The following is a 115343-nucleotide window of genomic DNA, read 5'->3' as shown; positions in this document are numbered from 1 at the left end:
AGCTTTTACGCTTTAAGTCGGTAACCTTGTCCATGAATCGTCTCTAATCTTGAATGCTCAAAACCCTTATCAAGCGCATTACGTAACCCATAAATGTGGCTTCTTAATGCATCACTCGATGGAGATTCGTCTCCCCAAACTGAATCAATCACTTCTCTGCGCGACACTATCGCCGGGGCGTGTCGAATAAGCACTTTCAATATTTTCAATTGAATACGACTCAACTTGATCGGCGTGTCACCACGAAACACTTCATCGGTCTGGGAGTCCATCGTGATATCGGCAAAGCGCACCTTACCAACATCTAGCCTAGGACCACGGCTTGCCAATGCGTGCAGTCGTAAACTCAATTCTTGCATCGCGAAAGGTTTCAGCAAGTAGTCATCACCACCCGCTTGGAATGCTGCAATTTTGTCGTCCAGCTGCTCTTTGGCTGTCAGAAACAGAATAGGAATACGACATGCTTGCTCTTGTCGCAGCTTTCTGACCGCCGAAATGCCATCTAATTTTGGCATCATGATATCCATAATAATGACATCGTAATGATTCTCCGCCACCAGCTTCAATGCCGCTTCACCATGATATGCGCAGTCAATACCAATACCTTCTAACTCGAGATAATCAGCAATGGTTTCAGAGACACTATGGTTATCGTCAACAATCAAAACTTTCATCGATTTATTTCACCTTTCTTCACGAGTGCTTCACGTTCGAGTCTATAAGATAGCGCCTAATTAAAACAAATAAACTTAAATTAATTCTATTAAAGAGTATAAAAATGAGAAAGTTAGCGTTAATTACAGCGATTAGTTTAGTCCTAGCGGGTTGCGGTGGCGGCAGTAGTGAAAGCAGCAACACAAACGAAGCTCAAACACCTTCATCTATCCAAGGCACGATCGACTCTGTTTCAGGCGATACCATTGTTGTTAATGGTTATAGCTATAAAGTAGGCAGCGCGAACTACGCAGGCGAAGAAGTCGCAATTGCTGACCTAGAAAAGAACATGATGGTTTCCATCTCCTCTAACGCTCGCAGCGCGTCCACTCATGCTAGTGGAACCCAAGTTGGTCTTGAACCGACTATCGTAGGTCTGATTGCAAATACCAACCACGCAAATGGCACATTTGAAGTCAACGGCATACCTCTAACTTTCTCAGCGCTTTCGACTGAGATTGAAGATGGCGATTGGGTGATGGTGTCTTCTCTACCGACCGCTAACGCAGGTTACAAAGTACTGTCGGTAGTGAAATTCGAACACTCTAACTTAACAGAGTCAGTTGAAGTTGAAGGCCTGATTAGTGAGTTAAACAGCAACGCAAAAACATTCAAACTCGGTGCAAATCTAAGCGTTGATTATTCAAATGCTCACATCGATAACGAAGATTACAGCTCTGAGTTATCTAATGGTCTTTGGGTTGAAGTAACAGGCTCGATAACAGGCTCTGTACTAACAGCCAATGAAGTCGAAGTTGAAGACTTTGATGAAGTCAGCAATGATACGGAAATCGAAGGCATTATTACTTGGGTGGCGAACGACCAATCATCATTTGATTTAAGCTATAAAGGTCGCTTTGTTGTAAATAACAGCACTCGTTACGAAGACGGAAACAAATCGAACTTAACCGTTGGTGCAGAAGTTGAAGTCACAACGAAAAAAGCTAACGGCGACAATGTTGCAACCGAAATCGAATTTGAACGCGACGATGATACACAAGATTGGAATGACAACGATATCGACCTAGAAGGCATTGTTCAGAGCATTGATGAGTCAGCATTAAGCTTTGTTATTCAGACAACTTCTGGTAATCAAACGGTCTACGTTAACCACAACACTCGCTATGAAGATGGCTTAACGTTCGACACGCTAACCAATCAACGAGTTGAAGCAGAAACGTATAAGGTGAATAACCAATACATCGCTAGCGAAATCGAAGCTGAAGACAACGACTAAATGTCATGAGTTTAAAAGCCACGTATCTACGTGGCTTTTTCATTTAGTATAAATATCAGCCGCTTATGGTATTGTTTGCTTATCCAAGATTCAGGGTAAGGAAATAGAAGGAATGACTATCATATACGGAGAACTTCGATTAGAAACCGTCTTAAGCTCCGAGTTTGGCGACCTGTTTGATTGCGTTAAGCAAGGTATCTTCGAACACGTCGACAATGTATTTGGCTGGGATGACGAGTTTCAACGTAACCGCCTCTCAAACGACTACCACCGCTCTTGGTTTCATTGGGTGTATAGAGACTCTCAAAAGGTCGGGCTTACCTGCTTCAAACCTTATGACAACGCATATCATATCCACCTTCTGATCATTGACCCTCAATACCAAGGCAAAATGCTCGGTAAAAAAGTAATGTCACTCATCCACACCAAAGCCCTTCGAGAGCAACGAAATCAAGTCACCCTCTCTAGCTTTAGGAGTAACGCTCGCGCCATCAGCTTTTATCAGGCGCTTGGCTATAAAGTTGTTGATGATAGTGATGAGGATTTTGTCGGAATGGCTCTCTCCCTAAATAACCATTAATGAGCCATTAGGGAGAGAATAAAACATTAACGAGCTGAAGTAATATCCAACTTATTCAACAATGAAGGGAATCCCCAACCATTCTCGCCTGCTACTACGGGTTCTCCGGTCAAGTACTCATAGAGAGTCGGTGCTAACGAACCATTGGCTTCGATCTTTAATGGTAATGAGTTCTCACCAATTGGGGAGCCCCAGAATCCGATAAATGCATCTTTCTCTAAATAGTCTTCACCAGCGTGACGCCCCGGCACTATTGTGTTGTAACCAATTCCCGCTTTAGGGAACAAATTAATGGTACCGGCTCTATCCTCAAGATAAATGTTAGCCAGTTGATTGACCGAATCAGGTCGAGGAGTCAATTGGGTTAAATCCGTCCACTCACTGCGACTACACCACGTTGAATCATCTTCTTTAACTGAACGATTAATGCACTTTTCCACTAGCCGAGAGTAAACAGAAAAGTCAGCTTTACTCGGTGATGCAAGGTATGGGTTTAACGTTTGTATATTCAGTAAAGTAGGTGCCTGATTTCCCATTAATGACTCATAAAATAGTTTGTCACCGTGTCGAGTGATCAACTCGTCAACGCGCTTAAGATCGCGGTTGCCGATCACTCGAACAGAACAAGCTCGCTCGTCACAGGCACTCTCTCTCACCACCATATAATCGAGACTCTCAGGTAAGCGTTTTGCTATCTCGTCAATAACATTAATGCTGTCACCTTTGTTTGCTGCAATGGGCGCCCACTGTACCAACTCTTGATAAACAGGCTGTACAGTCCAACCCTGCTTTGAGTTAAAGAAATCCATCATAAAGTTGCCACCCGCGGTCGAGGCAACCACGACATCAACATGTTTAGAGCTTGGATAATTCAACGCATTCGTTATTTTAGGCCCCTCACCTTCATCTGAAGAAATTTTCTTCACCACAATTGGGTAATCAAGCTCTGTTTGTAACCCATCAAAAACTTGCTTCTCAGGATTCAATGAATAGAACACAGGTGTTAACCCGTGATCCCCTGCCATTCCCCACAACGTTCTATCGTAGACACCTGCGCTTTGGTAAGTCGCCTCAATTTGACGAATCCAATAATCCAAGCGATTTAACTCACCGGTTGGCATCAAAATCTCATCACTAAAAGGCCCTGTAAAATGGGCGAAATGATCGGGCCACGGGTTATACACCAAGGTGTAATCTGGCATCCCGTTGCCATCAAGCTCCGCCAACTGAGTGATCGACTGTTTAACTAGCGCTTTTTTAGAGAGCTTGGTGAACAAGTCAAAGCTGGAGATAGACTGGTAGGCCTCGATGTCTTCTATCAAAGCCGTTCTTTTCTCTCGTAAAGCGACTTCAACTTCAGAGCGTGCCTGAAGCTCTTTTACACAACGTTTCTCACCGTAATCGCGTAATGACTCCCCTAAGCCTAAGTTCACCAGACCATCATAACTTGTATGCGCATTCCAATCGTATTGAGCATTACAATTCAGAGTTTTAAGGTATTCGAGACGATCAAACATCGTCTGTACCTTGTTGTCTGCCATTAGTACATCAAGCTTTAGAGCATCATTCCCAAAGAAGTAATAAGCTCGGTCGATATCCCTGTCGACAAAGTGGAAGTTAGGCACACCTGTACCACCTTCACCAGAAACCTTAGCGCCCGTTTTGATGATAGGCAGGTTACGCACGCTGATGGTTGGAGTCGACGAGATACCGACGCGGCTAATGTTGTCTCGATGATCTTGATAAAGCTTTTTAAAGAAAGGCAGATAATGTGGATCACGGTAGGTTTGTTCAGATAGAACTTCCATGAACCTCACTTGTTGCTGATGACCTGGCTCAATAACACTTTCGAACCTCGGCTTATATTGACTACGTTGTTTATGATTGTGATAAGCAACCGAAATAAAAGGGGCATTTTCATCAACTAAACCCTCAATCAACCCTTTCTGTAAGCCATCTACCGTCACTTGCACAGCAAAACGTTTATTCTGTTGGGATTCCAAAAACTGGATTAGAGAGTCAGGCTGCTCATCAAAAGCTTGCTGCATCCAATCATCAAGCGCTTCAGCTCGCTCATCTTTATAAACAAATTGTCGGTAGGCTTTGAGTAAGTTCAAGCGAACAAAATCAATAAGCGTGATAGTAAGAGCTTGTGCTTTGTTATTCGACTTATCGGCATTTTCCGGCTTACCATCCTCGGCAATTGCGAGCATTGCCGATTTCATGTCACCCTCTTCCATTCCCGACGCTGCCTGAGCAATTAATTCGACAATAATCGGTTGAATCTGATTAATGATTGCTAAATCTTCAGGACTGTTAGTTAAATAGGTGTAGCTCTCTGGCAATGTGTCCATATCTTGCCAAACGCCAATCTCAAACAGCGCATCGTAGATCACAACCATGTTCGCAATGAAGTGTTCGTCGATTCGAATGCCCTCATGATGTCCGGTTGCTTCTGTGGACGTATCAGGCTCTTTGTAATCAGAATCAGGCGCAGCACCCACATAGTAGAGGCTATGTTCAAAACCTCTTAATACCTCATCATCGTAGATTGTCGATAGGTATGCTTTAAATACATCTTCACTACCCAAGCCCGAATAGCGATCGTAGTAACTATAGAGAAAGTAGCCCAAAGGAATGGAGTAAGTCGGGTTAGACAACTGAGCGATCACCCGCGCTTTCGTTTTAGCATCTAAAGGCAGTGCGAGAATGTACGCATCTAGCGTTACGCCCGCGATCGTAAAGATCGCTGCATCGCGAGTTAGTGTGGCCGAGTAACTCAGGCTTGAAAGCACCTGATTTTTCAAAACCTCACTTGAACTGAATACGCCACCAATGACAGGCGTTGTCGACATATCGGCAACACTAGGCGTTGATACAACCGCTAACGAAAGAGTGCTAAATAAAAAGGCACGGCCACGACTTTGGGAATAGAAACTCATCAAATATCCTTAGTTTAATGTGTTTTTATAAATGTAACTTATTGTTCCAGTTTACTTTAATAACTCAAATATGCCCAATACCGCATATCATCAGTTCCCCCTGAGTAATACTCATTAACTGGTAATAATATCAATTACAAACACCAATCATTCACTAGAGACATGACTCGCATATAAAAATATACAAATTTGATGCGACTCTAGAATAAAAACTCCTGCGGTTTCCGCGCAATCCCTATTTGATACATTCCACATCAATGGCACTCGATTTATAAATAGTCATATTTATCAATGACATTCCGCCAATTGATTCCTGAGTCAAAGACTTTTATCAATAACTTAATAAAGGAGAACTAACATGAATGGTCAACGTTCACTGTTAGCAGTGGCAATAGCCCTAGGGATAGCAGGATGTGGTAGCGACAGTTCGGATAGCTCCACAACTAATACGGGTGGTTCAACGGCAACAACAGCATCTCTTACCGCCAAAGCCGCAGATGGCTATCTGGTAGGTGCTAATGCATGCTTGGATCTAAACAGCAATAAAGTGTGTGATAAGGATGAGCCAAATGCAGTAACCGGCGACAATGGTGAATTTACCATTGAGAACTTAACTCAAGAGCAACTAGAACAGAGCACTCTGTTGATTGAAGTTGTAGCAGGACAAACCATCGACACTGATAACCCTGGTGTTGTGTTGAACAAAAGTTACCGCTTAACGGCTCCGCCACAATCAGAGTTTATTAGCCCGTTAACCACACTTATACAAAATGAAATTGAAAGTGGCGCATCATTAGATGAGGCCAAAGCAACTATTCAAGAGAAGTTAGGTACAACGCTCGACTTAACTCAAGATTACATTGAGGCCAAAAATAACGACAAGCTAGCAGACTCACAAAAAGCAGCTTTTGAGAACCTACACCGCGTTGCTCAAGTCACCGCATCGGTCATGGCAGAGAATACTGACGCACTATCAGAAACCGCAGCGGGTGCTGGTATTTCTGTAGAAGCGCTCACAGCGTTGATCAATGAAGAAGTGACTCGAGTCCTAGATGAAGTCGTCAAAAATATTGAAGCCGCGGGAGAAAACTTCAACCCGAGCGACATTGCTGGCAGTATTAATCGCGACCACATCGCCATTGATGACTCTAACCTTGAAGATAAAATTAAAGAAAACGAAGCAAATAAAGAATCTAAGCAAGCCGACCTTGCGAAGCTAATTAAAACGGATGGCATCAATTGGTTTGGCGGTGAGAATGACACTGGCAAAGACTTGATGGTCGCCTATGGAACACTAAAAGCGGATTCCGATAACTCTGTCACCGAAACCAGTTTCATTTATGACTATTTTGTAGAACAGTTTGTTGAAGTTAAAAGCAGTCCTGACGCTAATGACATGGTTTTGGGTCAAAGCGGCTGGGAAACAAGTAATGACACCTTAACTAGCATCAAGCCAAATAAAGATGGTAGTGTCATTCTCGAGTCGAACAGCTCAATTTTTAATGAAATTGCTAGCGCTAAGCAGTTGGATATCAGTGGTCTTAATGTTCGCTCAATCATGGACCAAACCGATGGTGAGAACGTTTGGTCTCTAATTATGCCAGTAGGATTAAAATTCCCAGACAACACAACGGCATACAAATTGTCAGTGGAAAATGTCTACGACGACATTTATTACTATTATAAATGGGATGGATGTCAAGAAGATCGTTACGAAGCGCTCAATAACTCTTGCAACGGAATAAGTGCCTTTAAGAATGGCAGCGATACATGGTTGGCAACTTTAGCATCAACCGTAGCTGAAGATGAGTCAGATCGTCATGAAACAGCATCTAACAATCATGATGACTTAATCCCGATGGCGGGCTTCGAAAATGCTGAAGTGTTCGCACAACTTCTGTCTAACGGTACCGTTGTTTATTATTCAAGAGCGTGGGAAGAAAATTCTCAGTTCTTGAGATTAGCAGACCTTGGTTCGTGGAAAGATATCTCATTGAATGGCGAGGTTGTACGCCAAGTAACAATTCCTGAATCCATCCACTCGCAAACCACATGGTCAAACTATCAAAGACAAGATAACTCTGCTTACCTATCTGTTGTCGACGGGTTTGTACGAATTACCTACAAAGAGACCGAAGAGATTGATAGTGAGGCCTATATCTTTGATGAAGCGACTAAGCAGTTCATTTTGGATAACGCATTAACACCACAACCTCTACATCCTCTGAACCTGCAGGCTTGTCTTGACTCGCTACCAGATGCCGGGTTCGCACCAGTAGCCAATGACGTCACGGTTTATGATGTACAGCGCACATCTATGTGGGAAGAGGATCCTGTTACCGAAAATCTAACTTATGAGTTTACCTATCTTGGGAATACTTTCTCTTGGCTGAATAACGTTACGTTGGTCACTGGACTTCCAAATTGGATTTCTGACCTAGAAGGTAGCCTAGAAAAAACGCGTATCGACATTAAAGATTCGGAAGGTATTTTAATCGGGTATGAGTTCTCATATAGCTCTGAAGATCACTATCTAGGTCAAGAAGGCTTTAACTCTGATGACTCACTAGGTTGGGGCTCAGCGAAAGCAGTATTGCCACTAGCGGTTGCTGATAACCAAAAGATCATCAATCAAACGGTAGACTTTGGAACGTCAACTAACGCCCCACTCACCTCTCAGTTCGATTATTGGTGGGACGAAGAGAGCGGTGAGGCAATCGAAATAGAATATCCTGGGTTGAGAACCGTTTCTATGGAAACATCACTGGATGAAATCATCAACGGACGACCTTACTATCTATCTACTTTTGACTACCAACAAACCTATGTAGGTAAAGAAGAAATCACAGTACCTGCAGGTGATTTAGTAGCATGTAAAGTAACAAGTAAGACGCAGTTCGTAGACTATGGACCTACTGATACTCAAACCACCTGGCTTACCAACCGAGGCTCCATCAAGTCTATTAAAGAAGAACAATCTTGGGGTATGTCGATTGTAATGGAGGCAAAAAGCTTACCTTCTATTCAATAATCGATAAATAATATGAACAAGCCAATATCTTATTGGCTTGTTTTTTCTTATTAGATCTTTAAGACAACCTATTAATTTACCAAACTTGATAGCATTTCCAGCTGACTACTCCCTTAATTAAACGCTCTAGCCACTCGCCCTTTACTGCTCAATTCATAATGACCAATATAGGCTGGGATAAATACCGATTGCCCTTTGGTGAGTGTTAGGTGTTCACCTTTCTGACTCATTAACGTTAAATCATCATCGATTGCCATTAAGATTTCAGCGCCGCTTGTGATGACTTCTTCTTGCTGAGGACTATGAAAGATATTGAAATTGAAATCACTGACAGGAATGTCATAACTATCACATTGCCCTAGCTTGGAGGGCGCCAATAACAAGTGTTCGAACGAAATTGGCGTAAACTCTGTGCACGCGACTAACTCAGGGACATCAATGTGTTTTGGCGTTAAACCAGCGCGTAACACGTTGTCTGAATTTGCCATGATCTCGAGCCCGGTCCCCTTGATGTATGCGTGCGGAGTGTTTGCATTCAAATACATCGCTTCACCTGGCTGTAGTGTGATCAAGTTAAGCAGCAGAACACAAAACAGACCGATATCGTTTGGGTACTGGTGGCTAAGCTCAGTAACCAAAGCAAACTCAGATTGACCTTGGTGAGCGGCTGCGTAAGTCAGAAGTTGCTCTAATGCGCGGTGTTTACGTTGGTCATTCAAGGTTAGCAGATCACGAAAAAATGCTTCTAAACCGTGAGAATCAAGTTGGTTGCCAAACTCTTCAACCAAACCAGCCAGCTCGCTCGAATCCAACTTTTTGAACATACCTAATATTTCATTGAATTCACGAAAGCCATTCATCGCTTGATATTCAGTGATCGCGTAGACCAATTCAGGTTTGTGGTTCGAGTCTTTGTAATTGCGGTGCCCTGCAGTCAGAGGAATGCTGGCCTGTTCCTCTCTCGCAAAGCCAATTTCAGCTTGGCGCTTGTTTGGATGGACCTGAACCGATAGTGCTTTTTCTGCCGCTAAGATCTTAAACAAAAACGGCAGTTCACCGAACTCCTGCGCAATATCAGTAGACAAATAAGCCGGTTTATTCTTGTTAATCAGCTCAGATAGCGGCACCAAATGTTGGTCCAGCTTGACCATTGAGCAGCCCTTCGGATGCGCTCCCATCCAAACTTCCGCTTGCGGCTCTTGTGACTCATTCTTAAAGCCAAACAGCTCACGTATCGAAGAAATGCTTCCCCATGCATAATTCTGGATGGTGTTTTCCATTGGGAAAAATGAGTGTTCTGAGAAATGGCTGAGTGACATGGCGCTTTCCGTAATGAGCCCTTTGAACACAATTCAGAGAGCTAATTCTAATAAGGTAAATAAATTAGAAAGGCTACAGAAGGCGACCAAAACCCACATGAGATGAGGTCTTAGACGTGTTAGGAAAAATTCTTAGAAACAGGGGGGGATAAATGAAAAGCGTGAAAAGAGTCACACTTAAATGTCACGACAACAAAGCACTGAAATAAGATAGCCGCTTGTATCGCACTGGTTAAAGCTGCGATACAAGCATCTTAATATAGACACTAGTGACTATCTTGTTATCGAGAGGCCCCTTAAAAACCAGAGCGAGCCTCTGCATTTTTCTGGGGAGATTGTGCTTGTAAGAAAGGCAGTAGAAGCAGCCCAATAACAGCAGCACAAGTTGAAATGGTAATGAAGAACCCACTCCAGCCGTAAGTTTCTAGAACGAGCGCCAATGGATAACCAGAGAGTGCCGCGCCCATGTAAGCAAACAAGCCAACAAAGCCTGTCGCCGCCCCGGCAGAATCTTTATGCGAACATTCAGCCGCCGCCATACCAATGAGCATTTGAGGGCCAAAAACAAAAAAGCCAACGCAAAATAGCCCAGCCGCTTGAAACACAAAGTTGGTTAAGGGCATAAGCCATAAAGCCGATACCGAAAGGAAGATGCCAATCGCAAACAGGATATTCATCGGTCCGCGGTTACCACCAAACAACCTGTCCGATCCCCAGCCAGCAACAAGCGAACCAACGAAACCGCCAATCTCAAACAGAGACAAGGCAGCGTTGGCGTTGATCAAACTGTAATTGTGTTCTTCGGTGAGATATAAATTACCCCAGTCGTTAACTGCCGTTCTTACGATGTAAACCAACACATAGCTAAAGGCGAGTAACCAAATGTACTTATTGCTGAACACATAGGTTTTCAGGATTTCTCGATAGCTTAGCCCTTGTCCATGGCTCTCCTGCGCCAACTCCAAATGATCACTGCGCCACTTACCTACTGTCGGAAGCCCCATGGTGGTGGGCTTGTCACGTAAACGCCAGCAAACGATAAGACCGATAAAAACACCAATCATGCCTGGCCAGATAAAACCCGCTCGCCAACTGAATTGCAACGTCAGATAGCCCACAAGAATAGGGATAAGCGCTCCACCAACGTTATGTGCTGTATTCCATATAGCCCAACGAAAGCCTCTTTCAGAACGGGAATACCAGGTCGTCAGTAACTTAGAACATGATGGCCAGCCCCAACCTTGAAACCATGCATTCAGCACCCAAAGCGAGATGAAAGCCGCGAGCGAACTCGAAAAGCCAAATGCAATATTAATCAAGCCAGTCGCGATTAGGCCAAGCCCCATGAAGTAACGAGGGTTTGAACGATCCGATATTGTGCCTGAGATAAATTTCGACAAGCCATAAGAAAGATAAAAGAGCGTACCAATTAAGCCAATATCGCCTTTATCCAAACCAAGGTCTGTGATCATGGCAGGCGCAGCGTAATTAAAGGTTTTACGAGTGAAGTAAAAACCCGCATAGCCGACATACATCCCTATCATGATATGAAGGCGCCAATAGCGATAACTCTGATTAACCTCATCATCGGTTAGAGCATGACTCTTTGACGTAGTTGAGCGCAGAAATCCAAACATATTCGTTCTCACACTTTAGGTAATGTAACGCTGATATCGGTACCCGAAGAGGAGCCACTAGCGTTAATTGTCATTTTTCCACCAAGCGCTTGAACACGCTCTTGCATACCGCGAACACCCATTCCTTTAAGAAGATCTTGCGCTGTAAATCCAACGCCATTGTCTGTGATACGAAGATAGGCCAGATCATCTAAAATCAGTTCAATTTTAATCTCGCTCGCACGTGCGTATTTATGGGCATTGTTTAAGGATTCTTGGCACAGCCTGAAGATAGTGACCTTGAGCGTGTCACTCAAACACGAGTAATCACCTTGCCAATCTAACTGGATATCAACGCCGTGATCCGAGAATTCCATTTCCCGAATAAGCTGTTCAACAGAATCTTTTAGATCAAGGTCGTCCAACATCTTAGGTCTTAGTTTTGTAAGTAGACGTTTGGTGGTGTCATAAACATTCAAAGACAATGACTCAATCGTACCCGCACAACGAACACTCATCTCAGCGGCATCGATGCGTTTAATAATGCTTGCCTGCGTCCGAATTGCCGTAATGTTTTGGCCTATTTCATCGTGCAGCTCACGCGCAATATCACGACGAACCGATTCTTCAGCTGTCACTAACTGGCGTGAAAGGTTTTGATTTCTGGAGAGCTCACTTCGTAGTTTCGCATTGAGATCTTTTTGTTTTTGGACCGCAAGGCCAAGCAAAATACCGGTGATGGTTTGAGCAGACAGAGACAAGAGTAAATCGGTAATTTCGAGTTTAGATGTTCCACTGTGAGCAGCAATCAACGCGACACTGTTTAGCATTGTTGCAAGCAAAGCGCCTTGCCATCCGTAACGAACGGCGAGCAAGATAATAGGGATGGCCATACAGAACGGGGCAAAGCGCCTTAGCTCATCAGGCAAACTGGTTTGTATCAAAATACTGGCGACCAACAAGACGCTGTATAAAGCGATGTGACGGATTTTGAACTCAACGACATTGTTGATTAAGTAAGAGCTCAATGGCGCCCACTTGTTCTGGAATAGGTAGTTCCAGACTAGATAACACATCGGCACCAGCATCAGTCCGCCGGTGATACTCACCAACCACACCATGTAAACGGCCGGCGCATGAGAACCCACTACGGCTACATTAATGAATGCTGTGACCATGATTAAGCTAGCCATCACTAACAAGTGACGATTCTGGTCACCAGAATAATAGCGCTTGGCAATGAGAGTGGCAGGAATACTCAATCCACTGGCGATAAGTATCGTCAACCATTGAGGCTCATCAAGTAATAACGCCAAAGCGATCGCAAGCCCCCACTCTGCAATGTAGATAGCAGGCCAATAGTGTGTGCGAGTGTGCAGAGTCATTCCCAGTCGAAGTGAAAATGGGAAAAGCAGAATGGCCAATTCAGGGTCATTGATGAAATAGAAGGCGATAACCCATAAACAAAACCATGCACAGCCAGCCATAAAAGTCCCGCATAGGGAGGTGGCGAGATAGGAACGCATCAATACTGATCTTGAGTGAACAATTTCGCTAACTCAACGTTGTTCTTAACATTGAGTTTGTCCATCGCATTTGCACGATGTACATGCACCGTTTTATGGCTAACCCCTAACTCAACGGCAATAGATTTTACATCGAGCCCCGTAGCCAATAACTGGCACACTTCGCTTTCTCTGCGAGTTAACTGATTTAAAGAGGCTTTATTTTTCATTGGTGTCGCAAGCTTGATAGCGATATCTGGCGTTAGATAGCAGCCACCATTTGCACTCGTGTGTACGGCTTGGATTAACTCATCAGGACTGCAGCGTTTGCTGAGATAACCTTTGGCTCCTAACTCTAACGACTTCTCCACCATCGCCGGAGAGTCATGAACGCTTAGCATTATGCTGGCAATGCCTGATGGAATCTCTTCCAATAAGCTCAGGCCACTTTCATCTTGCATCGAGATATCCAAGATCACGACATCAGGGTGACAACTTGGCAATCCGAGACGCGCTTCTGCCGCAGAGTTGAATTCACCCACTACCGTAATATCAGCTTCAAGACTGAGTAATTGAGCAAAGCCAGATCGAACAATGACGTGGTCATCAACAAGCGCAACATTAATCATGATATTAGCCAAAATTAAGAGTAAGAAAGAAAAATAGCCCCAACAGGAGCTATCTAAAATTAAGTTTATTAATAGAGATGATACTGAATCGAACTAACGATTGGTATGATCTCACGTGCTTTAAACCAATAAAGCACGTGAGACTCGCTACGCGTTTTGAGACGCTAAGTGCATTTTCTTAGCGTGGCGAATCTTCTTCTCTTCGGCAACCGCAACGAATAGCAGCAGTGCGATACAAATAGCAGCTGAAGTATCCAGAGCTGCGAACGTTCCTTTCCAACCTGTTAGGCCAAAGATTGGTGTTCCATCCGCAATCATACCTAGGCCAAGTTTGGCAAAGCTGTCACCGATGAGGTAAGCAAATGTACCTTTTACACCATCCGCAACACTAATCGCTTTCTTAGGAACAAAACCTACCGCAGCAACACCAATTAATAACTGAGGACCGAACACTAGGAAACCAAGCACAAACAGTGACGCTAAGTACATGAACTCACTCGTCGCATGTTGGTAGAACTCTAGAGAAACAATGATCAGAGCTAGCGATACACAAGCAACTAAAGCACGGCGTCCATTTGCAAGGTCTGATAAATAACCCCACATTAGTGTGCCGACCAGTGCGCCAACTTCAAACAGCGTGAAACCTGAAATAGCCGTTTCTTTTGATAGACCGAGTTCTTGATACGCATAAACGGTAGACCACTGATCGATACCGATACGAACAATGTATAAAAAGATATTCGCGAAGCAGAGCAACCAGATCACTTTGTTTTTAAGGATGTATTCAACAAAGATCTCTTTCTTAGTCATTTGATTTTCTTCGGCTGCGGTATCTTCTTCGCTCACTTCTTCATCAAACAGCTCTTCAACCGTACCTAAACCGTATGCTTCTGGAGAGTCACTACCAAAATGCATACCAATAAAACCAACCACAATCGCGATGATAGATGGGAACACGAACATACCAATCACATTGCCATCAAATAGGTAGTTAGCACCAAATAGAGCTACGCCTGCTGCACCTGCGCCACCCACGTTATGTGACATGTTCCAAAGTCCCAAGTATGAACCACGCTTATTACGAGGCGTCCACTTAGTAATGGTCGAATAACTCGATGGACCACCCGTACTTTGGAAAAAACCACTCAACGCGTAGAAAGCAACCATCAAGAATAAGCTAGCGCTGCCGCCGCCCATACTGAAGCTGAAGCCCAGCATCGCAATACCCGAAAGGACAAGCATGAATGGTAGGAACTGCTTAGTGTTTTTACCATCGGCATAATAGGAAACGACTGTCTTACCGATGCCATAAGTAATAGAGAAACCCAGACCGATAAGACCGAGGTCCGTCATCGATAGTCCATAAGTAGAAATCATGTCGTTTTGCGCAACATTGAAGTTCTTACGGATCAAATACATGGTTAGATAACCAATGAACACGACTAGGTAAGATTGTAGGAAGGGCTTAAACCACATTTTTCTTCTAGTTTCGACTGGAAGATCCAGTGTCGGTTTTCGAACCTGATCTAGAAACTTTAACATTGTGAACTCTCTTATTATTTGTGAGGTCTGCACGACGTATTTCCGTCCATGCACTCTTTGTTACTGATAACGAAATAATAAGAAGTCTAAAAATCAACCGCATGAGAGAGCGTCTTAGAAAAACTAGGAAATATTCCTAGTTAACAATAGGGAACCCAGAAAGCGTGAACATCATCACTTTGTTTACGGTCTGTTATGCATTGATATTACGATAACAAAATTATCGACTGTCACGCTAACGGACCAATTTCAACACTCTTTCTGAAACACTTCGCAACAAATAAAACACTGTTCATAATTTTATTCTGACAATCCCTTGATAAAGTTTTTGCTCTTTATTTGTACATCTTTTAGGGCCGAACTTATGAACTCGTTGACTAAAGCATCACTGACTGCTGCTATCTCTCTTCCTCTACTTACTGGGTGTGTAACGCCTGGTGAAGATGATCCAAACGCAAGCACTAAACAAGGTGCAGTGGGTGGTGCTCTGTTGGGTTTAACATTGGGCGCGCTAACAGGTGAGGCGGACTTAGCTGTCCAAGGAGCTGTCGTTGGTGGTTTGGCTGGAGGTGTTGCAGGGGCGAGTAACGATATTCAGAACAACCGAGAAAATATCCGCCATGACAGCCGTAACGAGGCAATTGCACAAACTGGTGGTACACAAGTAGCAAACCCAACGAGTGCGGAAACGACGGAGCAAAACTGGCAAGAGCTTAATAACTTCATTGGCGAGTGGAACGTTACTATTCGTAACCATGTTGATACCAACAGCAATATCGACAGTTTACAAGCTACGGGTAGCCTAGCGAGCATTAGCCAAGCGAATATCAACATTGAAAATCCACAAGGCGTAGAGCTATCAGCGCACTTTTCCTACACAGCAGAGCAAGGTTACCAGTTAGATGTAATAAACGATGCAACGGACGTGTCGGTAAACTTCGCTGGCGAACACCAGCCTCAAGCAAACCGTTACAACTTCTACCCAACTAACATTCAAGACATTATTTACCAAGACATAAACAGTGCGGATGTGCGCCTAGAGTTGGCAATGGTGAGTGACAAGTTATGGATTATCGACAGCTATGCATACATCGATGGTTCAGAGACGAAACTGCAATCTATTCGCTTCAACAAAGTGAGTTAACTCAGCTCTATAACAAAGCCAGCATTCTATATTTACTTACTAAGCTCTCAACTGAATGCTGGTTTTATCCATCAAACTTAGCTCCACGCTGATCTTACAAACGCTTTCCGCTACCGTCTTCCCACATCACTTCACATTCTTCTTTAATAGCCGCTTTCAATAGCTCCACCAATGGAAAAGCTCGACTACCGATGTTTACTGGCGCTTCAACAACCTCATCTTTGTTGTCATCATCGATATCATCTTGATCTAGAGCTTGGCTTTGCTCCGCAGCGATCGCGGTGCGCAAATTATTCAACGCTTGAGGAACCTCTGAAGCATCAATCGCTCCCGGGATCGCACCACTATGTCCAAGCATTTTGATAAACTGAAGGCCGACTTCACCAAACATCGTGACGCTAGCGTGTGCCTTACAACTGAACGTAATTAACATAAATGGTCTCTCTTTAATCTGATGGCAAAAGAACTATGTGGAGTAAATCTTTGGAAAGCAAGCACATAATCGTCCGCTTGCTTTTGGCGAGCTGCACCATTAGTGATATCTATCACCATTTAGAATGCGTTAATTAACCTTTCATATGAAATCTTGATAATAGTCACATTAAATGGTCAGCTAAGGCTCTTCGTAGCCCATTATTTAATCTAGTATTAATACCATTATCAAAATTAGTGGCACAAATCACATGAACAGGCTTGTAGGAAGGCACCTTGAAGAGATGGCGGATATCCGCTCTACCCGAAAACAAAAAATCGTCTACTCCTTTTCAATGACTGCAGCCGCACTCTTCATCTTTTACACATGGGCTTACTTTCAGGGGCAGCACTACACCCTATCAATGTTTGAGCTATGTTTTGCTTTTATCGCTATCGCCAATGCGATTTATGTAAGAAAGGTCTTCAATCCTGAGTATTCAGAGTTAATTCTTAGCTGTGTACTGCTTGTGCAAGGCGTCATCCTGTTTTTATACAGCTATGCCATTCCCGATCGCATACTTTGGCTTTACCCGATTTTAGCAGCCGTAATCTTCATCAACGATTTTAGAATTGGCGTCATCCTAAGCACCTCTTTTTGCCTATTCATAAGCACGCTAATTACTGCATTACCCAATAATTTTTCTCTACCTTTTAACAGCACACATCGCTTTATTCTTAGCTTGTTTACCATGAGCTTGGTGTGTCATACCTCCGCTTACTACTACACCAAAGCAGTAAGCTACATTCAGCGTTTGTATAAAGAAGGGATTGAGGACTTGGCTTATCGAGACCAACTCACAGGGCTTGCCAACCGATGGAGCTTTGAACGTTGGGCTATCGAAAAGCTTGCCACTGTCGATAGTGAGCGATCACTTACCGCCTTGGTCTTCTTAGATATTGATGATTTCAAAGGCATCAACGACAGTTATGGTCACGATGTCGGCGACAGTGTTCTACAACACTTTGCTAACCGTCTAAGCAACAATATTCGAACCCGAGATCGAAAAAGCCACGAATACGACTATTCCATCGCACGCTTTGCCGGAGATGAGTTTGTGCTGATGCTCTACGATATTCCCACCAAAAAAGATCTCGATGGTATTCTAGACAGGATCTGTGGATTGTTTGAGAGCGGTTGCCAGACCAACGAGAGAATAAAAGAGCTGACTCTCAGCGTCGGTGTATCACTGTATCCGCAAGATGCTCAAGATTTACATGAATTGACAAGATGTGCCGACAAAGCCATGTATATAGCGAAACATTCAGGCAAGAACCGTTACGCTTATTATCATGACAACCCTGTTTCTACGTTAATAGAGGAGTGTCCGATGGATAAACCTGACTCGACTGAAATTGAACAGGGGCTTGAAGCAGGAATAAAGGGAAACAATGTTACCTTGTTAAAGACTCGCCAACGTTAGCCAGCCATATACATCGCCCATAAGCTGACAAGACCAATAACAATAATCCAAACCACTTGCCTAACTCGGCTTCGGTTTTCCCACTTAGATCTTGTGACGGTTTTCAACGCAGATTCCTTTGCCGAATGCACAAAAGGCGCTTCCACTTCGCGCTTTTTGATGCGACGTTTCACCGCGTTATTCGCAACCTCAGTAAAGCGCTGACCTTGTTCTGTCGTAAAGTCATTCTCAAAGCCCATTCGACCATGCCTTTCGCCATGTTTTTGTTGTACTGCCATAGCGGCCTCCTTGGCGGTCTAACCTATATTGAGTATAGACTTAATTTCATATTGTTACCTGTTCAAAATTTTCGAATAAGTCACTCAACGCAGCACCATCTTCTTTATAAATTTAATTCCATACACTAACCCTATTCAAACTTATGAGGGTTTCAATATGTCGAATGTAAGAACCGTAGAACATGTAATCTCAGCCCATGCCACGTCTGATGGCGATGGAGTTAAAATCCAAAGAGTTGCTGGTTTTAACAACAAACGCTTCTCTCCATTTTTAATGATTGATGAACTCAAATCGGATGAAAGCAAAGACTATGTTGGCGGCTTTCCTCCTCACCCTCACCGTGGGATAGAGACGCTGACCTATATGCTGCAAGGTCACTTCCAACATAAAGATCACATGGGAAATATTGGAGAACTTCGTAGCGGTGGTGCGCAATGGATGGCGGCTGGTCGTGGGGTTATTCACAGTGAAATGCCGATGATGGAGGAAGGTGCACTTCATGGTTTTCAGATTTGGATAAACCAACCATCAACGCACAAAATGCAGCCTGCGCAGTACCATGACTTCCAAAGTCAAAGTATTGCTGAGCATCAAAGTGAAAAAGGCGGTTTATTACGAGTCATTGCCGGTGGGTTTGAATTACATAAACAAGCTGACCCAGCAACTTTGCGAGCACAAGGTCCACTGCAAAAGACAGGTGTGCCATTAAGCGTCGCAGACTGGCGTTCTCGTTCAGGCCAAGAAGTTTCCTTAGGCACAGAGGCAACGTACAATGCCATGGCTTACGTGTACCGAGGCAGCATTCAGATCGGTGGTAAGGTCATCAACCAAGGTCAACTTGCATTACTGACCAAAGCTGAACTACTTTCTTTGAGTAGCTTAGAAGATTCAGGGGTGTTGATTTTTGCTGGCCAACCGATTAATGAGCCAGTTGTACATTATGGTCCGTTCGTCATGAACTCGATGGAAGAGATTGAACAAACTATTCAGGACTACAACAACGGCGTTTTTGACACTTACTAATGATTGGGCTTTGGGCTTTGGGCTTTGAAAAAAGTACTGAAGAGATTGAGCAACGGACAACGAATTTGGTCGTCCATTTGATGACTGTAAAACAAGTGACACTATCCACTGCCGGTTATTATCACTTATTCACCACGCTCCTAGAGCGTGGTTTTTTCTTATTAAGCAGAAGTAAATTTCAGGCTTCTTATAGGTACTCACACAAGTAAGCCGTTGCTTCTTTTACTTGCAGGTCGAAAGAAGAATCGCCCGCAACGTCAAAAGATTCTCCAGATTGGTATGTAGTCCAGTCGTCATCGCCAACACGTTTTACAATCAGAGCGCCTTTAACCACGGTCATCTTTTCAGGAGCAGCCGTACCGAAGGTATATTCGCCAGCCGCCATCACACCAACACTCACATCAGCGCCAGATTGATTAAACGCTAACGATTTAACGCCACCTTCAAAGTATGTGTTTTCTTTAATCATTGTACTTCCTTGTTGTCTTTAAATTGCAGTTTTGGGCTCAACGAATAAGCCTTACGTAAATTTAGGTGATAATTGTTTTAACCAATTCGCGACTTTCCTACAAGAAATAAATACGCATAGCTGAAGATTTACTGAAACCCAAACTCATTTACTCGGTAAATGGCAACAGCAGCACGCTAAGAATCATCAACGCAAGCCAATTTATTTGAACATTGGATCCTGCTTCTAACTCTTATAACAACCTTTGCAAACTAAGATTTTAATTTATAGACTTAAGAACGGTACAAGCGAAGAAATGAAGAGATAATGGCAAAAAAAACCACTAAAAGCAGAGATCTATTTGCCAACTCGTTACTTTACGGATTGCTATTAGTTGGCTTTATGATTGCCGTTACCGCTGGTTGTTTCGCCTATCAAGCTCACCAAAAATCCGTCAGTCCAAGCAATGTGCATGGTACTTGGATAGAGATTGGCGCTCCACCGTACAATACCGATATCCTTACCCTCTCAGATAAAGGTGTGATGATGAATCATCGCCTCATCACGACTTCGTTTGATTTTGACGGTAAAATCGTCACGATAAATACAGGTTCAGGTCCAAGGGTTTACACCATCAGTGGCACCTACGACTCACCTCGCCTAAAGCGACTGGAGCCAAGCACACCCGCCCAGCAATTTATCAAAGAAGGTTTTGAACATACTGCTACCGCTGAAAGTCACAGCGTGATGCAACAAAGACGCGCCTCATTGGCCGAGCAATTCAAAAGATAGCCTTCAGTAGCCCCAATTACTCCGTCAACACTCTTTAAGCTTCCCATCTACTCGCCACTAATTCGTGATCTTGCTTCAACGTCACGATATTTTCATGCAGCTAGTCGCATTTTTACATAACTTCATGTCGTGCAATTTCACATATGAGATTTTCATGCTAGGTGACATTTCATTTTATAAAACATGGACTCGACCTCTCACTCACTAAGCAACAAATTTGTAACAAGATACAATTTTTTAGTTGTCCATCGAAAACAGATTTATTTTCAGTTATGAAATTAAAACTCTCTCGAATACTGACGGGGAAGCTCCTTCAAAAGTGATCGGAGCAACTTATGGGGCCATTTGGCTCTCGTAACCTTCAAGGAATGAGAGAAATAGTATGATTCGTTTTAATACCTGTGCTGCGAGCATTGCTCTAGCGCTATCTGGTACAGCATTAGCTGCTCCAACAGCACCTAGCATCGATATGTACGGTTCCAACAACCTACAGTTTTCTAAAATTGAACTCGCGATGGAAACCACTTCTGGCTACAACCAAATGGTTAAGTATCACGACAAAGCAAAGGTCGACGTTAAGTTTAATCAGTGGAGCGGAACGTCAGGAAACACGTACAACATCTACTTTGATGGCGTTAAGGTTGCAACCGGCCCTATCACTGGCAGCCAAACGACCGCTTCATTCGAATACGGTCAGGGCGGTTTGTTTGATATGGAAATCGAAGCATGTGACGAAACGGGTTGTAGTAAAAGCGCACCCGCTAAAATCACGATTGCCGATACGGATGGTGCGCACCTAGCACCACTAGCAATGAATATCGATCCAAATAACAAGTCTTACAACACCGATCCAAACACAGTAGTGGGTACTTACTTTGTTGAGTGGGGTATCTATGGTCGTGATTACACCGTTGATAACCTACCCGCTGATAACTTGACCCACATCCTTTATGGCTTCATCCCAATTTGTGGTCCTAACGAATCAGTGAAATCGGTAGGTGGAAACAGCTACAACGCACTAATGACAGCTTGTCAGGGTGTTAATGATTACGAAGTGGTGATTCATGACCCATGGGCCGCTTTCCAGAAGAGCTTCCCTCAAGCGGGCCACGAATACAGCTCACCGATCAAGGGTAATTACGCAATGATGATGGCGCTAAAACAGCGTAATCCTGATTTGAAGATCATCCCATCGATTGGTGGTTGGACGCTGTCTGACCCATTCTTCGATTTCACAACCAAAGCGAACCGAGACACCTTTGTGGCATCGGTTAAAAAATTCCTAAACACATGGAAATTCTATGACGGTGTAGATATTGACTGGGAATTCCCTGGTGGTGGCGGTGCAGCGCCAGATCTTGGTGACCCAGTAAATGATGGCCCAGCTTATATCGCATTGATGGCAGAGCTACGTGCAATGCTAGATGAACTAGAAGCTGAAAATGGTCGCACTTACGAACTCACATCAGCGATCGGTGTTGGTCACGATAAGATTGAAGATGTGGACTACGGCGATGCTATCCAGTACATGGACTACATCTTTGCGATGACTTACGACTTCTACGGCGGTTGGAACAACGTGTTAGGTCACCAGACAGCATTAAACTGCGGTAACTTCATGCGTCCTGGTCAGTGTGATGGCTCAGGCATTGATGAAAATGGCAAACCATACACAGGCCCAGCTTATACCACTGACAACGGTATCCAATTACTGCTTCAGCAAGGTGTTCCAGCTAACAAACTTGTCGTAGGTACAGCAATGTACGGTCGTGGTTGGGAAGGCGTATTACCATCAACACTTTCTGATCCAAGCGACCCTATGACAGGTGTCGGAAATGGCAAACTGAAAGGCAGCACCACACAAGGTGTTTGGGAAGATGGCGTTATCGACTACAAAGGCATTAAAGCGAACATGCTTGGCGCCAACAACCAAGGCATCAATGGCTTCGAATATGGCTACGACGAAATGGCAGAAGCGCCATACGTTTGGAACCGCACTTCTGGTCAGCTAATCACGTTTGATGACGACCGCTCGGTTAAAGCAAAAGGTGCTTACGTACGTAGCCTTGGTCTTGCAGGTCTGTTCTCTTGGGAAATTGATGCAGATAACGGCGACATCCTAAATGCGATGCACGAGGGTTTAGCTGGTGGCACTACAGAGCCTGTGAACAAGAAACCAACCGCCTCAGCAGGTGCAGACCAATCTGTTGAAGGCCCAGCTTCTGTTTCTCTAGATGGCAGCGCTTCAAAAGACAGCGATGGCACAATTGCGACTTACGCTTGGTCTCAAGTGAGCGGTACGGCAGTAACACTGGCTAACGCGAATGCCGCAGTTGCAAGCTTCGATGTTGTCGAAGTCGCTCAGCAAGAAACACTAACCTTCAGCCTAACGGTAACGGACAACGAAGGTGCTACTTCTACTGACACCGTTGTTGTAACAGTAAACCCTAAAGATGCAGGCCCGGTTAACACAGCACCAGTTGCAGTAGTTACAGCTCCGGCAGAAGTCAATGCGGGTGATGTTGTAGTGGTTGATGCGTCAGCGTCTAGTGATGCGGATCAAGACACATTAACCTTCACATGGGATGTACCTGCAGGTATCGATGCAACCGTACAAGGCGCTTCAGTAAGCTTTGTCGCAGCGGAATACACGCAAGATACAGTACTAAACTTCTCTGTGACAGTAAGTGATGGTACAGATACATCAGTCGCGGTTGCATCAGTGAAAGTACTTAAGAAAACCACAGACGGCGGTACGTGTACTAACGCTTGGGATTCAAGTGCAGTCTACACTGGCGGCGACCAAGTGACTCAAGCTGGTAAGGTTTGGGAAGCGAAATGGTGGACCAAAGGTGATGACCCAGTTAACTCAGGTGAATGGGGTGTATGGAAAGAAGTTGGCCCAGCAAACTGTGCTAACTAAAAATAGGTTTTAGCTAAATACTCACTAAACACCTAAAAGCAAAGGCCAACCAGAAATGTCTGGTTGGCCTTTTTGTTGTTTTTTCTGAACCTAGCTAATCAAGGTATCAAAACTCTCAAATACCTGAGGGCACTTCATCACTCGACCATGGCCCTGCCCTTGAGTAGCAATCAAGGTAACGCGATCCATTTCATTCGCTGCACGCTGTGACACATCAAACTTAGTAAACTTGTCTTGCTCATCATGCACAATGATTGTCTGAGACTGACGCAGCGCGAGCTTGCCATAGGGATCGACAGACTGGATTGGGTAATTAAACTGTTCTTCTACTTCTCCCACTACCGCCTCAAACAACTTCATTGAGTACCCTGAACGAGCAACGCTGCCGAACAGGTTATCGAGGTAATCCAATACAGGTGCAATCAGCAACAATGGTTTGTTTTCCAATTTAACGTGCTTACATTCCAACGCAGAAGCGGTACCCATGCTGTGACCAACTAAGCCTGCCACTTCACCCACCGAGTCAAGAATCGCCTCAAGGCCGTTCACAAACGCCGGAATATGACCATGCACGCCATCGCTGCCGCCATGCGCCGGGTGATCGTAAGCCAGAGCGGTAAAACCTTTAGCTGCGATGTGTTCCATCAAAGGAAAGAACTGACTCGCAGTCCCTGACCAACCATGAGTTAATACCCAAACTGGCCCAGTACCTAGAGAGTAAGTTTTTAGAACGCCATCGCGGCCTTTGATTTCACTCTTGATCAACCCTTGTGGATCTGCATTTTTCTGCTCGGTACGCATTGGCGTGAGCAATAACTTACGCGCTGTTTTCTTTGCATGGCTCGGCGCTAAGATGTAGTGCAAGTTGGTTGTTGCACCAATCAGGCTGCGCTTGAAGCTGAATTTGTTCGATGTATTAAAGTAGATTTTGTCACTCATGACCATTCCTTGTATCGCCATCTTCATTGGCGGATCGAGCTCGGCCAGAAAAACGAACGACCGTGCTATTTTGTTAGTATAAAAAATGGGCAAAGCTGTGTACACGTGCTTGCCGCCACTTCTCTTAAAATTGTTAGACGCGAGTTAAGCCGCTTTCCAGCTAGCGATTAAGCGCTCTACACCGCTCCAAAAATGCGTGTGGCTCGCTTGTTGGCCTCGTAACGAGTAAAACAAGTTCGCGCTCAGATAAAGACCATATAGCTCAAAAGTTGCCTGTTTTGGATCTAAGTCGGATCTGAACTGCTGACTCTCAACCGCTTTTGCTACCTGAATCGTCAAGTAGTCAATCCAAACCGAAATGGTTTTCTGGAGCGCTTTCTGAATCACAGACGTTTCACTACCAGCATCTTTCCACGCATCAATAAACATGCAGCTACCTTGAAACGAATGGTTCCAACCCAGCCAGTTATCGAGCAACTGTTTTAACTTCGCTTCAATGTCAGCATCACCAAGCTCTCTTGCTGGAATGATGACTCGCTCAGTGAATATAGCGTTGGAATATTCGAGTACAGAGAGCTGCAGGTTCTCCTTAGAGTTGAAGTGCGCAAACAGGCCACTCTTAGACATGCCACACTGTTTGGCTAATTCGCCAATCGTCAAACTCTCAAGCCCGTTTTCACTCGCAAGTGCGAATGCATGACTCAAAATATACTCTTTGGTTATCTTTCCTTTACTCATTATTCACCAAGGATAAATCTGATACGTTATTTTTAGCACGTTCGTTCTTTTTTTCAAAGATTTTTACTTATCTATTGGGATTCAATTTCTCTTCTCAAAGAATTGTGGAAAAATGCGACAGTATTCAAAGGATATTGAAGTTGGCTAAATTTAAGGAAAAATAATGAACACACTTTGGGAACAGTTTGCGTTTTCGGCGTCAGTAACAGGCCCTATTTGTTTGATGTTGTTTCTTGGTGTGATGCTCAAGCGAATTGGCTTAATCAATGACAACTTCATTGATGTCGCCTCTAAAATTGTTTTTCAAATCACCTTACCTGCAATGCTGTTCTTGAGTATTGTTCAGTCCGAACATGACTTCTCTGCAAGCAGCACCTTAGTGTTATTTGCTTTAGCCGCTAATTTCGCTTTTTTCTTGATTGCTACCCTCTCGACCAAGCTGTTGTTTAGAGATTCGAAGGACCAAGGCGTCATCATCCAAGGTGGCTTTCGGGCGAATACAGGCATCATAGGTCTAGCGTATGTAGCCAATATCTATGGCAACCAAGGCGTGGCACTGGCCGCTATCTATGTTGCATCCATTACAGTGCTCTACAACATTCAAGCGGTGATTGCCCTAACTCCTAAAGGCACAGACACCGGCGATAAAGCCATTCAAGCTATCGCCAAATCGATAACCAAGAACCCTCTGATTATCGCCATTTTCCTCGGTGTTTTCTGTTACGCATTGTCTATTCCAATCCCTAAGATGGTCACTGACGCTGGGCAATACTTGGCAAAAATGACATTGCCTTTGGCTTTACTTTGTACAGGTGGTTCATTGGATATCAGCTCTCTCAAACAAGAGAAACTCGCGACTTGGTTTTCCTCAAGTTACCGACTCATTGTTTCACCCTTGCTTATTACTGTAGCAGCACTGGTCTTGGGCTTTGAAGGGCTCGATCTTGGTCTTATTTTCCTGATGAGTGCAGCGCCAACCGCAGCCGCGAGTTACGTCATGGCACGTGCAATGGGTGGAAATGCAACGCTCGCTGCCAATATTATCGCACTCACAACAATGGGATCGCTTATCACTTGTACGCTTGGTATTTTTGCACTTACTGCAATGGATTTAATATAGCTGCGACAGGCTTCAAAAAATCAATACAAGCCTTCATATAAAGGTCGCAACCCTTGATTTAGCGCTAACTGGCTCAACAGAAAGGCTGCTAGATTCTACGAAAATTTTCTTAGAGATCTGATATGTCTTCCGTTCAAAATACGCCTTCACAACGCATCGCCAGTATCGAGTTGGGTCGAGTGATTGCTATCTTGGCGATCATTGGCTTACATGGCCAAATGGCCCTTACTTATTGGCAAATTAATGACGTGCCATGGATTGGTTACATTCTTAATCAAGCCGCGCGCTTTGCAGTACCTCTGTTCTTTCTAATTTCAGGTTATCTGATTCAGCCCAAGCTGACTGCCTCCCCGTGGCAAACCGTCATTAATTACTCTAAACCACTGCTTAAGGTTTGGTTGGCATGGAGCATCATTTGCTTAGTGATGCCATTCAACCTCGCTAGGGTTGAAGAGCTCGGTTATCTGGGCGAACGCCAAGGCTACTGGGGCTTTCTGATGAGCACACCGCTCAACTCTTTCTTAGAGGGCGGTTTAGTGCACTTGTGGTTTATTCCAGCTTTAGTGTTCGCAGTTTTGATCATCGCTTTGATGGTTGAGATGAAGCTCGATAGACTTTTATTGCCTCTCGCAATTGCACTCTACATCTACGGTGTTTTAGCGGGAAGTTATACAAGCCTGACTGGACTGGAAGCACCTTTCTTTACCCGTAACGGCCCGTTCTTCAGCACATTGATGGTCACCTTGGGTTTCCTTATTCGTCAGCATCAATGGAAAGTGTCGTCGGCTAAGGCGCTAGGATTAATATTGTTAGGCATGGGCATTCATTTTGCTGAAGCAGCATGGCTGTCTAAATTCGACATCGCATTCAACATCCATGATTTCTTGTTTGGTACTGCGCTATGGGGAATGGGCACGTTTATGTGGCTTCTAGCCAATCCAAACGTGGGCAATTATGGATGGGTTCGTGCTATCTCAAATCGCATGTTGGGTATCTACGTTAGTCACCTATTAATCATCATCTTGTTGTTCAATATCTGTGGTGTATTGGGCATTACGGAGCTAGCAAAAGACGTAACCGTATTCTTTGGCACCGTATTACTCAGCTTTGGACTGGTCGTTGCGATTGAAAAAAGCCCACTGCGACACGTACTGCTTCGTTAGCACTAACAGAATGACAATAACCTTCTTGGTTTAACTAGCCACAAAAACGAAAGGCAAGATAACTTAGTATCTTGCCTTTTTTTGTTCTGATAGAAAGTGAACTTGCGTCACCCGTGAGATGTTATCGGAACGCCATCGCGCCTTTACCTACGCCTTCATAAGCCACAATTTGTAGTGACTGGTTTTCTGCCAAACTTGGGGCAACTTGATCGGCGATATAGCCTGCCAATAGTTCCACTGTAGTATCCGTTGGCAAGATCTCTGTTTCACTCTTAGCGATCGCTAGCTCAAATTCACCTTGTGGCGCCGTATAACGGAAACCATAGTGGCTTTCGTCATTCGCGCTCTTGGCGTGCTCACTTAGGTTCAATGATGAAACCGAAACTTGGTCTTCTTTAGAGCCTAGGTAGATGTCTTCCCAACGCTCAGCAAACGCTAGCTCACGCTGTTCATCACGCTGGCCATCAACCACAATTTCAACCGGAGAACGGTGGCCATGCGCGATGCGCTGACAGTTACCATCGTGCTTTTTCAAACCATGGGTATAGTGGTAGAACGCACCATTAATATTCTCATGACGTAGAGTGATCTCTAGCCCTGTGACGTTACTTGGTAGGTTGTCGCGAAGAATGTCATAAACGTGTGCGGTCACGCTCTCAATGGTGATCGCTTCAGCATCAATCAAACAGTAGGCCTCATCAGGGCAGTGCAGATGCAGGCTCTTGTCACCACGCAGCACATCTACCTTAGAGTAACCCGCTTTGCTTGCTTGATGTACGATTGCAGCGTTTTTCATTGGCAGCAGTAAGCGGTGGTCAACATGCTGATCAACAAGGTTTTTGATCTGTTTTTTGACTCGGCTAAAGTCCAGCACCATGCTCATTTCGTTCAGTTCACCAGACATGGTGACATCTAAAATCCAACTATCTCCTACGACCCCTCTGTGTTCACAGATGTATGAAGAATCGATAACGGTAAGGTCTCTTACAAATAGGTTCAAGTGGAACTCCTTAGTGCTTTAATGAGATACGGGAGGCTGAATAATGTTCAGCAGGCACTTCGTCTCATTGATGTCTGATAAAATAGGACGGGCAGGATGTTACAACGAGCTTATAAAGTCCACCTTTTTACACCGTCATTCGAGAAATGAACAAACTACGCTCAATTTCCGCTAAAACATAGGCCAGTCTCATGCCAATAGCGATATTATAGGTAGGGTTGCCAGTGCTTTACGACACATTTTGCTTTAGCCATAAACGTGGCGACATTCCGGTTACGTGCTGAAACGCACGAGAGAAGCCGGAGTAACTGTTGTACCCCACTTCATCCGCGACCCAGTTGATGGGCTTGTTTTGCAACAGCAACGATTGAGCCACAGACACACGCCACTTTTGGACATAATCACCCGGAGTTTCGCCCACCTCGCGCTTAAATGCTTCGATGAACTGGGTGCGAGACATCGCCGCCAATGAAGCCATTTTCGCTATCGAAAAGTGTCGAGCTGGCATTAGGTGAATGGCGGTCACTACCGGAGCAAGTCGTGGGTGAGCAAGCGCAGAAAATACGCCTTGATTGATTTGCTGTTGTTCAATGAGATGGCGGAAAATCAAAGCCATTAGCGCGTCACTCAACTTATCCATTAAGTATTGCTGGCCTGATAACTCTTGGTTCGATTCTCGAAACAGCACCTCAATCACCGGCATAAGGTTAGGTGCGTCTTCAAACGGAATCACGATCACGTCAGGAAGAGCAGACAACAGAGGATTCATTTGCCCTGAACGGTATTCCACACTCGCACACACAACTTCTGCACCGTCTCCAACCCCTTCAATCGCGTGTGGTGTGCTATTGGGTAAGTAGACGATACAAGGCTGAGAGAGCTTCCTGTGTTCCATACTAGAGCTCGATAGAGTCAACTCACCGGCACTCAATACATGAAGGTGCCCTTCTTTACCCTGTTGCGCGTTGAATGACGATACCCCACACAAGTTCCCAGAATAGAAAACACCGGTGCGTATCGAGAAATGTTCCATTAGTTGTGACAGCAGATCCATGCATCCTCCGAACGATTCGCTTACTTTTTAGTTCTTTTGTCCCTCTATAGACCGGACTAGTCGGCTAATTTATTTCATACAAGTTAACTAATACTGACAAGGAACTTGATATGTCACATTTAAAATCGACCAGTCAAAAAATCACTCTTACAGCCGCGTTACTAGGCGCGAGCTTTTCACTAATGGCAGCTGACCTTGATATGAGCGTTGATAGTAACGACCTCGCGATTAAAGGCTACGACCCGGTTGCTTATTTCGACAGTAAAGGGCCAGTGAAAGGCACGCCAGAGTTCACAGCTACGTACAAAAATGCCATTTATCAGTTTGTAAGCAGTGAAAACCGAGACCAATTCCGCGAAGATCCACAAGCCTATGCGCCTCAGTACGGTGGTTACTGCGCCTTTGGTGTGGCAATGGGTAAGAAGTTCGAAACCGACCCTTTAGCTTGGAAAGTAGAAGATGGAAAGTTGTACCTGAACTTAGACAAGTCAGTGCAAAAACGTTGGTTGGAGAACACACAAGAGTTCATCCAAGACGCCAACAACAACTGGACGACAATCAAAACTGTCGAAGCCTATAAGCTCTAGATAAATTGCCACTGCACTCCCTGTCTATAAACGGAAGACCCTCTGTCTTCCGTTTTTCCCAATATCATAGTAACCATATTCAATACGCAGCATCTTACGACGCGAATCCAACCTATTTTTATTCTATACTCATGGCAGATAAGCTTTTCATTTCATGGAAGAATAATGATATTACCTAGGATTTTGGTACTTGGACTCTGCCTGTTTTCATCCCTCTCTTATGCGACTCCGTGGCAGTTCGTTAAAAGTGATGGTGGCATCACTATACATAAGCGTAATCACGGAAATGGTCTTGTTGAAGTTCGAGCGCAAATGCAGGTCGAAACCAGTTATTCAGGCTTTCTCTTATTGTTGGAAGACAGCGATAACGTACCGAATTGGATCGACAATGTGTCGCACAGTGAAGTGTTAATGCAAATATCTAACAATGAGAATATCGTCTACACCCAGTTCAAAGCTCCTTGGCCTGCTCGCGACCGAGATATGGTGACGTATTCGAAATATGAAGTAGAAGACGGTCAATTCACCTTAACCATCAAGGATGCGTCCAATTACATGGCTAAAGAGTCGGGGTATATTCGAATCAACGAGGTCGATGCGCTATGGGTTTTGCAGCCTCTAACCAATGGCCTGACCCACATCACCTATACGGCATATGCGAATGCGGGTGGTATTTTGCCTGACTGGTTAATGAATCGCTTGTCAGCTAACAACGCATTCAGTACCTTCAAAAAGCTTAAAGACCAGCTTCCAAAGTACCAAGGGCAACAGCACCCTAACCTGGGCCAATAACTCGACATCAGGTCTGGCTTAAGGCATGCGACGGTTAATTTCGTCTCGCCAGGTCACGCGCAAGGATCAATGCTAAGCCAAAGATCTGAAGAAAGAGCGCAATATTTTTATAGAGGGTCATCTGCTCTTCAAGAGCTTGGAGGAGTTCAGATAAGGTTAGATTATCAAGGTAGAAGTCATCGATACGTGTACGTTGTGATTGCTGAGCTTGGTTAATCAACATCATGATCTGAGAAAGGTTTTCGACGGTAATCTCTGGGACTTCGCCACTGACCCACGCACCAAGCTGACCACGCATTGCTTCTTCTAATTCCGGTGTCACCGCTGAATTTGAAGAGGTACTGATATCCATGTGCAGCAACATAGATTCACGCTTACGTTCTAAGGTTTCAATCGTATTCCAAGCCAACTGAATCGAGTATACATTGCCCTGTTGACGCTCTCGATACTGAGCTTGTTCAACCACCATTTTGTCGAGCACTAGGCTCGACACAACAATAGCCAGAATATTCAGCACTAAACCTGTTAATACAATCATCCATGGTTGAGGGAGGCGTAACGCCATGCATGTCCTTATATAAGCTTATCAAAAGGAAGATAAATCAAGTTTAGAACAACTAAAGACACCATGCTGGCAAAGGTCAAATACATGCCTTGCTTTCTTCCCTTCAGACTACGAGCGAGGATGCTTTTCCCATGAATAATACGACCAGCAACAAAAGCAACACCAATAACGTGGATCAGCCATACATTGGCGCCGTTGAACTCGAGCAACACCATCAGTATCACGGTAATCGGAATATAGTCCATAGCATTACTTTGAGCGGAACGAGCCACTTGTAACGATTCAACACCACCATCTGCGTGTGCCACTTGATTCTTTCTTCTTTGCTTAATCACTTCAATAGAAAGCCATAACATGACCAAAGTGAGCAACGAAGCATATAACGCTGTAACCATTATCATTTCCTACTGGTTAGTTTATTCGGCGGACTACCTCAACGTATCTGTATTCAGCAAACAAAGAGCATTCACGCCCGCACATGTGTAAGAGATCTCTCACAACAAACGTAAGAGATTACAATCAAGCTTCGCAGAAAAATCCTAGATTACAAACCCAAGCCCTTGTTTTGTATGAGTCCGCACAGTTTTTCTTAGCTTTGCCTTGAGATTATTTGCTTGAGGTAGATTGTGGGAGAAGCCTCCAGAGTGTTTAATATACGTGTCGACAGGGAGTTGGCAGGAACAGGAAAAAGCCTAATGGATTAGGTATCTTCAGGATGAAGATTTGATGACTTAGGATGAGTTATCAGCAAGGAAGTTATTGCTCTAGGATAGAGTCACTTGTCAGGATGATGAGTTTGCAAGGACACCGCTAGGAAGGCGATGGATTGGATAGGTTAAAGGATTTAGCCACGTCAAGGAACGATGCAGGGAGCACCAGTTACCTATTGAAAGATAAGTAACGCGCAGTAGCAGGATGGCTACAAAAAGAATAGACCCCGTTTGGTGAAAGCCAAACGGGGTTTCCTTTTTCTAAAGCCCAAGAAACTTCAAAAGCTAGGCTACAGAATAATGTTCATTAGGAACATCGCACCAAACGCATTCAACACTGAAATAGCGATCATCACTGGAATGTAACGGCCTTCAGTACCAATTGGTCCCATGATACGGCCCATGTATTGAACCTGTGAGCCCATCAAGTAAATAGCTGGCGCTAAGATCGCAATATGATTGCCATTCAAGATACCTTGGTCAAACAGCGTGATGACCACACCCACTGCACCGCCCATCGACATCCACGCACCGATCAATACTGCAGCTGCTTCACCCGGCAAACCAAACACCGCCATGATTGGAGCAAACACACTGCCCATCAGATCCAACGCACCCGTAATCTGCAATGCTTTGATGATTACAAACGCCATCAGAACGTTTGGCACTGTCGAGGTGGTCGCAATAACCCAGCCTTTCTTAGCACCTTCAACGAAAATATCAGTCACCATTGGTTTCTTTGCTTTTACTTCGCTCATTATGCTACTTCCTCTTCCAGTTTTTGTTCTTTGTCTGATTTTGGTTTGTCTTCTTTACCTTCAGTAATATTGAGGTAGATACGGAACAGGTTCGCGCCGACAAACTTAAAGATGAACATCACCGCCACAGCAAGACCAATAGATGATGTTACCGCGAGAGAACCGCCCATTGCGGTTAGAGTAAATAGCACAGCGCCAGACGAGAAGAAGTTAACGATCGCCGCACCTGCTGTGAATTGGAACATGGTAAAGACATCGGTTTCGCGCTTGGTTAGATGCCCTTCATCTTTAAGCTGACGTGTCATCGCGGCACCTGCATCGGTACTTTGTAAAGAAGCGATCAGTGCCAAGCCTGAGTTACCAGGAATACCCATAAGAGGACGAAGTAGTGGAGTAAGCAGTTTACGAGCCGCATCCAGTGCACCGTAGTGCTCAAGTACGTTGATCATACCCAAAGCAAACATCACGGTCGGAATAAGTGTCAAAGCAAAAATGAAACCGTCGCGAGCACCGCTACCGCCTTTACCACGTAAAGAAGTGGTAGCTGCTTGGATACCATCGGCGGATTCACTCACATCGTAAGCGACTTTACCAAATGAACCGTTAAGCGTCGTAAAATCGAATACGCCATACCATTCATTGGACTGCATTAAGCCGGAAAAAAACACAACCGCGAAGGCGAGTGCGATGTAACTACCGATCGTGACTTTACGATCGGTTTTCGTTGGATTAGTCATAAGGACCTCTATACATCTGGTTTGTATGGAACAGAACACGCATAGATAGTGCAAACTAATGAGAAGAAGGTTAATGACCAAAATCAAACAGAGTATCGGTTTAAATTAAAGATGATAGGCAACATATAAAACTGTGACTATGGTTTAGATATCGAAATATAAACTGACAAAATCCTCATATTTCACATACAAAACTAAATAAATTTTGCTGCAATGGCGTAACTGAAAGCATACAGAAGAGACACAAAAATCAGCGCCAACGGATAAGAACCTGGATAGTCCGATCTCTGATAATAATGTGAGAGATCTCTTACATAAATTTTTAGTTAAAATTTTATTTGATTATAATACAGATACTTAAATCATGACTTTTCTTCCAAAGCGCAACCGTTTTCATTCTGCTGATTGAGTTTTAATCCAAGCCGAATTCATGAGCCATTTTATAAAGGATTTGAGCTTGATTCGAAATTCCAGCTTCAAGAGGTGCTATAGACTTCGCGCAGCCAATATAGAAGGAAAATGGTGACAAAAATGGAAATGAGAACACTCAAATATCAGGTAATGGGTAAAGGCATGTGGATCACTGCCACGGTATCTCGCGTAGTTGCGGACAAACTTGCGATGGAATACCAATCCTATGGCTGGCCTGTTGAGATATGTGCTGCAGAACAAACAATGACGTTTGATCTTAATGCTGCATAATATTGGCGACACAGAATAAGCTCTATCGGCCCTAAATCCGGTAGGGCTTTTTCTTTATCCGCTTCTACATGCACGACCATATTTCGTTTGCATCACAGTCTCTTGCATCCCCTGTAATCGATTGAATTATTAAGATATCTATCACACTCCATGTGGTTATTTAGGTCTACGCTTTTACGCGTGTTAATAACTTATTAACTTTGGAGCGTAATCCATGCTAGGTATCCAGCTTTCTGTTGTCCTCTCTTTGCTGTTTTTTTCTACGGTAGCAAGTGCCGCCACTTCTCAGTTGGGAGAACCACTCAAGCTCACTAGCTCATTTGCTGGCTACCTATCACTGACCATTTTCGTTGTCGCCTACATCGTGGTGATGATGGAAGAGTATCTAAAACTCCGAAAATCTAAACCCGTTCTGCTAGCTGCTGGTCTGATTTGGATCATCATCGGTTTCACATACCAAGAACACAATCTGACTGAGGTCGCTAAACAAGCACTCGAACACAACTTATTGGAATATGCCGAACTGCTACTCTTCCTGCTCGTCGCCATGACCTACATCAGCGCTATGGAAGAACGAAGACTGTTTGATGCGCTGCAAGCCTGGATGGTCGGTAAAGGCTTTAATTTTCGTTCGCTGTTTTGGTTAACCGGCATTCTGGCGTTTTTTATTTCTCCCATTGCCGACAACCTCACCACCGCTCTGCTGATGTGCGCCGTGGTGCTTAAAGTAGCGGGTTCTAATCCTAAGTTCGTTAACCTTGCTTGTGTGAATATCGTTATTGCCGCCAACGCTGGCGGCGCATTCAGTCCATTTGGCGACATCACAACCCTAATGGTGTGGCAGGCTGGCTATGTTAGCTTCAGCGAATTCCTCCCGTTATTTATCCCTTCCGTAATGAACTATGTAGTCCCTGCGGTAATCATGTCTTACTTTGTACCCACCACCCAGCCCGACACAGTACATCAACACGTTGAACTCAAGCGTGGTGCAAGACGGATTGTGTTGTTATTTATCATGACTATCGCGACCGCAGTGGCTTTCCACGCTGTGCTGCACTTCCCTCCAGTGATGGGGATGATGATGGGACTCGCTTACCTGCAGTTCTTCGGATACTTCTTGCGTAAAACTCTGCCCAACTCGCTGGCGAAGAAAAAAGCAGTGGCGATTGCCAATAATGACGAAGGTGCGTTAAAACGACTCGGGTCTGTGGTGCCGTTTGATGTATTTCGAAGAGTGTCTCACGCAGAGTGGGATACATTATTGTTCTTCTACGGTGTGGTAATGTGTGTGGGCGGTTTGAGCTTGCTCGGATATTTAGAGCTGGCTTCGATTTTGATGTACAGCCAGTGGGACCCAATTTTTGCCAACATTATGGTGGGCATCTTATCTGCGATTGTCGATAACATTCCAGTGATGTTTGCTGTGCTATCGATGGAGCCACAAATGTCGATGGGGAACTGGTTACTGATCACCTTAACCGCTGGAGTTGGGGGGAGCTTGTTATCGATCGGTAGTGCTGCTGGTGTGGCCTTAATGGGCGCGGCGCATGGTAAATACACCTTCTTTGGTCACTTAAAGTGGATGCCAGTCATCATGGTTGGCTACGCCGTCAGCATCGCGGCTCACTTATGGCTTAATGGTGGGTTATTCTAGTTAGATGAGCCTTCTTGCTGCGGGGTTTCGACTCGTGTCCAGACATTGCTCAATTGCATCGCTGGGCATTGGTTGCAAGTGAGCACCTCACCTTGACGTTGAATTCTCATCACCAAATCAGAATCCGTTCGGCTGCTTCCTGAATTCAGCTCAATGGTTATCAAATCGTCTTCAACGCTGTAGCTACGTGTCACTGTGTTATCCGTTGCCTGATAAGTAACTTGCCCCGACTCAAAAAGCAAATAGCTGTTGTTATCAGTACTTTCATACATACCTTTAAATAGAACCAGCTGTGGAACTTCAAAAGGTTGACTGGTGTCGCTTAAACAACCTGTCAGTAACAGCGTACTACTGCAACTGAGTAAGAAAGGGATTTGACTATTCATTTGGGCATCCTTGCCTAGAGAACATGATTAAAGAATATGCAACCAAATAGGTATTTTCCACAATGTGACGATTTTATTGCAAAGTCACACTTTTAAGGTCCCCAGGCTAAGTTCAACATTGCGAGGCATCACTTAACCCAAAAACCAAGCGCTCTATTCTTGGCCAATTCCCTCAATCGCCAACAAGCGCTGTTTACGCTCTACTCCACCCGCGTAGCCCGTCAACTTGCCATTTTTACCAATAACTCGATGACACGGAACAATCACTGATACCGGGTTCTTGCCATTGGCTAACCCCACAGCTCGCACCGCTTTTGGATTACCGATTGCGTCGGCTAACTGAGCATAGCTCCATGTTTCTCCGTAAGGAATAGTAGTAAGTGCGTGCCAAACCGATTGCTGAAACGGAGTGCCTTTGGCAGCGATCGGTACATCAAACTGAATAGCTTCTCCTGCAAAATAACGATCGAGCTGGTCTTTGACCGATTGGAAAATCGGAAAGCTATCTTCTTGTATACCTAAGTCTTCCGGTTTCGTTGTGTGTGTTTCAAACCAAACTCCGAGTAAGCCTTGCTCATTCGCCTGCAGAGTCACAGTACCTAACGGGCTGTCATAATATGTAAAACGGTTCGCCATGATTGCTCCTAACTTTGTATTGCGGACGTTCGCAAGTTACTCTTATTAAGACTGATTCCAACAGTGGAACGTAGCGTAACTGCCCCACGGTGAAACACTCTCTATATTGATAGCCGGTCGGTGCTCAATAAACTTCTTCACCACTAAATCACCCACTAGCAAATGATTCGGCTCACTCAAGCCACGAAGTAATGCGTATTGTATGGTCCAAGGGCCAATGCCTTTTAGGTCAATCCATTTGGAAGGGTGCTCGGCTTGGTTGTCGACCATGTATTCGGCAAAACGTTTTAGGGTTTCCTTTCGGCTTCCCGGCATTCTTAAGAAGCTTAAATCCGCCTCAGCTATTTGCTTTGGAGTCGGAAAGTATGTTTCCTCGTCTGCACCAGACAGCTCTCTAACCAACAGGTTCAGCTGACCAATCGCCGCAGTGACCGAAACTTGCTGACCGAGGATCGCCCTAACTCCGGCCTCCCAAGCACTCCACACCCCAGGGATACGAATGCCACTTCTGGCGACTAAGTTAGTATCTATCGTCGCAAAAAAGGCTTCAACTTTAGCGATGTCGACATCAAGGTCGAACATACGTCGAATATGAGCAATCAAACTTCGCAGCTGATTGATATCATCCAACTCAAACTCAATATCCAAGCTATTATCTTTGACTAAGGTCGCCTTGAACCAGCCCTTCGAGCCATTCACCTTAACCGTACGTTGGTAATAGTCCTCGCCGACCTCTTCTATTCCCTCAATCATTCTTCGTCGATAAAAGTCCAGCAAATGACTCCAATCTAATGGGCCATGAAAAGTCAGTTGGACGTGATTACTCAGACTGTCATCAGGTTTGGCTCGTCGAATCTGACTGGGTGAAAGCTTCAGCTCTTTTTGAAAGGCATCATTGAAACGACGCGTACTATTAAAGCCACTCGCAAAGCCGACATCCGTAATACTCATACTGCTGGTATGCAGTAACTGCTTGGCAAACATCAACTGGCTGTACAGGCTATATTGCTTAGGTGACACACCGATATAAGTATCGAACAAGGTACGTAAGTATCGATCAGATATCCCCAAACGCTCTGCGAGATCGGTGATTGAGCCTGAACCCAATGCGCCGTTATCGATCAGCTGCATCGCTCTAAGAAAAGTGGTTTCAACCCCTTTCCATGCTGGTGAGAAAGGAGCACTGTCTGGTCGACAGCGTAAGCAAGGTCGGTAGCCTGCTTTTAATGCCTGAGCCTGATGAGAAAAATATTCGACGTTCTCTTCTTTCGGTGGTGTTGCGGGGCAGATAGGGCGACAGAAAATACCCGTCGTTTTTACCGCAGTGAAAAACATACCATCAAAACGCGCGTCTCGCGCATAGCGAGCTAAGTGGCACTGCTCATTAGTTAACGTACTGTTGTGATGGATATTTTTCGACATACTCTATTCTTCCCTTTGGCCATAATTTTGGCTCCGATAACAAAAAGTTTACCGTGAATAACCACTGTCGCTAGCCACTTTCGGAACTGAAGGTTAGATAAATCACAAAAAAGGGTTTTATTTTTATCCAATTCGACTAAATTTAATCAAGAGAAGTCAATCTTCTCACAACGTCAAACGATAGGTACTTAGCACGCCAAAGATGCAGAGACCTATCGAATATAAAAAGGAAAAGGCTATGGTTCTTCACACGTGTCGTATTGTTTTATCAAACCAACAGGTTCTCACCAGTCAATCAGTCGAGCAATCACTTGGCTTTCTTGAAGAAAAAGCGGATCATGGGATTACTAAAATTGAGATAGACGCAACGGACGGACACACCATCCATTCGTACATGTCACACTCTCTTGAAGAGTCTATTGAAAACCTAATGAACCTATAAGTGTCCTGATAAATCTCTACGTGTTCTCACGCGATAGAAATAGGGATACGCGTACCAGGCTTAAACAGTTTTCCGACTTAGAGCTTTCTCTAAATTGGGCAATATGAATATATCTGGTTTAAACAAAAAATGGCTCCCCAACTGGGAGCCATTTTTTATCTCATCAACACTATAAGTTGGTGGCAGATTGTAACTTTATTCTGGCGCTTGCTCAGCTGCTTGTTGCAATGTGTACGCTGTCGATGGGTCGATCTCATTAACCAACTTCTCGACCTGCATGATCGCATCGACCGAGGTGCTGTTTTTACGGTAGCTCAGATAAATCGGGCGATACCAATCTTCCACCCCTTTCACCTTATGCAACTGACCCGACTCGATAAACGGTTCAACAAGAGAAACAGGTAAATAAGCACTACCGCCTTTCTCTAAAATGAAATCAAGGGCGATACGAGCGGTAGAAGTGCGTAAGTACGGTGCTGGTACTTTTGGATGACGCTCTGCGTGCTCAGAACCAAAACGCGTTCCCCAATCGACATAAACATATTTATGTTGGAACACGGATTCCAGATCATCAGGCTGTGTCGACACCAAAACGAGTACTAAGTCAGCGACTTTTTTACAGTTCAGCTCTTCTGCTTTGATCTGGTCAAAAGCGAAAGCCATATCTAAGGTACGTTCTAGCAAGTTTCGGTTCAGTTGCTCACGCCCCATCACCTCTGCCATAAAGCCGTAACCACCAAAAGAATCGGTCACGACGCTCAAACAGTTTTGCAAATACGCATCCCAAATATTCGGCGTGCCACCCAGTGTTAACTGCAAGGCTTTTCCGCTCTCTAATGACAGCTCAAACTTGGCCTGCTGTAAGGTTGAAACCATCACCTCAGCGTAACCAATCAAACGCTCACCGGAAGAAGTGAGCTTTATGTTATTGCGGTCACGAATGAACAACTGAGTATCAAAATAGCCTTCCAGCTGTTTGATTCGCGCACTCACCGCCGCTTGTGTTAAATACAAGTTTTCAGCAGCACGCCCAAAGTGGCGCACCCTTGCAACCTCAAGAAAGGTTCTAAAGACTTTCACATCCATCAAATACATCTCTGTAATAAATCTGCTAACAAGCGGATCTAGGATTGTTTATCGTAAAGGCAAAAACGTTTTGTTTCCTATTTTAGCCTTTTAACAATATTTTCGCGTGAGCAATAAACACTAATTTCTATCTAACCACATTACTGAGGCTGATATGTCTGAGACCGAATTCCGTCACGGAAAAAAACGTTTTTATGACACCATTAAATTCCCACGAGGGTTCGCTAAGTCGGGTGATTTTACTCTTTCAGAAGAGGAAATCCTAACCTTGTTTGGTGACACTATGCTTGCACTCGAGACTGGCGAACTTACGCCAACCAATGCAGAAGAAAAGCACTTCATTAAAGTGTTGTCTCACCCTCATAAGGCAAAGTCCAAGTTAGAGCGTGTTTGGTTGAAGTACATTCAACTGGCTCGTGGACGCCGTCGCTTTCATACCCTAAACGGCTGCAAACGCGGCGAGGTGCCTAGGGAAGAATACGACAGTGAGTTAGTGTTAGAAGATTAGTAAAATCGCTCAAAGTGATACCTCATCACTTTGGGCTTTTTTTTACCTTCAAGGTTTACACTTCAAACTCGCCTTTTCTCCGTAATTGGTAAGTTTAGCTAACCTAGTCAGTTTTACCAATATTTATAGATAATTCATAACGATAGCGTGAACAAAACGCTCATATTACTCAATCGAGTGAGTTTCTAACCCAACCTAGTTTATCGTTCACCATCTGAATCTTCCTTTTATCACGATAGTGTCACGTTGCCATCATTATTTTTCTAGGCTCAACTATACTCACAAGGCTCGCCAATAGACCGACTGTTTCAGAGCCTGAATTGAATCAACATCGCTGTATATGACAAGCGTATTAATCTTGTTTAACGCCACCAAATATCCATACAATTATTGTGCAATTTTGAGAGTTCTAGTCACAGATACGATGAAAAAAGTAAAAACTTGACCTAAAACAATAGCAGAACTCGATAACTTATTTTATAATGCGAATTAATGTTTCAGAACACTATAAAATTTAATTTCTAGGGGCAAAATCAATGAGACTTATTCCATTAAGCAACAAAGCTAAAGTAGGTAAATGGGCTGCTCGTCATATCGCAGATTCAATCAACAAGTTCGCTCCAACGGCTGAGCGTCCATTTGTACTAGGTCTTCCTACTGGTAGCACACCTCTAACTACTTACGCTGAGCTAATTGAACTTTACAAAGCTGGCGAAGTTAGCTTCAAGCACGTTGTAACATTCAACATGGATGAGTACGTTGGCATCGACCCTAACCACCCAGAGTCTTACCGCACATTCATGCACGAGAACTTCTTCAACCACGTTGATATCCAAGCAGAAAACATTAACCTGCTAGACGGTCAAGCTGAAGACATCGATGCTCACTGTGCAGCATACGAAGAGAAAATCCGTTCATACGGCAAAATCAACCTATTCATGGGCGGCGTAGGCATCGACGGTCACATCGCATTCAACGAACCAGGTTCTTCTCTATCTTCACGCACTCGTATCAAAACGTTGACTGAAGACACTCGTATCGCGAACTCTCGTTTCTTCGATGGCGACATCAACCAAGTTCCTAAATACGCACTAACTATCGGTGTTGCTACTCTTCTAGATTCTGAAGAAGTAATGATCCTTTCTCTAGGCCACAACAAAGCACAAGCGCTTCAAATGGCTATCGAAGGTTCTGTAAACCACATGTGGACTGTTACTGCTCTACAAATGCACCGTAAAGCTATCATCGTTGCTGATGAGCCAGCTCAACAAGAGCTAAAAGTTAAGACTCTACGCTACTTCCAAGAGCTAGAAGCTGAAAATATCCAAGACCTATAATCTCAGGTTTTGTTGAACAAAAAGCCACATCATGTGGCTTTTTTTGTACCTGAAATTTGCGGTCGATATGCTGAGTTGCTTATTAGTTTAGGCAGTCAGAACGGACGACAATCTAGAGAATCATTTCCCATATAAGTCATGCGCAAATCAAAAGAAGTGTTGGTTGGAGTGAATACAAAAAAGCGATTACTCAATAACAGAAACCGCAATCAATATTTATTCTAGGATGGGTAAAACAAGTTGTCGCGAGTTGTTGTGTCGCTAAGAAAGCGCCCAATAACGAAATCTAAGAACTCAAGGCGTTGTCGCGACATAAGGTGTTAATAATGTCTGTGATAGCCAAAACAATGGTCGACTTCACTTTCTGATGGTGTCGCCCTAAGAACATTTGAAGCATCGGGCCAGACATGGTTTCAACCATCTCTGCATCGTATTCGATAGGCATAATACGCTGAATCGCGTGCACCTTATTAAGCTCAAAGATCACGTCAACTTCAGTAAAGCTGGTGTCGTCGCCTTGTAATTTCGCCCACTCTTTCAAGGTAACGAAAACCTCTAAATCGTCATAGAGCTCTTTACTGATAACCCCAAGACCCAAGAGTAACTTACCACGAACCATTATCTCGCCTAATGGCCCACCGCTGTTGAGTAGCGGTTCAACAACGAATTTAATCGCCGTGTCGTCTTTCTTAAAGATGTTTTTTAAAACCGCATCCACCGTGTCATCCAATGCATCATAAGCTGCCATCAAGCAGGCGCTAGCACTCTCAGCTTCAGATAAGGCTTCGAGTAATTCAGTTTCATGACTAGGATGTATTGGCATAACGGCTCGGCAATAAGAAAGTGCCACAGGTGTGGCACTTTGATGATTTATCATTTCAATGCTAGATAAGCTTGTTCCGCTAGTTTAACAACTTCTGAGTCGATATTCAGCTCAGAATAATGCGTTAATGTCTCAGCAAAACCTTTTTCTGCGAACATTGCCTGAAGTTCAACCGCTTGAGGGTCATCTTCATTCTTGTAATGGAACGCAGCAGCGATTGCTTTTACAAGGTGCGCATTCGGTAGACCATACTCTAATGTACCGTTTAAAGGCTTAACCAGACGATCCTGTGGGCTCAGCTTGCGAATTGGCTGACGGCCAACACGGTCCACTTCATCACGTAAGAATGGGTTAGCAAAACGACCTAGAATTTTTAGGATGTAAGCCGCGTGTGCTTCTGGATCAAAGCCGTAGCGCTTAATAAGAACTTCACCGCTCTCTTCCATGGTTGCTTTTACTTCAGCATAAATCGCTTGATCTTCAATCGCATCTTTGATTGTTTCGTGACCCGCTAGCACGCCAAGGTAAGCGGTAACCAAGTGACCTGTATTAAGCGTGAACAATTTACGCTCAACGAAGGCCATTAGGTTGTCAGTGCACTCCATACCTGGGATGTTTGGAATCTCACCTTTAAATTGTGTTTGGTCTACGATCCACTCGCTGAACGTCTCAACCGTCACTGCTAGTGGGTCTGTTTCGCCTGCTTCAGCTGGCGGTACGATACGGTCAACCGCTGAATCAACAAAGCCAATATGCGCTTCAGTGAACGCTTTCATTTCATCAGAAAGGTGCTCTAAAACCGCAGCTTTAAGCTGGCTAGTACCACGAACCATGTTCTCTGCTGCGATGATGTTCATTGGTGCAGTGTTGTTTGCTGCTGCACGCTTTTCAATACCTTGAGCAATAGACTTAGAGATAATCTTAAGAACCGTTGGACCAACCGCCGTGGTCACAATGTCAGACTCAGCAATGCAATCGACCACTGCGCTTGTTGCCGAGTTTACTGCTGTCACGTTCTTAACGATCTCAACAACGCACTCTTCACCCACAATCTTCACTGGGTATTCTTGGCGTTCAATTAACGCATTAACAACCGTTTCATTTACGTCAGCAAAAGTAACCTTCATACCAGCGTCAGCAAGAAGCTTACCAATGAAACCACGACCGATATTACCTGCACCAAAATGTAACGCTTTCATAATTTTGACCTTATAAATATTTGAATCTAGATAGCTAACTGCTCAACCACATGCCTGATGATTAACTAAAGACATTAAGCAGTAAGCTATTCAGACTGAATCTTGTTAAGACAGATTAAGACCGAAAATGAGGCCAGTAGGGGGATACCGGCCTCCTTCACTTAGGAGCTTGACTAGAGCTTTTTAGTTTCCGTTGAGAATGCGTAGAACATCAGCAGGGTTTGTTGTGTTCTGTAGGCATTCCACAGCGTCTTCATCATCAAGTGAATTGGTAATAGCCATCAGCACCATGTTGTGCTCATCGCCTTGTGCGGCAATACCGATAACCATCTTCGCGATATCGTCTTCATCTTCGCCCCACTGAATACCTTCAGGGTACTGACAGAATACGATGCCGGTTTTTTGTACATATTGTTTCGCTTCGATTGTGCCGTGTGGTACTGCGATAGACTCGCCTAGGTAAGTAGATACAAGCTCTTCACGAGCAAACATGCCATCTACGTATTCTGGTGATACATTGCCAAGCTTCACTAATTGGTCGCCAGCAAACTTGATAGCGTCTTCTTTCTGAGTCGCTTTAAGGCCAAGGAAAATGCTGTCATTAGTCAGTGCAAGCTTGTTGCCTTCTTGAGTTGGTGCTGCTGCAGGAGCCGGAGCTTCTACCTTCGCTTCACCACTTTGAGCATCGACAAGTTCTGCTACTAGGTTGTCGTATACTGCGCCATCTAAGAAGTTGTTCAGAGACATGTGCATTGCACCAGGAATGGTTTTACGTGCACGGTCTGTTAAATCTTTATGCGTAATAACAATTTGTGAATCAGCTGGTAGGTTGTTGATTGCATAGTTAGTTACCGTGATATTTAGGCCCGCTGCATCGACTTTCTTACGAAGTAAACCAGCACCCATTGCACTTGAACCCATACCCGCATCACATGCTACGTATACTGCTTTCACGTCAGCTAGGTTGATGTCTGCACCCGTTGCTGCACCTTTAGAAGACGCTTTCATGTCTTTCATTTGTGCTGATGCTTTCTCTAGTGAATCTTCCTCATCATCTTGCGCTGATGTTTTAAGAAGGATTGACGCTACAACAAACGATACTGCCGTTGCTGCGATAACCGATAGAATCACGCCGATGTAAGAGCCTTTTGGTGTCATCAACAGAATCGCGAAGATAGAACCAGGAGATGCTGGAGAGATTAGGCCAGAGCTGAACATTACGTTAGTGAATACACCAGCCATACCACCTGCGATTACCGCAAGGATTAGACGTGGGTTCATAAGAACGTATGGGAAGTAAATTTCGTGGATACCACCTAGGAAGTGGATAATAGATGCACCCGCAGCAGATTGTTTCGCGCTGCCTTTACCAAATACCATGTAAGCAAGTAGTAGACCTAGACCAGGACCTGGGTTTGCTTCGATTAGGAAGAAGATCGAGCGACCCATCTCTTCAGATTGCTGGATACCTAGTGGAGAGAAGATACCGTGGTTGATTGCGTTATTTAGGAATAGAATTTTCGCCGGTTCAACAAAGATAGATGCTAGAGGTAGTGCACCCGCTTCTACCATTGCGTTTACACCAGCCGCAAGTCCGCCAGACAGAATCTTAACCGCAGGACCAATCACGATGAACGCGATGATCGCACAGATCATGCCGATGATACCCGCAGAGAAGTTGTTCACTAGCATTTCGAAACCACTCTTCACTTTACCGTGAACAGCTTCATCGAATTTCTTGATTGCGATACCACCTAGTGGACCAACAATCATTGCACCCATGAACATAGGGATGTCAGTACCAACGATAACACCCATTGTTGTGATGGCACCTACTACCGCGCCGCGGTCACCACCAACCATCTTACCACCGGTGTAACCAATCAATAATGGCAGCAAGTAAGTGATCATAGGACCAACCATTGATGCTAACGTTTCGTTAGGCCACCAACCTGTTGGGATGAATAGTGCTGTAATGAAACCCCACGCAATGAATGCGCCGATGTTTGGCATTACCATATTGGATAAGAAACGACCAAAGTTTTGAACCTTGATCTTTGCTTCTGGTGATAACATAGGTAGAACCCCGTAGTGTATTGGTTGGTCAAATGACCGAAAGTGTGTGCTCAAAAGTTGATTAAAATGTATCACAACATTTCCAAAATGCACTCCAGCCCAACTTTAGTGACAAGCATCACACACAAAAAACACTTTCGGGTTAATGGTGATGCTTTAGATCACAAAAGTGTCATGAATTTAAATTACAAAGCAAAATAAGTGAGAATAACTCTCATTAACTCACGATCAAGATCACACTTCATGGTTCGATCGCTAAAAATAAATGGTGATATAAATCACACTTAATAAAAGATGCATCTTAAAAACTATAAACCATGTATGAAGGAACGCCATTCCTAGTGGGATTTATATGCAACCAGAGGGGTTAAACCTCATTTTCTGTAATTTAATTACAGAAAGTATTGAAGGACTTTCTTGATGCTGTTTTGGAGAACGCTTCCCCCAATTAAACTAAAAACACATGGGCAATCAGAAAAGGAATGACGCGAAGTAGATGTGTTATTCTAATCACTTGTTTTGGTTGAATACCTCCCCCACACCATCTAGTTGTCAGGTGACGACTTAAGAGAAGGCTATGTCAGACAAGATCTCCACATCAGCTCTCGCTAAACAAAAAGGCATAGAAGCCAAAGCCCTGTTTAGTGATCTAAAAACAGCCGGCTATATCGTACGTTCACAGGATCGCTGGATACTGACAGAGCGAGGAGAAAGCTTTGGTGGGGAGTATGTACAACACAAAAAGTTTGGTGTCTTTATTGTATGGCCAGAAAAACTGCTTATCGACTTGGACTCCTTCTCTGGAAAAACACTCACCGCGACTCAGCTTGGCAGTGCTTTCAAGCTCAGTGCAAAAAAGATCAATCTCTTGCTCAATGAACTTGGATGGATAACAAGAGAAGAAGACGGTTGGCATGTCACCTCTACAGGTTTAAAAGCGGGCGGGGAACAGAGAGAAGATAAAACCACACAGAACCTATTTGTGATATGGCACGACTCATTGATTCGCAATAAACGTTTAAAGCAATCTGTTGTCGAGTTCTTGGGACACGATGCAGAAAGCCATTCTACCGACGTGTCATTTTCTAGCTTTCGCCAAAAGTTCGAGGCCAAGCATAGAACCTTGGATGGGCACTATGTTCGTTCAAAAGGAGAGCTGATCATCGATAACTGGCTATATATGGCAGGTGTGGTACATGCGTACGAGCGTCCACTGCCAATAGCGAAAGAAGTGATCAGTGACTTTTATCTTCCAAGCGGCAAAGTATACATTCAATTCTGGGGAACCGACTCTGCGCCAATCGCCGAGGAAAAACGTGAAGCGACGAGAAAAATCTATGATGAGCATGGTTTTGGCTTAATCGAAATCACACCGGAAGATATCCCAAACCTAGACAGCGTACTTCCACCATTATTGCGCCAATATGGCATAAAGGCGTACTAAACAACTGATCTTAGCGCGCCATAACACATCAAGATCACACTTAATTACTTATTATGGACATTATTTACCATAGTGATTTGATATGTTCGCTATTTTTCCCAAGTCATTCTTCTATTATCTTACCTCCATCGACTTGAGCTACCGCAGATACTCGATTAATTGGGGCATGTTCGATAACTATTTAGACGTTCAATCTATTGAGATTCGTTTAAATGCGTTATCTGTTTATTGTTGACGTTACCGAACATAACACCCTACGACATTTATTATTAATAGATATTAGGATTCAACATGACTCATCCAATCATTACTGATCTAAACACTCGTTACACAGCTAAAAAATACGATGCAGAAAAACGCATCTCTGCGGAAGACATGGAAGTAATCAAAGAAGCACTTCGTTTGTCAGCTTCTTCTATCAACTCTCAGCCTTGGAAATTCATCATCATTGAGAGCGACGAAGCAAAACAGCGCTTCCACAATACTTTCGAGAACATGTTCCAGTTTAACCAGCCACATGCGAAAGAAGCGTCACACACAATCCTGTTTGCTCACGATCCTAAATACACTAAAGAGAAATTCGCGAAACGCGCAGATACAGAAGTAAGCTCTGGTCACCTACCAGCTGAAATGTACGAGCAATTCCTAGGTGCTTACGCATTCGCAGAAATGAACACAGACGAAACAGGTTTCAACGGTAACTGGACTAAGTCTCAAGTTTACATCGCACTGGGTAACACACTGCACACACTAGCTCGTCTAGGCATCGCTTCAACGCCTATGGAAGGCGTAGACGCTGCTATGATCGGCGAAGAGTTTGCTGAAGAACTAGAAGGTCACGTTGTTGATGTAGCACTAGCTATCGGCTACCACAAAGACGGCGAAGACTACAACCACGGTAAACCAAAAGCGCGTCTAGCTCTTGATGAAGTCGTGACTACGCTTTAAAAACTAACAAATTAAATTGCACTGCTTTATTTGGCCAGACTTTCGTCTGGCCTTTTTTATGCGCGCCTTTTAGCGATTAATCTGCATTTGATTAACCACAGTGTTAAATAGACTCTTTAATTTCATATTGATTACAGGAGCAATAATGTCATAAAGACACAATATCAAACTCAAAAACCAAACAAGCGCATTAAAAACAACAACTTAAAAATATGGCACAACTAGTGCAATGATGACCTTAGATATTAAAATAAGGTACTATCATTATGACTATTCACGTTAAATCAAATGTTCACTGGGTTGGCATTCACGACTGGGAAACCGAGTACTTCCACGGTAAGGAATACCACATGAATAAAGGTACCAGTTATAACTCATACCTGATCCGTGAAGAGAAAACGGTGCTTGTAGATACCGTTGATCACCGCTTTACGGAACAATTCCTTGCAAACCTTGAGATGGAAATCGACATCAACGACATCGACTACATCATTTGTCAGCATGCCGAAGAAGACCACTCAGGTGCCCTTGCCGCGCTACTTGCTAAGATCCCTAATACGCCTGTCTACTGTACAGAAGCGGGTGTGAACTCGATTGTCGGCCATCATCACCAGCCAGACTGGAACTTCAGAACGGTAAAAACTGGCGACACACTGGATATCGGTAATGGTAAGCAACTTATCTTTGTTGAGATGAAAATGCTGCACTGGCCAGACTCAATGGCCACCTACCTGACTGGCGATGAAATCCTATTCAGTAATGATGCATTCGGTCAACACTACTGTGATGAGAGCCTATTTAACGACCAGCTAGACCAAGTTGAACTGCACGAACAATGTCTGCGTTACTTCTCGAACATCCTGACGCCGTTTGCACCACTAGTGAAAGCTAAGATCGAAGAAGTATTGAGTTTAGGTGTACCGATCGATGTTATCGCCACTTCTCATGGCTGTATTTGGCGCGACAACGCCACCCAGATCGTAGAGCAATACTACGAATGGTCGAAAGCCTACAAAGAAGACCGAATCACGATTGTGTACGACACCATGTCGAACAACACTCGCATGATGGCCGATGCCATTGCGAAAGGGATTCGTAAAGGCAGCCCAGAAACAGCCATTAAAGTGTTCAACGTTTCAAAGCACGATAAAAACGACATCCTAGCTAATATCTTCCGCTCAAAGGGCGTGCTCGTTGGCTCATCAACCATGAACAACGTAATGATGCCGCAGATCGCAGCCTTGCTTGAAGAGATACACGGATTACGCTTTGCAGAAAAAAGAGCCGCAGCCTTCGGGTCTTCAGGTTGGACAGGTGGCGCAGTAAAACGCATCGATGCGCGCCTACGAGAAGCCAATTTCGAAGTCAGTGCACCACAACACATCCACTGGAAACCAGACACAGATGCCCTTCGTCAGTGCATCGATTACGGCATGACACTGGCTGAGGTTTGGCGCGCCGATGAAACCGAGGTTAGCCAACCTAAGCAAGTGGAGCGCAACGTTCAGCCCATAGAATCAGCACCAACAATCTCCCCAACAGAGCTAAAAGACACAGCAGAACAGAACCTAGAACAAACGCAAGATAAGCCTGTCCACAGTGCAGACTGCACATGCTGGCGTTGCACGGTTTGTGAATGGGTATACGACCCACAATTAGGTGAACCGTACCAAGGTGTTGAACCAGGGACACCTTGGGCAAAAGTACCTGATGACTTCCTTTGCCCTGAGTGCCATTTAGGCAAAGAAGTATTTGTGGAGAAGTAACATGTCGAACATTGTGATTGTGGGTGGCGGTTTCGCTGCCCTACAAACTATAAAGATGGTACGTAAACTCGACCAAGATATCGCGATCACCATGATCACGGCAGATTCGGGGGTTGAGTACAGTAAGCCAAATCTTTCGCATGCGTTTAGTCAGGCGCAAACGCCAGAGACACTCTCAATGCATAACGCTCAACAGTTGGCTGAGCAGTACAACTTGGTTATCAAGACCAAAGCACTGGTCAGAGAAATCGATATTGAGCAACAATGTGTTCATGTCGGCGATGACACCATTCACTATTCGAAGTTGGTATTAGCAACGGGAGCAACACCATTTATTCCACCAGCAAAAGGGCTAAAACACGATGCGACAATTACGCTCAATAGTCTGGAGGAGTTTGAAAAGCACAAAGCGAAGATCGATGATGCTCATCGTGTCACTGTGATTGGTGGCGGCCTAATCGGAGTCGAGCTTGCCTTTGACCTTCAAGTCGCAGGAAAAGATGTCACGATCATCGAGCCTGCCAGCTATCTATTGAGCAGTTTAGTGCCGCCTTTCGTTTCTCTAGAATTGGAGCAAGTGTTACGAAAAGCAGGTGTGACCGTTGAAACAGACTCTGCCGTTTGTCGAGCGACTTACCTCGAAGAGGATATAAGGTTACAAACCACCTCTTCTCGATTGTTACGAACGGATGCAGTGATTGCAGCTGCAGGGCTGAAACCGAACACGACATTGGCGACACAAGCCGGAGTCACCGTCAACAAGGGGATCGTTGTCGACCAAACCATGAAAACCAGTGCTAACAATGTGTATGCGATTGGTGATTGCGCCGAAATTGAAGGGCGTATCATGGCTTATCTCCAGCCCGCGATCTTGTCTGCTAATGTGTTGGCAAAGCAGCTCATTACGAGTGATGACATGCCCGAGGAAGCTGGCATCAAACTCAAGTTGCCTCATATCATTACAAAGGTGAAGACCCCAAGCTACCCGATTCAGCTTGCAGGCCGAGATCTGCACACAGCTCAAAGCTGGGAGACTCGCTTTGACCCGAAAGGCATTATCGCAAAAGGCTTCAATGTAGATAATCAATTGGTTGGATTTATCGTCACCGGAGAGCACACTAAAGCTGCATTCTCACTGCTCAAAGAGCTACAGACAAGCTCACCCGCTTAATCTCAATAGCTCAAGCTCAATAACATAAGCGGCGTCCTACAAAACGAAAAAAGCCAGTCAATAGACTGGCTTTTTTATGCGTTAAGCGAGGTGTTCACATTAACCGATAAACGAGATGTAACCTTGCAGGATAATCAGGTTAACGATATCAATGAAGAATGCGCCGACGATTGGCACCACCATGAACGCCTGTGGTGATGGACCGAATCGGTTCACCAAAGAGCCCATGTTCATTACCGCTGTAGGTGTTGCGCCTAGGCCGAAACCACAGTGACCGCCCGACATAACAGCTGCATCGTAGTTTGAACCCATCACTTTAAACGTCACAAAGTAAGAGAACAGACCAAGCACCACTGCTTGAACACTCAAGATCACCAAGAATGGGATCGCAAGGTCGAAGATGTTCCACAGTTTCAGGCTCATTAACGCCATCGCTAAGAATAGAGACAATGACACAGTACCCAAAATATCAACGGTTTCGCTGTCGGTTTTATGCAGCTTCGTCACTTCAAAAACGTTCGTGATGAACACACCGATAAACAGAGCATAAACAAAGTCAGGAATCATCAACCAAGAAATTTCAAAGGTTGATACCCACTCTTCAAGATATCTTGCACCCGTAATACAGATAAGAAGAATGAACAAAACTTCAATTACCTTCTTGGCTGTCACTTTATCTTCTTCGTACTCGTTATAAGTCACCAGTTCAGGGAAGCGCTCGTGCGTTTGTGTGCCCGTGCCGTACTCTGATTCAAGATTGTTTTTGTCGATCAGTTTTTGCGCTACAGGGCTACCAATGATACCGCCAATGATCAAACCAAAGGTTGCCGAAGCCATCGCGATTTCTAGTGTATTGGCAATGCCGTAGGTATCAGCAAAGGTTTGCGACCAAGCCGCTCCTGTACCGTGACCACCAGACAGCGTAATAGAACCTGCGATCAAACCCATTAGTGGCTCTAGGCCAAGCGTCGTTGCCAGCGTCACACCCACTCCATTCTGGATAATGATGTAAACGGAAGCGACCGCTAAGAACAAAAAGACCTTTGCGCCGCCTTTTATTAGCTGAGTGTAGTTAGCCGCAAGGCCTACAGTCGCGAAGAACATCAACATGAATGTGTTCTGCAAAGGCAAGGAGAACTCAAGATCAACGCCGTTAAAGTGCAGGGCTGTAATAGCAAAAGCGACAATCAAGCCACCAACAATGGGCTCTGGGATATTGTACTTTTTGAGAATCGGTAGCTTTGCGTTTACAAAATGACCTAGAAACAAAACGCTGATCGCGATTAAGAAAGATTCTAGTGGCCCTATTGAAATTAATTGATTCATATAACCTCTATTGTTTTACGTTCTCATCTTCCCTAATGAGTCTAGTTTTATCTGTAAATATTTGTGTTGCTCTGCCTATATTTGTGCAAATTGGTGAGAAATTGTGGATTAGAAAACCAAACACACTAGCGTGTCAGCTGAATGTCATGTTAGCAACAAGTTAACTTTAGTAGGAGATGAATGGTTTTGTGACCAGAATCAACACCTATCCATTTACCTCACCGCTAATGCGATCGCCGATTTAACCCTTTCTATATGCCTAAAAAAGCAAAAAGGAGCTATTACTAGCTCCTCTTTTATTACCATCGCTGGTAATTAGAATTTTTTCGGGGCATAACCCGTCATAACCTCAATGCGAAGCTCTTTACCAATCTTCGTCATTGGGTGAACAACGACTAATCCTTTTACAGACTTTTTCAGTTTACCCATATCCGCTTGCTCAGCTTTAGTAATTTCGCGGCTAAATGGCATATCAAGCAACGACTTACGTTCTTGATTCACATCGTAGCTTTGTTTGTGCTTAAGCTGGGCAATCTTCTTTGTTAGCTTTTTGATTTCTTCTTCAAATTGACGAACAACAGGACGATCATTACGAGCTTTAGCAGCCGCTAACTTATGGCGACACTTGTCTAAACGGTTGTTAATTTGTTGAAGTTCGTTTTTAGCACTCATAATAATTTCCTAAGATTAAGCAAGCCAATTCGGATTGGGGCGCGGAGTATAGCACAAGGGTTTACGTGAACCGAAATTTATCTTAAAAATCACCAATGGGATGAAATCTAACCTAAACTGTCTATCAATCCACCTTCAGTCGCTCGCGAATCAATCTGGAGCTGAACATTCAAACAAATCACAAGGACCCGCGATGACACACCTGAAACGAGCACTGATCTATAGCCTAGCCATTGGCTCAATGTTTGCCACAACTTATGCGTCCAGTGAAGCATCCAATGACAATACACTGACTAACAACCTAATCGTTGAATATGCAACGCCTCAAACTGATGAAGAAAGGCAGATTAAGGAAGAGATAGAGCTCAGCGGTGTCAATGACACGGTGATTGACCTATCGAATCAGCTATTCATGTTCAAGCAGCCCTTGGTCATTCAATACGGTGGCGATGATGGTCCACTCTACGATCCACAAACCCATCAGGTACTCATCCCATACGGTTTCTACGCTGAATCACTCAATTACTTTGAAAAGAACCAATATGAAAAAGAGTACGGAAAATCGGCACAAACTGGAGCTGTCGATACCTTGCTGCACACCCTACTTCACGAAGCAGGGCATGCTTATATCGAAGACCAAAAGATTGCCATCTTGGGCAAAGAGGAAGATGCGGTCGACAACCTAGCAACCATCCTGCTGCTGAACTATGTGGAACACGGTGCCGATGCCGCGATAAGCGCTGCCGACATGTTTGCCTTCGAATCAGAAGACCGCCCTGAGTATTACGATTTGGGTGAATACATCGATGAGCACAGCTTCGACCTACAGCGCTACTTCTCAACCTTATGCTTGGTATATGGCAGCGACCCTGAGGCCTACAAAAACTTACTTGATGAAGTAGAAAACGACTACCTGAAAGATAGAAAGGAGTTTTGCGTAGAGCATTTTGATGTCATCAACGCGAATTGGCATCGATATTTAAAAGAGAGCGACGATAATTAACAGCTTCGCTATCACAGTTCAGAGCTTTACCCACTCAACAGCGGCTTCAAACTTTAAAGCCGCTGAATGTTGTTTGGGGAACGCAAAATGAGACGTCAGACAAAACCTAGACGTTCACTTTGTACTTCAGATCTTGTGCTTCATCGCCAGTCATCCCTCGGAAACCCCAACAATGTGAAGGCTGCTCTTTGATGGTGATTTCAATATCGATCGGAGAGATAGAGAGCTGCTTTTCAATCTCAGAAAAGATCTTCTTAATTAAGCACTTTTTGGTGTTAACAGCGCGTCCTTCCATCATGTTGATCTCAATAACGGTGTAGGCCTGCGTTCGCCCTTCTGGATAAAAGAAATCATCCCGCTCTAGTGGCACAAAACGGTGTGCACGCTTGTCGTCTGGTAAACCCATCTCACTGTTTAAGCACTGCTGTAAAACATTAGAGAGTTGTAGCTTAATCGGATTTAGGCACTCTTTGATACCGTAAATAACAATCATGACCAGTCCTTTGATGTGATGTTGGGTTAAGAAGGAAGCTAAAAATAAGCAGCACTCTGCTAATTTGGTTCGCTTACTATTTACTCACATACTACCTAATGACATCGACTAGAGAAGAGACAAGCAATGAATTTATGAACAAGTGCAACAAAAAACATATCCTTCTATTGCAGCTGGGTTGCCAAACAACTTCGATTAATAAACAACCACCTTCTAACCTAGATTGATCGAACCTCTCAAACAGTCCGTATACCCTCCTAAATCATCTTTGAACTAAGGAGTGCTATGTGCCGAATTCAACTGGGAAGATCACGCGGACAGAAGCCAAACCAGACAAACCCGTAGAGTCTTCTCTAGAGCTTGCTGTGTTCCCCCTACCCATCTTTCTTTTGCCAGGAGGGAGACAAAGGCTAAGAATCTTCGAACAAAAATATCTCACCATGGTGGCGCACGCTGCCAGAGGCGAAGGTTTTATCATCGCGACGCAAGACAACACAAAGTCCGAACATCTTAGTACGTGGGGAACCAAGGTAACGATTGTCGATTTCAATATGTCGGATGATCAGTTGTTGGAGATCGACGTTGAAGGGCAAAACTTGGTGCAGTTGCACTCCTCACATCGCCAAAGCGACGGCCTGATTAAAAGCCAATTCCATGATTTACCCCATTGGCCAGCGCTCGACTATGATGTGCCCAATGTCTTTACTGCATTTCTCGTACAGTTGTTCCGTGACCACGACTCAATCAGAACGCTCTACCCGACCCCAGATTTTGATAGCCCGCAGTGGATTTGTGCGCGATTGCTCGAGATGATGCCAATCCCGTTAGAAAAGAAATCAGAATTTACAGAACCTGCGAGTTTTCCTTCACTAGTTCCTTTTTTGAATCAAATCATTACGGGGCAGTGAACACTTTTTTTCACTATAATTCTGTATAGTAAAAATTAATTCAAACAAAAGTGATCCCTACTTATGCTGTGCACGTAGTGCCAAACAAATTCGCATGATGGTTACTGACTATGCAAGTGGAAAGCAGAAGTAAAGGGAAGGGTAAGGAGCATGTCATCATTCCCGACAACAAATTACCGAGTGAAAACAAGGTACCTACAGAGCTCTCAAGCTGGTTGATTTCAGTGGGAGAAAAACGAGACAAGCAGGCATTCACCTGTTTGTTCAAGTTTTTCGCACCCAAAATCAAACGTTTTGGAATCAGCAAACTTGGTGGCGAAGCCGCTGCTAATGAATTGGTTCAAGACACCATGACCAATGTTTGGAAGAAAGCGCACCTTTACAACGAAGACAAAGGCGCTGCGACCACTTGGGTCTACACCGTAATGCGAAATGCAGCCTTCGACATGTTACGCAAGGTCAAAGCAAAAGCAGAGCAAACGATAGCCGACGATATTTGGCCGATAGACGCTATGGTAGCGGAATCTCAAAATGAAGATTTGCCGTTTGGTGATCATTTAATGAGTCGCCACGTCATGACGCAAATCGAGAAGCTACCTCTTGCTCAGAAAACCATAGTAAAAGGCGTTTATTTTCAAGAGCTCTCTCAGGAGCAACTCGCCCAACAACTCGGTGTCCCGCTTGGAACCGTGAAATCTCGTCTAAGACTCGCTCTAGCCAAACTTAAGGTTCACATGGGGGAACAAAGCCATGATTAAACATCACCCAAACGAAGCAATATTGAAAGACTTTGTTGATGGCACACTTGCCGACTCTGTGTCCTTAATCGTGTCTAGTCACGTAGAGCTATGCGAGCACTGCCAAGAGCAAGTGAGACAACTGACAGCTGAAGCAGCGACTAACGTATTTGACGAGCAACAAGCCGCTTCAAATGACGTTACGAATAGTTTCTTAGATGACGATATCGACTTTGACTTCGATGCGGTTGAGCAAATTACTGCTGACTTGTCTCAGGCGGTGGAAGTTGAACCCAAAGTAGAACAAGTTACCGTGTCTGACACCACGTTCACTATCCCTCGTGCTTTGAATTCAATCGCAAGAAAAGATTGGATGAATCTTGGCAAGATTTCTCGCGCACGACTCGATTTTGAGGACGATGCTCACCACACAAGTCTTTTGCACATAGACAAAGATGGTCAGGTGCCTTGCCACACTCACAAAGGCTTCGAGATAACACTGTTGCTTGAGGGTAGTTTCGAAGATGAGATGGGTGTCTACAACAAAGGCGATTTCATCTGGTTAGACGGCAACCATACCCACCAACCTGAAACAAAAGAGGGGTGTGTATGTTTGACAGTGTCAAGTGATGCCTTGTACTTCACTAAAGGGGTAAGCCAATTGTTTAACCCGTTAGGTAAGTACATTTACTAGTTTAAAATGATTTACCGAGTAGATCACAAGATGCACAGCGTTGGCTAGGTAGAAAAGTAACAACCGGACTAAAGTAATCTGGTATAAGCAATAAATCACATAATATAAAAACAATAATGAGCAATGAGCGTAAGGAATTGACCAATGGATAAAAAAATAAAAATAGGCATTAGTGCATGTGTCGCCGGTCATAAAGTACGGTTCGATACTGGTCACAAGCGTTCTCGCTTCTGCACGGAAGATCTTGCAGACTATGTTGAACTAGAACCAGTATGCCCTGAGATGGCTGTTGGATTGCCAACGCCGCGCCCAACTATTCGTCAGACACGGATGTTAGACGATATCATTCACGTTTCCCGCCCAGACGGGTCAGGTGACGTAACTCAAGAACTGATCGAGTTCGGACAAAGTTACTCAAAGAACAACCAGCATATAGCTGGTTTCATTGTTTGCCAGAAGAGTCCAACTTGCGGCATGGAGCGCGTTAAGGTGTATCACCACCATGGCCGCGGCTCTGAATCCACAGGTATTGGTATGTTCACGAAGCAGGTTATGGAAGGCAACCCGTTGCTGCCTGTGGAAGAGAATGGTCGTTTGAACGATCCGATTTTGCGCGAAAACTTCATGACTCGTGTGTTCACATACCAGAAGTGGCTAGACCTAGTAGATGAAGGAATTACTAAACACAAGCTTATCCAGTTCCATAGCGCCCACAAGTATCTAGTAATGTGCCATCACGTTGAGGGCTATAAAAGCCTTGGTAAATTACTAGCTGGCAATGAGCTAGAGATAAATGAGCTTGCAGATAAGTATATCGAAGGACTGATGACGGCATTATCGCACCATGCAAACCGTGGTACGCACGCCAACACGCTTCAACACCTTCAAGGTTACTTTAAGAAGCAGCTCAGCAGTGCTCACAAGCAAGAGTTATCTAACCAGATTGCTTCTTTCAGAGAGGGCGTGATTCCGTTGTTAGTGCCACTCACACTGATCAATCATTACTTGATGGAATACCCAAATGAGTACCTGCAGTCACAGGTTTACTTAAACCCTCACCCGCAAGAACTTAAATTGAGATACGGATATTGAGCGATATTCTATGGATAAGACGAGACCTGCGTATTCACGATAACCCAGCCCTCGTCTCAGCAATCGAAAACGGCGTTTCAATCGCCGTTTTTATTTCAACACCACAAAAGTGGCATCAGCATCACCTTGCTCCGATTAAAGCAGACTTTATCTTCCGTCATTTAAAGCAACTGGAAGCTGAACTCGCCGACTTGGGCATAACCCTGCTGCACCTCAAAGCGACCGATTTTGATGATCAAGCCAAGCAGTTGACCGAGCTGTACCAACAACTCGGTTCTCAGGTTGTTTTCGCCAATTCAGAGCCAGAGGTCGATGAACAAGCTCGTGACCAACAACTGATATCGAGCGGTATAAACCTTCAGGTCAGCGACTGTGACGTAATGCTGCCATTAGGCAGTGTGCTCAACCAGCAAGGTGAGATGTTCAAGGTTTTCACGCCATTTAAAAACGCTTGGTTAAAAGAAGTGCAAGCAAAAGGCATTCAATGCAGCCCTACTGCGGCGCCTTCTAAAGCAAGCCCTAACACTCAATTGCCTGAAGCTCTGGCAGGGTTTAAGCTCGTCAGTGACTATGACTTCGACTTTCCGCGTGTCAACTCAAGCCGTTGGCCACTAAGCCAAGACGTACTTGGCAATGTGATACCTAACTTTCTAGCCAACAAGGTCAACGACTACGCTCACCTGAGAGACATACCTTCAGTAAAAGGGACTTCAGGCTTATCGCCTTACTTAGCGATTGGTGCGGTAAGCCCAAGATGGTTAGCCATTCAGCTCATCCAACAGCAACCCGATTTACTGTTTGATACCCAACTGCCCGCTTTTTCTTGGCTCAACGAGTTAATTTGGCGAGATTTTTATAAGCACTTGATGTTCCACCATCCTAAACTGGTTAAAGGGGCTAACTTCCAGCAGAAATACAATGGCTTAGATTGGTATAAAGATCATCCGAGCTTCAAAGCTTGGTGTGAAGGAAAAACGGGGTATCCATTGGTTGATGCGGCCATGCGTCAACTGGTCGAAACCGGCTGGATGCACAACAGGCTAAGAATGGTAGTCGCTAGCTTTCTAACTAAACACTTGTTGATTGACTGGCGTTGGGGTGAGCGCTTCTTTATGGATCACCTAATTGACGGTGATTTTAGTGCTAACAATGGTGGCTGGCAGTGGGCTTCAAGTACCGGCTGTGATGCACAACCTTACTTCCGAATCTTCAATCCGATCACCCAGAGTGAAAAGTTTGATCCGAAAGGAATTTTTATCCGTAAGTACATACCAGAGCTGCAAAATATTCCGGACAAGCATGTGCATTTCCCACATGATTACATAGCAAAAAACGGAATAAACAGTGAATACTGGCAACCCATCGTTGAACATAAAGAAGCACGATTGAGAGCCTTAGCCTTTTTCAAATAATTAGAGTGAATATTATGGATAACTCTCTATGGCTTGATAACTTTCTCAACATGTATCGAGAGCTCGGAACGGACAATTTCGACGTGCTAAAGACGGTTTATCACCCTAATATCGAATTCCAAGACCCGCTGCATCATGTCAGCGGGATTGCAGCGCTAACTCACTACTTCGACAACATTTACACCCAAGTGACTAGCTGTAACTTTCACATCGAGCACACGTTTGAAGTCAACGGAGAAGCATCGGTATATTGGACAATGCACTTTGTACACAAGCAACTTAATGGGCAGAAGCCTATTGAGGTGCAAGGCCACAGCCACCTAAAAATGCTCGATGATCAAGTGATTTACCATAGAGACTATCTCGATGTCGGCTCTATGTTGTATGAACATATTCCGGTATTAGGCTGCGCCATCAAATCCATCAAGAAAAGAGCGAGCCGATAATGCATATTATGATAACAGGCGCGACCTCAGGTATCGGCCAATCACTCGCTCTCGATTATGCCCAGCAAGGACATCACGTCATTGCTTGTGGTCGTAGCCAAGAGAAGTTACAGGCTCTAGTCGATTCGCACGAAAGTGACATCACGGAGTCGACGATCACACCACTGTGCTTTGATTTGACGGATTTCCACAATTTCCCAGAGCTTGACCAAGACAAACCTCTCGACCTGCTGATACTCAATGCGGGTGACTGTGAATACATCGATGATCCAGTCAACTTTGATGCAGAGCTTTTTGAGCGCGTCATCAACATTAACTTAATCTCTATTGGTTACGCTCTAAAGTCTTGGTTGAAAAACATCAAACCCGGAGGACGCTTGGTTTTAGTTAGCTCAAGCGCTAGCTTTTTGCCTCTTCCACGAGCTGAGGCCTATGGCGCTTCAAAAGCGGCACTCACTTACTTAGGCAGAACACTTTCGGTTGATCTCGCCAAGCACAATATTCATGTCACAATTGTGCACCCTGGCTTCGTTGAAACGCCATTAACCGAGCGAAATACCTTCGCTATGCCTATGATTATTAGTAGTGAGGCCGCAACTCAACGAATAGTTAATGGAATTGCTCAAGGAAAGAGCGAAATCGATTTCCCTAGACGATTCATCATGTTGATGAAGCTATTAAGAATGCTTCCAACTTCAGTTTGGCAAAAACTCGCTTCAAGGATGGTATAACAATGAAGAAAATCGCCATTATTGGTTCAGGCATTTCTGGACTCACTTGCGCGCACATATTAGACAAACACCACGACGTAACCGTATTCGAGAAAAACGACTACGTTGGGGGACATACCGCCACCGTTGATATTGAACATCAAGGCTCGGCGTTCTCGATTGATACTGGCTTCATCGTGTTCAACGATCGAACCTACCCAAACTTCAATCAACTACTCGAACAGTTGGGTGTAGAGAAGCAACCAACAGAAATGAGCTTCAGTGTACACAACACAACCACTCAGTTTGAATACAATGGTCACAGCATTAACTCGCTGTTCGCGCAGAGGAGCAATATCTTCAAGCCGCAGTTCTGGTCATTAATCTCTGACATTCTGAAATTCAACAAGTTGTGTAAGGCTCAATTCGAAAGCAATGTGTTTACACCTGACGTTACCCTTGGCAGTTTCCTCCGTGATAACCAATTTTCAGACTTCTTTAGCCAACACTACATCCTACCGATGGGTGCCGCTATTTGGTCAACAAGCCTTGAAGAGATGGAAGAGTTCGAACTTAAGTTCTTCATTCAGTTCTTCTACAACCACGGCCTGCTAGATATTGCTAATCGCCCTCAATGGTATGTGATTCCAAAAGGTTCTCGCTCTTATGTTGAGATCATCCTTTCTCGCCTAAGCAAGCCGGTGGCATTGAACACATCGATTCAGCAAGTCACTCGTCATGAAACAGGTGTGACTATCGAATTTAAAGACGGTGCAACAAAGCACTTTGATGAAGTGATTTTCGCCTGCCATTCAGACCAAACGTTAGCACTGTTAGGCGATGCAACGCCTGAGGAGAAAGAGGTATTAGGTGAAATACCTTACAGCCGCAATGAAGTGGTTCTTCATACCGATACCAGCTTGCTACCAGACAGAAAACTGGCGTGGGCAAGTTGGAACTACATGCTGGATGGTAATAGTAAGCGACCAGCTTGTGTCACTTACAACATGAATATTCTGCAGGGAATAGAGAGCAAAGACACTTTCTGCGTGACCTTAAACCAGAGTGAAGCCATCGCTCCAGAAAAGATCATTCGAAGCTTTGTGTATCACCACCCAGTATTGAACTCCAACACAGTCAATGCACAACAACAGCGTGACCGCATTTGCGGTAAACAGAATACGCATTTCGCAGGCGCGTATTGGTACAACGGGTTCCACGAAGATGGCGTGCATAGCGCATTGGATGTGACCAAGCGCTTTGGTCTGGATCTCAGCACGAGCTCAGCACAATGAACACCGAGACCCTAGCATCCAACACAGAAATAGCATCTGAACAGAGTGAAGAGTTCAGCGGTATCTATTGGGGAAACGTCAGACATCGCCGCTTTGGTGATATCCCTCATGAGTTCAGCTACCAGCTCTACATGATGGGGCTAGATCTCGATGAGCTGCCTAAGACCACTGAGCGAAGTGCGCTGTTTGGGACTCGCTGGTACAACCCGATTCGCTTTGTCGAATCGGATTATCTTGCTGAAAAAGAAGAAAATACAATTAGCGATGAACCTAAATCTCTAAAACAACGTATAGCATCCAAAGTACAAAAACTTGGTGGCGATTGGTCTGATGAAAACCGAGTAACAATGCTTGCTCAATGTCGATGTTTAGGTGTTTACTTTAGTCCAATCAACTGCTTTTTCTGTTACGACGAAGCAGACGAGTGTCGATATATGTTGGCCGAGGTTAGCAACACACCTTGGCGAGAGAGGCACTATTATCTGATCGATATGCGCCAAGAGTTGAAAGTTAAAAAAGATTTTCACGTTTCGCCGTTCATGGATTTAAACATGACCTATTTTTGGAAAATTAAGCCACCAGCGAAACGAACGCTTGTTCACATCGAAAGCCGCAGAAGCGAACGAATATTCGATGCGACACTAGCGCTGACTAAACAGTCAGTAACGAAAACAAACATTAGACGAACGGTTTTTAAGATCCCGGCAATGACGGTGAAAGTTGTGATGGGGATTTATTATCAGGCTCTTAAGTTATTCCTGAAAAAAGTACCGTTTGTGGCGCATCCGGACTCAACACCTTAAGCGCCAAAACCAATATTCGATTATGTTGTGAGTGTGCTCAAATCAACGAATGCCACCCAACTTAGTTGGCAAAAAAGTCAGAATGAATTCTCAGCGAGGTTGACATGGAACAGCTTGCAAAACAAAACAACAACATTGAACAACAAGCTAAAGCCGTTGCTGTTTCAAGCAACTGTAAGTATCGAGCTTTAATCTTTAAGGTCCTAGAGCGCCTGCAATTTGCAACGCTAGAAATCATCGAGCGAGACCAGCATTCGGTGTTTGGAGACAGAGAAGCAGATTTGAAAGGTCGAATTGTGATTCATGATGCGACCTTTTTTAGAGACGTGGTTGTCAACGGCAGTATCGGGGCATCCGAAGCCTATATAGATGGTAAATGGACCAGTCCAGACTTAACCCGCGTTATCCAGATTATGGCTCGCAACCAAGCCCAGTTAGATGAGCTAGACGACAAAACTCAGTGGATTTCTCGCATTAAGAATCTCCTGCTTCGTCGCAAAAACGCCAACACCGAGCAAGGCTCCAAGAGAAACATTCTGGCCCACTACGACATCGGTAACGAGCTGTACGAGCGATTCCTTGATAGTTCGATGCAATACTCGTCGGCGATCTACAGCGATGAAGCGCTGACTTTATCGAAAGCACAGCAGAACAAAATGAGAACGATCTGTGAGCGTTTGGAACTTTCAGAATCGGATAGCGTGGTCGAGATTGGCACTGGCTGGGGTGGTTTAGCAATCTTCATGGCACAACATTATGGTTGCCACGTCACCACCACAACGATTTCAGACGCACAACATGAGCTTGCAGAGCAGCGCGTAAAATCGCTCGGCTTAACCGATAAAATTACTCTACTCAAAGAAGACTATCGCAACCTAACGGGTGAATACGATAAGCTGGTTTCCATCGAGATGATAGAAGCGGTGGGACATGAATACCTGCAAACCTTCTTTGAGAAATGCTCTTCATTGTTGAAGCCTTCCGGCAAAATGTTGATTCAAGCGATTACCATCGCCGATGGGCGTTATGAAAAGTACCGCAAAGGCGTCGACTTTATCCAAAAGTACATTTTCCCTGGCGGCTGCTTACCTTCTGTATCAGTGATGACCCAACATCTTGCGACCAGCACCGACCTTGTCGTTCAAGAAATTGACGATATTGGTCTGCATTACGCTCGCACATTGAACGACTGGAACGTTGCCTTTCAAAACAGCTGGGAAGAATTACAATCACTGGGCTATTCAGAAGAGTTCAAGCGCCTTTGGACCTTCTACTTCTGCTACTGTGAAGGTGCATTCAAAGAGAGAGTGATTAGTACTCACCATTTAGTCGCAAGAAAACCTCGTTACTTTGGAGCGAAAGATGAAACGGTTTTGGATTATTAATCTCATTCTGTTTCAAGCGACCTGGGTTTGCAGCGCGTTCTTCACCGCTCAAGCCCCGTTCGTAACACCGCTGCTGGTGATCATTCACTTCCTATTGTCACCGACTCGCCACAGCGACCTTAAAATACTCGTTTTATTACCATTGGGGCTACTGCTTGATAGCCTCATGCTTCACTTCGGCGTCTTCGCCGTCGACCCTGCCATTGCCAATCAATCATGGTTCCCTGTGTGGCTCGTCTGCCTATGGATCATGTTCCTGATTAGCTTCAACCACAGCCTTAATTGGCTCTTAAAATGCTCAAAAGTGATCTTGTTCGCCTTAGGGTTCGTAGCGGGTACTAGTAGCTACTGGGGAGGAATCAAAGCGGGCGCCCTCCTCGCTACTTGGCCAGATGCATCGGTAGTTGCTGCCCTTGCGTTGAGTTGGGGGATATTTTTGCCTCTTCTTGTGGCCGCCTACTCCAACTTAATGAAACCGACAATGGCAAGGACAACGAGGTGACTTATGGCTTACTCACTCAAACGGACACAGGCGCTCCACTCAAAGAGCACTGAGAGTCACGCGTGTGCCCAATCTAACACTCAAACGACTGCAAACAACCACTACACAATAGCATTTCTAGGTGCGTTCACTCTCTCTCTATTAATCGCAGCATTACTGTTTGCTGGGCAAGCGCGCGCCTCTGCTGTCGACGATTTAAACAAGCGCGGACAAGGGGAAATGAGTTACCTATTTTGGACCCTCTACTCTGCTGAATTCTACACCGCACCTTCTAGTTCAGAACGCGCATTGAAAATAGAGTACTACCGTTCAATAGACAGTAAGGATCTGGTCGAAGCGACCGAAGATCAATGGAACAAACTTGGCTACCCTAACAGCAACATCGAACGCTGGTTGAAGCCACTCTATTCGATGTGGCCCAACGTAGAAGCAGGAAGCACACTAACGATTCGTGTAGCAGCAGATAACGTCAGCCGCTTTTACTTCGATGAGCAGCCTATCGGTGTCATTCAAGACAAACAATTTGGCGATGCCTTCCTTGCTATCTGGCTCTCTGAAAACACCTCCGAACCGGGCCTACGCAAACAACTATTAGGTTTGAATAAATGAATCCAAAAACAACAATAATCAAAATTGCTCTAGTAATACTGTCTCTTAGTTGGCTAACAGGTTGCGGCTCTGCCAGCCTTGATAATCATGTCGACACAACACCAGAGCTCAAACTTGAGACCTTCTTCAATGGCGAGTTAATGGCTTACGGTATGGTACTCGACCGCTCCGGCAACTTGCTACGACGTTTTGATGCCAAACTGATCGCTACGTGGGAAGGCAACAACGGTGAAATCAAAGAGTGGTTCTCATTTGCCGATGGTGAACGCTCAACCCGAATTTGGAACCTGATAAAAACCGGCGACAACACCTACTCAGGTACCGCTAACGACGTGGTAGGAACCGCATATGGCGAAACACAAGGCTCTGCACTGTATTGGAAGTACGATTTAGAAATCGAAGTTGATGGCAGTACCTATGAAGTTACACTAGATGATTGGATGTTCTTGATGGACGAAAAGCGATTATTCAACAAGACCGAAATGTCCAAGTTCGGCTTTAAGGTCGGAGAGGTCATCCTGTACATCGAAAAGATTTAGACAACTCGCCCTTCAATTCAATCTGAATCACCCGCTTTAGAATCCAGCCCACGACGACGCGTTGTGGGCTGTTTCGTATAATCCCTCAAATAGCGTGCCTACATGCTCCCCCGCTGTGCTAAGATGCGCCACCAGCGTGCAAATGGCCGATACCTCATATCGGTGAGTAACCATTTGTTTCGCCACGTGTAGACTCCCTACCAGATAAATTTAAAAGGCTTTAAAGCATGAGCAAGTTAACCTCAGCGGAGCGTAAAGCTCGCGACAACGAACGTTTCTCACAACGCGTAAACGAGCGCAGAGAAAAAGGTGAAGACGTAGTTGCTTACGCGTTAACCAACAAAAAAGCCGTTAAATTCCTGACAAAGTCAGAGAAGAAACGTCTCAATGAGATGAAAACAGCTCGCCAAGAAGAGCTTCGTCAGAAAGAACAAGAAGAGCTGAACCGAATCGAAGACGCCTTCACCATCAAACAGTTCGACGACTAATAATCACACTAAACAACTCAAAGTGCTGTCGCAGATCTTGGCTACCCAAACAAATGAGATCTTAAATTATTTTGTAAGGGTGACCTTCAAAGTGTGCGACAATGCGCGATGTAAATTCATATTCAAGGTTCATTATGAAACTTCTAGTTCGTAACCTATCTCGCTCAACAACAGAGCAAGATATCCGTGTACTATTTTCTGAGTTCGGTTCAGTAAAAGCATGCAACCTAGTATTAGACCAAGAAACTGGCTACTCAAAAGGTTTTGCTTTCGTTGAAATGCCAGAGCAAGAAGAAGCGAAAACTGCACTAGACAAGCTGCACATGACCAAGCTTGGAAAAAATACGATTCGTGTAAAAGTCGCTAACTCTTAATTCGACTTTAATTCTCTCGCTGGTTTCACAGAAACTCAGATGATAAAGCCCGTAACGATATCGCGCTGAAATAACGCCATATCGTTACGGGCTTTTTGCTGCTCGGTACTTTTCTAAGCACTCATAACTTATCTATAACCCTTCATAGTCATCAATGGCTCGTCGTGCTTCGGCCATTGAACATCCAGACTCCACCACCAATTGAGCAACTGTCATAGAAGGTGTTGCCGCTAACAGCGACGCCAAGCACACCACAGGTTTAGGCAGCACCTTGTCTATGGCTACTGTTATCCAGCCGTCTTTCTCATGAGTTAACAAAGCTTTGAATTCGATCAATTGATGCTCCTGAGCCACCAATAACCAATTGCGTGAGCGACGAACTCGCTTCAACTGACATCCACATTCAGCAGCGTTCGCCATTACTTGGCTCTTATCACTCACACGATGTACAAAACTATTCAGTGGGACGCTAAACATAACCTATATCAGATAATCGACAGATGGTCGTAGGATTACACAGCCTTTACGAAACTGCTAGAGCCAGCATGAATAACAATGCAGAGCCGTTAAAGCTTAACAAACAAGCCCAAGAAAAAAAGCCACCACTGAATTCAGTGGTGGCTTTCCGATTACTCACACACTCTCTTACTGCTCAGGATAAAAGCGGGTGTGCTGATTAGTTTTAATCTTGATAAGACTGGGAAGCCAAGCGAATAAAGGCGTTGGTTTCACCGTATTTCTTATACTCACCCACTCGCTGTACCACTTCAAAGAACAGGCCATTCACTTCCTTGGTGTAGAAGTGGAAGAACGCCCCTGTGTCATCTTCAGTGTAAAGAATATTGTTCTTCTGTAGCTGCTCAATCGACTCATCTTCCAGGTCGAATTGTGCCTGAATATCTAGGTAGTAGTTGTTCGGGATCTTCAATTGATAGATAGGCGATAGGTTAGCCGCCGCTTTAAAGATATCTCGGCACTCAATTGCAATCTGATTGATGCTCGCGCCATTGGAATCATTTAAGAATCGCTGAGCCGAAGTACGCTTAGCGCTGGTACTGTTAAGTGCGATCTTAATGTTCTCATTAGGACTCTTGATAGTACGACTAGTTATCAGGCCGTTGATGTCTGGCAGATCAAAGCTATCTTCAGGAACAAAACCAAAGATCGACTTATAGAAGAACATGTTCGACAGCAAAGTCTCTGGCGACACTACCTGACCAATGTGGTCAACGCGAATCAAGTTATCGTTCACTGCCGGTTGCTGCTCTACTGGCTTGAAATCTACGTCGTAAAACTTGTCTGCTTGGTTCTCATCCAAAAGATGAATCATCAAGTTACTAGAGCTCTTAAGTGTTGGAATATCCAGCTCATTTTCTTGGCGAGCTTGGAAAATCGCTGGACTGTTATAGCGTTTTGCCAGTTCAACCAAACGATCTGAATCTTTGGTTAATACGCCTAGCGCGCACACAGATTCACCATGACCTTCTAAGTAAGTCTGAGCGTTGCTGTTTTTCTCGTAGTTAAAGACGAAGTTAATATCACCCACTTGGTATAGGTCGACATTCTTACTCTTATGACTATGTGTTTTGCTAAAGCCCAATGACTCAATCACATCGGTAAATGGATTGTCTTCACGCTCTTTCACGGCAAATTCAATGAAACTCAAATCAGACACACTTGGCATCTCAAACAAGTTGTTGGTCTGATCTTCGAGCCATTTCAGTGAACGTACGCCATCCACCGCTTTCTCTCTTGGAGAAGAGGCACGGAACTCATCGTTAAACACTTCATGAGAGAGGTAATCATCGTAGCCTTTATCTTTAAGTGTTTTCACAAAGTCGATCACTGGGAAATCGCCTTGACCCGGGAAGCAACGGTAGTGACGGCTGTATTGCAAAATATCCATCTGCATTTTCGGCGCATCAGCGACCTGCACCAAAGCAATCTTTTCCACTGGAATATCTTCACGCAACGTATCGAGTGTGTTGCCACGCGCAAACATATGGAAGGTGTCCAATACCACGCCAAGATTCGGATGATCGACCATCTTCACTAAATTCCAAGCGTCATCGTAATCGGCAATGTGACGACCCCATGCCAGCGCTTCGTAACCCAGCTCCATATCTTCACGCTTGGCCAGTTCTGCCAAGGCATGCAGATCTTCAGCGCAGCGGTCAAGATTATTGGTCGAAAGCGGATTGACGTTACTGCACATCATTAGGCGTTTTGTGCCCAGTTGGTGTGCCAAATCCATCTTGCGCTCCATCATCTTGTATTTCTTTTCGCGCAAGCCATTTGGCATCCCTTCCATATCTCGGAAAGGTTGTAGAACCAAAATCTCTAGCCCCATGCTGTCAGCGATACGTTTAACATCGGATGCAGACCCACGGTACTGAGTTAAATCATTTTCAAAAATTTCGATGGCATGAAAACCGGCTTTTGCCGCTGCATGCATCTTCTGTTCAAGAGTGCCAGATAGACAAACGGTCGCGATTGAATACTTCATCCTAAACTCCCTTAATTAACCAGTGCAGTAACGTCTTGAACCGGAACGTACTGCTCCGTTTCTGTCGCTTTGATGATGGCGTCGATCACCAACAGATTTTGCAGGCCATCGTAAATGCTGACTTTTGGTGTCTGTTCTTCGCCACGAATTAGGGCGCAGAAATGCTCAAGTTGACGCTTAAGTGGGTCTTCACGCGTTACTGGTTCTTGGCGCTCTTCCATCGCATTCCACCAAGAAGGTGTCACACCCTCTTTAAAAGACTTAATCTGCATTGTCGGGATCGATAGCGAGCCATTGGTGCCAGCCACGTGGTAGCAATCCTCGGTTTCGTAAGTCGCGTAGGTTTTGTTTTCTTGCGAGGTTTGCTCCCAGCTTCGTGGACTTGCCGAGGCATCTGACAACATGAATGAGCCCAGTGTGCCATTGGCAAATCGCAGCGAGATTGCGGTTGTATCTTCAACTTCGAACTCGCGAGTCGCATTCGAATTCAGAGCTTGAACACCAACAATGTCGCCAACCAAATGACGCAGGTTACCAATCTCATGAATCATGTTAATTAAGATCGGGCCGCCGCCTTTAACTTTTCGCCACTCGCCTTCGTTGTAATAGTAATCAGGTTTGTAGAACATCGCGCTGCCCATGATAGATACCGTCTTACCCAATTCGCCGCTGTCGATGATCGACTTAGCTGTCTCTAGCAGTGGGCTATAAGCACGGTGGTGGCCAACCAGCATTTTTGCTTCTTCACGATTTGCGTGTTTAAGAAGCTCAATGGCATCTTCTATCGAATCAGTAACAGGCTTCTCGACAATGGCAGGCACGCCAGCATTGATACACTCGTGCGCTTGAATAGCATGCAGACGATTTGGTGTCGCCAAGATCACACCGTCCGGCTTATCTTGTGCAAACAGCTCTTCTAGGCTGGCATAAACCTTAACGCCATATTCTTCGCCAACCTCTTTCGCACCCGGAGAAGGGTCAACAATCGACGCCAACTGACATTGCGCGTTTTCAGAAACCAGTTTGATGTGTGTTTTTCCGATCAGACCAGCCCCAGCGACAGCAATTTTAACTTGTTCCATGTTATGACCTTATTTTTCATTCACGCTCTACAGGCGTCTATTTTTATGATGATGTTGTGATAGCAATAACGACGGACAGCGAGAGTCCAGAGGCCACCGTCGTAATAATTAGAGTGTTTAAACAGAAGCGTTGTTGTTGATAGAGCCCACCTAAAATCGGGTAGATAGTCAACATAGGAGACGCAGCAAAGATCAGTAAGACATACTTGAGGTCTCCCTCTACGGGTAGCGTCATCAGCAGTGCAACGACCACCAATGGGAAGAACACCAGCTTCATAGCAGAGACAAAAGCGATTCGTCTGAACTGCTCAAATCTCAGTGACTGGCCCAGCGCCCCACCGATAGCAAATAGCGCCAATGCGACCGATGTTTTCGCAAAAATGGATACCCCTTCAGTCACGAATTCTGGCAAGCGAATCCCCGTGATATTCACGACTAAGGCAAAGCTGATCGCTAAGATAATCGGGTTGCGACTAATACGACCCGCAACAATCTTTAGCTGCTCACTGATGCTTGACGAACGACCTTGAGCAAACTCCAATGAAATCAAACTCAATGGGATAAACACCAGATTCTCGATCAGCACACACATTAGAAATGCTTCAATGAACTGACCGTCGTACAGCGATAACACCACCGGAAAGCCAACGAACGCGCTGTTTGGCATACCGCTGCCCAAACCATTGATGAAGCTTTCCGTCCAAGTGAATTTGAGTAAGCCTTTGCTCACCAATATCGCCACGGTCATCGCACTCAAGCCAGCAATGGCGTACACCAACATGAAGTTGACGTGGATGACCTGCCCTAACTCGATGCTACTCAAGCTGCTGATGATCACTGCTGGCAGCGATACATACAGCACGAACTTGCTTACCTCAGCGACGAATTGTTGGCTAAAAAAGCCTTTTTTGGTCGAGAGGAACCCTACTGCCACGATAAAAATCAGCGGCAGCAACACTTCAAATACAAACATTGTTTTTCTCTAGTAGCCGAATAACTTCGGTAGGAAAAGCACGCTTTGTGGTACGAAAGTAATGAAGAACAGCACCACAACTTCCAGTAGGAATAGAGGAATAACTTGCTTAGATATCGCAGCAATCCCGACCTTGGAAATGGTATTGGAGACAAACAGACAGATGCCCATTGGTGGTGTAATCAAACCAATCATTAGGTTGAAGATAACCACAATGCCAAAGTGAACAGGGTCGATACCAAAGCTCATCGCAATCGGATGGAAGATTGGGATAAGGATTAGCATGGCTGCAATGCCTTCAAGAAACAGGCCCACCGCCAGTAGGATTAGGTTCACCATAATTAGGAACATAATAGGATCTGAGATAGTGCTAAGCACCTGTTGGCTAATGTATTGCGGGACACGCGAAAATGTCAGCAGCCAGTTTGCTACAGAGACAACAGCAATCAGAATCAATACGATAGAAGAGTCGCGCATTGAACGCATAAACACTTCAGGTAAGTCACTGACTTTGATTGATTTGTACATGAACATGCCGACCGACAGCGCATAGAATGCAGCAAAGGCAGCCGCTTCAGTCGGCGTCACGATACCCATTAGAATTGAGCCAAGGATAAAAATTGGCATCGTTAGCGGTACAAAGGCTTTAACCAATGCTTTGCGACGGCTTGTTCTCACGCCGGTATTCACAATCTTATGTTTGGTCGCATAGAAGAAAACAAACACTGACAGGGCAATTGCCGACAAGACACCCGGAACAATACCCGCTAAGAACAGAGCCGGAACCGAGACACCACTGGCAATAAGCGCGTAGATGATCACAGGAATGCTCGGTGGAATCATAGGACCAATCACCGAAGAGGCAGCGGTCAGTGCTGATGCAAATTCTTTGCTGTAGCCCTCTTTTTCCATTTGAGGGATAAACACTCGGCCCAGTGCAGAAGTGTCTGCTACCGCTGAACCTGAGATCCCGGCAAACATCACCGAAGACCAGATGTTTACTTGTGCTAAACCACCACGGAAGTGCCCCACCAAGGCGTTAGCAAAGTCGATAATGCGACTAGTAATACCACTCTTGTTCATCAGCTCGCCAGCCAGAACAAACAGTGGAACAGCAAGAATAGAGTATGAGTCTAGTCCGCTAAAAATTCGTTGTGCAACAAGGCTGATTGAGATTGGAGTGCTCGTTACGTAGAACGACATAGCCAAAATAATGGCAAACACTAGCGGAACACCAAATACGAGCATACCGCCCATTAAAGCTATTGATGGCATAGTAGATCCTTATACATCGCCTTGAGTGAGAGAAGAGACTGGCGCATTGGCGCGTCGAGATAGCGTGACGTGTTGTGCTAAACGCAATAGAGCGGCCACAAACAGACAGATACCACCAACAACTAACGCAGACTGAAAGTAGTACATACTCAAGCCAATACCTGGTGATTCGATACCACCGCGTTTCATGACAAATAGGTAACCTGAGTAAGTCATGATGCCCGCTGATACAAGCACTGCGATATCCACCACAATCGCCAAAACCTTTTGGAAAGTCGCCGACTTGACTGAATCTAGAACCGCAAATTTAATGTGTAGTCCCTCTAGGTAACAAAGAGACGTACCAAACATCACACCGTAGATCATTGAGTACTTACATAACTCTTCACCCCATAGGATTGAGGTATTGAAGAAATAGCGCGAGATGGTAGTGACTAGCATGACTGCAAACAGTACAAACAGAGACGAACCTGCGCAGAAAGCCAATAGTTTTTTATATTGTTCCATCATAGTTCCCTATCTCCTTGGGAAAGCGCAGCATTGAAACCATCAATGCTGCGAACATCAGAGTTACTTCGTTGCAGTTTCAACCGCTTGAAGTGCGCCATCGATCCATTTCGAATCTACGGTACCTTCAAGCCACTTGATTACTGCAGGCTGAGTTTTGTCGCGGAATTGCTTCTGCTGCTCTGCTGTCAATGATGTAATCTTCATGCCTTTCTTACCTAGCGTTTCTAGGCCTTCTGCAGAGTTAACCTGCTGAACAGCTCGGCCAACCGTACCTGCAACTTGCGCTGCACGATCGATGATCGCACGGTCTGCGTCAGATAAACCTTGGTAGAAATCGTCGTTCATTAATAAGAAGTCGGTGCCATACACGTGACCATCCAGCGTGATGTACTCTTGCAGCTCGTAGAACTTATTCGCGCTGATAACGCTCACTGGGTTTTCTTGACCATCAATAACACCGGTTGTTAGAGCGGCTGGTACTTCTGGGAAGGCAATAGGTGTAGGCTCGGCACCTAAAGATTTCAGCAGCTCAACATAAAGCGGGGTTGTCATTACACGAATCTTCAGACCTTTTAGATCATCAGGAGACTTGATTTCGCGTTTTGAGTTAGTGAAGTGACGGAAGCCTGTCTCACCGTAAGCTAGGTTACGTAGACCTGTTTGTTTTAAACATTGCTCATTAAGTTGCTGGCCAAACTCGCCATCTAGCACTTCCCAAGCAACAGGTGCAGATGGGAAAAGGTAAGGAATTTCAAGAACATTGGCTTCTTTACACAGTTTAGAATAAGCACCAGACACCATCGTCATGGTCAGCATTCCCTCTTGTGTAGACTGAAGCAGCTCTGTTTCACCACCAAGTTGACCTGATGGGTAGATGTTAACCGCGATACGACCGCCAGATTCCGCTTCTACGATATTTTTGAATACCTGTGTCGCAGCCCCTTTCTTAGAGATCGTCCAATCCTGAGAGTCGACATGACCTATTGTAATATCGATATCCGCAGCTGATGTATTTGCAGCAAATGCCAGTGATACAGCCAGTGATAGTGTCTTTATAGTTTTCATTCTATGGAACCTCCTGTTTCATTGCCGATAAAACTAACACTAGGAATTAACAAAACAAAATTCACTTACTGAAAGCATTATTCAAAAATTAGATAACCCTCGCTCTTCAAGGGTCAGAGATAAACAGAAATAATCACAAAAAATCATAAACTTAAGAATGAAAAATAAACATAATCACCATCAATAAATGGTCAAATTTGATATTTTACAAATTGGTTAATTTTGGAGAATTAAGTCACACTTTAGAAACAATATATCATTCCCTACTTCATAGAGTGTTTGAATTCCGTTACTAATATGTCCATTGATAAGGGAGTCGACTATTTCGAGCCAGATCATTAATAGAGTTTAAGCTCTAAAAACCCAAACTGTGATTTATTTCATATTTCGTACTGTAACCAACGTTCAGTGGTAAGGAAACCGTATGTTTAACATCCCAAATTTGCGCCACCTTAGGGCGATATCTGAAGTCGTTCATACAGGAAGTATTAGCAAAGCATCTGACACGGTTTTCCTTTCTCAACCCGCAATAACACAAGCTATCTCCAAGCTTGAAAAGAATATGAACAGTGAGCTGTTTGAACGCACCAGTGATGGCATGACGCCAACGAAACAGGGTGAAGCCTTCGCTTTTCGAATTGACCGTGCGCTGGAAAACATCAGTCAAGGCATCTCTAATGCGCTAAAGATTGCCACGAAGCAGCGCAAAAATAGTGTGCAGCGTTATCTGTTTAATATCACCACCACACAACTAAAAGCGCTAGTTGCCGTCGCTAACGGACAAAGCTTTACCGAGGCGAGCCGGTTACTTGAAGTGTCTCAATCATCGGTTTACCGAGCATCAAAAGATCTTGAAGAAATTCTCGGGTTTACCTTGTTTGAAAAGACCAGTACAGGCATCGCACTATCTAAAGCAGGGGCTGCATTAGACAAAGCAAGCAAACTCGCTTTTGTTGAGATAAAACAGGGGCTTGATGAGGTTAACCTTCTAAGTAACCGACACAGTTCAGTGATCACAGTAGGCTGTTTACCTCTTGCGAGAACCTGCTTGCTTCCAAGTACCATTAATGAGTTTTCTAACGCCTATCCTGACTGCCAAATACACGTCATTGATGGCCCTTATAAAGACCTGCTCAACCACCTAAAATATGGCGAAATTGATATTCTAATTGGCGCTCTACGCTTTCCCGTTCCCAGCACCGATATTCGTCAAGAAACCTTATTTGAATCGAAGAACACCATTTTATCGCGTGCTGACCATCCTTTAGCAAACCGAGAAAAAGTCAGTATCAAAGAGCTTCAAGAATCAAGCTGGGTTGTCTCCTCTAGTGCAACACCTGCGCGTAAAATGTTCGAAGATATGTTTACCAAAGCCTCACTGGAAGTACCAAATCGTTTAATTGAGGCAAGCTCGCAAATGCTAGTTAAAGAGCTATTACTGGGCAGTGATCGATTAACCCTTCTTTCCCAACATCAAATCAGACGCGATCTCGATGAGGGGCATTTAGTTGCTCTTCCTTATGAAGGTGAAGAACAATCCAGACCCATTGGTTTGACGGTCCGCAAAAACTGGTTTGCCACTTCTGTACAGACTCACTTCTTACAATTATTGCGAACAAACGGAGTTAAAATGTCGCTGTAATAACCCTATTATTTTCAAAATTGAATACCCTTTGAATTAAATTGATTATCCGCACTCAATACCAAATGATAGTGTTTAACCATAGCCAAAGATAATTAACAAACAAAAAGGTGGTTATGGTGAAAATCAGTAGGATTGCATTTATTGGTTTTGGCGAAGCAGCAAAAACATTTATTTCTTCTTGGAATGATCGAGCACCTGAAATAATTAATGCCTTTGACATAAAGACGAACAATATATTTACCCGAGAGAAAAAACTTCTCGAATATATTGATCAAGGTGTGCAAGGGACATTTCGTCCTGAAGAAGCAATTCACGGCGCACAACTTATTTTTTCCCTAGTCACCGCTGACCAAGCTGAACAGGCACTGCAGCAGATAGCAGGCTCTCTGACTGAAAAACAGATTGTACTCGACTGTAACTCTTGTTCCCCGCAAGCCAAACAAAGACTTGCAAAGCTGGTTAAAGCGCAAGGCGCTGAGTACATCGACATTGCCATCATGGCGCCAGTATTGACATCACAGCCTAATATTCCGCTCTACTTGTCCGGACAAAAAGCCGACAAGGTCGCGGAATACCTAACTCTACTGGGTTTCGATATTGAGGTTATCTCGGAAAACGTAGGCGATGCATCCAGCATAAAAATGATGCGCTCAGTAATGGTAAAAGGCTTAGAGGCGCTAACCACAGAGTGCGCTCTGGCAGCTCGTAAATCAGGTGTTGAACATCACGTGCTCAAATCGCTAAGCCACACCTACCCGGGATTAGAGCTGAGTCACCTAAGTCGTTATCACATGGAGCGCATGCTCAACCACGGTCAGAGACGCCACGCAGAATTAAAAGAGGTCGCAGCAACCTTAAACGAGCTAGGCATGAGTCACTCGATGGTCAAAGGGGCGATGAACTGGCATCAATCGCTAGGTGGACTCAACATCGATGCGTCAGATCAACCTCTCGCTCAACTGTCTGACCAGATCATAGAACAACTGCAGGTCGAGGATACAGAATCGACCGCAACGAAATTACAAAATATCCAATAGTTTAATCGCTTGAATACAAAAGGAATGATTATGAAAGTGTGTGTAGTAGGCGCTACGGGTGCATTCGGCCAAAAACATTTAGAGGCACTGCGTAATATCGACGACGTTACTGTTACTGCAATGGTTGCCCCTGAAGCGGACAAACTTGATCAACTCATCACAGATTACAATCAAACAGCTCAAAGTTTCTCTTCACTTGAAGAAGCACTGAAATCTGACAACGTCGATGCTGTGATTCTAGCAACACCAACTCAAATGCATGCTGAGCAAGCTATCGCATGTATGGAAGCTGGCAAGCATGTTCTGGTTGAAATCCCAATGGCAGACAACATTGAAGACAGCTACAAAGTGGTTGAGACTCAAAAGAGAACTGGCGTTGTCGCTATGGCTGGTCACACTCGCCGATTTAATCCAAGCCACCAGTGGATCCACAACAAGATCGCAGCTGGTGAGCTAAACATTCAACAAATGGATGTTCAAACCTACTTCTTCCGTCGCACTAACACCAACGCAAAAGGTGAGCCGCGCACTTGGACTGATCACCTACTATGGCATCACGCTTGTCACACTGTTGACCTTTTCCAATACCAAACCGGTGAGAAGGCATCAAAGATTCAAGCACTGCAAGGCCCGATTCACCCAGAGCTGAATATCGCAATGGACATGAGCATTGGTATGAAAACGCCATCTGGCGCTCTATGTACGCTATCACTCTCATTCAACAACGACGGTCCATTTGGCACCTTCTTCCGCTACATCTGTGACGAAGGCACCTACATCGCTCGCTACGACGATCTATTCGATGGCAAAGAGAACCCGATCTCACTAGAAGGTGTCGCGGTTTCAAACAACGGCATCGAGCTAATCGACCGTGAGTTCTTCGATGCGATTCGCACAGGCCGCGAGCCAAACTCAAGTGTTGCAAGCTGCCTACCAGCAATGGAGACACTGCACGCATTAGAACAACAGCTAGAGCAAGAGTAAGGAGCCCGGCGATGATTACTATAGGTGAGCACTCACTCGCGCCAGTTGCCCTTGGATGTATGAATGTATCTCACGCATACGGAACACCCCCAAGTGAAGAGCACAGCATCAAGCTACTCAATAAGGCGCTTGATCTTGGCTACAACATGCTCGATACCGCAGCTCTTTATGGGTTTGGTAACAACGAGAAACTACTCGCCAAAGCGGTAGGTCATCGCCGTAATGAGTTCTTTCTTGCTAGCAAGTGCGGCATGTTTAAAGGCCCTGATGGTAAACGCGCTATTGATGGTCGCCCGCAAACCATTCGTCAAACCTGTGAAGATTCGCTGCAGCGTCTCAATACCGATGTGATTGACCTCTACTATCTGCACCGCTGGGATAAATCAGTGCCGATTGAAGAGAGCATTGGTGAACTTTCTAGGCTGGTTGACGAAGGCAAAATCAAACACCTCGGTCTATCTGAGGTATCGGCAACCACGCTGGAAAAGGCACACCAAATCCACCCGATTGCAGCGGTTCAGTCGGAGTATTCGTTGTGGTCACGCAACGCGGAGATCGCAGTGATTGATAAATGCCAAGAGCTGGGAAGTACCTTTGTCTCTTTCAGCCCTGTGGGGCGCGGCATCCTAAGTGGCGAGCTGCAAAGTAATCAATTTGTCGATGGCGATATTCGCAATGCAATGCCGAGATTTAACGCAGAAAACTTTGAAGCTAACTTGTCGGCTGTAAATAGGTTCGCTTCTCTGCTGCCGATTTTTGCTGAAGAGAATGTATCACTACCTGCACCAACCCTGGCTCAATTTGCCTTGGCATGGACGCTGGCTAAAGCGCCTCACTCGATAGCACTACCAGGCACTACTAACCTTAAGCATCTAGAAGACAACTTAAATGCGCAGCATTACTCGGTTTCGAACGCCCTGCTAGAACTGGTTGAGCGCACTGTACCGCAAAAGGCATTTGTTGGCAGTCGCTACAACGCGCCCACTCAAGCCGAAATCGATACCGAACAATTTTAGCCGAATAAAGAACATAGAAGACACGCTCATCAGAAGAGCTCAAGAGTAAATAAAGGATTAATAACATGACAACAAAGAAAACAGCTTTAGTAATCAGTGCCCATTCAGCAGATTTTGTCTGGCGTTGTGGCGGTGCCATCGCCCTTCACCAAAAGCTGGGCTACGAAGTGACCATTGCATGTCTTTCATATGGTGAGCGTGGCGAGTCTGCAAAGCTATGGAAACAAGAAGGCATGACACTTGAAGACGTTAAGCGTATTCGTCATGAAGAAGCGACAGCAGCAGCGGCAGCTCTTGGCGTAAGTGACATTCGTTTCTTTGACTTCGGTGATTACCCACTGGAAATCGACAAAGAAGGTAAGTACCAAATCGTCGACCTGATCCGTGAGATTCAACCAGAATTCATCATGACGCACTCTAAATGGGACCCATACAACACAGACCACATGTACGCCACTGAGATCACTCTGCAGTGCCGTATGATCGCACAAGCTTGGGGTCATAACCCAGGTGAGAAAGTGCTAGGTGCACCTCAGGTTTACCTATTCGAACCACACCAAAGCGAGCAGATGGAATGGAAACCAAATACCTTCCTAGACATCTCTGAAGTATGGGAAAGCAAGAAAGCCGCTATTGAGTGCATGCAAGGTCAAGAGCACCTGTGGACCTTCTACGAAAACCTAGCAGAAAACCGTGGCAACCACTTTAGACGTAATTCAGGTGGCCAGGCGGGCGGCAGAAGCTGTCAACACGCTGAAGGTTTCCAAGCTATCTTCCCACAGTGTGTTGATTCGTTGTAAAGCCTCTCCACAACCACCTCGCCCGATAAGCCAGTCAGGTAAATAACCAAAGCCCCGCAACACTGTGGGGCTTTTTGCTATCGGTAATCATCTACTCTTCGCAGGGCGTAGCAACCACCGAATCTAAGCCCTTATCTTTCTGAAACAATCCATAGGCGTTAGGCCAAACTTGTCCTTAAAACGCTGGCTAAATCGCCCCTCTGACTAATAACCACACGCCAAGACCAACTGAGCAACATTACTGTAGCCCCCCTGTATCAGATACAAAACATGAGCCTAGCGAACTCCCATAAGCACCTCACTAAATTGAGTGCCTCCTCGTTTGAACGTACGAATCGTTGTTGCACTACTCATGGCAAACTTCGTCGAGAGCATGCTAAGCACTGGGGGAGCGAGCTAAGTAGCGACTTAACTTCTGATACAAACCAAGCACCGAAAAACGCTGAGTCTCATGACTTATCGTTTGGGATTGAAACGAAAACAGAGCATTAAAGGGGGGCCTTGTAGTGCCGTATCAGAACGGAAAATAGTTTGGGAGCTGTGTAGTCAAGACAAAGAAAAAGCCCCAGAGCATCACACTCTGGGGCTTTTTAAACATTTGACGGCTAATCTAATCAGCGGTTTTCTATCAACATGGTGCCAGCGCCGGTATTCGACACGGGTGCGTGATAGCTGCTTTTCAGCACATTAAGCTCGCCCGTCAATGCACCACGCATACCAAGCCACATAATGAATTCCGCACCTTGCGCACCACCCTGCTCTACTAGGTCGTAGATCGAAAGCTTAGTCAGCTCTTCTGGGTTGTCGATCAGCTTCTTCATGCAGTAAAGATCGAACTCTTTATTGATAAAGCCAGCACGCTCACCGTCCAACTGATGAGAAAGACCACCAGTGCCAAGCACAACAACCTTCAAGTCTTTATCGTAGCTTTCAACGGCCTTACCAATCGCTTTACCTAGGTCGTAACAACGTTTAGGTGATGGCATTGGGTGCTGTTCAACGTTGATACATACTGGAATCACCTTCATATGACCGTAGCTGAAGTTTGGCCACATCAGCTGCATTGGTACAGTTAGTCCGTGGTCAACTTTCATCTCTTGGCAGATGGTAATATCGAACTCGTTCTCTACCAGTTCGTTACAGATATGCCATGACAGCTCTGGGTCACCGTTGATCTCTGGAATAGTTGGAATACCCCAGCCTTCATCGGCATTCTTATAACTTTGTGCGGCACCAATCGCGAAGGTCGGTTTCTTATCTAAGAAGAACTCTAGGCCGTGATCGTTATAAAAAACGACTGCTACATCTGGTTGAACTTCATCTAGCCAGTGGTGAATCGGTGGATACGCATCAAACAAAGGCTTCCAGTATTCAGTTTGTTGTAGATTGTTCTCAATTGCTTTACCAATTGAAGGAATGTGGGAAGTGGTAATTCCGCCAACGATCTTTGCCATAACTATTTCCCTGCCTCTACTAACATCTGTTTAAATTCTTCAACTGTCATACCCGTTTGCATCGCACCAATATCTTGCATGTTGAGTCCCAACATGCCGACGAATTTGGCAAGGTAATAGATACTGCCACCCTCGGCGATCAACCCTAGAACATCACGCTCTTTGATTGCCGTCTTTTGAGCTTCCGTCAGGCCATATTTGTCACAGTAAGCCATTTCATCGGCTGAAAATGCATCACGCCCCGCTTGTTCGTTAAGTGAATGACACATCTTGTTCAAGCCATAGCCTTTACGCGCCATCGCGCCATCAAACATTGTTGTTCCGGGGATCGGCTTATTATTTAGGTAAGTCATGTTACACGCTCTCCGGCCAGTAAAGTTTCATTGGGTTAGTGACGAGTAGTGCTTGCTGTTGCTCTACCGTAGTGGCAATTTGTGGGATCACATCCACTAAGTGACCATCGTCTGGAGTGTGTGATTTCATGTTTGGATGTGGCCAGTCGGTGCCCCAAAGTACGCGGTTTGAAAACAGATCAACCAAGGTTTTAGCAAACGGCACCACGTCGGAGTAATCCGGTGGCGTTTGAGTCAAGCGCTCTGGGCAGCTCACTTTGCACCAGATATCTGGGTTACGCTCCATCAACGAAATAAACTTGCCGAACTCTTGGCTATCGACACCTTTTGTCACGTCAGGACGCCCCATGTGGTCAATCACTACCGTCATGTTGAGTTCTTCTAAAAACGGCGTTACATCATCGATATCTTGCGCTTCAAAGTAGACCACAACATGCCAACCTAATGGGCGGATCTTCTCAGCTATCGCTTTAAGTTTTTCAGTTGGTACCGTATCAACCAAGCGCTTCACAAAGTTAAAACGAACACCGCAAACGCCAGCTTTGTCCATCGCTTGCAGCTCTTCGTCAGTGACAGTTTCGTCAACGAATGCAATACCACGAGCTAACTCACCAGCGGTCTCTAGCGCATCAACAAGCGCGCGGTTATCTGTACTGTGGCAAGAAGCCTGAACAATCACATTACGGCTAAAGCCTAAGTGATCACGCAGGGCAAAAAGCTGCTCTTTTGACGCGTCGCACGGGGTGTACTTACGCGCCGGAGAGTAAGGGAATTTAGCCGCAGGACCAAAAACGTGACAGTGGCTATCCACTGCGCCTTCTGGCACCACAAACTTCGGCTTGCTTGGATTTGGGTGGAACGGTAGGTAATCAGCGTCCATGTTTCTTCCTTGTTATTTTCAGCAGGCTTACAGTCCAAATACGGTGCCATCGAACAGCTTTCTTGCTGTGCGAAGGATCGCGGCGGACTTCACTTGATTTTGTTCAACGTCTAGCACCACGCTCATCTTTCCGATTGGGTGTTCAACATCGATATGTATTTGTTTTTCTATTTCGACTTCAGCAAGTTGCTTAGCTGGGGCGTCATTCAAGATGCAAGCACTTGCGACACTCACCGCACCTAACACACCAATCGACGCATGGCAGCGATGTGGGATAAAAGTACGCGTTGAAATACCACCACCATATTGAGGTGCGCTCACCAGCGTCATTTTCGGCACGCTTAGCTCACGAACATCGCCGAGATTCATCATTGGTCCAGCTTGTAGGCGAATCGACTCCAGACGTTGCTTAAGTTCTGCGTTGTCATCCAATTGCTCGCGGGATTCGTCACCAGTAAGGCCAAAATCTTGAGCTTTTAGCACCACGACAGGCATACCGTTATCAATCAGAGTTACGCTCATACCGTCAATCACGTCGACTTCATTCCCCGTTGGCAACAGAGCACCGCAGGTAGAGCCAGCCGTATCTTCAAAGCAAACCGCTAGCGGAGCCGCGGTATTAGGGACTCCATCAATATGGCAGTCACCAGCATAGGTCACTTGCTTGTTTGGGGTTTGCACGGTAACCGTTGCTACTTGCTGCGTGTTCTCCATGAAGATGCGAACCGAGGTGTGACCCTCTTGCGCCTCTACTAGTCCACGTTCAATCGCAAACGGTGCAACACCCGCTAAAATATTGCCACAGTTTTGTTTGCCACTAATAAGCTTTTGGTCAACAAATACCTGTTGAAATAGGTAGTCAACGTCGACGCCTTCACGTTTTGACGATTCCACTATCGCAACCTTAGAGGCTAGTGGGTCTGCACCGCCAATTCCGTCGATCTGTCTTGGGTCGGGGGTGCCCATCATCGACAACAAGAACTGCTCACATGCTTGCTCGTCCTCTGGTAAATCCTTACGTAGGAAATAGGCTCCCTTTGATGTACCAGAGCGCATCCACATGCATTGTGCACTGAAGGGATGGCTAGACATATTTCAAACCTTTCTCTTCTAGGCGGCCGCGCATTTGATAGATGTCCAGACCCAACTCGCCGTTCGCTAATCGAACACGCTTTGCTTCTTCACGTTCCATGCGCGCTAATGATTCATGCAGAACCTCTTCCGCTTCCTCACGACGTACAACCACAACGCCATCTTCATCAGCGACCATCACATCGCCTGGGTAAACCAGAGCACCAGCACAGTTCATTGGCACGTTCACCGAGCCTAGTGTCTCCTTGATGGTACCTTCACTGAAGATCGCCTTAGACCATACTGGGAAATTCATTTCACGCAGGTCACGAGTGTCACGTACGCCACCTTCAATGATAAGGCCGACCACACCACGCGCTTGCGCCGATGTCGCTAGCAAGTCGCCAAAGAAGCCGTGATTAGAAGGGGAAGTCGGTGCAAATACTAAGAAGTCACCCGCTTTTGCTTGCTCAATCGCTACGTGCATCATCCAGTTATCACCCGCTGCACCTGAGATGGTCAATGCAGAACCCGCAACCGCGTCGCCTTGGAAAATTGGGCGCATGTAATGAGCCAATAAGCCTTTACGACCCTGAGCTTCATGAATGGTTGCCACACCACATTGACGCAAGCCTTCAATAAGCTCTTTATCTGCGCGCTGAATATTTTGTACGACGACGTTGTTCTGCATTTGTGTTCCCTCTTAATACATTTCGGCAGGTGAATCCCTTCAAAGGTGGTTACTGCTCACTGATGTATTCACTATAAAGAGGTGCTGACAAAGGCGATATTTCAATTATTTCGCAAGGTATAAGATTTTGAGATAGGAAGTGCAATCGCGCCTGTTACCACGTGAGTGCTGCGCCCTGCGTTATCAGTAATCTTCAAAAATTGAATGGGTGTTAGGAAAAAACAATTATCGCGAGAAAGAGGGTTTTGCTAGCGTAGTAACAAATAACGATAAGGAGTGAATCATGATTCAATGTCGACTCATAGGGCAGAACATCCAACGTTCTCAATCGCCAGATTTTCACAATGCCCTTGCTGAAAAACTTAATATTGAACTGCACTATCAACTCGAAGAGCTGACTACTAACAGCGCAGAAGCACTCCACCAGCACACTACTGACTTGTTCGACAACGAGATTGATTCCGCTAACGTTACCTATCCCTACAAAGAACAAATACTATCGGTCGCCGATCAGCTCGCGCCTTGTGCCAAACGAGTCGGTGCGGCCAACACGCTGGTTAAACGCGACCAACAGATCACTGCTTACAACACCGACTACAGCGGCTTTATCGCTGCATTTAACCAATTTGCTCAGCACAAGCCGGGCAAAGTGGTGTTGCTTGGTTGTGGTGGCGTCGGCAAAGCAATCTGCTTTTCTCTTGCCGATCTCGGTGCGACAGAGATCGCAATCTATGACCGGGATCTAACAAAAATGAATAGCCTAGCGAAGCTGCTTGCGGCTGAGAATATAGATACCGTATGTTTGAATGAAACGACGCTAGAAACAGCGGTACAGAAAGCAGAAGGTGTCCTCAATTGCACGCCCATCGGTCATTATCAAACACCCGGCTGCCCAATTGAGGCCTCTTGGTTGCAGGAGCAGGCGTGGTGTTTTGATGCCGTATACATCCCACGGGAGACAGAGTTTCTGAAAACCGCACAGCAGAAATCTATCAAGACGTTGAGTGGCTTTGAGCTCTTTTTCCATCAAGCACATGACGCGTTCTCCCTGTTCACTGGTGCCCAAATTTCAACTCAACAACTCAAAACCTTTAAGCAAACACAGCTTGCAAATTTACGTTAAGGACAATGACTCAATGAAAAAAATCTTAATACTCAACGGACCAAACCTAAACCTACTTGGCACACGTGAGCCTGCACAATACGGCTACGAAACACTGGCTGACGTAGAAGAAAACTGCCGCAAAGTCGCTGCAGAGTATGGTTATGACGCTGAGTGTTTTCAAAGCAATACCGAAGGCAGCCTAATTGATGCTATCCACAAAGCGGGCCGCGAGTTTACTCAAGGTGAATGCGCTGGCGTTGTGTTTAACCCGGGTGCTTACACGCACACATCGATTGCGCTTCACGATGCGATCAAAGGGGTTGAAGTACCAGTGGTTGAAGTCCACATCTCTAACGTGCATGCACGCGAAGCTTTCCGCCATCACTCATACATCTCACCTGTCGCTGCAGGAACCATCATAGGTATGGGCACAAAAGGCTACAAATTAGCTTTGGATTTTTTGTTAGATAAGTAATTAAACTGAATACGTTGAGAGGCGCTTTGAAGAAGTCATTGTAAGCAGATCGGTTTGAGCAATGCCCTATCAATCGCAGTCACTATCTAAAGTAAGGGAGCATCGCTAAGTTGCTCCCTTAATCTATTTAACTCGTCTCGAAATCAGTAAACATCTAACTTCTCTGAGTACAACTGAGAAAATCGTGTGGGTTACGAGTCTATCTCTACCGTGATCTCGGTTTTTACCGAATTGGCAATGAAGCAGTTACTGTGCGCCAGATGATGCAACTTTTCGAGCTGTTTATCCGATGGGCGCTTATCACCAACAAATTGGATTTGGGGTTTAAGCGTCACATGGCTAACCCAAGCTCGCCCCGCTTTATCCTCTTCAAGAACACCAATCGCATCATCAACGTAAGACTCAATCACGTACTTTTGTTTAGCCGCGATTCCCAAAAAGGTCAGCATATGACAACTGGCAATAGCCGCAATAAAGGCTTCTTCGGGATCAACATTTTCCTCAACGGAAAGTGGTAGTGGCACAACATGAGGCGATGACGACGCAGGTACAATAACGCCACCATCGAACTCCCATGTATGCCCGCGACTGTATTGGTTATCGCTAAAAGCCTCATCTTCGCCTTTCTGCCAACGAATCAGGGCACCATAATCAGACATGTTTTCTCCTTAGCGATCCGCAGGGTGGTTCACACCATCGTTAGTCACCACATCACCAATATCAAAAGGGTTCACCCCTTCCAAACAACCAATATTGAACCCGTATTCATTTGGGCTAGAACGACGTTGATGATGAGTATAGATACCGCAGTTCGAACAAAAGTAGTGCTTCGCGGTGTTGGTATTGAATTGATATAACTTCAGATATTCTGCACCTTTAAGGATCTTGATACCATCCAACGCAACAGAACCAACAATCGCACCTTTTCGACGACAGATAGAGCAATCGCAGCGACGCGGCTTTTCGATTCCGTTAGGCAGGCTGAGCTCTAACTCCACCGCACCGCAGTGACAGGTGGCTTTGTGAAAAGGTTGGATCACGGTGTTACCGACTAGTTTCATGAGCACTCCTTGTACTGATTACTTTTCATCCATCATATCTTGATTTGTTATTTTGGTAAAAAAATGTGTTTTCCGACAAATATATAGCGCATGTTTTCATTACATAATTTAAGCTAAATTTCGACATCACTGACTCTATCGTCACCTAAACAGCAATGACCGAGTCATATTCAAATTATTTAATCTCTTTCTACAGGGCACACCTATATGAATCTCAATCTGATTAAACACTTTCTCGCAGCCTATGATTTCAAGAGTATTTCGAAGGCAGCAGAACATATGAATATGACTCAACCATCGATGACCGCCGCGATCAAAAACTTTGAAGAGCAGAGCGGAAAAATCATGTTTTATCGCACCAGCCGTTCAATTCAACCGACAGAAGATGCGCATTATCTTGCTGAGCAATGTCGAGAAATATTAGGCCGCCTCGACTCAGTTTTTAAAGAAGAGAGAAAGCTAAAAATCTGCTGCCCAGAAGTGATCATGCAGGCACTCCCTGGCTATGAAGGGGTCTACTTTGTTGAAACTTCCGCCATTGAATACAGCACTTTGGACAAACTAAGGACCGGAGAGGTGGATGTTGTTATCGACGATATCTCTGTTACTGATCACTCTTTTATTGTTGAATCGATCGGCTCTCAAAAGCTCGCACTCGCATGCCGTAAAGACCACCCAACGATTGGCGACACCATCTCACTTGAGCAGTTCAAAAACGCCGAGCACATCATGCTGCGCCTAAAAGACAAAAATGTAAGCGCACTAGAAACCCGAACTGAAGAAGCCTTTGATCGTAACGTGGTTCGAGAAGTGTCCGGTCAATCGAATCTACTGCTGAACGCCCGTAACTCTGACGCAGTGTGTATTGTCAGCGAATCCATGTTTGATTTAGCAGAAGAGCTAGGGCTAAAAGTCCTAGAACCACCATTTACGCTGCGTGACTACGAAATGAAAATGATTTATCACAAACGCAGTATTCAAGATCAAAGACATGCTCAAATTCGAGAGCACATCAAAAAGCATCTAACAACACCCTCAAATAAATAAAAACTATACAAAAGGTGATGAGTCGTAATTAATGACAAAATAACCCATCTTACATAGATAAAATCTATGTTTTTTATAGCTACTACCCAATGGTTCGCCGCTTAAGAACTGCCTAATATATCGTCATCAACGAGGCACATTACATAACCTCGTATCCTTCAACTTTTGAAGAACGACGAAACAGGATGGATTCTGAGTCTGATTCATACGAAATACAGAACCAGGGTAACACTATGAAAAAAACCATTATTGCTCTCTCAATTTTAGCGTCTTGTAATGTGATGGCTCACTCTCATCATGCATCAGAACGTTTAACTCACGGCGACCACGACCACTCATTCGATATGAGCGAGTACGATGTTGTACTTTCTAACAACTATGACCCGTTTGCTAATGGCATTGAGTTTCTCTCTCCAACCATGTCTGCTGAGCAGCAAAGTTACTTTCCTTTGTCTGAAAATGCCTCGACAAAACTAGCAGGGTCATTCCCAGAAATAATTTGGCGAGGTGAGCCTCTATTCACGCCTGAATACAACAAAGAAAACATGGAAAAGGCTCTACAAGAAGGCAAAATTCATCCAGAGTTAGCAGCAATGGAAGAAGCAATGACCAACCCTGTGATCTTTAAACTATCAGACCGCATGTACAACGCATTTGGTTTTGAGGGTGCTTCAATTACCTTCCTTCAAGGTGACAAAGGACTGATCATTATCGACGCTGGTTCAACAGCAGAAACCGGTGAAGCCATGCTGTCGGCTTATCGTGAAGCGACAGGAGATGAGCGTGAAGTTCATACGATTTTCTATACTCACCACCACCCAGATCAATGGGCAGGAACCGAGGGGCTAGCAACGCGAGAAGACTTCGAATCTGGTAAAATTAATGTCATCGCTCATGTTGATTTCCAAAAGAAAATGAACGAAGAGTCTGGCATTTACCTTAATCAACAGTCGATTCGAACCGCGTATGCATTTGGTGCCTTTATCCCTCATAACAATGACTACGATAAAGGGGTAAACCAAGGTGTTGGCTACCCAGCAGACATCGTGATGCAATCGCAAAACAAATCCTTCTTCGCGCCAAATATCTTAGTAGACGATCTGATGATCATGAAGGTCGATGGACTTACATTGGAGTTTTTCCACACACCTGGTGAAGCGCCAGATGGTGTTGCACTCTACGTACATGAAACGGGAGACATGGTCGGTGGCGATACCATTCAAGGTGAAACCATTCCAAATCTCTACACCATTCGTGGTGCAGAGTACCGTGACGGCCTTGAGTGGGCAGATTCTATAGACCGCATGCGTCGCTATCAGCCAAAAACGCTTTCGCTACACCACGGCCGTTCTGCAGTCAGCCAAGAGCGTGTTGAAGATGTGATGAAAGCCTACGCGGATTCACTGCGCTACATGCAAGATCAAACGGTTCGCCATATCAACAAAGGCTATACCATGCACGAGCTTTCGGACAGCATTCGCCTTCCGGAAGAACTCAAGGATCATGACTACTTGCGCCCGCTGCGTGGCTCAGAATATCAAAATGTTGCCAATATCTATGCAGGCAATGTCGGTTGGTTCAATGGTGATGCCAGTGAGTTTGCGAAGCCACCACACAAGGACATGGCGCAATTGTATGTTGATATGATGGGTGGCCCAGACGCCATTAAAAAGGCCGCGGACCGCATGATCGAAAAACAACAGTACGGTGAAGCGATGCAGATCCTAACGCATGTTATCCGCGTCGATCACAGCGATATGTATGCTCGTGGACAAAAAGCCGTTGCACTAGAGCGTTGGGGCTGGGAACAATCGACTCCGGGTTGGCGTCACTGGGCACTCACAGGTGCAGCAGAGCTTCGCGGAGAATTAGATGGTGTACTCGATACAATGAACTTCTTCGGCGATGCCAGCAAGTTCGTTGAGGCACCAACCGATGACGTGATGTCACTGATTCCAACTCGCCTTATGGCCGAGCAACTGAACACCAACGAGACGCACGTTATCAACCTTGTTGTGGATGGAAGCCCATACCTTGTGAACGTGTCTAACCGCACGATGGCTGTCGACAATGGTTTTAGCTCCGAGAGCGCCGATCTAACGGTCGAGATGTCAAAACAAGACCTTGTTCATTTGTTCCTAGTCAAAGACATCAATGTTGAAGAATCAACGGCGAAGGCAACCAAGGGCGATATCAAGCAACTTCAACGTTTAGTTGACGTAATTGATACCTTCTCTCCGTTCTACCTACACCTTCGCTAACCCCAAAAACATAACCCGTGCCTCATTCATTTGAGGCACGATAAGAGGTGCCCATGATAGACAAAGATACCTTTATCCCAAGAGCGTTAGCGGTTGCCATCGTTGTATTTCTATTATTTTCGTAACTAGGAAATCAACAACTCGAGTTGACGCAATCTCCAAACCGCTCAAACAAGAAATCAAGAAACAGCCGGATACGCTTCGGCTGATACTTCTTGCTGATGTACACCACATTTAAGTCTGCACTCGATACAGAGGTCGAGGTATTGAAGTTTTTCATATAGCCATTAAGCAGGGTAACAAGGCGTTGGTTATTGATGTCGTCTTGCACATCCAGTACTGATTTAAGGGCAATGCCCTCACCTTTTAATGCCCAGTAGCGAATCACTTCACCGTCGTCTGAGAATCGCTTTGGCACAACGGTAATCGACTTCTTCATGTCGTGATCTTGGAAGTGCCATGTCTTGAGCTCTTCATTGCTACGTAGCATTGCCAAACAGTCATGATCTACTAAATCTTGCGGTGTTAATGGCGTTCCATGCTTAGCGAGATATTCAGGAGAAGCACACAGCACACGTCGGCTCGGGGATAAGCGCCTAGATATCAAACTGCTATCGACCAACTCTCCGTAGCGAATCACCACATCCATGCCCGACTCAGCAATGTTCGATAGGTTATCGTTCAAATACAGGTAAGGGACCACGTCGGGATATTGCTGACAAAACTCCGACAAGATTGGCAGGATGTACTGCTTGCCGATGTCTTTCGGCGCGGCGATCTTTAAAGGGCCTTTAACCTCTTTGACGCCATTTTGAATCAGATTTTCGGCTTCGCTAACGTTATCCAATATCTCCAAACACGCCTTGTGATACAGCTCGCCAGAGTCAGTCAAAGACACATGTCGAGTACTTCGATTCAACAGCTTCACGCCATATCGCTCTTCCAGTGCCTGAAGCCTTGCTGTCATGGTCGCAGGCGATAAACCTAGCTCCCGCCCAGCTGCAGCCAAACCTTGATGCTTCACGATACTGACGAACATCGCCATGTCTGAAAACTTATCCATGCTACTTCTTCCTCGTCACACTGTTCATTTAAACCGAATAATGAATTCACATTTTAGCCAATTATCAAAATTAGTCGAATAAATATAATGACAACCATCAGCAGAACACGCAGGAATTCAGAACATGAACAACGCAGTAACGAACCAAGAAAAAAGCACTTTCGTCATCATTGGTGGCACGTCAGGTATCGGCAAAGCATTGGCGATGCAATTGAGAAACGAAGACAACACAGTACACATTGCCAGCCGACACACAGGTGTTGATATCAGCAATGAAAAGTCGATTTGCGAATACTTCGAATCCATTGGTCCCTTCGATCATTTGGTGGTCACTGCTGGCTCATCTGCTCCGGCTGGAAAGGTGACAGACGTTGCGCTTGAAGACGCAAAAACGGCATTTGATACCAAATTTTGGGGCAGCCTGAACGTCGCCAAGCATGCGGCACGTTACATCAAACCCAACGGCTCTATCACGCTCACAACGGGCATGTTGTCTCGCAAAGTAGTGGCTGGCACTTACGTAAAAACCGCCATCAACGCCGCGCTAGAAAGCGTGACCAAAATACTGGCGAAAGAGCTATCCCCCATTCGCGTCAATGCCGTTAGCCCGGGCCTAACCATGACTGAAGCCTACAAAAACATGGACGATTCCGCTCGTGCAAGCATGTACGACAACGCCAAAAACAACCTACCCACAGGCAAGGTTGGCGAAGCTTCAGAGATCGCCATGGGTTACCTGTTCGCGATTAATAACCCATACGTAACTGGGTCAATCATCGACATCGATGGCGGCGCTCTACTCGGCTAACACCTCGCAAAGACACAAAGAACAATGGTTAGGGCGTTTGTCTCACGTCCTAACAAACAAGAATTTACATAGGTAGATCATCATGAAAAAAGAACAGATCCCATTCCAAGTTTGGATACTGACACTCGCGGCATTTGCAATTGGCACCGCTGAGTTTGTTATCGCTGGCATTCTTCCACAAATTGCCACATCCCTTTCAATCACAGAAGGTCAAGCAGGTTATCTAATCAGTGCTTACGCGTTAGCTATCGTTATTGGTGGCCCAATCTTAACCATCTACCTTGCTCGCTTTAATAAGAAGGTGGTACTGATTGGCTTAATGGCACTGTTCATCATCGGCAATGTCTTATCAGCCCTAGCACCTAGCTACCCATTACTGCTCGCTAGCCGCGTGATTGCAGGCTTAGTTCAAGGACCTTTCTATGGCATAGGTGCGGTTGTCGCAACCAACTTAGTGTCGGAAAAAATGGCAGGCCGTGCCGTTGGTCAAATGTTCGCAGGCTTAACGCTGGCTAACGTTCTTGGCGTTCCCGCTGGTACATGGATTAGTTTGCAATTCGGTTGGCACACCACCTTCTTTACCGTGGCTGCACTTGGCACCATCGCGATGATTTCTATCCTAACGTCAATCAAATCAAGCGGTCATAGCGAAGCAAAAGACATCAAAACTCAGCTGTTAGCGTTCAAAAACCCAATGCTACTGATTAGCTTGGCAATCACTGCTTTTGCTTGGTCTGGCTTCATGACGCTTTACGGCTACCTTGCACCAATCGCTATGCACATCACCGGCTACGGTCAAGAGTCTGTTACTTGGATCTTAGTGATTGTAGGTGTCGGCTTAATCATAGGTAACACATTAGGTGGCCGCTCTTCCGATAAAGATTTAGGCAAAGCCTCCATGTTTTGGGCTGTCGTGATGATCGCTTCATTGGTTGTAGTTGGCCTTGTGGTAGACAACAAAATCCTCTTCGTTGCAGCGGCATTTGTCTTTGGTATTGCATCATTTGCGAACGTTCCTGCCATGCAACTTCGAGTAATGAACCACGGTGGCGAAGGCCAAGAGCTAGCAGCAACAGCGAATATCTCAGCGTTTAACTTGGCGAATGCCTTCGGTGGATTCCTTGGTGGCATGGTACTCGACAGCCAGCTAGGCGCAGGCATGATTCCATTCGCAGCCGTTGTTGTTCCTGTAATTGGCTTGCTACTTATCGCCAAAGCCAACCGAGCTGATAAGCCTCAGAGCAAATCGATTTTTAGCCCAGCGGAAAGCAAGTAATCCGCTCTATAACCCGAATACAAAACTATAAACATTGAATTAAAAAGTACTGAATTAAAACAAGGTGGATACCATGAACAAATTATTCGAAACATCAGCACTCAAAGGTCTAGCACTGCAAAACCGTGTCGTTATGGCACCTATGACTCGCGCTCGTACCAGTCAACCGGGCAATGTACCAAACGACATGATGGCGACCTATTACCAACAACGTGCTAGCGCTGGGCTTATCATCACTGAAGCGACACAGATCTCTGATGACTCTCAAGGCTACTCATTCACTCCCGGCGTTTACACCGATGCACAGATTGAAGGTTGGAAGTCAGTAACCAAAGCAGCCAAAGAACAAGGTGCTGCAATATTCTGTCAGCTCTGGCATGTCGGCCGCGTGTCTCACCCTACCTTTCAAAAAGGCGAACTGCCGATAGCACCCTCAGCTTTGGCTCCAATAGAAACTCAGGTGTGGATTTCTGATGAGAATGGCAACGGCAACATGGTCGATTGCATCCAACCAAGAGAGATGACCCAAGCAGACATCGATCGAGTGGTTCAAGATTTTGCCAACTCGGCCAAGAAAGCCATCGAAGCAGGCTTTAATGGTGTCGAGATCCACGGCGGCAATGGCTACCTAATCGATCAATTCCTAAGAACCAACTCAAACAAGCGCAACGACAACTATGGCGGAAGCCGTGAGAACCGACTTCGCTTTCTGATTGAAGTGGTTGATGCAGTTATTGCAGAGATAGGTGCCGATAAAGTCGGCGTGCGTTTGGCTCCGTTCATCACCTTCAAAGACATGAACTGCCCAGACATAGTGCCAACCATTTTAGATGCGTCAAAGGAACTGCAAGCTCGTAATATCGCTTATCTGCACCTATCAGAAGCCGATTGGGATGATGCACCCGTGATCCCTGAAAGCTTCCGAGTAGAACTAAGGGAGCTATTCTCCAACACTATCATCGTCGCTGGCAGCTACACACCAGAACGCGCCGAAGAAGTGTTAGGCAAAGGCTACGCCGATCTCGTCGCATTTGGTCGCCCATTTGTTGCCAACCCCGATCTGGTATCACGCCTGCAAAACGGCAGTGAGTTAGCACAACTCGATGGCGCGACTCTATTCGGCGGCAATGAAAAAGGCTATATCGATTATCCGGCGTTGTAGTGGTAAAACATTAAATAAACACCAAGCCTGCATGAGTCCTGCAGGCTTGCCTCTTTAGAAACGTGACCGAACCGATACCTTTTCACACCCAAGAATCCACTTGCATATTTTAATTTAACCCACTGTTATATTTGAACTTTATATGAAATTTAAATTACAAAAATATCAATAATATTTAGAGTTTAAACGAATAAACGAGGACTCTCCATTGTTCAACGTAGGACAGGTTTACAATCGACGCACAGATATACACGGTCGCTACAAAGGTCAGCAATATGGTGGTATCGCTACGCCTGCAGCCCACCCATATGTATTTATCTTCACTAGCGATGCTGGTGAAGAATTTGGCTACTCTGATGGTTTTAGTGCAGACGGCACTTTCCGATATACAGGAGAAGGACAAGAAGGTGATATGCAGATGGTTAAGGGAAACTTGGCGATCTTTGAACACCAAAACAACCTTAAAGAGATTCTCTTATTTGAATCTGTCTCAACTGGTTTTGTTAGATTCGTCGGAATCTGCAACTACATTTGTCATCACATTGAGCAACGCCCCGACAGGAACGACCAACTCCGTGATGCGATAGTTTTCCATTTAGATATCGTCCCGCAAACTATTGGGGATTCAGTTCAATCTCCAAAAATGTCATACCTTACCAAGCCGACCAAAAGTAAATCTCTGAAGCAATTACGAGACATCGCTTTAGCTTCAACACCACTTCAAACTGGCACTAAAGAACAACTCACACATGTAAAATATCGTAGTGAAGCAATTAAGCTTTACGCCAAAAAGAGGGCAAATGGTATCTGTGAAGGTTGTGAAATGCCTTCGCCTTTTGAAACCAAGACAGGCCCTTACCTAGAAGTACATCACCTGACACGGCTAGCTGATGGTGGTGCAGATTGTCCTGAAAATGTAATTGCGCTTTGTCCGACTTGTCATCGTGAAGCGCACTACTCAGTGGGAGCTGTCGATTTCAATGCAAAACTCATCGAGAAAGCACTCAAGATTGAAGAGCAACTGTTGTAAGAATTTCCTTCAGGCAAAAGAAAGGCTCGCGTGACTAGTGCGAGCCTAATGCAGTTTAGGGGGTAAACCACAATCTGATATTAATTTGGGCTAATTATTTAACTTATGCGCCATTATGCACTTGCGCGCGTTGATATTCCATTTTTAAATGATTCACTGCAATTAATCAATCGATAAAAGTTAGCGTTTGGTCAATTTAAACCACACAAATAACAGTGAATTAGTGAACTATGTCTACTAATTCACCAAAAAGCCCAAACAAATCAGTCTTATAGACTTTTCATTTGCCAATAGCCTTCGCCATTGGTTGCAAGCTGACTATGTAAATAATCGAGCGTGTCAGCAACCGTCCCTGCAATGCCTTGTGGTGGGTTAAATAGCAGCAAGCCACTGCCAATAAGGCGGTCATCTCCTTTCGGATCGCGCAATCGTAATTCCGACTTTATCGGACTTGGCAACAAGCCATCTTTCACCGCTGTCACACAGTGGTCCAATATTAGAGAGCTTCGATCATCTGTGTATAACGGATACCAAATTAACGCAGAGACTCTCTCCGACTGCTGATAGGCCTTAACCAAAGCATCAATCACCGCGAGATATTCGGAATCCGTTTCGTAAGGTGGGTCGATAACTATCAGGTGATGGCTGTTATGTTTCGCAACATCGTCAGGCAATGCTTTAAGCCCATCGCCCGCAGTAATGGTCAGATTACTGGAGATATCAAGATCACGTTGCAACTTCTCAATATTGGTTTGCAGTAAGTCGGCTTCATCTTGCTGAATATCAGAGAAATAGAAGCTATCTTGGCTGCGACCTTGTTGATAGGTAATCGCCGCCGAACCGGGGTACAGCGTGATAAGTTGATTCGGATTGTAGTATTCCAACACCGACATAAAAGAAGCGAATGACTCAGGAAGGTAAGCCTTGTTTCGCCAAAGGTACCCAACCCCTTCTGCAAATTCACCCGCGTGATTACTTGGCGCAGTAGTTAGGTCATAACACCCAGTACCTGAGTGAGTGTCGATAACATTGAGGCGCGAATGCTGCTGCATTAATGACTGAACCAGAGCACTTAATACAGGGTGCTTCAGTGCATCACCGTGGTCGCCTACGTGACATTGATGTCGATATTCCATTCCCTTGCCTCATTTCGACTAACGTCATATAAACATACTTCATATCATTAGTACTTGCCTGCTCAATCCGTCGTTTTTTGAAATAGGCTCTCTTTTCCTAACTGTTTGACTCTTAAATAAAATAAAGCCCTTCGTTCGGTTAAAAACGAAGGGCCTAAGTGAACTCACTTACTGAGTTGCAGCATTATCAAAATAGATAACCTAAGGGTACTCACCCTCAACTTCTACAGGTGGTTTTACTTGATAGTGACAAGGCTGTAAGCCAAGTAATTTCGGAAGGGTGATACCGACCGAAATTGAAGACCATGTACCACTCGCAATGCCCACAACCAATGCAATCGCAAAACCTTGTAGCGCTGCGCCACCAAGCAACCAAAGCGCAGATACCGTCAACAACGTCGTACCTGAAGTCACCATAGTACGAGAGAACGTTGCTTTAACTGATTCGTTAAGCAGGTTGTCGGTATCGCCGTTAGGGTTGCCACGCAGCATCTCACGGACACGGTCAGCGATAATGATCGAGTCATTGAGTGAGTAACCTAGAATCGCTAATACCGCCGCTAACACCGTTAGGTTGAACTCAAACTGAGTCAAGGCGAATAAGCCGAAGATAATCGTCACGTCGTAAATGATCGCAGCCAGAGCACCTAGAGCTAAACGCCATTCAAATCGTACACTTAGGTAAAGCATGATCATTAAGAAACACACCAATACCGCTAAGCCACCTTGGTCAACCATGTCTTGACCCACTTGAGGGCCAACCACGCTGCTGTTCAGTACTTTCACTTGGTCACTCACCGATGCCAAGGCATCAACTAAGTTGGCTTGCGGTGCGTCTGTCAGTTGGCTGTAGCGAATGGTCCAGCGGTCTTGCTCTGCCATGCCAACCACTTGCACGTCTTGTTGAAACGCAGCATCAAGTTGTGTTTTCAGCGCGTCTTTGGTCACTTGATCAGAAAGTTGAACCTCAGCGACCACACCACCTGTAAAATCCAAGCCCCAGTTGAACCCTTTCACGGCCACCAGCATTACTGAGCTCATGAACAACACAATAGAGATTACCGACATCACCTTACGTAGGAGAGTCATATTACTATTTGAAAAATAGCGTTCTGAAATTGTCATTTTTGTTGAAGTACTCATGCTTAAATCCTTACATCGTGGCGTTGGTCACGCCCCCAAACCAAATTGATGATCGCTCGTGAAGCAAAAATGCCCGTAAACATACTGGTTAGAAGACCTAAGCCCAGTGTCAAAGCAAAGCCTTGAATTGGCCCGTTACCAATGGTGTAAAGAGCGACAGCTACAATCATTGTGGTGAAGTTAGCATCGAAGATAGATGAGAACGCGCTATCGAAACCTCGATCGATGGAGCTAGCAAAGCTTCGTCCTTCTTTCATTTTGTCTCGAATACGTTCGAAGATAAGTACGTTAGTATCCACCGCCATACCAACGGTTAATACCAAACCAGCAATACCCGGCAGTGTTAATACCGCACCCGGTAGCAATGCGATCAGACCAAACAGCGTTACCATGTTAACGATAAGCGCACCATTCGCTACCCAACCAAGGCGGCGATACCATAGCGCCATAAACGTAAGAGTAAGACCAAGACCAAGCGCCAGTGCAGCAAAGCCGTTAGTCACGTTTTCTGCGCCCAAAGATGGACCAATGGTACGCTCTTCAATGATGGTCACAGGCGCGGTTAATGAGCCTGCGCGAAGCAGTAGAGCCAACTCTTGCGCTTCAGCCATAGTGCCAGCACCAGTAATTCTAAAACGGCTGCCCAATTGAGATTGGATGTTCGCTACGCTGATCACTTCACTGGTTTTCTCGCTGTTACCAGCTCTGTCGCGGCTGTACTCGCTGTACACAGTCGCCATTGGCTTACCGATATTATGACGAGAGAATTCAGACATTTTCTTACCACCCGCAGAGTCTAGGGTGATGTTTACTTCTGCGCTGCCCATTTCACCAATGCCACTACGTGCATCAATAATGTGTTCACCACTTAGTACTGCTTTACGAGCGACAACCACACGGTTGCCATCGGTATCTTTTAGCGTTTGAGTGTTGCGCGTTGGGTTGTCGTAAACCGAGTAGAATGCCAATGATGCCGTGGCACCAATCACGTCTTTTGCAGCTGCAGGATCTTGTACACCCGGCAATTCGATACGGATACGGCTTTCACCTTGGCGTTGAATTGAAGCTTCGGTGATACCAAGCTCTTCAATACGGCTGCGCATGATCTGCAGGTTTTGTTGAACCGTTAGGTTACGTAGCGTTCTTTGCTCTTCTTCAGACTGAGTTAACGTTAGCGATTTATCTGAACGGTCACGTTGCCATTGTGGGAACTCTTCACGAATCAGTTTTTGTGCTTTTTCGAAATCTGCATCTGTACGGAAGTTAAATTCAACTTGGTTGTTCACCACTTTACCGCGTGCATAACGCACTTGGCTGGTGATCTCGTCGACCACAGATTGCGCTTGTGCGTGATAAACCGGTTCCATGTCTACTTCGAGTAAAAACTGCACACCACCACGTAAATCAAGGCCTAACTGAATCGGCGCGAAGCCCATGTCAGTCAGCCATTTTGGTGCTGCAGGCTCCATCGCTAGCGCAACAGTCGCGTTGTCCAATAGGCGCTCATTCAGCACCTCTTTAGCCTTCGCTTGTTGTTCTGCATCTTCCAATATCACAACTAAACGCTTGTCTTTCTGATAAGCCGATTTAGCTTGGATGCCTTCGCTCGCGAGGTATTGAGTCACCTGCGTCGCGTCGATGGTTTGCTCAGAGCGATTGTTAATTTGAACTGAAGCATCTTCGCCATACCAAGAGGGTAAAGCGCTCAGAACCATGATGATAATGGTGGTGATAAGTACCACGTATTTCCACTTCGAGTAGTGGTTGATTTGTTTTCTTGGAATGCGTTTTTTCACAGTCAAGATCTCTTATTTCTTAAGCTAATATGTTGCGAACAGGTACGAAACTGACGACAACCAGACCAAACTGATTAAACGACAGCAGAGTGCATTCGCGAATTGTTTTGAGGATTGGATAGAACAACGGACACAAAGGATCGTCGATACGACCAATCAGGGGCAAACGATTAGCTAAGAAGTTCTCGGAAATGTGAATATTGGATGTTGCCCTCTTTCCACCCCGACAAACGGGAAGGCGGAGAGCTGACAATACTGGTCCAGTGCTGTTTGAGGTCCAACATTGGGGTTGTCGCTAACAGCGAAGCCAGTAAAGAAGGGGGAGAGAAGTCAATCAGCAAGTGATAAGCAGGCTCAAGGTCGGGCGCGCTTTCTTGCTCATTGGTTGATATACGTCGGTAAGTCGTCGCTTGAAGGCTAGATTCAGTATCGTGATAGTTGGAGCTGTCACCTACTGACGAAGCGCCTAGCTGAGCTTTATCGCACTCTAAATAGGCCAATGGGTCATCAATTGCAGCGTTCTTACACTGTTTATTGACTGAGGATTGCTGTTGAGCAGTCTCGATTTGAAACGGCTTAGAAGGAAACGAATAGCCGTTAGAATTCACTAAGCCAAAGCTCAGTAAAAATAACATTAAGACTAATCGGGTACCCAGTTTAAGCAATCTAATATCCAAACAACATTCTCGTAGATCGCCAATCTACAACACAATTGAAAAGCTGTCTTGATTTAAAACATTTTTTTAGAAAATGGTTCAATGCAACCGATTAAGCTTCAGTGCTTCTAAAAAAAGAAAAAGCCAAGCAACTAAGCTTGGCTTTCCATTACGTATGCGTCCAACGCTGAGCGTTATGACGTTTTATAGCTATTACACAGTATCAAAGCGATTAAGCTTCAGGACGCATGATGTTCTTAACCTTACGGCTATTCTCGCCAAATAGGTGATGGAGCAGAGCATTCATGTCTTCAACCGATATTGATTTAGCGACTCGGTCAACATCAGCCAAAGCTTCCACTCCATACCCATACAATAGATAACGAGACACAAACCACGCCTGATCGATAGAGCTTGCCTCTAGTGGCACGAAGTCAGCTTCAAACTGTTTTACTATCGAATGCAGTTCGTCTTCAGAAATACCTTGTAGGAGGTCTGAGATCACTCTATCAATCGCCATTTCAACAGTATCTACGTTCTCCGGCGCGATCATTGCTCCGATTACCCACTCATGAGTCGGTTCACCATCATTCGAAGCCGCATAAGCATAAGGTGAATAATCTAAACTCAACTCTTCACGAACATAAGAGTCTAAACGAGATGCGACTAAACGTTGCAATAAGTCTTCCATGAAGACATCTTTTGCAGTCCAGCCTCCACTTTCTATCGTCGTCGGCTCTGGAATCACTCGTAAGATATATTCCGCACTATTTACGTTGTTGATCGCGACATCAATACGTGGTTTCGCTGGTTGCTTGTACTCCACTTTGAAGTCTGGCACCGTCCCCGCTTGCAATGGAATTGAAGCTAAGTACTTACGAACTAGAGGTTTCAACTCACTTGGGTCGATATCACCAACGACCACCAACTGGTTGTGTCTTAGTTGACCAAATAATTGTTGATGAACAGCACGGACATCTTCAACAGAAACCGCTTTAACACGCTCTTTATTTACGAATAGATGGCGGCTTCCCGAGCGATAAATATTTTGATTGATCGCTTGTTCAAATTGACCAACAGGCGTACTTAGGAAGGACTCTTTATCTTGCACTAGCTCTTGCTTCACAGCTTCAAGCTGATCAGAATTCACTTTAGGAGACACCATGAAGGTATATAGCGCAGCAAACGCGTCACTCACCCCATCTTTTTCGATATTAAACTCAATGCCATGTCGCGTCGAAGAAATAAAAGAATCGACTAAAATCCCTTCACGATCAAAGTAGGCTTTCAGCTCAGATCCCGTAAAGTCACCAGCACCACTTCGAGCAATAACAGGTAATGTCACATTTGCAGCTGCGTATAAATCCGGATCCAACGCCGCTTTACCGCCAAGACTCACGTACATTATTCCAACATCGTCTTTCGCGTATGAATCACGTAGGTACCACATGTCGATACCATTACTTAAAGTCCACTTTTGAATATTTGGATCGGCGTACATTTGCTCTACCAATTCAACCTCGCCGGGTACGGTAGGCGAAGCAAATGCACTGGCTGTTGCCGTTACGAATGTCTGTGTACCCTGCTGACTATAAGAAGCTTTTAATCCATCTAGAGAAGCCAGAACCGCTGTGCGATCCTCATTGTCATCCATGCCGACAATCAAAAAGTAATCACTCGAAAGGACTTCTTTGATATTTTTATTAATCGCTTCAAGGCTTAAATTAGCAAGAAAGGCTTCCATGCTGGCCTGATAGTCTTTTTGAGATTGGACAATATCGCCAGACAGTGATGCGTTCACTTTATCGTTCACGTGATCCACACTGTCCCTTTTATCCCAGTCGTGCTCAATATCATCCAGTGAGTCTTGATAATAATGGAGCTCACTCGCAATTTCTCCTTCAGAAACACCGTAATCACGTAACGACGTTAAAGTAGAAACCAACGCTTTCTGAACCGCATCACGGCTGCCTGCTGGGAAGCCAACACTTGTCGATGAATAAAGCAGAGCACCCAACCTGATGTTATCTGACGTTATCCATTGCGTCGGTAGCGCTGCATCATTAAAGTCTGCCTCTAAACGCTGCTGAATAAGAATCTGAGTGGTTTCATCCAACCAACGCTGATGTTGTTGAGCGTGGGTTTCAACAGTGTTTAAACCTCGGTTAAACGTCAAAGAAATACTCGGAGCTTCTCTGCCAGCATATTCAATGTAGTCACCTTCATTGAACGAAGTCGTATTCTGCTTTTGTGGCTTTGACGTTTTACCGCGCTCCCAGCTCGAAAATTTCTCTTCAATCATTGGGATCACTGTTTTAAGGTCCACATCACCAGAAACCACTAGCTCAACGATTTGAGGTTGATACCAAGTTTGGTAAAAGTCGGTAAGCCCTTCCGACGTGGCAGCCATAACCGAAGCTTTAGTTCCTAGCGCATCTTGCGATTCATAAGGGCTGCCTTCGAATAGGTAATCAACATATTTCTCGGGGAACGACTTATCATCGAGACGAGCCATACGAAACTCACCAAGAATCACTCCCTTTTCTTTTTCAACTTCCGAACTAGAGAGATCGAGGCCATCGCCAACGTCACGCATCCAAGTCAAGGCTTGCTCTAATTGGAGGTTATCTGGCAAATCTAATTCATACACCGTCTCTTCATAAGAGGTATAAGCATTTAAGTCCGCACCGAAACTAGAACCCGCATCTTCAAATAGACGAATAACATCGTTTTGAGAGAAGTTCTTGCTGCCATTGAATGCCATGTGCTCGACAAAGTGAGCATAGCCTTCTTGTTGAGGTGTTTCTTGAATGGAGCCCGCGTGCACAACTAAGCGCACAGATACCGATGCTTCATGATCAGGATAAACATGGTAGGTAAAACCATTGTCCAGTTGAGCAGATGTCCAGGCAGGATCTGTTTGAATTAAAGTTTCATTGGTTTTTGATGTAGAACTGCAACCAACCAGGGCAAAGCATATTGCCGTCGCTAAATAATATGTCTTCATAACAACCTCTTAATGTCATTCACTGACAATATACAGATTGAGCTAATGATTATTATTTAATATTGAACCAAATGAGTATAGTTGTGATCTGGATCGTCATTTTATAAATTGCAATAAACCATGTGAAATCAGCCATATTCAACTAGAAGTTCAGGAGTAAGGGTAAGAAAAACAGACTACATGCCTTTAAACAACGTCTCTACATGCCTTTAAACAGAGCTTGTGAGGCACGGCTGATTGGCAGCTTCTCACCAGATACATACGCCGACATCTGACCGGATAGTCCTTTTTTGACCTTATCAATGGCCGACACTTTCACCACCACTGAACGATGGATCTGCCAAAACTCATCCGGATTAAGTTGAGCGAGTAACTCCTTTAGAGATACACGAAGAATAAACTCCTCTAATAGCCCGCCCTGCCCTTTCTTGAATATCGATACATACTTATCTTCTGCTTTGAAATACGCCACATCATCAACGGCGATCAGGTGAATGTCTTCGCCAACGCTGGCTTTAAGCCACGTGAGATACTTTTTCTGCGACAGATAAGGAGGCTGCGTTTGCTGTGACGCCGATTGTGACAGTTGCTGAAGTTGACTCATGAGTGCAGCGATGTCGGGTTGTTCTGGCATATGACCGGACTGTGTTTGATTACTTGATAAGCGCGCTTGAATCTTCTGACAGGTAGCAAGTAGGCGCTCTTCATTGATTGGCTTAAGTAGGTAATCTATCGCATTGTGCTCAAAGGCTTTAACCGCATACTCGTCGTAAGCCGTAATGAAGACCACCAGCGGCGGTGATGCAAGCTTGTTCAACTGTTTGGCTAACGAAATACCATCAAGCTCTGGCATGCGAATATCAAGAAAGGCAACATCTGGTTGTAGCTGCTGAATGCTCTGCATAGCCTCTGTCCCATTTTTGGCCTTGCTGACAATCTCTAGCTCAGGCCAAACCTCAGCAAGACTCTTATCCAAGTGATGTCTTAACAGTGCTTCATCGTCTGCGATAATTGCCGTCACGCTGGGCTTTAGTCCTGAGTTGATCATTATTCTTCCTTTAAATTCACACTGTAAATCGTCTGTTTTCTTAACAGTACTTAGAGTTTCAGAACTGCATTCTCGGAGCTAGTTTCGCTGATGAGCGGCAACAAGATAGTCGACACCACGCCGCCAGTCACTTGCTCTGTGATCGTCAGGTTCGCCTTATCTCCGTACAGGGTAGCAATACGCTGACGAATATTACTCAATCCAACACCATGGCCAGTAGCAATAGACGGTGCTGTTAGCCCCACGCCACTGTCTGATACTTCAATTTTCATCTGATCATCTTGTTGAACAATTCGGATATTGACTTCACCACCAGCAGCCTTGGGCTCGATGCCGTGTGTTAATGCATTCTCAACCAAAGGTTGAATCAAGAAAGGTGGAATCACTTGCTGGTCGCTGATTTCATTGGTTTCAATCGAGAACGTTAAGCGCTCACCCAAACGTATCTTCTGGATGTTGAGATACGCGTCTAGCAAATCGACCTCTTGTGCGATGGTCGATTGCTCAGTACGACTGTTCTTGAGGGTCACACGTAACAAGTCAGTCAGTTTTTCAAGCATCAGCTTAGCTTTGACGCTGTCACTCTCAATCAATACATTGATGGTCGCAAGAGTGTTGAACAAAAAGTGCGGCTCAATTTGGCTTTGCAGCTGTTTTAACTGGCTAAGTACAACAACCTTTTCTTGATCAGCTTGGCGACGCTTAGCCACCTCTAATTCATTATCGGCACGCAGCTGCTGCTCTCTTGTGTAGAAATAGTAATAACAAACGGAACAGAAGATCACACCAAGCAGCATCACAGACTTAAGATCGGAAAGGTTAGAGCCGAAAAAGCCGTTCAACCAATAGTGTGCATTCAAGGTACCAATGGTCATTGCAATCACCATTGATACCCCTACATCAAATGCCTTTGATTTCCTTTTGAATAGTTCAACCAACACAAACGAAGAGCCAACTGCGCTGTAGCCAAAGCCGAAGCTGATGGCCAAGTTGAGCGTAAACCCGCCTCCCCAAATCGTATTGGTTGTAATTGCAATAAGAACGCAAAATAGCGTAGTGAACGCGAAGCTTTTAATCCATGAAAAGCGACTGTTTGAAGAAGTGTCCATTAAAATCGTCCTTTGATATTTAAAAGAATCATATGACTATCCGGTAAGTTGGCGTAAGCAGAATCACTTTTACCGCCTAGAAAGCGTGCAGCAAGTTCCAATTCCAACGATGAATCACCATTATCGAAAGCCTGATAATTAAGCCACTGCGTAGCAATAAAGCCACCGTCCTGTGGAGACAGCATGACATCAAATGTAGGCGTAATATCTTCAAGCCAGCCATGTGCCAAGTCCAAAGACCAGTGAAACATGAGATTGTGTTGAACTAAATTGGCGTGTTGATAGCCTTGAGCGTAAGAGCCCGCCAACGATGTTGTCATGGGATTAAGAGACAAATATTCCGCATTCACTAAAGCACTTTGCCACTCAGAATCACTCCAAGCGCGGCTATCAAACCAGTATTCCAGTACCACATTGTGGCCCGTCTCGTTGGCCCATGTCAGTCCGACTAAGGCTTGGTAAGCCTCGCCCTGCTCTTGTAGATAAACTGGTTCAAGCAGTGAGTTGGGCTGGCTGTAACCCAAACTTTGTCGCTGATAAACCAACGAACCGTGAAACTCCCACGCGAGGTTTAATACCGACACCAAGCTTGCTCCAAACAAACCGTGGCGTACATCGTCGTAATAAGCGACCCATTGATATTCGTGATCGCCTACTAAATTGTAACGACGTAAGCCAACCCCTTGTTGCTGATTCTGCTTTTCGAATTGATTCACATCTTGGGAAGTCCATGATGAATCGCTGTAAAGCAGTGTCCATTCGCCCGTCATATCGAACAATGACGCTGAAGCCACACCTGCGCCCTCTTCTGCGACAATGCCCACTGGATTTTGTCGGTAAGGTTTGATGATGTCTAAAGGTCGGTAGCCATAACCAACACCCCAATCTAAGCGAACCTTGCCGAGCGTGACATCGAGGTAGTGATCACCGAACGCTGAATTAGACAGTTCAACACCACCTTGCCAAAACAACTCGCGTACAATGAATTCCGATTCAAAGCTCGCGTCTTGGTCTTGAGGAGCATTAGTCAAAATGTCATTGGCTTTCACTGCAAAAAGGCCCAGCCAATTGCCATATCCAACTTCAAGATCCAGCAAGCCATTGAGTGACTGACGGTTGTCAGATTCGAAAGGGCTAAATGGCGATTCTCGCGATTCAACAGCTTCAGCACTCAGTTGCCAGTCCCACGCTAGGCTCAGATCGTCCGCTTGAGTCGTATTACTCATACAAGGCAGCACAAGGAAAGTAACGATTAAAGGCTTGATGTGGAATCGACGACTAGAAGCTTTCATGGCACCCACCTAAAGCCCAGACACACTATTACGTGATAAGTAAGCAGGGTTGTAGTATTTGTCCGCTAAAGCTTGTTCGCTTACCTCGCGGTACTCAATCACGGTTTTCTTACTTGGTTGAATCTTATCGAGCAAAGTCATCGAAACTACACTTGGCAAGCCATCTCGCACGCCTTCAGTAAACCAAGCTTGCTTGGCTAACTTACCTGAACGCAGATACAGATCCGCTTTAACAGGAAACGCTCGGTCTGCCGTTAACCACAAATCAATTGATTGATAGCTGGCACCCTTGGTTTTCGCCGTTAGCTTTAGATGATAAGTATCGAGTGTCTCGCCAGTCGACCTCTCAACCTGTTGCTCGGCAACCCACTTACCTTGGTAATCTTCGCTCCAAGTGAGCGTCGAAATGTCCCCTACCGAAGCTTCGCCAAGCAATTTTTGCATCGGGGTGATACGAATTGGACGGCGAGATTTCGGCATCAGTAACCAATAGTTGTCCTCTATCATCAGCATCTTTTGACCCGCCTCGACCGCCGACTTGAACACAACCAGCGACTCTCGGTTTGGTCTTGTGTAGACGTTGTATTCGCGGGTTTTGTCTAGTTGCTCGTCTTGATATAGCGTGACCAGAGACACCACTTTCGACGCCTGTTCGCTGTTCAAACGGTAGCTGTCTGCCTTAGCAATCATCTCGGTAACTTGCTGTGAATCGATAGCCCAGCTTGGTGCTGATACTAGAGCCAAGGCCAACGCAGAACCTAAAACAGTGAGTGAACGAGTAAATTTATACATAAACCAGCGCCTCCGTGATTGGCTTATTTACGCCTTTGCGAGCAGAGAAATAAGCAGCCAGCAAACAGATCGTCAGCACACCCAAAGTAGCGTAACCAACCAATTCCAATGAGAAATAAATATTGAGTGGGTAACCTTCGGTTCGCCCCGGAGGTGGTGGCATTTGCACATCAATCACCAGCAATAACACCGACACTAAACCACTCACTAATGCGCCTATCGCACTGCCAATCACCGCCAGTAAGCCCGCCTCTTTTAGAAAACCCGCCACGATTTCAGATGGGTAACTGCCGAGTGCCGATAAGGTGCCGATTTCACGAGTACGTTCCGTCACCGACATGGTCATGGTGTTGAACAGCGACACAAACACGACCAATGCCATCACTGCCCCCATGATGCCGAAGATACGATCGTAAAGGTCTTTAACCTTGGTGTAGAAAAAGGCGCGATCTTGCCATGGGGTGATCTCAATATCTGAGCCCTGTTGACCAACTTGCTTGTCCAAAGCCAATTTGATGCGTTGTTGAACCGTAGAAGTCTTTTTGGTTTCAAAAAGGAATACCGATAAGGTGCTGACTTTATCCGACGCTAAAAGCTCTTGGGCGGTGGTGATGTGTACGTACAACTGACGTTTGTCCAACTCAGGCACACCAGTCGAGTAGATACCCTGCACCTTAAAATCAAAGGCATTCAATGCGCCATCACTGGTGGTCGCAAGCAATGTGACCCAATCACCAACGGCCACTTTAAGGTTACGAGCAAGGTCGGTTCCGAGCATCACTTGTGGCTCTTGGCTGTCGTATCTTGGTGATTTCACATCCGAGAGGGTTTGACCGCTGCGCACGTCAAGAAAAGGTCCTTTCATGTCGAACTCGCGCTCATTAACGCCTGTTCCCATAAAGATGGTCGACTTGCTTCCGTTAGACACCAAACCGCTAAAGTAAACTCGAGGCTGCACACCACGCACATCGCTGTCGCCAATAATGCTCTTGGTGAGCGCTTGAACATTATCTAAACCATTACTCAGCGGCATATCTTCGTCTTGTTCAAAATAATCCGGCGTGCTCAAAGTAAGATGACCAGTATCGCGCGCGGTCGACTCTCGCAAAGATTCATAGGTATAGAGTCCATACCCACCTGCGGAAGTGAGCGCAAACACGGCAATCGCGATGATCAACACCGAAAGCAGACTACGTCGGCCATTTCTCAATAGATTGAGCCACGCCAAACGAAGCGATTGCAAAAAGCCAAACTGCATTAACTTGCCCATGAGACTGCCTCCTTGTTTGACACTGAAGAAACCAACTTACCGTCCACCAACTCAATCACACGGTCGCAACGGTTAGCCATTCTTGGATCATGGGTCGCAACAATAAAGGTGGTGCCAAACTCGTGGCCAAGCTCGTGCATAATATCGATCACGTTATTAGCAGTGTGGCTGTCTAAGCTCGCTGTCGGCTCATCGGCGATTACTAAGCTTGGGTTGTGGATTAGCGCTCTGGCTATTGCGACACGTTGCTGTTGGCCACCTGAAAGATTGTCTGGACGGTGATAGATGTAATCTCCCAGCCCAACACGCTCTAACATATCTTGAGCTCTGGTATGCTGTTCTTGCTTAGAACATTGGTTCAACATCAATGGGTAAGCGACGTTCTCAAGCGCGGTCATCACCGGAACCAGATTGAAACGCTGAAACACAAAACCCAACGACTGGCGGCGAAAACGCGCAGCAGCAATCTGCTCTGTTGGATACGCTTTGCCAGCAATATTTATCTCACCTCGATAGTCCATATCCAACAAACCTAGGATGTTCAACAGTGTACTTTTCCCCGATCCCGACGGGCCGCACAGTGCCACCATTTCACCACGTCTGATCTGCCCATCGACTCCCTTGAGTGCGTCTACACTTTGTCCACCCGTGAGATAAGACTTGCCGATTCCTTTAAATTCAATCATCCCGTTTTCCTCTGATTACTAACCAACTGTTTAGCTTCCATGCCCTTTATTTCTCTTTCGCAACTATTACTTGGCTTTCGCTATAAGGGCCTTCGCAGTCATCGTTTCGATGTTGTCGGCATCGGACATTTCCATTTGTTTTAACCACGCTTGTGCTTGCGTTAGGTCTTCAGCACGAATCGATGCGGTAATTGCGTAGCGATAAATCCATGAAGTTGCAGAGAAGTGCTGTTGTTGAAATTCATCTTCCGCGAGTAGCGAGAGGAACAGGTCGTAACCGCGATCAAAGTGGTTAAACATGTCAGGTAGAGAGGTGTAAGTCACCGCGGCCATGGCACGAGTCAGGTAAGAATCTGGCAGCCCTTGAACACGAGGTTGCTCATGAATCGGTTGGTCTTCGTCTTTCAGCAACACCAATGATTTATCTATAGTCGATAAACCCTTTTCTACATACTTCATCTTGTTCCAAGGTAAGAACGCATCACGCCCCATTAAGGTTTCTGTGCTGCCTAGATAAACCAAAGTCAGTGGTGTCGCGCCATCTTGTTGCAGTGTGTCATTGAGGCGCTCATAGGCCACCTCGACTAGGTCTTCATTGCCTTGCGCGGCTTGGTTGTAAATATCAAGCACGTCTGAACTTGGATTAGCTAGCGCCAGCGTAGGAGCGATTGAAGCTAACCCAATTAAAAGTGAACGACGAAACAGAGCAGTAAATAAGTTGTAAGTGTTTGAAGCAGTCATGATTTCAATCCCTTTCAAATGTTGACGTTGAAAGGTTAACCACAAACTGTCACGTCGTTTTATCAATGCGACGAATGGTAATAATGAGGAGTGAATGGCTGAGAGAGGGGGTGAATGGGGAAGATAGTGATTAGAGGTGGTAGTAATTACCCTTCTCTGCAAAGAAAGATTCAGATTTAACCACCAACATACTGCACTGATTAATAGCTAACTATTTCAATTAACCTAAATAATTCAGATCTTTACAAAGCTAGCTAGAACAATTTAAGAGACTTTAGTACATACTTTAATCAGTCCAACAATAACCCACAAAAATGATAGATAACCTCGTCCTACTTTCCAGGGTATTAGCTTGATTTCATACTAAATACTGATGTAGGGTGCGAACCGAAAGTAACCCATTACAAGTAATTGATTTAAAAGAACAAAAGACCGCCAGGTTATTTAATCAATGCTTTAATAGCTACAATTCATGTACGTCGGTCGTTCTGACCAATGGCTAGTTTTATAACAATTCAACGAGAACAAAATGAATTTAATTAACAAATCGGTTATCGCAGCTATCACCAGTGCATTAGTAATGACATCAACTCAGTCAATGGCTAGCAGCGGCTGCTACTTTGGAGAAACCGATGGCTCTCAGTGGTTAGAAAGTGTCATCGAGCCAAATAAACCACTCCTTATTAACTACAACACCAGTGCATGGAATGAAATCGAAAAGTTTGATTTTGACTTCGGCTACGACAAGATTGAAAATCCACGAGGCTTTTCAGTTGAGGTTCTGTTGGCTAACCACACTACAGAAGCAATGTCGATTTCAGGTATCCTTGAGGGAGAGAGTGGAGCAAGCGGCGGTTCGAATAACGCTGGTAGAATTGAACTTCACATGAATCTAAACAGTGACCGTTATTTTTCACGTTTAGTTGACGGAAAACTGAATCTTGGCTTAGGTCGCACAGGTTCAAATGAAACCATCGAAGTAATCAAAGTAACAGCAAGATTCTGTGGTTTACCTGTTCAAGAAGGTGTCGCTGTTAGCGCGTCTGATCACAATATTCTTGTAGGCAACGCTCAGCCTCTATCACATTTTATTGATGCGGATACGACGTATCGAGTTTCGGCGACGGGAAGCGCAATCGATGAAAACGGAAATGCTATCACCGCAGTATCGATCAACTACATTGATTCTCGAAATTCTGAAAATTCGACGCTTCAAGTGAATACAGGTGAAGAGTTCTACCTTCATTCAAATGGTAAGGTATCTCTGTATTACGCAACAGAATCAAGTCAAAACACCGGTGGCCACACTGTCAAATTTGAGCGTGTTAACCTAGATTAGTCTCTAGCTCAAACCCGATAAAAAGCACTATGTGTACCGAACTACTCGGGTATACATAACCACCGATAGGCTTGCCTGAATTTATACAAGCCATACAAAAATAGCCGCTAATCAGCGGCTATTTTTCGTTATCCAAGTGACACTCTAACTAAGCACTCGTTAGCCTTAATAAAGTAATGACAATGCTTTTTCGAGCACAACATCTCGGCCTTGCTGACGATCTTCTAACACAAAGTTTCTAACCACGTGATCTGGCTGTACCCCTGTGACTTCATGGTTTTCAAGGTCGCGATTCTTATAATATAAATTACTTAATGAATACTCCCAGCCATTAGGCAGCATTCTGCCAAACGCATCTGAGGTGGCGCCTGATGTCGATTCACCAACGATGGTCACGTGAGAGAGCGTCTTCATCGCCGATGCGAATGTCTCTGCTGCACTAACCGTTCCAAAAGAGGTCAAAAGTACAATCGGTTTTGTATATGAAATACCATCGCTCGGAGTCATCGTGACATCGACATCATGGCTGAATTCACCCTTGAAGTAAGAGCTAACATGCCAAGCTAACTGCTGCTCTTCAATCAAATGTTGCAATAACCATAGACCTTGCATATCAAGCCCACCCTCATTTTCACGGATATCGATAATCAACGACTGGGTATCATTTAGCTGCGTTAATATTTTAGTCACTAATTCTTCAAACTGACGATGAGCTTTATCTGTGTTTCGTTTAGGAGTCCCTGTTATTAAACCTTCATCGATATAGCTCATGAAGTCGCCAATTCTTAAGTATCCAGTCGGTATGCCCTTATTATCAATGATGCCCCAGTTAAGACGATGTTCCTTGCTCTCACGAGAAGCTCGTTTTTTAAAACCTTCCTGTTCATGTTCAAACAAATACTTCATGATATTGAGCGTGATTTTATCCTTCTGACTGATTATGTAGCTTTCTTTTTCTGATTCAGGAATATTTAACTGGTCAGCTTCCAACTCCAATTGTTGTTCCAAGGTGGCTTTATTGCTATACCATATCTGCAACTCTTTTGAAGGGATAGAAATAGAACTATGATCATCCTTTAAGTGACGCAGTATTTCATCGAATACATTAATTAACTGTTCGTCGTCTGCACCGTATAAGTCATCATAATATTTATCATAAACCTCATCCCAGTCAATGTTACGTTCATCAAAAAAGGCATAGTGGTTGTTCATATCTTGCCAATATATATCGAACATCGATTGAGCATCAAAATCAAAGTAACCATCGCGAACCATAGAGTGGCCAAGACCTTCAGTACATACATCATTGATATTGCTAACTAAAGTATAAGTAAAAGGTCTAGGTCGAAGAATATTAAGAATCAATTGATTATCTTGACGAATGGAATGCTGTTTTATCGCTTCATAACTCAACTCTGTGCCATAACTCAGAGAGTTAGACACTTCATAACAAGTGCTATTAACCACTTGTATTGTTCTTGTAGTCTCATTTTCGATAACTTTAATTTCGCCGTCTCGTTGGCTAAACCAAACCCCATTAATATCATGGGTCTGGTCTTTTTTAACTTGTTCGCTATGACATGCGAATGAGCCTTGAATTAAAGCAAGTGTCATCACATATTTAAGAGGTTTCATTTTATTACTCCACTATACTGAAGTTAAAAATGATAAATTAATTTAATGATAATCAGTGTAGGTATATGTATATTTTATGTAACTAAGCCTATTACATCATTAATTAGAATGAAATAAATTAACATTATCAAATTTAAAGAAACCTAATTTAAATCTGACTAATTTAGAGGGTTTAGAATAAAAAAGAGCCTATATTAAAATATAGGCTCAAAGCAGTGGCAGTGCATAAATTAAAAAAGGTTTCTATATTTTTAGCTAATTAAATAAAATCGTTTAATTAAGCCACAATCGCTGATACTTTAACGGCATCACTGATTGTTCGGTAATTCGGAGAGAATTGTTGGACCCCAGCAATAACTTCATCGTAATCAGCTTGAGTACCATCACCTTGAACTTCAAACTGAAATTGGATCTCTTCGAAGCCAACCGGAGCTTCTTCTGCTACATTCAAGAACCCACGAAGATCCAAAGCACCTTTGATGGTCAACTTTACAGACTCTAAACGAATGCCGCGGGCACTGGCGCCTGCAACAAAACCAACCATCATACAGCCAGCCATGCCACCCAACAGGTAATCTTGTGGCGTAGGGTATGCGTTATTGCCAAGAAGCTCTTCTGGTTCCCCCACGTCGAAAGTAAAATCTTTAACGATTTCTGTTCCACCTACCTTTTGGTTCAACGTGCGAATTTCGCTATGAACACCACCTTTCCATTCAGCAACAATGCCGTATTCAGATACCGCTTGTGTTGCATCATCAGTAATAACTTTCGTATAAGCTGATAGGTCTTCTAAGTTAAGGCCATTTAATGGTGCATTACTCATGTTAAATCCTTTAATTATTTCTTGTTTATAGTGATTAATATTCATGTAGCGCCTCCCACACCGCGTGGAAGGCGACAAGTAATTTAGTTTCGACCCGCCATCACGCCGCCATCGACATTTAGAATCGTGCCCGTTACCCAAGAAGACTTATTCGATAGTAGATATTCAATCGCGTCAGCAACATCGTCTGTAGAACCAATTCGACCGATTGGGTGGAAATCGTTAAAGCCTTGTAGTGCAGATTCAATCTCATCTTCAGCGATGAATGACTTATAAATTGTCGACATCACGACTGCTGGAGCCACAGCGTTTACACGTACACCGTGGTCGCCTAGTTCAATGGCCAGGTTTTTTGTCAGTGCATGTAGTGCCGCTTTCTGCATAGAGTAAGCTGAAGAAGGCGTTGCTTTAATTGCTTGATGTGCCCACATAGAACCGATGTTTACAATTGCGCCACCACCGTGTTGTTTCATATTTTTCGCAACGGCTTGTGTAATGAAGAAGAAAGCACGGTTCATATCTAACTGAAGGTCGTAATCTTGCTCAGAATGCTCAAGGAAATCGACAGGTTTGAAGAAACCAGCCGCATTCACCAAGTAGCCAATGTGACGTTTTTCTGCATTTAACTGTTCAATAAAGCTTTGAACAGCAGAAGGATCGTATAAATCAACCTGAGCAGTTTCAACATGACCATTCGTGGTTGATTCCAGATCCAATTTTGCTTCAGCAAGATTCTGTTTGTCATGAGAGAGAATCATTACAGGCACACCAGACTTAAGCAGTCGCTCTGCTGTTGCTTTACCCATACCAGAAGAACCGCCAACAATTAGTGCAATAGAAGATGTGTTAAACATAATGAAATCCTTAATTCAAAACCTACCTACTAGTAGATAGGTTAATTATTCAAAAAAATGGAGGAGTAGTAGAGACCATCTCCTCGTCAGTGGGTGTACTTTAAGATCGGATCGGTTTCACGTCAACAAATTTATCTACCTACTGATAGGTAGGTAAAGTGCAATCCAATAAAAATTCTTATTTATCAGATATATATATGATTAAATTATTTTATAAAAATGAGTGTCAGTCTCATAAAAAGTGTCTACAACACCATTTAGTGAGTCATATCCATTACGAATTTTGTCCAATGATCAGTTTTTAGACATAAAAAAAGCGAGGGCTAAGCCTCGCTTTCAAAACTACAATCTCTTTTGGGTTGCACTACGTCCAACATATCTACAGCGCGATGACAATGTCTCCTACAAAGCCGATTGCTATACCGCGCCGTATCAATCTGAGCGATAAACTATGACGCCTTCAGAATGTTTAAACAGCTGGCTTTCACCGAACGGATATAGTCTGTGTCCTTGAAT

111 protein-coding genes and 1 pseudogene (2 of these 112 only partly in view) are annotated in these 115343 nt (G+C 44.9%); 51 read left to right on the top strand and 61 right to left on the bottom strand.

Annotated features, from left to right (window positions below; all coding sequences use genetic code 11):
- Together F0232_RS04075 and F0232_RS04070 are read right to left on the bottom strand one after the other, a co-directional pair.
- Nucleotides 1-34: the start of a HAMP domain-containing sensor histidine kinase gene (locus tag F0232_RS04075; protein WP_105058714.1), read on the bottom strand. It extends 1241 nt beyond the left edge of the window; only the first 34 of its 1275 coding nucleotides appear in the window; the start codon lies at nt 32-34; its stop codon lies beyond the left edge, outside the window.
- Nucleotides 6-674 (bottom strand): response regulator transcription factor, encoded by a 669-nt coding sequence (locus F0232_RS04070; RefSeq protein ID WP_105058713.1) that lies wholly within the window; start codon nt 672-674, stop codon nt 6-8. The genes F0232_RS04075 and F0232_RS04070 overlap by 29 nt, the downstream gene beginning before the upstream one ends.
- Nucleotides 675-778: 104 nt before the next feature.
- Here F0232_RS04070 and F0232_RS04065 point away from each other — a divergent pair, with 104 nt between their 5' ends.
- Together F0232_RS04065 and F0232_RS04060 are read left to right on the top strand one after the other, a co-directional pair.
- Entirely contained in the window at nt 779-1951 is a 1173-nt protein-coding gene (locus tag F0232_RS04065) for a DUF5666 domain-containing protein (RefSeq protein WP_105058712.1), read from the top strand.
- Between the two features lie 112 nt (nt 1952-2063).
- Nucleotides 2064-2531, top strand: coding sequence for a GNAT family N-acetyltransferase (locus tag F0232_RS04060; protein WP_105058711.1), 468 nt, complete (start codon nt 2064-2066; stop codon nt 2529-2531).
- A gap of 26 nt (nt 2532-2557) precedes the next feature.
- On the opposite strand, the gene F0232_RS04055 is transcribed toward F0232_RS04060, so the two are convergent.
- Nucleotides 2558-5473: an alkaline phosphatase family protein gene (locus tag F0232_RS04055; RefSeq protein WP_105058710.1), complete on the bottom strand. Its 2916-nt coding sequence runs from the start codon at nt 5471-5473 to the stop codon at nt 2558-2560.
- Nucleotides 5474-5831: 358 nt separating this feature from the next.
- On the opposite strand from F0232_RS04055, the gene F0232_RS04050 reads away from it, so the two are divergent.
- Entirely contained in the window at nt 5832-8504 is a 2673-nt protein-coding gene (locus tag F0232_RS04050; protein WP_105058709.1) for a hypothetical protein, read from the top strand.
- 113 nt (nt 8505-8617) lie between these two features.
- Here the strand turns inward: F0232_RS04050 and manA are convergent, their stop codons facing one another.
- The 5 genes from manA to uhpT all read right to left on the bottom strand — a co-directional run bounded on the left by manA (nt 8618) and on the right by uhpT (nt 15115).
- Nucleotides 8618-9823 (bottom strand): mannose-6-phosphate isomerase, class I, encoded by a 1206-nt coding sequence (gene manA, locus F0232_RS04045; RefSeq protein WP_105058708.1) that lies wholly within the window; start codon nt 9821-9823, stop codon nt 8618-8620.
- Nucleotides 9824-10119: 296 nt separating this feature from the next.
- The gene (locus F0232_RS04040) at nt 10120-11460 is read right to left on the bottom strand and encodes an MFS transporter (RefSeq protein ID WP_105058707.1); all 1341 of its coding nucleotides are present in this window, start codon (nt 11458-11460) and stop codon (nt 10120-10122) included.
- 8 nt (nt 11461-11468) lie between these two features.
- Nucleotides 11469-12965, bottom strand: a complete 1497-nt coding sequence (gene uhpB, locus F0232_RS04035; protein ID WP_105058706.1) for a signal transduction histidine-protein kinase/phosphatase UhpB — start codon at nt 12963-12965, stop codon at nt 11469-11471.
- Entirely contained in the window at nt 12965-13573 is a 609-nt protein-coding gene (uhpA, locus tag F0232_RS04030; RefSeq protein ID WP_017061545.1) for a transcriptional regulator UhpA, read from the bottom strand. The genes uhpB and uhpA overlap by 1 nt, the downstream gene beginning before the upstream one ends.
- A gap of 147 nt (nt 13574-13720) precedes the next feature.
- Nucleotides 13721-15115, bottom strand: a complete 1395-nt coding sequence (uhpT, locus tag F0232_RS04025; protein WP_105058705.1) for a hexose-6-phosphate:phosphate antiporter — start codon at nt 15113-15115, stop codon at nt 13721-13723.
- A gap of 364 nt (nt 15116-15479) precedes the next feature.
- On the opposite strand from uhpT, the gene F0232_RS04020 reads away from it, so the two are divergent.
- On the top strand, nt 15480-16259 hold the full coding sequence (locus tag F0232_RS04020) for a hypothetical protein (protein ID WP_105058704.1): 780 nt from the start codon (nt 15480-15482) through the stop codon (nt 16257-16259).
- Between the two features lie 94 nt (nt 16260-16353).
- Here F0232_RS04020 and F0232_RS04015 read toward each other — a convergent pair whose 3' ends face one another.
- Nucleotides 16354-16692, bottom strand: coding sequence for a DUF1840 domain-containing protein (locus F0232_RS04015; protein ID WP_061032929.1), 339 nt, complete (start codon nt 16690-16692; stop codon nt 16354-16356).
- A gap of 283 nt (nt 16693-16975) precedes the next feature.
- Between F0232_RS04015 and F0232_RS04010 the strand changes: the two genes are divergently transcribed.
- Complete coding sequence (locus F0232_RS04010; RefSeq protein ID WP_061032928.1) at nt 16976-18154, top strand: GGDEF domain-containing protein; 1179 nt, start codon at nt 16976-16978, stop codon at nt 18152-18154.
- Here F0232_RS04010 and F0232_RS04005 read toward each other — a convergent pair.
- Complete coding sequence (locus tag F0232_RS04005) at nt 18151-18432, bottom strand: hypothetical protein (protein ID WP_008216740.1); 282 nt, start codon at nt 18430-18432, stop codon at nt 18151-18153. The two genes, F0232_RS04010 and F0232_RS04005, sit on opposite strands and share 4 nt — an antisense overlap.
- Nucleotides 18433-18589: 157 nt before the next feature.
- On the opposite strand from F0232_RS04005, the gene F0232_RS04000 reads away from it, so the two are divergent.
- The gene (locus F0232_RS04000; protein ID WP_105058703.1) at nt 18590-19456 is read left to right on the top strand and encodes a pirin family protein; all 867 of its coding nucleotides are present in this window, start codon (nt 18590-18592) and stop codon (nt 19454-19456) included.
- A 187-nt stretch (nt 19457-19643) separates the two neighbouring features.
- On the opposite strand, the gene F0232_RS03995 is transcribed toward F0232_RS04000, so the two are convergent.
- A complete protein-coding gene (locus F0232_RS03995; RefSeq protein ID WP_017057600.1) occupies nt 19644-19925 on the bottom strand; it encodes a pyrimidine/purine nucleoside phosphorylase in 282 nt (93 codons plus the stop codon).
- A gap of 306 nt (nt 19926-20231) precedes the next feature.
- On the opposite strand from F0232_RS03995, the gene F0232_RS03990 reads away from it, so the two are divergent.
- Nucleotides 20232-20696: a DUF2850 domain-containing protein gene (locus tag F0232_RS03990; protein WP_105058702.1), complete on the top strand. Its 465-nt coding sequence runs from the start codon at nt 20232-20234 to the stop codon at nt 20694-20696.
- Between the two features lie 382 nt (nt 20697-21078).
- A complete protein-coding gene (locus F0232_RS03985; RefSeq protein ID WP_105058701.1) occupies nt 21079-23619 on the top strand; it encodes a glycosyl hydrolase family 18 protein in 2541 nt (846 codons plus the stop codon).
- Nucleotides 23620-23709: 90 nt separating this feature from the next.
- On the opposite strand, the gene F0232_RS03980 is transcribed toward F0232_RS03985, so the two are convergent.
- The gene (locus tag F0232_RS03980; protein ID WP_102424111.1) at nt 23710-24558 is read right to left on the bottom strand and encodes an alpha/beta hydrolase; all 849 of its coding nucleotides are present in this window, start codon (nt 24556-24558) and stop codon (nt 23710-23712) included.
- Between the two features lie 144 nt (nt 24559-24702).
- Nucleotides 24703-25296: a TetR/AcrR family transcriptional regulator gene (locus tag F0232_RS03975; RefSeq protein ID WP_105058700.1), complete on the bottom strand. Its 594-nt coding sequence runs from the start codon at nt 25294-25296 to the stop codon at nt 24703-24705.
- A 163-nt stretch (nt 25297-25459) separates the two neighbouring features.
- On the opposite strand from F0232_RS03975, the gene F0232_RS03970 reads away from it, so the two are divergent.
- Nucleotides 25460-26416 (top strand): AEC family transporter, encoded by a 957-nt coding sequence (locus F0232_RS03970; protein ID WP_105058699.1) that lies wholly within the window; start codon nt 25460-25462, stop codon nt 26414-26416.
- A 122-nt stretch (nt 26417-26538) separates the two neighbouring features.
- Nucleotides 26539-27579: an acyltransferase gene (locus tag F0232_RS03965; protein WP_105058698.1), complete on the top strand. Its 1041-nt coding sequence runs from the start codon at nt 26539-26541 to the stop codon at nt 27577-27579.
- A gap of 121 nt (nt 27580-27700) precedes the next feature.
- Here the strand turns inward: F0232_RS03965 and F0232_RS03960 are convergent, their stop codons facing one another.
- Both F0232_RS03960 and F0232_RS03955 read right to left on the bottom strand, forming a co-directional pair.
- Nucleotides 27701-28579 (bottom strand): 6-carboxytetrahydropterin synthase, encoded by an 879-nt coding sequence (locus tag F0232_RS03960; protein ID WP_105058697.1) that lies wholly within the window; start codon nt 28577-28579, stop codon nt 27701-27703.
- Nucleotides 28580-28808: 229 nt separating this feature from the next.
- Nucleotides 28809-29633: an AraC family transcriptional regulator gene (locus F0232_RS03955; protein ID WP_105058696.1), complete on the bottom strand. Its 825-nt coding sequence runs from the start codon at nt 29631-29633 to the stop codon at nt 28809-28811.
- 110 nt (nt 29634-29743) lie between these two features.
- On the opposite strand from F0232_RS03955, the gene F0232_RS03950 reads away from it, so the two are divergent.
- Nucleotides 29744-30220 carry a YHS domain-containing (seleno)protein gene (locus F0232_RS03950; RefSeq protein ID WP_061032918.1) on the top strand — a complete coding sequence of 159 codons (477 nt, stop codon included), beginning with the start codon at nt 29744-29746 and terminating at the stop codon, nt 30218-30220.
- Between the two features lie 165 nt (nt 30221-30385).
- Nucleotides 30386-31012, top strand: a complete 627-nt coding sequence (locus tag F0232_RS03945; RefSeq protein WP_105058695.1) for an START domain-containing protein — start codon at nt 30386-30388, stop codon at nt 31010-31012.
- A 34-nt stretch (nt 31013-31046) separates the two neighbouring features.
- On the opposite strand, the gene F0232_RS03940 is transcribed toward F0232_RS03945, so the two are convergent.
- The 4 genes from F0232_RS03940 to F0232_RS03925 form a co-directional block, all read right to left on the bottom strand.
- Nucleotides 31047-31577: a DNA mismatch repair protein gene (locus F0232_RS03940; protein ID WP_105058694.1), complete on the bottom strand. Its 531-nt coding sequence runs from the start codon at nt 31575-31577 to the stop codon at nt 31047-31049.
- Between the two features lie 8 nt (nt 31578-31585).
- Nucleotides 31586-31972 (bottom strand): MAPEG family protein, encoded by a 387-nt coding sequence (locus F0232_RS03935; protein WP_105058693.1) that lies wholly within the window; start codon nt 31970-31972, stop codon nt 31586-31588.
- A 605-nt stretch (nt 31973-32577) separates the two neighbouring features.
- Nucleotides 32578-33045, bottom strand: coding sequence for a YjiG family protein (locus F0232_RS03930; protein WP_004737023.1), 468 nt, complete (start codon nt 33043-33045; stop codon nt 32578-32580).
- Nucleotides 33045-33782 (bottom strand): nucleoside recognition domain-containing protein, encoded by a 738-nt coding sequence (locus tag F0232_RS03925; RefSeq protein WP_171750700.1) that lies wholly within the window; start codon nt 33780-33782, stop codon nt 33045-33047. The genes F0232_RS03930 and F0232_RS03925 overlap by 1 nt, the downstream gene beginning before the upstream one ends.
- A 531-nt stretch (nt 33783-34313) precedes the next feature.
- On the opposite strand from F0232_RS03925, the gene F0232_RS03920 reads away from it, so the two are divergent.
- Complete coding sequence (locus F0232_RS03920) at nt 34314-34484, top strand: hypothetical protein (protein WP_171730350.1); 171 nt, start codon at nt 34314-34316, stop codon at nt 34482-34484.
- Between the two features lie 214 nt (nt 34485-34698).
- A complete protein-coding gene (nhaD, locus tag F0232_RS03915) occupies nt 34699-36138 on the top strand; it encodes a sodium:proton antiporter NhaD (protein WP_061032914.1) in 1440 nt (479 codons plus the stop codon).
- On the opposite strand, the gene F0232_RS03910 is transcribed toward nhaD, so the two are convergent.
- The 3 genes from F0232_RS03910 to F0232_RS03900 all read right to left on the bottom strand — a co-directional run bounded on the left by F0232_RS03910 (nt 36135) and on the right by F0232_RS03900 (nt 38582).
- Nucleotides 36135-36524 (bottom strand): hypothetical protein, encoded by a 390-nt coding sequence (locus F0232_RS03910; protein ID WP_061032913.1) that lies wholly within the window; start codon nt 36522-36524, stop codon nt 36135-36137. The two genes, nhaD and F0232_RS03910, sit on opposite strands and share 4 nt — an antisense overlap.
- A gap of 153 nt (nt 36525-36677) precedes the next feature.
- The gene (locus tag F0232_RS03905; RefSeq protein ID WP_105058691.1) at nt 36678-37160 is read right to left on the bottom strand and encodes a methylated-DNA--[protein]-cysteine S-methyltransferase; all 483 of its coding nucleotides are present in this window, start codon (nt 37158-37160) and stop codon (nt 36678-36680) included.
- Nucleotides 37161-37205: 45 nt separating this feature from the next.
- Nucleotides 37206-38582 (bottom strand): AlkA N-terminal domain-containing protein, encoded by a 1377-nt coding sequence (locus F0232_RS03900; RefSeq protein WP_105058690.1) that lies wholly within the window; start codon nt 38580-38582, stop codon nt 37206-37208.
- Between the two features lie 238 nt (nt 38583-38820).
- Between F0232_RS03900 and F0232_RS03895 the strand changes: the two genes are divergently transcribed.
- Nucleotides 38821-39024 (top strand): hypothetical protein, encoded by a 204-nt coding sequence (locus F0232_RS03895; protein WP_008216777.1) that lies wholly within the window; start codon nt 38821-38823, stop codon nt 39022-39024.
- 195 nt (nt 39025-39219) lie between these two features.
- On the opposite strand, the gene F0232_RS03890 is transcribed toward F0232_RS03895, so the two are convergent.
- On the bottom strand, nt 39220-40110 hold the full coding sequence (locus tag F0232_RS03890) for a LysR family transcriptional regulator (RefSeq protein ID WP_008216778.1): 891 nt from the start codon (nt 40108-40110) through the stop codon (nt 39220-39222).
- Between the two features lie 154 nt (nt 40111-40264).
- Here F0232_RS03890 and F0232_RS03885 point away from each other — a divergent pair, with 154 nt between their 5' ends.
- Nucleotides 40265-40618, top strand: coding sequence for a DUF413 domain-containing protein (locus F0232_RS03885; protein WP_008216779.1), 354 nt, complete (start codon nt 40265-40267; stop codon nt 40616-40618).
- 536 nt (nt 40619-41154) lie between these two features.
- Nucleotides 41155-41955 (top strand): glucosamine-6-phosphate deaminase, encoded by an 801-nt coding sequence (gene nagB / locus F0232_RS03880; protein ID WP_008216780.1) that lies wholly within the window; start codon nt 41155-41157, stop codon nt 41953-41955.
- Nucleotides 41956-42241: 286 nt separating this feature from the next.
- On the opposite strand, the gene F0232_RS03875 is transcribed toward nagB, so the two are convergent.
- From F0232_RS03875 to F0232_RS03865, 3 genes are all read right to left on the bottom strand, one after another.
- A complete protein-coding gene (locus tag F0232_RS03875) occupies nt 42242-42778 on the bottom strand; it encodes an MltR family transcriptional regulator (RefSeq protein WP_193777311.1) in 537 nt (178 codons plus the stop codon).
- Between the two features lie 50 nt (nt 42779-42828).
- Nucleotides 42829-43977, bottom strand: coding sequence for a mannitol-1-phosphate 5-dehydrogenase (locus tag F0232_RS03870; protein WP_061032909.1), 1149 nt, complete (start codon nt 43975-43977; stop codon nt 42829-42831).
- A 183-nt stretch (nt 43978-44160) separates the two neighbouring features.
- A complete protein-coding gene (locus tag F0232_RS03865) occupies nt 44161-46053 on the bottom strand; it encodes a PTS mannitol transporter subunit IICBA (protein WP_105058689.1) in 1893 nt (630 codons plus the stop codon).
- A gap of 577 nt (nt 46054-46630) precedes the next feature.
- Between F0232_RS03865 and F0232_RS03860 the strand changes: the two genes are divergently transcribed.
- The 4 genes from F0232_RS03860 (at nt 46631) to norW (ending at nt 51382) form a co-directional block, all read left to right on the top strand.
- Entirely contained in the window at nt 46631-47497 is an 867-nt protein-coding gene (locus F0232_RS03860) for a glycerol kinase (protein WP_105058688.1), read from the top strand.
- 291 nt (nt 47498-47788) lie between these two features.
- Nucleotides 47789-48445 (top strand): NAD(P)H-dependent oxidoreductase, encoded by a 657-nt coding sequence (locus F0232_RS03855; protein ID WP_061032906.1) that lies wholly within the window; start codon nt 47789-47791, stop codon nt 48443-48445.
- A gap of 266 nt (nt 48446-48711) precedes the next feature.
- Nucleotides 48712-50211, top strand: a complete 1500-nt coding sequence (gene norV / locus F0232_RS03850) for an anaerobic nitric oxide reductase flavorubredoxin (protein WP_105058687.1) — start codon at nt 48712-48714, stop codon at nt 50209-50211.
- 1 nt (nt 50212) lies between these two features.
- The gene (gene norW / locus F0232_RS03845) at nt 50213-51382 is read left to right on the top strand and encodes an NADH:flavorubredoxin reductase NorW (protein ID WP_105058686.1); all 1170 of its coding nucleotides are present in this window, start codon (nt 50213-50215) and stop codon (nt 51380-51382) included.
- 99 nt (nt 51383-51481) lie between these two features.
- Here norW and gltS read toward each other — a convergent pair whose 3' ends face one another.
- Nucleotides 51482-52708 (bottom strand): sodium/glutamate symporter, encoded by a 1227-nt coding sequence (gltS, locus tag F0232_RS03840; protein ID WP_061032903.1) that lies wholly within the window; start codon nt 52706-52708, stop codon nt 51482-51484.
- A 315-nt stretch (nt 52709-53023) separates the two neighbouring features.
- Entirely contained in the window at nt 53024-53380 is a 357-nt protein-coding gene (locus F0232_RS03835; protein WP_061032902.1) for a YibL family ribosome-associated protein, read from the bottom strand.
- A gap of 193 nt (nt 53381-53573) precedes the next feature.
- Between F0232_RS03835 and F0232_RS03830 the strand changes: the two genes are divergently transcribed.
- On the top strand, nt 53574-54383 hold the full coding sequence (locus tag F0232_RS03830) for a DUF4344 domain-containing metallopeptidase (RefSeq protein WP_105058685.1): 810 nt from the start codon (nt 53574-53576) through the stop codon (nt 54381-54383).
- Between the two features lie 106 nt (nt 54384-54489).
- On the opposite strand, the gene F0232_RS03825 is transcribed toward F0232_RS03830, so the two are convergent.
- The gene (locus tag F0232_RS03825; RefSeq protein ID WP_105058684.1) at nt 54490-54876 is read right to left on the bottom strand and encodes a tautomerase family protein; all 387 of its coding nucleotides are present in this window, start codon (nt 54874-54876) and stop codon (nt 54490-54492) included.
- Nucleotides 54877-55163: 287 nt separating this feature from the next.
- Here F0232_RS03825 and F0232_RS03820 point away from each other — a divergent pair, with 287 nt between their 5' ends.
- The 15 genes from F0232_RS03820 to F0232_RS03750 all read left to right on the top strand — a co-directional run bounded on the left by F0232_RS03820 (nt 55164) and on the right by F0232_RS03750 (nt 66870).
- The gene (locus F0232_RS03820; RefSeq protein WP_105058683.1) at nt 55164-55784 is read left to right on the top strand and encodes an LON peptidase substrate-binding domain-containing protein; all 621 of its coding nucleotides are present in this window, start codon (nt 55164-55166) and stop codon (nt 55782-55784) included.
- A gap of 110 nt (nt 55785-55894) precedes the next feature.
- Entirely contained in the window at nt 55895-56542 is a 648-nt protein-coding gene (locus F0232_RS03815) for a sigma-70 family RNA polymerase sigma factor (RefSeq protein ID WP_061032899.1), read from the top strand.
- Nucleotides 56535-57215, top strand: coding sequence for a ChrR family anti-sigma-E factor (locus F0232_RS03810; protein ID WP_061032898.1), 681 nt, complete (start codon nt 56535-56537; stop codon nt 57213-57215). Before F0232_RS03815 ends, F0232_RS03810 begins: the two co-directional genes overlap by 8 nt.
- 144 nt (nt 57216-57359) lie before the next feature.
- Nucleotides 57360-58307, top strand: a complete 948-nt coding sequence (locus F0232_RS03805) for a DUF1722 domain-containing protein (protein ID WP_061032897.1) — start codon at nt 57360-57362, stop codon at nt 58305-58307.
- Complete coding sequence (gene phrB, locus F0232_RS03800) at nt 58304-59719, top strand: deoxyribodipyrimidine photo-lyase (RefSeq protein ID WP_061032896.1); 1416 nt, start codon at nt 58304-58306, stop codon at nt 59717-59719. The genes F0232_RS03805 and phrB overlap by 4 nt, the downstream gene beginning before the upstream one ends.
- 14 nt (nt 59720-59733) lie before the next feature.
- Nucleotides 59734-60165 carry a nuclear transport factor 2 family protein gene (locus F0232_RS03795; protein ID WP_004736993.1) on the top strand — a complete coding sequence of 144 codons (432 nt, stop codon included), beginning with the start codon at nt 59734-59736 and terminating at the stop codon, nt 60163-60165.
- Nucleotides 60165-60896 carry an SDR family NAD(P)-dependent oxidoreductase gene (locus tag F0232_RS03790; protein WP_105058682.1) on the top strand — a complete coding sequence of 244 codons (732 nt, stop codon included), beginning with the start codon at nt 60165-60167 and terminating at the stop codon, nt 60894-60896. Before F0232_RS03795 ends, F0232_RS03790 begins: the two co-directional genes overlap by 1 nt.
- A gap of 2 nt (nt 60897-60898) precedes the next feature.
- A complete protein-coding gene (locus tag F0232_RS03785) occupies nt 60899-62170 on the top strand; it encodes an NAD(P)/FAD-dependent oxidoreductase (protein ID WP_105058681.1) in 1272 nt (423 codons plus the stop codon).
- The gene (locus tag F0232_RS03780; protein ID WP_061032893.1) at nt 62167-62973 is read left to right on the top strand and encodes a DUF1365 domain-containing protein; all 807 of its coding nucleotides are present in this window, start codon (nt 62167-62169) and stop codon (nt 62971-62973) included. Before F0232_RS03785 ends, F0232_RS03780 begins: the two co-directional genes overlap by 4 nt.
- A gap of 104 nt (nt 62974-63077) precedes the next feature.
- Nucleotides 63078-64358 carry a cyclopropane-fatty-acyl-phospholipid synthase family protein gene (locus tag F0232_RS03775; protein WP_061032892.1) on the top strand — a complete coding sequence of 427 codons (1281 nt, stop codon included), beginning with the start codon at nt 63078-63080 and terminating at the stop codon, nt 64356-64358.
- Entirely contained in the window at nt 64336-64860 is a 525-nt protein-coding gene (locus F0232_RS03770; protein WP_102424274.1) for a DUF2878 domain-containing protein, read from the top strand. Before F0232_RS03775 ends, F0232_RS03770 begins: the two co-directional genes overlap by 23 nt.
- A 3-nt stretch (nt 64861-64863) precedes the next feature.
- Nucleotides 64864-65469, top strand: coding sequence for a chalcone isomerase family protein (locus F0232_RS03765; RefSeq protein WP_171750699.1), 606 nt, complete (start codon nt 64864-64866; stop codon nt 65467-65469).
- A complete protein-coding gene (locus F0232_RS03760; RefSeq protein ID WP_171750698.1) occupies nt 65466-66008 on the top strand; it encodes a DUF3833 domain-containing protein in 543 nt (180 codons plus the stop codon). The genes F0232_RS03765 and F0232_RS03760 overlap by 4 nt, the downstream gene beginning before the upstream one ends.
- A gap of 227 nt (nt 66009-66235) precedes the next feature.
- Nucleotides 66236-66496 (top strand): hypothetical protein, encoded by a 261-nt coding sequence (locus F0232_RS03755; RefSeq protein WP_061032888.1) that lies wholly within the window; start codon nt 66236-66238, stop codon nt 66494-66496.
- Between the two features lie 134 nt (nt 66497-66630).
- A complete protein-coding gene (locus F0232_RS03750) occupies nt 66631-66870 on the top strand; it encodes an RNA-binding protein (protein ID WP_004736983.1) in 240 nt (79 codons plus the stop codon).
- A 132-nt stretch (nt 66871-67002) separates the two neighbouring features.
- Here F0232_RS03750 and F0232_RS03745 read toward each other — a convergent pair whose 3' ends face one another.
- From F0232_RS03745 to F0232_RS03715, 7 genes are all read right to left on the bottom strand, one after another.
- The gene (locus tag F0232_RS03745; protein ID WP_171750697.1) at nt 67003-67347 is read right to left on the bottom strand and encodes a ribosome recycling factor family protein; all 345 of its coding nucleotides are present in this window, start codon (nt 67345-67347) and stop codon (nt 67003-67005) included.
- 205 nt (nt 67348-67552) lie between these two features.
- A complete protein-coding gene (locus F0232_RS03740) occupies nt 67553-69376 on the bottom strand; it encodes a bifunctional sugar phosphate isomerase/epimerase/4-hydroxyphenylpyruvate dioxygenase family protein (protein ID WP_171750696.1) in 1824 nt (607 codons plus the stop codon).
- A gap of 11 nt (nt 69377-69387) precedes the next feature.
- Complete coding sequence (locus F0232_RS03735; protein ID WP_171750695.1) at nt 69388-70458, bottom strand: Gfo/Idh/MocA family protein; 1071 nt, start codon at nt 70456-70458, stop codon at nt 69388-69390.
- A 43-nt stretch (nt 70459-70501) separates the two neighbouring features.
- The gene (locus F0232_RS03730) at nt 70502-71431 is read right to left on the bottom strand and encodes an AEC family transporter (RefSeq protein ID WP_171750694.1); all 930 of its coding nucleotides are present in this window, start codon (nt 71429-71431) and stop codon (nt 70502-70504) included.
- 9 nt (nt 71432-71440) lie between these two features.
- Entirely contained in the window at nt 71441-72706 is a 1266-nt protein-coding gene (locus tag F0232_RS03725) for a TRAP transporter large permease (RefSeq protein ID WP_105058675.1), read from the bottom strand.
- Nucleotides 72707-72715: 9 nt separating this feature from the next.
- On the bottom strand, nt 72716-73216 hold the full coding sequence (locus F0232_RS03720) for a TRAP transporter small permease (protein WP_061032882.1): 501 nt from the start codon (nt 73214-73216) through the stop codon (nt 72716-72718).
- Between the two features lie 60 nt (nt 73217-73276).
- Nucleotides 73277-74281: a DctP family TRAP transporter solute-binding subunit gene (locus F0232_RS03715; protein ID WP_032553664.1), complete on the bottom strand. Its 1005-nt coding sequence runs from the start codon at nt 74279-74281 to the stop codon at nt 73277-73279.
- Between the two features lie 424 nt (nt 74282-74705).
- On the opposite strand from F0232_RS03715, the gene F0232_RS03710 reads away from it, so the two are divergent.
- The 5 genes from F0232_RS03710 to F0232_RS03690 all read left to right on the top strand — a co-directional run bounded on the left by F0232_RS03710 (nt 74706) and on the right by F0232_RS03690 (nt 79763).
- Nucleotides 74706-75923 carry a LysR family transcriptional regulator gene (locus tag F0232_RS03710; protein ID WP_105058674.1) on the top strand — a complete coding sequence of 406 codons (1218 nt, stop codon included), beginning with the start codon at nt 74706-74708 and terminating at the stop codon, nt 75921-75923.
- Between the two features lie 119 nt (nt 75924-76042).
- Entirely contained in the window at nt 76043-76963 is a 921-nt protein-coding gene (locus tag F0232_RS03705; RefSeq protein WP_171750693.1) for a DUF1932 domain-containing protein, read from the top strand.
- Between the two features lie 30 nt (nt 76964-76993).
- Nucleotides 76994-77947, top strand: coding sequence for a Gfo/Idh/MocA family oxidoreductase (locus tag F0232_RS03700; protein WP_171750692.1), 954 nt, complete (start codon nt 76994-76996; stop codon nt 77945-77947).
- Between the two features lie 11 nt (nt 77948-77958).
- Complete coding sequence (locus F0232_RS03695) at nt 77959-78963, top strand: aldo/keto reductase (protein ID WP_171750691.1); 1005 nt, start codon at nt 77959-77961, stop codon at nt 78961-78963.
- Between the two features lie 65 nt (nt 78964-79028).
- Nucleotides 79029-79763: a PIG-L deacetylase family protein gene (locus F0232_RS03690; RefSeq protein ID WP_032553670.1), complete on the top strand. Its 735-nt coding sequence runs from the start codon at nt 79029-79031 to the stop codon at nt 79761-79763.
- A gap of 207 nt (nt 79764-79970) precedes the next feature.
- Here the strand turns inward: F0232_RS03690 and F0232_RS25005 are convergent.
- The 6 genes and pseudogenes from F0232_RS25005 to F0232_RS03665 all read right to left on the bottom strand — a co-directional run.
- Nucleotides 79971-80253: pseudogene (locus F0232_RS25005) on the bottom strand (AraC family transcriptional regulator); the annotation flags it as partial.
- Nucleotides 80254-80377: 124 nt separating this feature from the next.
- Complete coding sequence (locus tag F0232_RS03685; RefSeq protein ID WP_061034043.1) at nt 80378-81217, bottom strand: class III extradiol dioxygenase family protein; 840 nt, start codon at nt 81215-81217, stop codon at nt 80378-80380.
- A 2-nt stretch (nt 81218-81219) separates the two neighbouring features.
- Complete coding sequence (locus tag F0232_RS03680; RefSeq protein ID WP_105058664.1) at nt 81220-81570, bottom strand: protocatechuate 4,5-dioxygenase subunit alpha; 351 nt, start codon at nt 81568-81570, stop codon at nt 81220-81222.
- A 1-nt stretch (nt 81571) separates the two neighbouring features.
- Nucleotides 81572-82450: an amidohydrolase family protein gene (locus F0232_RS03675; protein WP_171730328.1), complete on the bottom strand. Its 879-nt coding sequence runs from the start codon at nt 82448-82450 to the stop codon at nt 81572-81574.
- 27 nt (nt 82451-82477) lie between these two features.
- Entirely contained in the window at nt 82478-83542 is a 1065-nt protein-coding gene (locus tag F0232_RS03670; RefSeq protein ID WP_171730327.1) for a 4-oxalomesaconate tautomerase, read from the bottom strand.
- Nucleotides 83535-84212 (bottom strand): 4-carboxy-4-hydroxy-2-oxoadipate aldolase/oxaloacetate decarboxylase, encoded by a 678-nt coding sequence (locus tag F0232_RS03665; RefSeq protein ID WP_032553679.1) that lies wholly within the window; start codon nt 84210-84212, stop codon nt 83535-83537. The genes F0232_RS03670 and F0232_RS03665 overlap by 8 nt, the downstream gene beginning before the upstream one ends.
- 283 nt (nt 84213-84495) lie before the next feature.
- Here F0232_RS03665 and F0232_RS03660 point away from each other — a divergent pair, with 283 nt between their 5' ends.
- Both F0232_RS03660 and aroQ read left to right on the top strand, forming a co-directional pair.
- A complete protein-coding gene (locus F0232_RS03660; RefSeq protein ID WP_171750690.1) occupies nt 84496-85335 on the top strand; it encodes a shikimate dehydrogenase in 840 nt (279 codons plus the stop codon).
- A 13-nt stretch (nt 85336-85348) separates the two neighbouring features.
- Complete coding sequence (gene aroQ, locus F0232_RS03655) at nt 85349-85792, top strand: type II 3-dehydroquinate dehydratase (RefSeq protein WP_008216825.1); 444 nt, start codon at nt 85349-85351, stop codon at nt 85790-85792.
- Between the two features lie 191 nt (nt 85793-85983).
- On the opposite strand, the gene F0232_RS03650 is transcribed toward aroQ, so the two are convergent.
- Nucleotides 85984-86451 (bottom strand): OsmC family protein, encoded by a 468-nt coding sequence (locus F0232_RS03650; RefSeq protein WP_105058659.1) that lies wholly within the window; start codon nt 86449-86451, stop codon nt 85984-85986.
- 9 nt (nt 86452-86460) lie between these two features.
- Complete coding sequence (locus F0232_RS03645) at nt 86461-86853, bottom strand: GFA family protein (RefSeq protein ID WP_105058658.1); 393 nt, start codon at nt 86851-86853, stop codon at nt 86461-86463.
- A 207-nt stretch (nt 86854-87060) separates the two neighbouring features.
- Here F0232_RS03645 and F0232_RS03640 point away from each other — a divergent pair, with 207 nt between their 5' ends.
- Complete coding sequence (locus F0232_RS03640) at nt 87061-87900, top strand: LysR family transcriptional regulator (RefSeq protein WP_171730325.1); 840 nt, start codon at nt 87061-87063, stop codon at nt 87898-87900.
- A 233-nt stretch (nt 87901-88133) separates the two neighbouring features.
- Nucleotides 88134-90161 carry an alkyl sulfatase dimerization domain-containing protein gene (locus tag F0232_RS03635; RefSeq protein WP_253821933.1) on the top strand — a complete coding sequence of 676 codons (2028 nt, stop codon included), beginning with the start codon at nt 88134-88136 and terminating at the stop codon, nt 90159-90161.
- Nucleotides 90162-90294: 133 nt separating this feature from the next.
- Here F0232_RS03635 and F0232_RS03630 read toward each other — a convergent pair whose 3' ends face one another.
- The gene (locus F0232_RS03630) at nt 90295-91224 is read right to left on the bottom strand and encodes a LysR family transcriptional regulator (RefSeq protein WP_105058655.1); all 930 of its coding nucleotides are present in this window, start codon (nt 91222-91224) and stop codon (nt 90295-90297) included.
- Nucleotides 91225-91348: 124 nt separating this feature from the next.
- Between F0232_RS03630 and F0232_RS03625 the strand changes: the two genes are divergently transcribed.
- From F0232_RS03625 to F0232_RS03610, 4 genes are all read left to right on the top strand, one after another.
- Nucleotides 91349-92032: an SDR family oxidoreductase gene (locus F0232_RS03625; protein ID WP_105058654.1), complete on the top strand. Its 684-nt coding sequence runs from the start codon at nt 91349-91351 to the stop codon at nt 92030-92032.
- A gap of 82 nt (nt 92033-92114) precedes the next feature.
- Nucleotides 92115-93308: an MFS transporter gene (locus tag F0232_RS03620; RefSeq protein ID WP_171750688.1), complete on the top strand. Its 1194-nt coding sequence runs from the start codon at nt 92115-92117 to the stop codon at nt 93306-93308.
- 73 nt (nt 93309-93381) lie between these two features.
- On the top strand, nt 93382-94470 hold the full coding sequence (locus F0232_RS03615; protein ID WP_171750687.1) for an alkene reductase: 1089 nt from the start codon (nt 93382-93384) through the stop codon (nt 94468-94470).
- 208 nt (nt 94471-94678) lie between these two features.
- A complete protein-coding gene (locus F0232_RS03610) occupies nt 94679-95500 on the top strand; it encodes an HNH endonuclease signature motif containing protein (protein WP_116871092.1) in 822 nt (273 codons plus the stop codon).
- Between the two features lie 269 nt (nt 95501-95769).
- Here F0232_RS03610 and rlmJ read toward each other — a convergent pair whose 3' ends face one another.
- The 12 genes from rlmJ to F0232_RS03550 all read right to left on the bottom strand — a co-directional run bounded on the left by rlmJ (nt 95770) and on the right by F0232_RS03550 (nt 110176).
- The gene (gene rlmJ, locus F0232_RS03605) at nt 95770-96636 is read right to left on the bottom strand and encodes a 23S rRNA (adenine(2030)-N(6))-methyltransferase RlmJ (RefSeq protein ID WP_116871093.1); all 867 of its coding nucleotides are present in this window, start codon (nt 96634-96636) and stop codon (nt 95770-95772) included.
- A 201-nt stretch (nt 96637-96837) separates the two neighbouring features.
- Nucleotides 96838-97779, bottom strand: coding sequence for a protein translocase subunit SecF (gene secF / locus F0232_RS03600; RefSeq protein WP_171750686.1), 942 nt, complete (start codon nt 97777-97779; stop codon nt 96838-96840).
- 2 nt (nt 97780-97781) lie between these two features.
- Nucleotides 97782-99581 carry a protein translocase subunit SecD gene (gene secD, locus F0232_RS03595; protein WP_171750685.1) on the bottom strand — a complete coding sequence of 600 codons (1800 nt, stop codon included), beginning with the start codon at nt 99579-99581 and terminating at the stop codon, nt 97782-97784.
- 164 nt (nt 99582-99745) lie between these two features.
- Nucleotides 99746-100210 (bottom strand): hypothetical protein, encoded by a 465-nt coding sequence (locus tag F0232_RS03590; protein ID WP_105058648.1) that lies wholly within the window; start codon nt 100208-100210, stop codon nt 99746-99748.
- Nucleotides 100211-100463: 253 nt separating this feature from the next.
- Nucleotides 100464-103238, bottom strand: coding sequence for a M16 family metallopeptidase (locus tag F0232_RS03585; RefSeq protein WP_061034019.1), 2775 nt, complete (start codon nt 103236-103238; stop codon nt 100464-100466).
- Nucleotides 103239-103437: 199 nt separating this feature from the next.
- Complete coding sequence (locus tag F0232_RS03580; protein WP_171750684.1) at nt 103438-104286, bottom strand: LytTR family DNA-binding domain-containing protein; 849 nt, start codon at nt 104284-104286, stop codon at nt 103438-103440.
- A 50-nt stretch (nt 104287-104336) separates the two neighbouring features.
- Nucleotides 104337-105395: a sensor histidine kinase gene (locus tag F0232_RS03575; protein WP_171750683.1), complete on the bottom strand. Its 1059-nt coding sequence runs from the start codon at nt 105393-105395 to the stop codon at nt 104337-104339.
- Nucleotides 105395-106687 carry a hypothetical protein gene (locus tag F0232_RS03570; protein ID WP_171750682.1) on the bottom strand — a complete coding sequence of 431 codons (1293 nt, stop codon included), beginning with the start codon at nt 106685-106687 and terminating at the stop codon, nt 105395-105397. Before F0232_RS03570 ends, F0232_RS03575 begins: the two co-directional genes overlap by 1 nt.
- 9 nt (nt 106688-106696) lie before the next feature.
- Nucleotides 106697-107479, bottom strand: a complete 783-nt coding sequence (locus tag F0232_RS03565) for an outer membrane lipoprotein-sorting protein (protein WP_171730315.1) — start codon at nt 107477-107479, stop codon at nt 106697-106699.
- Nucleotides 107472-108749: an ABC transporter permease gene (locus F0232_RS03560; protein WP_171750681.1), complete on the bottom strand. Its 1278-nt coding sequence runs from the start codon at nt 108747-108749 to the stop codon at nt 107472-107474. The genes F0232_RS03565 and F0232_RS03560 overlap by 8 nt, the downstream gene beginning before the upstream one ends.
- Nucleotides 108737-109435 (bottom strand): ABC transporter ATP-binding protein, encoded by a 699-nt coding sequence (locus tag F0232_RS03555; RefSeq protein WP_171750680.1) that lies wholly within the window; start codon nt 109433-109435, stop codon nt 108737-108739. Before F0232_RS03555 ends, F0232_RS03560 begins: the two co-directional genes overlap by 13 nt.
- Before the next feature lie 66 nt (nt 109436-109501).
- Complete coding sequence (locus F0232_RS03550; RefSeq protein WP_171750679.1) at nt 109502-110176, bottom strand: hypothetical protein; 675 nt, start codon at nt 110174-110176, stop codon at nt 109502-109504.
- A gap of 529 nt (nt 110177-110705) precedes the next feature.
- Between F0232_RS03550 and F0232_RS03545 the strand changes: the two genes are divergently transcribed.
- Nucleotides 110706-111515 (top strand): hypothetical protein, encoded by an 810-nt coding sequence (locus F0232_RS03545; protein ID WP_171750678.1) that lies wholly within the window; start codon nt 110706-110708, stop codon nt 111513-111515.
- A 165-nt stretch (nt 111516-111680) separates the two neighbouring features.
- Here the strand turns inward: F0232_RS03545 and F0232_RS03540 are convergent, their stop codons facing one another.
- From F0232_RS03540 to F0232_RS03525, 4 genes are all read right to left on the bottom strand, one after another.
- Nucleotides 111681-113150, bottom strand: coding sequence for a S41 family peptidase (locus F0232_RS03540; protein WP_171750677.1), 1470 nt, complete (start codon nt 113148-113150; stop codon nt 111681-111683).
- A 277-nt stretch (nt 113151-113427) separates the two neighbouring features.
- Complete coding sequence (locus F0232_RS03535) at nt 113428-113973, bottom strand: OsmC family protein (protein ID WP_032498156.1); 546 nt, start codon at nt 113971-113973, stop codon at nt 113428-113430.
- Between the two features lie 83 nt (nt 113974-114056).
- Nucleotides 114057-114827 carry an SDR family NAD(P)-dependent oxidoreductase gene (locus F0232_RS03530; protein ID WP_010647221.1) on the bottom strand — a complete coding sequence of 257 codons (771 nt, stop codon included), beginning with the start codon at nt 114825-114827 and terminating at the stop codon, nt 114057-114059.
- Nucleotides 114828-115276: 449 nt separating this feature from the next.
- Nucleotides 115277-115343, bottom strand: partial view of a TetR/AcrR family transcriptional regulator gene (locus tag F0232_RS03525; RefSeq protein WP_008216855.1) — the final stretch only. The gene runs 506 nt beyond the window's last position; 67 of the gene's 573 nt are visible here — the last part of the coding sequence; its start codon lies beyond the right edge, outside the window; its stop codon occupies nt 115277-115279.

This window comes from Vibrio sp. T3Y01 (assembly GCF_013114525.1).
Taxonomy (GTDB): domain Bacteria; phylum Pseudomonadota; class Gammaproteobacteria; order Enterobacterales; family Vibrionaceae; genus Vibrio; species Vibrio chagasii_B.
The sequence above is the reverse complement of the archived record's forward strand: the minus strand, read 5'-3'. Positions and strand labels throughout refer to the sequence as shown.

What these genes read in the sequence shown, in the direction of transcription:
- F0232_RS04070 (WP_105058713.1), bottom strand. Translation starts at nt 674, where the DNA reads ATGAAAGTTTTGATTGTTGACGATAACCATAGTGTCTCTGAAACCATT.
- F0232_RS04065 (WP_105058712.1), top strand. Translation starts at nt 779, where the DNA reads ATGAGAAAGTTAGCGTTAATTACAGCGATTAGTTTAGTCCTAGCGGGT.
- F0232_RS04060 (WP_105058711.1), top strand. Translation starts at nt 2,064, where the DNA reads ATGACTATCATATACGGAGAACTTCGATTAGAAACCGTCTTAAGCTCC.
- F0232_RS04055 (WP_105058710.1), bottom strand. Translation starts at nt 5,473, where the DNA reads ATGAGTTTCTATTCCCAAAGTCGTGGCCGTGCCTTTTTATTTAGCACT.
- F0232_RS04050 (WP_105058709.1), top strand. Translation starts at nt 5,832, where the DNA reads ATGAATGGTCAACGTTCACTGTTAGCAGTGGCAATAGCCCTAGGGATA.
- manA (WP_105058708.1), bottom strand. Translation starts at nt 9,823, where the DNA reads ATGTCACTCAGCCATTTCTCAGAACACTCATTTTTCCCAATGGAAAAC.
- F0232_RS04040 (WP_105058707.1), bottom strand. Translation starts at nt 11,460, where the DNA reads ATGTTTGGATTTCTGCGCTCAACTACGTCAAAGAGTCATGCTCTAACC.
- uhpB (WP_105058706.1), bottom strand. Translation starts at nt 12,965, where the DNA reads ATGCGTTCCTATCTCGCCACCTCCCTATGCGGGACTTTTATGGCTGGC.
- uhpA (WP_017061545.1), bottom strand. Translation starts at nt 13,573, where the DNA reads ATGATTAATGTTGCGCTTGTTGATGACCACGTCATTGTTCGATCTGGC.
- uhpT (WP_105058705.1), bottom strand. Translation starts at nt 15,115, where the DNA reads ATGTTAAAGTTTCTAGATCAGGTTCGAAAACCGACACTGGATCTTCCA.
- F0232_RS04020 (WP_105058704.1), top strand. Translation starts at nt 15,480, where the DNA reads ATGAACTCGTTGACTAAAGCATCACTGACTGCTGCTATCTCTCTTCCT.
- F0232_RS04015 (WP_061032929.1), bottom strand. Translation starts at nt 16,692, where the DNA reads ATGTTAATTACGTTCAGTTGTAAGGCACACGCTAGCGTCACGATGTTT.
- F0232_RS04010 (WP_061032928.1), top strand. Translation starts at nt 16,976, where the DNA reads ATGGCGGATATCCGCTCTACCCGAAAACAAAAAATCGTCTACTCCTTT.
- F0232_RS04005 (WP_008216740.1), bottom strand. Translation starts at nt 18,432, where the DNA reads ATGGCAGTACAACAAAAACATGGCGAAAGGCATGGTCGAATGGGCTTT.
- F0232_RS04000 (WP_105058703.1), top strand. Translation starts at nt 18,590, where the DNA reads ATGTCGAATGTAAGAACCGTAGAACATGTAATCTCAGCCCATGCCACG.
- F0232_RS03995 (WP_017057600.1), bottom strand. Translation starts at nt 19,925, where the DNA reads ATGATTAAAGAAAACACATACTTTGAAGGTGGCGTTAAATCGTTAGCG.
- F0232_RS03990 (WP_105058702.1), top strand. Translation starts at nt 20,232, where the DNA reads ATGGCAAAAAAAACCACTAAAAGCAGAGATCTATTTGCCAACTCGTTA.
- F0232_RS03985 (WP_105058701.1), top strand. Translation starts at nt 21,079, where the DNA reads ATGATTCGTTTTAATACCTGTGCTGCGAGCATTGCTCTAGCGCTATCT.
- F0232_RS03980 (WP_102424111.1), bottom strand. Translation starts at nt 24,558, where the DNA reads ATGAGTGACAAAATCTACTTTAATACATCGAACAAATTCAGCTTCAAG.
- F0232_RS03975 (WP_105058700.1), bottom strand. Translation starts at nt 25,296, where the DNA reads ATGAGTAAAGGAAAGATAACCAAAGAGTATATTTTGAGTCATGCATTC.
- F0232_RS03970 (WP_105058699.1), top strand. Translation starts at nt 25,460, where the DNA reads ATGAACACACTTTGGGAACAGTTTGCGTTTTCGGCGTCAGTAACAGGC.
- F0232_RS03965 (WP_105058698.1), top strand. Translation starts at nt 26,539, where the DNA reads ATGTCTTCCGTTCAAAATACGCCTTCACAACGCATCGCCAGTATCGAG.
- F0232_RS03955 (WP_105058696.1), bottom strand. Translation starts at nt 29,633, where the DNA reads ATGGATCTGCTGTCACAACTAATGGAACATTTCTCGATACGCACCGGT.
- F0232_RS03950 (WP_061032918.1), top strand. Translation starts at nt 29,744, where the DNA reads ATGTCACATTTAAAATCGACCAGTCAAAAAATCACTCTTACAGCCGCG.
- F0232_RS03945 (WP_105058695.1), top strand. Translation starts at nt 30,386, where the DNA reads ATGATATTACCTAGGATTTTGGTACTTGGACTCTGCCTGTTTTCATCC.
- F0232_RS03940 (WP_105058694.1), bottom strand. Translation starts at nt 31,577, where the DNA reads ATGGCGTTACGCCTCCCTCAACCATGGATGATTGTATTAACAGGTTTA.
- F0232_RS03935 (WP_105058693.1), bottom strand. Translation starts at nt 31,972, where the DNA reads ATGGTTACAGCGTTATATGCTTCGTTGCTCACTTTGGTCATGTTATGG.
- F0232_RS03930 (WP_004737023.1), bottom strand. Translation starts at nt 33,045, where the DNA reads ATGAGCGAAGTAAAAGCAAAGAAACCAATGGTGACTGATATTTTCGTT.
- F0232_RS03925 (WP_171750700.1), bottom strand. Translation starts at nt 33,782, where the DNA reads ATGACTAATCCAACGAAAACCGATCGTAAAGTCACGATCGGTAGTTAC.
- F0232_RS03920 (WP_171730350.1), top strand. Translation starts at nt 34,314, where the DNA reads ATGGAAATGAGAACACTCAAATATCAGGTAATGGGTAAAGGCATGTGG.
- nhaD (WP_061032914.1), top strand. Translation starts at nt 34,699, where the DNA reads ATGCTAGGTATCCAGCTTTCTGTTGTCCTCTCTTTGCTGTTTTTTTCT.
- F0232_RS03910 (WP_061032913.1), bottom strand. Translation starts at nt 36,524, where the DNA reads ATGAATAGTCAAATCCCTTTCTTACTCAGTTGCAGTAGTACGCTGTTA.
- F0232_RS03905 (WP_105058691.1), bottom strand. Translation starts at nt 37,160, where the DNA reads ATGGCGAACCGTTTTACATATTATGACAGCCCGTTAGGTACTGTGACT.
- F0232_RS03900 (WP_105058690.1), bottom strand. Translation starts at nt 38,582, where the DNA reads ATGTCGAAAAATATCCATCACAACAGTACGTTAACTAATGAGCAGTGC.
- F0232_RS03895 (WP_008216777.1), top strand. Translation starts at nt 38,821, where the DNA reads ATGGTTCTTCACACGTGTCGTATTGTTTTATCAAACCAACAGGTTCTC.
- F0232_RS03890 (WP_008216778.1), bottom strand. Translation starts at nt 40,110, where the DNA reads ATGGATGTGAAAGTCTTTAGAACCTTTCTTGAGGTTGCAAGGGTGCGC.
- F0232_RS03885 (WP_008216779.1), top strand. Translation starts at nt 40,265, where the DNA reads ATGTCTGAGACCGAATTCCGTCACGGAAAAAAACGTTTTTATGACACC.
- nagB (WP_008216780.1), top strand. Translation starts at nt 41,155, where the DNA reads ATGAGACTTATTCCATTAAGCAACAAAGCTAAAGTAGGTAAATGGGCT.
- F0232_RS03875 (WP_193777311.1), bottom strand. Translation starts at nt 42,778, where the DNA reads ATGCCAATACATCCTAGTCATGAAACTGAATTACTCGAAGCCTTATCT.
- F0232_RS03870 (WP_061032909.1), bottom strand. Translation starts at nt 43,977, where the DNA reads ATGAAAGCGTTACATTTTGGTGCAGGTAATATCGGTCGTGGTTTCATT.
- F0232_RS03865 (WP_105058689.1), bottom strand. Translation starts at nt 46,053, where the DNA reads ATGTTATCACCAGAAGCAAAGATCAAGGTTCAAAACTTTGGTCGTTTC.
- F0232_RS03860 (WP_105058688.1), top strand. Translation starts at nt 46,631, where the DNA reads ATGTCAGACAAGATCTCCACATCAGCTCTCGCTAAACAAAAAGGCATA.
- F0232_RS03855 (WP_061032906.1), top strand. Translation starts at nt 47,789, where the DNA reads ATGACTCATCCAATCATTACTGATCTAAACACTCGTTACACAGCTAAA.
- norV (WP_105058687.1), top strand. Translation starts at nt 48,712, where the DNA reads ATGACTATTCACGTTAAATCAAATGTTCACTGGGTTGGCATTCACGAC.
- norW (WP_105058686.1), top strand. Translation starts at nt 50,213, where the DNA reads ATGTCGAACATTGTGATTGTGGGTGGCGGTTTCGCTGCCCTACAAACT.
- gltS (WP_061032903.1), bottom strand. Translation starts at nt 52,708, where the DNA reads ATGAATCAATTAATTTCAATAGGGCCACTAGAATCTTTCTTAATCGCG.
- F0232_RS03835 (WP_061032902.1), bottom strand. Translation starts at nt 53,380, where the DNA reads ATGAGTGCTAAAAACGAACTTCAACAAATTAACAACCGTTTAGACAAG.
- F0232_RS03830 (WP_105058685.1), top strand. Translation starts at nt 53,574, where the DNA reads ATGACACACCTGAAACGAGCACTGATCTATAGCCTAGCCATTGGCTCA.
- F0232_RS03825 (WP_105058684.1), bottom strand. Translation starts at nt 54,876, where the DNA reads ATGATTGTTATTTACGGTATCAAAGAGTGCCTAAATCCGATTAAGCTA.
- F0232_RS03815 (WP_061032899.1), top strand. Translation starts at nt 55,895, where the DNA reads ATGCAAGTGGAAAGCAGAAGTAAAGGGAAGGGTAAGGAGCATGTCATC.
- F0232_RS03810 (WP_061032898.1), top strand. Translation starts at nt 56,535, where the DNA reads ATGATTAAACATCACCCAAACGAAGCAATATTGAAAGACTTTGTTGAT.
- F0232_RS03805 (WP_061032897.1), top strand. Translation starts at nt 57,360, where the DNA reads ATGGATAAAAAAATAAAAATAGGCATTAGTGCATGTGTCGCCGGTCAT.
- F0232_RS03795 (WP_004736993.1), top strand. Translation starts at nt 59,734, where the DNA reads ATGGATAACTCTCTATGGCTTGATAACTTTCTCAACATGTATCGAGAG.
- F0232_RS03790 (WP_105058682.1), top strand. Translation starts at nt 60,165, where the DNA reads ATGCATATTATGATAACAGGCGCGACCTCAGGTATCGGCCAATCACTC.
- F0232_RS03785 (WP_105058681.1), top strand. Translation starts at nt 60,899, where the DNA reads ATGAAGAAAATCGCCATTATTGGTTCAGGCATTTCTGGACTCACTTGC.
- F0232_RS03780 (WP_061032893.1), top strand. Translation starts at nt 62,167, where the DNA reads ATGAACACCGAGACCCTAGCATCCAACACAGAAATAGCATCTGAACAG.
- F0232_RS03775 (WP_061032892.1), top strand. Translation starts at nt 63,078, where the DNA reads ATGGAACAGCTTGCAAAACAAAACAACAACATTGAACAACAAGCTAAA.
- F0232_RS03770 (WP_102424274.1), top strand. Translation starts at nt 64,336, where the DNA reads ATGAAACGGTTTTGGATTATTAATCTCATTCTGTTTCAAGCGACCTGG.
- F0232_RS03765 (WP_171750699.1), top strand. Translation starts at nt 64,864, where the DNA reads ATGGCTTACTCACTCAAACGGACACAGGCGCTCCACTCAAAGAGCACT.
- F0232_RS03760 (WP_171750698.1), top strand. Translation starts at nt 65,466, where the DNA reads ATGAATCCAAAAACAACAATAATCAAAATTGCTCTAGTAATACTGTCT.
- F0232_RS03755 (WP_061032888.1), top strand. Translation starts at nt 66,236, where the DNA reads ATGAGCAAGTTAACCTCAGCGGAGCGTAAAGCTCGCGACAACGAACGT.
- F0232_RS03750 (WP_004736983.1), top strand. Translation starts at nt 66,631, where the DNA reads ATGAAACTTCTAGTTCGTAACCTATCTCGCTCAACAACAGAGCAAGAT.
- F0232_RS03745 (WP_171750697.1), bottom strand. Translation starts at nt 67,347, where the DNA reads ATGTTTAGCGTCCCACTGAATAGTTTTGTACATCGTGTGAGTGATAAG.
- F0232_RS03740 (WP_171750696.1), bottom strand. Translation starts at nt 69,376, where the DNA reads ATGAAGTATTCAATCGCGACCGTTTGTCTATCTGGCACTCTTGAACAG.
- F0232_RS03735 (WP_171750695.1), bottom strand. Translation starts at nt 70,458, where the DNA reads ATGGAACAAGTTAAAATTGCTGTCGCTGGGGCTGGTCTGATCGGAAAA.
- F0232_RS03730 (WP_171750694.1), bottom strand. Translation starts at nt 71,431, where the DNA reads ATGTTTGTATTTGAAGTGTTGCTGCCGCTGATTTTTATCGTGGCAGTA.
- F0232_RS03725 (WP_105058675.1), bottom strand. Translation starts at nt 72,706, where the DNA reads ATGCCATCAATAGCTTTAATGGGCGGTATGCTCGTATTTGGTGTTCCG.
- F0232_RS03720 (WP_061032882.1), bottom strand. Translation starts at nt 73,216, where the DNA reads ATGATGGAACAATATAAAAAACTATTGGCTTTCTGCGCAGGTTCGTCT.
- F0232_RS03715 (WP_032553664.1), bottom strand. Translation starts at nt 74,281, where the DNA reads ATGAAAACTATAAAGACACTATCACTGGCTGTATCACTGGCATTTGCT.
- F0232_RS03710 (WP_105058674.1), top strand. Translation starts at nt 74,706, where the DNA reads ATGTTTAACATCCCAAATTTGCGCCACCTTAGGGCGATATCTGAAGTC.
- F0232_RS03700 (WP_171750692.1), top strand. Translation starts at nt 76,994, where the DNA reads ATGAAAGTGTGTGTAGTAGGCGCTACGGGTGCATTCGGCCAAAAACAT.
- F0232_RS03695 (WP_171750691.1), top strand. Translation starts at nt 77,959, where the DNA reads ATGATTACTATAGGTGAGCACTCACTCGCGCCAGTTGCCCTTGGATGT.
- F0232_RS03690 (WP_032553670.1), top strand. Translation starts at nt 79,029, where the DNA reads ATGACAACAAAGAAAACAGCTTTAGTAATCAGTGCCCATTCAGCAGAT.
- F0232_RS03685 (WP_061034043.1), bottom strand. Translation starts at nt 81,217, where the DNA reads ATGGCAAAGATCGTTGGCGGAATTACCACTTCCCACATTCCTTCAATT.
- F0232_RS03680 (WP_105058664.1), bottom strand. Translation starts at nt 81,570, where the DNA reads ATGACTTACCTAAATAATAAGCCGATCCCCGGAACAACAATGTTTGAT.
- F0232_RS03675 (WP_171730328.1), bottom strand. Translation starts at nt 82,450, where the DNA reads ATGGACGCTGATTACCTACCGTTCCACCCAAATCCAAGCAAGCCGAAG.
- F0232_RS03670 (WP_171730327.1), bottom strand. Translation starts at nt 83,542, where the DNA reads ATGTCTAGCCATCCCTTCAGTGCACAATGCATGTGGATGCGCTCTGGT.
- F0232_RS03665 (WP_032553679.1), bottom strand. Translation starts at nt 84,212, where the DNA reads ATGCAGAACAACGTCGTCGTACAAAATATTCAGCGCGCAGATAAAGAG.
- F0232_RS03660 (WP_171750690.1), top strand. Translation starts at nt 84,496, where the DNA reads ATGATTCAATGTCGACTCATAGGGCAGAACATCCAACGTTCTCAATCG.
- aroQ (WP_008216825.1), top strand. Translation starts at nt 85,349, where the DNA reads ATGAAAAAAATCTTAATACTCAACGGACCAAACCTAAACCTACTTGGC.
- F0232_RS03650 (WP_105058659.1), bottom strand. Translation starts at nt 86,451, where the DNA reads ATGTCTGATTATGGTGCCCTGATTCGTTGGCAGAAAGGCGAAGATGAG.
- F0232_RS03645 (WP_105058658.1), bottom strand. Translation starts at nt 86,853, where the DNA reads ATGAAACTAGTCGGTAACACCGTGATCCAACCTTTTCACAAAGCCACC.
- F0232_RS03640 (WP_171730325.1), top strand. Translation starts at nt 87,061, where the DNA reads ATGAATCTCAATCTGATTAAACACTTTCTCGCAGCCTATGATTTCAAG.
- F0232_RS03635 (WP_253821933.1), top strand. Translation starts at nt 88,134, where the DNA reads ATGAAAAAAACCATTATTGCTCTCTCAATTTTAGCGTCTTGTAATGTG.
- F0232_RS03630 (WP_105058655.1), bottom strand. Translation starts at nt 91,224, where the DNA reads ATGGATAAGTTTTCAGACATGGCGATGTTCGTCAGTATCGTGAAGCAT.
- F0232_RS03625 (WP_105058654.1), top strand. Translation starts at nt 91,349, where the DNA reads ATGAACAACGCAGTAACGAACCAAGAAAAAAGCACTTTCGTCATCATT.
- F0232_RS03620 (WP_171750688.1), top strand. Translation starts at nt 92,115, where the DNA reads ATGAAAAAAGAACAGATCCCATTCCAAGTTTGGATACTGACACTCGCG.
- F0232_RS03615 (WP_171750687.1), top strand. Translation starts at nt 93,382, where the DNA reads ATGAACAAATTATTCGAAACATCAGCACTCAAAGGTCTAGCACTGCAA.
- rlmJ (WP_116871093.1), bottom strand. Translation starts at nt 96,636, where the DNA reads ATGGAATATCGACATCAATGTCACGTAGGCGACCACGGTGATGCACTG.
- secF (WP_171750686.1), bottom strand. Translation starts at nt 97,779, where the DNA reads ATGAGTACTTCAACAAAAATGACAATTTCAGAACGCTATTTTTCAAAT.
- F0232_RS03590 (WP_105058648.1), bottom strand. Translation starts at nt 100,210, where the DNA reads ATGTTATTTTTACTGAGCTTTGGCTTAGTGAATTCTAACGGCTATTCG.
- F0232_RS03585 (WP_061034019.1), bottom strand. Translation starts at nt 103,238, where the DNA reads ATGAAGACATATTATTTAGCGACGGCAATATGCTTTGCCCTGGTTGGT.
- F0232_RS03580 (WP_171750684.1), bottom strand. Translation starts at nt 104,286, where the DNA reads ATGATCAACTCAGGACTAAAGCCCAGCGTGACGGCAATTATCGCAGAC.
- F0232_RS03575 (WP_171750683.1), bottom strand. Translation starts at nt 105,395, where the DNA reads ATGGACACTTCTTCAAACAGTCGCTTTTCATGGATTAAAAGCTTCGCG.
- F0232_RS03570 (WP_171750682.1), bottom strand. Translation starts at nt 106,687, where the DNA reads ATGAAAGCTTCTAGTCGTCGATTCCACATCAAGCCTTTAATCGTTACT.
- F0232_RS03565 (WP_171730315.1), bottom strand. Translation starts at nt 107,479, where the DNA reads ATGTATAAATTTACTCGTTCACTCACTGTTTTAGGTTCTGCGTTGGCC.
- F0232_RS03560 (WP_171750681.1), bottom strand. Translation starts at nt 108,749, where the DNA reads ATGGGCAAGTTAATGCAGTTTGGCTTTTTGCAATCGCTTCGTTTGGCG.
- F0232_RS03555 (WP_171750680.1), bottom strand. Translation starts at nt 109,435, where the DNA reads ATGATTGAATTTAAAGGAATCGGCAAGTCTTATCTCACGGGTGGACAA.
- F0232_RS03550 (WP_171750679.1), bottom strand. Translation starts at nt 110,176, where the DNA reads ATGACTGCTTCAAACACTTACAACTTATTTACTGCTCTGTTTCGTCGT.
- F0232_RS03545 (WP_171750678.1), top strand. Translation starts at nt 110,706, where the DNA reads ATGAATTTAATTAACAAATCGGTTATCGCAGCTATCACCAGTGCATTA.
- F0232_RS03540 (WP_171750677.1), bottom strand. Translation starts at nt 113,150, where the DNA reads ATGAAACCTCTTAAATATGTGATGACACTTGCTTTAATTCAAGGCTCA.
- F0232_RS03535 (WP_032498156.1), bottom strand. Translation starts at nt 113,973, where the DNA reads ATGAGTAATGCACCATTAAATGGCCTTAACTTAGAAGACCTATCAGCT.
- F0232_RS03530 (WP_010647221.1), bottom strand. Translation starts at nt 114,827, where the DNA reads ATGTTTAACACATCTTCTATTGCACTAATTGTTGGCGGTTCTTCTGGT.